The sequence below is a fragment of the Candidatus Nanosynbacter sp. HMT-352 genome, from assembly GCF_021222645.1.
Taxonomy (GTDB): Bacteria; Patescibacteriota; Saccharimonadia; order Saccharimonadales; family Saccharimonadaceae; genus Nanosynbacter.
Genome location: NZ_CP089520.1, coordinates 1 through 115,343, shown reverse-complemented (window position 1 = coordinate 115,343; position 115,343 = coordinate 1). Strand labels below are relative to the sequence as shown.

The window sequence follows — 115,343 nt, the reverse complement described above, 5'->3', positions numbered from 1 at the left end:
TCATCCTTTATGTGATCGGGTACATAAGGCTCAACCATTTTCATAAAATATAAAAATTCATTCAGAGCTTTATATTCAGTTGTTTCGCGTCGACTTTTCATGAATGAAGGATCGCTCGTTTCCGTGCGCAAATAATCATCCGCTTTTACATAGACCATAAGATTATCTCGACTAGCGTCTTGAGCCTGCAATAATAACTTTGGCGGCGCCACTGGACTTAACTCACTCAAAGCGTCAGGACTGGTCGGTAACTCAATCATACCTATATTATGTCATAATTTCGCCAGAATAGCAAAGTTAAGGTTACGAGCTTTTGACATTTTCCGATAAATTATGTACAATTGAGCAGTTATGAAAAGCAGTATTCACCCACAGAACTATCGCCCTGTCGTATTTAGCGACGAACAAGCGGGCTTCGCGTTCTTGACTCAGTCAACAGCGCAAACAACCGAAACCATCAAATGGGAAGACGGCAACGAATATCCATTAGTTAAGGTTCACATTTCATCAGCTTCACACCCATTCTTTACTGGTGAAGAAAAGATTATCGACACCGAAGGTCGTGTTGATCGCTTTAAGGCTCGTCAAGCAGCTGCTGAAGCTCGTAAAGCAGCTTTGGCAAACAAAGCAAAGAAAGCCAATGCCAAAAAAGCAACTAAGACTGATTCTCCAAAATCAGACAAAAAGACTAAATAATCTAACAAATTAGTCCGACAGTTCAAAAACCGCTCAATCACTGGGCGGTTTTATTTTACGCTAGTTCAATCTGACAACACTTATCTCGCGACATAATATTTCACGGTCTCCCCGCATCTTTGCAGCACATAAGCGGTGAGCGCCGTCACCTTGTAGAGCCAAAAATACTCCGCCATCAGAATCCACGACAATATCTACTTTGCGTATTGGAGGGCTAGTCTTCGGATCCATTTCTGCGTATTGTCTAATAATATCGCGGCTACTTTTTCCACCTTTTGATTCCGACACTCGCCCTTCTCGCCAATCTTTAATCATCGGTGCAGCCACAAATAATTCAACCGGCAACGGAATATCAGATTCCGGAATCGCTCTCATGTCAGGCCACTCACCCTCATATATAGATATTTTCGTTTCACCGGCAATATTACCTTTAATTAATTCATTCAAATCGTATAGTGAAACTGGCTTCTCTATTGGATGAGTATCAATCTCAAACAAACTCTTCACAATCAAATCAACTCTCGAATCATTTGCTGGCATATCCTCTGGAAGATCTTCAATACATTGCACCAGTTCAGGCGACTTTCCAACATCGCAAAGCGCCAACTTATCAGTATTTTCGTAAGCCAAATCATGCGAATCACCCTTGCATTCTCTCATTATGTCTATATAATACAATACTGAGAAACATTTGTCAATGTATGATATAATTTTATAGATATGGCAAAGATTTCTTTAGATATGGATTCTCTAAAAAATGAACGAGCTGATTTGAGCAATTTTTTAGCGCAACCCGATGCTTACAGCTCACCAGATTTTACGGTAAAAAATAAACGATTTTCAGAATTAGAGACGCTTATTTCCAAAGGCGAAGAGCGAGAAAACCTGGAAAAAAACTTAGTAGAGGCCAAAAAATTAGCTAACGAAGGCGGTGAATTGGCCGCTCTGGCGAAACTTGAAATTACTGAAACCGAAGCTCGATTGACCGAATTAGAAGAAGAATTATTCATCCTTCTCACCCCAAAAGACCCCAACGATGAGAAGAATATTATCATGGAAATCCGCGCTGGTGCAGGCGGCGATGAAGCGTCGTTGTTTGCAGCGGAACTATACCGCATGTATTTACGTTGGTGCGAATCTAACGGCTATAAAGTAGAACTAATTAGCGAATCAGCCAATGATTCTGGCGGCTATAAAGAAGTTATTTTCATGATCAAGGGCGACGCGCCATACTCTAAATTGAAGTTCGAAGGTGGCGTACACCGAGTTCAGCGAGTTCCAGTAACTGAAAGCCAAGGTCGCGTCCATACTTCAACTGTAACGGTGGCGGTTTTGCCAGAAGCAGAAGAAGCAGACATTGAGATAAACCCGAACGATTTGCGCGTTGATATTTACCGCTCCAGCGGACACGGCGGACAGAGCGTGAATACCACAGACTCAGCAGTGCGAATCACACACTTGCCGACTGGAATGATAGTTACAAACCAAGACGAAAAATCGCAAATTAAAAACCGTGAGAAAGCTATGAGCGTGCTTCGTTCGCGCTTACTACAGATGAAAATCGACGAGGAAAACGCCAAATTAAGTGCCGAGCGACGCTCGTTGGTTGGAACTGGCGACCGCTCGGAGAAGATTCGAACTTACAACTTCCCTCAAGACCGAATCACCGACCACCGCATTCACTACAGCCGTAGCAACATCCCCGCTGCAATGAACGGGGATGTCGACGATTTGATTGAAAATCTACAGAGATATGAGCGCGAGTTGAAAGCTCAGAATGCTAATCATTAAAGAGGTCTGGATTCCTAAATTCTAAATTAAGCGCAGCCTCTCTCCACTTATCGCGGTCGTCAGGACTTAAAGATTCGTCGCTAGCGCGCTGTTTATATTTTCCATATAAACCCTTAATCGCCGCTTCATCAGCTGCCCTCTGCTCCCCTGGAGTCATCTCTTGACGCTCTTTCTCTCGTCGATTCAACAACACCTCAGTACCACTCTCTACTGCTGCAACTGGAGTTTCTTTAGCCCTATTCCATCCATAATCAGCCCCTGTTTCAAGACCTATTCCCATAACCACGTTAGCGATAGGAGGCTCGTACTTTTTTGACATATTATCTAATATAATCCTTTTTTTCACTTAATAACATAATTGTACAATACTATATATTTCTTTATTTGTCAATACTATCTATTCTTACTCTCGCTTTTTACATTCCATAGATATATGTTATAATTAGAAATATGATTATCTCTGAATGGTTAAAAACAGCGACCAAATCCCTGAAAAATATTGGAATTTCATCCGCCAGATTAGACGCTGAATTGATATTAGCCAACACTTTACGAAAAAACCGCACTTACCTACACGCTCACCTGGACGAAGAAATTGACTCCAGAAGATTTGACATCGCAAATGCCAGACTAGACCTAAGATTAGACCGCGTACCGATTGCCTACATTCTGGGCTATAAAGAATTTTACGGACGTAAATTCACTGTATCTCCCTCTGTTTTAATTCCCCGCCCCGAATCCGAAGATCTAATTTCATTATTCTTAGAACTGACCGCCAGTGAAATTGCCGAAAAAGTTTTAATTGACGTCGGCACAGGATCTGGCTGTCTGGGAATTACTGCCAAATTAGAGAGGAGTAACTTGTCGGTAATTTTATCCGATATCAGCAAACCAGCCTTAAACATTGCAGAAAAAAATGCGAATGCCTTAAATGCGGACGTCCATATTCAACAGCAATCATTACTTAATGGCCAACTCAAACCAGTCGACTACATTTTTGCTAATTTGCCCTACGTCGATAAGAGCTGGGACGTGTCACCAGAACTCAAATACGAACCAGAAATTGCGCTTTTCGCCGAAGACGAAGGATTGAAATTGATATTGCAATTGATCTCACAAGCACCACGATGTCTCACCTCAGAAGGTTTGTTATTTATTGAGGCGGATCCTCAGCAGCACAATAGAATAATTGACGAAGCCATGAAAAATGATTTTGTAAAAGAGAGAGTTCTCAATTACATCCTAGTCCTGAGTTTCACTGGCGCCCAAGATTAAATCACTACCGAATTCAAGAATACTAGCATCACTAAGATAATTCCGATAGTAAGAATCACCGGAGCGGATATGTCTGAAAATTGAATAGCTTTATGCTTGTTGTAAGATTGGTAAGCTTTACTGGCAACGAGCGAGAATAGCAATAAGATTATTGTAACTTGTGAAACACCGCCAAATAATGACTTTCCGTAGCTATAAGTCCAATAATACGACAGCCAACCTAGCTCAGCAAAGATGAGTCCCCAGATTGCCGAAAGTAAAACCGTTTGTTCTTCGTCATAGCTGTGCAAGAAATGACGCGCAGAACTATAGCCGATCAAGAACATCAGAATAACAACCACAGAAACTGGCCACTCGTACGACACCACCATCAGAGCGGTTACACCGACGAAAATAGCGATTAACGACTGCATGGCGACCTGCCAGCGCTTAGACATCGGCTTAATCACGACTAGCCAAATTGCATATAATACAGCCAAAGCTACGCGGAAATAAAACACTGACGTAGGTAGATACATCAGACCAACAACACCAATTCCAACCGTTAAGTCAACCAAGTTAGCCTGGATGTTTGCCCACCAAAAACGCGGACGAACGGCAATTATGCGCCATTTACTCAGTACAACAAGTGCTAACGCTGGAAATGGAGTCTGAAACGCTTGAGCAATAACAAGCAATGCTGCCGCCAAGCCAATATTTAAGACATAGTAAACTAATTCGCTCCAAAACGTTCTTCGCTTAACAGTTTTCAGTAACTCCATAACTTACTCTATTATACCAAATTATGAGCCAGTTCCCACAACAACGATAAATTGCGCGTCAACATTCAAATTATACTTCGAAGAATCTGACGAAACTGAACCGTACAGCTCCTTAAATTTATCTTTTGTAGCAGTTTTTTCTTTACCAGCTGGCAATTGATAAACTTGGGTTTTTGCTATTTTCTCACCACCTGGAGTATTGCCAACATGAATAACTTTCATTCCTAATTCTGTCAATTTGTCCGCTTCTTTCTGCGCTGCACCAGCCACACCAGAACCATTCAAGACAGCAACCGTGGCTTTTTCCTTAGACAATGGCGTTGCATAAATCTCAGATTTTATATAAGAACGAATATCACTATAATCATACAATCCCGCAGCTGGCTGAACTATACTTGCGCCACCCGCCGTGCCAGTAGTCATAAGTACGTTGTTTTCCTCTACAAAACTCAATCTGTGAATATCAGATTCTTTTATCTCCGAGCCAAGGTTCATAATTGTACGGATTTCTTTCGTGTCAATGTTTGTGCGCAAGTTTTTGCCCATCGCATCCATCAGAGATGTAACCTTACCAAAATCAGTCAGCGTTCCTGTGGAAGTAGCTTTGTTTTTCAGTGCCATCATAACCAACTGCTGGTTTTTCTCTCGGTCAAAGTTAGACTGCTCCAATCCGTAAGTTGGCGCCACCAAACCACGTGCTCGAGAGAACCACATCGCTTTTTCGCCGTCCATTTCGTGCTTGCCGTTAGTCAATTGCATATAGTGGCCCGTTGGACATCGTTCACGACGTTGCTGATAATTCAACTCCTTCGCTCGACACATCCAGTCCATGCTAGGATCAAGAATTCCTCGTGGATCACGACTCTGCACGTCAACGGTAACTCCGCCAACCGCATTGACAGCATCACGAATCACCGCAGTATTAATATGCGCCACGTACTGAATATCCATACCGAATATATCGCCGATGAATTTCTTCGTTTTATCCATCCGTTCGGCTTCCGCCTGCGCGCTATCTCCGTTATTCACGCAACCAAAATATTCATTGATTTTACCAGCGTAGCCAGAATTACACGCCATGCCAAATTTTACATACAAGTCACGCGGAATGCTAAACATATACGCGTCCTTCTTTGTCTGATTGACGCTAAGAATCATCATTGAGTCGGTCAATGTCGCACCCGGATGATCCGGATCGTCATCTGTTGTACCTAAAATCAGCACATTACTTCTGCCATAAGCATCCTCTTTCAGTTTCTGCTGCGAAAACAACCCTAAGATTCCGCCGTTATGGAACACCGAGTTCATCGTCTGCCATAATTTTAATAGCAGCCAGCCCGCCACAATTGCAATAATAATTCCGATAATCGCAAGAATAATCCTGGTAATTAACTTTTTCTTACGCTTCTGTTTGCGCTCCTGTCGATGAGAAGGCTTGGTGTTTTCATCAATCGCCGCCAACGATTCGCTAATATTCTGCTTTAATTTATTAGTAGAAGTTGGCTGCTGAATATTCTTTGTCGCATTATTCGACACTTGCGGACTATCTTCGTTACTACGAGGATGCCCGAGCGTAGTCGTTTTTTTGCTAGTAATTTCCCCCAACGAAGTTCGCTGTGGTCGCTTGGCGACAAATCCGTCCATCGACTGTTTGCGTGATTTCATATCTATTGATTATAACATACAAAACGCTTATAATTAAAGTAATGGACGCTACTTTTATGGATCGTCATCCGAAGTTGCAAGATGGCCTGGGAATGGTCATTTTCGTTGTTGGCGTGGTGATCGGTACACTTTTATTGAACACTTTTGTATTTCAAACTTTCAATGTTGAAGGCGCCAGTATGGAAACGACGATGTACACTGGCGATCGTCTGATCGTCAATCGATTGCCCGTCACTGGTTCAAAATTGCAAAATAAAAATTATACCCCAAAGCGCGGACAAATAATTGTGTTTAAGAATCCGAATTTTAACGCCTCGACAGGTAAAGATGAGTACATCGTTAAGCGCGTAATTGCTTTTGCTGGTGAGCGAGTTACTGTGAAAAACGGCACCGTAACTGTTTACAACACAGAAAATCCCGACGGATTTAACCCTGACACCTCAGTCAATAAGAATGAGCCAGGACAACCTACTTCTGGAGATGTCGATACGACCGTACCGGAAGGCACAATATTCGTTATGGGCGATCACCGCCAAGGAAGCTATTCTTGCGACTCTCGAAACTGCATGGGACCGATCCCCCTTTATGACATCGTTGGGCCAGTTAACCTACGAATATTTCCATTCAATAAAATTCGCTCGTTCTAATAAAAAATTATTTCTCGAGTAATCCTCTTATTCGTTCAAATTCAAGATTATCCTTAAACTTGATACTGATCTGACCAGCTCCACGGCCGTTTGTACGAATTTTCACCCCTGTGCCAAATCGCTTTGAAAGACTCTCAACAGCATCTGCGTGAGGCATATCTGCCGGACGTCGTTTGTTCTCGATTGGACTAGCCTTCGCCTGCTTCCACAGAGTAACAACCTGCTCAATCCGTCGCGCCGACCACTCCTCGCGAATAGCTCGCTCCATAATGTTTTCCGCGGCGTCATCAGGTAAACCAATTAGAGGTCTTGCCTGCCCTTCATTTAATCGCCCCTCAAACAACGCCTGCTGCACAGACTTCGGTAATTTCAGTAGCCTCAATGTATTGCTGACCGCACTTATAGATTTGCCACCCAAACGTTTGCCAATTTCCTCCAGTGTCATATTGAATTGGTCGCGCAATTTTTGATAAGCGGTCGCAGTTTCAAGCGCATTCAAATCATGCCGTTGCAAGTTTTCAATCAAAGAAATCTCCAGGCGATTTTGATCGCTCATACTCCTGACTATGCATGGTACCTCTGTTAAATTCGCCCTATTCGCCGCCCGCCAACGTCGCTCGCCCGCCACTATCAGATATTTATCGCCTTTTGGTGTCACGACAATTGGCTGAACTACACCATGCTCGCGCACCGATTCTGTCAACTCATTCAAAGCATTTTCATCAAAAAAGCGACGCGGCTGATCAGGATCTGGGATGACTTGATTAATAGCAATATCTCTCAAATGAGAAACTTTCACGTCCTGTTGCGCTGTCGGATCGAACGTTTCATCTATCAAATTGGTTGGAATCAATGACCCAAAACCCCTGCCTAAACCTTTTTTCATCGTTCCACCCTCTCTATAATTTCTTTCGTTAGCGCCTTGTAAGCCCGAGAACCTTTTGAAAAACGATCATACGCTCCAACTGGCGCGCCATGACTAGGAGCTTCAGCCAAGCGAATATTTCGCGGAATGCTATTCTTAAAAATCTTATCTGGAAAATACTTTTTAACCTCAGCATGAACTTGCCCAGATAATGTAGTTCTGGAGTCCATCATCGTCAGTAAAACACCCAATAATTCCAGAGGTGGATTAAGCCCCTTCTTTATCAATTTCATACTTTCCAAAAGCTGCCCCAACCCTTCCAGAGCGTAAAATTCCGCCTGAACTGGGAGCAGTACATAATTAGCGGCAATCATACCGTTGACCGTCAACAAACTCAAGCTCGGTGGGCTATCAATAATAATATAATCGTAATCCATCGCCTTTTGTAAAGCCTCTCGCAAGCGAACAAACCTTCCCTGCGCCTGCGCCAATTCCACTTCTGTATTCGCCAAATGAGGTGTAGCTGGGGCAATTGATAAGTTTTTATATTCCGTTGGCAATATGATATTAGCCAGGTCAATTTGTCGCATAATCACCTCTGATATTGTTGCGCCCAAATTCTGCTTATCTATTCCAAGTCCGCTAGTAGCATTACCCTGCGGATCAAAATCCACCAACAACGTTTTCTTGCCAGCTTTTGCCAAAAAATATGCTACGTTAATTGACGTCGTTGTTTTACCGACGCCACCTTTTTGATTTGTCACCGCAATGATTTTTGTCATTCGTTCCCCTTTTTACCTGCCTTAATTATAGCATGAGCAGAACATAAATAACAGACATCAAAAAACCGCTTCTTTTACAAAAGCGGCTCTTTGGATTATTTGATTGACGTGACTTCAATCTTCGTGTATTTCTGGCGATGACCAGTTTCTTTGTGAACACGCTTCTTACTCTTGTAGCGAATAACGCGAAGTTTATCACCTTTAACTTCGGCTTCTACGACTTTAGCCTTAACGCTAGAGCCTTTTACAGTTGGCGTACCAACCTTAATTTTATCACCATCAATCACTAAAAGTGCGTCGAGAGTGAGTTCTTTTGTGCCTTCAGGGAGGAGATCCACCAAGAGGGACTCTTTTTCGCTGACAAGATATTGTTTGCCAGAGATTTTTACGACTGCTTTCATTTCGTTCCTTAATTATTATGAATTAACTCTAATAATTCTATCAAAAACTAGCAATAAAATCAAGTACAGTTAGCAAGCAGCGTTTTTCGCCATAGCATTATTCGCCTTCAGCCAACCGCTCGGCGAGCCGCATTCCATATATTCGCCCTTAGCTTCGCCGACAACAATCACGCCACCGCCATCGATGTAAGCATTAATCGCGTCCGTTAGTTCAAACTCGCCTCTCTTAGGGTTCGCCGGCAAAGTTCGCGCCAACTCAAAAATCTCTTTGTTCAAGACGTAAAAACTTGAATTACTGAGGTTACTTGGAGCTTCTTCCAATTTTGGTTTTTCAATTATTCGCACAAAATTGCCCTGACTATCAGTTTCAATAATTCCTGTTTGCGGGATAAATTCCTCTTCGACAGGATTTCCCAATAGTCCAGCCGACAATCCACGCGATTCCACCAACTCCGCCAAATCTGCCGCGTTTGAACCGCCGTCGCCACGCCAAAAGAATTGATCGCCCATAATCACAAAGGCCGACTCGCCCTGTTCGATAAATTCGCTCGCCAGACCAACTGGAATACTCGTGCCGTAACCACCAGTTCCCGGCTGAGTTAAAAAATGTATTCGGATGTCGCGAAGTGGCGCCACCAGAGGTAATTTATCTTCTTTTCCCACTCGACGCAAATAATCGTTCAATTGAATGTTCGAACGATAATAGCTCTGCACCTGCGTACTCTGCTCGCCAACTACGAAGTAAACATCCTTCACGCCCGCTCTCACAACGTCTTGCACAATATAATCAATCACTGGCCTTGTACCGACCGGCAACATACACTTTTCAATAGATTTAGTAATCGGCAACATTCGCGTGCCCCAGCCCGCAACCGGAATAATAGCTTTAGTAATCATAACACCTCCTACATTTTCAGCTCTTTGTGGGAGTAATTATACATCATTAATCATCAAAGTTGCCATCCGCACGAGACCAAAATTTACGAATATCTTCTATTTCGTCAACGTCTAGCCGAATTGCCTGCGGCTCTTGCTGTTCTTTAATAATTTCTTCAGCAAGTCCGCCTGCCAGCGGGTCGATTGGCGAAAACCCTATTTTACTACCAAATAATTTGTTGAATAAATTTTGCATAACTTTTTTATTTTTATCAATTAACAATTATATATTAGCATAAGTGTGGTTAAAAGTCAATAGAATATCCTCCCCATGAAGAGGAGGATATTTTTTACTGAAATTCTTATGAGAATCTATAAGATTACGATCGCTTAATGATTGCAGCACCGCCAGCGGTAATAACTGTAACTGCAGCGGCAATAACTGAATATACACTTACACCAGTTTCAGCCAAAGTCTCAGCAGGCTTAGTTTCTTTACGAGGAGAAGAAACTGAAGCTGGGGTTGATTCTACTGGAACTGGAGTAGTTGTTACATTAACATTTTCTGATTCAGCTGGAGTTTCAGGATTTACTGGAGTAGCTGGATCTGGATTAGCAGGAGCTTCCGGCAAACTTTCTGGGTTTTTCAATGTTGCTGATGTCTGACTCAACTTCACAGCCTTTGTCAGATTGTCACCAACAGTCAATGCGACAGTTTGGCGCAATGAGTTGTCGTAATTACCTTCTTTGTCGAACCAGTATGTGTCAATTGAAATAGGAGTATCGTATGGGATTGGATTGGCAGAACTTGGGTAATACTTCTTCACCAAATCCTCGATCGACAGCTCACTGCCCTGCATCAATTCCTGACGAATAGCGCTGTTTAATTGAATTTTATTTGCACCGCTAGTTATTACAAATCGATAATGGTCGTTCGCGGCACCTTCAAATTTAATTGTATTTTTCTCACCCTTATATTGAGCGGTGGAAACTGTTATTTTTGGTGCAGCCGGCGGAGTAGTTTCTAGCGCAGACGCGGTTACATTGCCGAATATCACGCCAACAGTAGCCAACGCAGCGATAGCTCCAACCTTAATTAAGTTAGTCATAGCTTATCCTTTCAAATTATTATGCTATGAACTTGTTATACTAGCTGCCCTTGACTTTTGCAAGCGTAGACGTTATAAATTGGTTTTTTAAGCTTTTTTCAGGGAAATTTCTACCAATTTGCTCTCGATTTTGGCGTCATATTTTTCTGATTCATCAACTGCAGAATTTAATTCCACGGCAAGGGTTTCAGATTTAATGATATCAGCGAAAGTGTCAATAGCTTGATATATTTCAGAATCGTCGCTAGAAATACTCAGCATAATTCGATCATCTATCTGCAGACCAGCCTGCTTGCGTGCGCTTTGGACGTGGCGAACAATTTCACGCATCAAGCCTTCGCGTTTTAGTTCAGGAGTGATTGTTAAGTCATAAACAACGCTCGGTTGCGCTGACTCAGACTCTGAATCTGTAACAATTTCAACCGATTTCACGTTTAATTCATCTTTAGCGATATCAATCAAGAACTGCGCAACTTCCGCCGGCGTATCCTGAGAAATAGTATTGATAAGCTTAACAGACGCCAACGGCTGACGCACCTTAATTCCCTCCGATGCACGCTTCGACAAGCCATCATTCACCGCAGTACGTAGTGCATTCATGTCGCGTAGCATTGAATTATCTATTTCACCAGCCGGCAACCAATCTTTAAGATGAATCGACTCGTTATCGCCCGTCAAATTATGGTACAATTCTTCCGCTAAGAATGGCGTAAACGGCGCTAGCATATAACTAAGTCGCACCAAAACGTAATGGAGCGTGCGGTAAGCGTCATTTTTATCGCCGTCATCTTCAGATTTCCAGAAGCGACGACGACTACGTCGAACATACCAGTTACTTGCATCATCTAAGAATGGCAAAATCGGCTTGGTCGCATCCTGCAAATTATAGTTATTAAGACCTCTCTCGACCTCTGTTATCAATTGATGCAACCTCGACACAATCCAAATATCCAACGGATTTGTTAAATCGTGAAGCGGATCTGATATATCGCCACTAAACTCCCAGCCATCAACTTCAGCGTACATCGTGAAGAAATCGTACATATTCCAAATCATACCAAGCTTGCGCGCTACATCCATCACATCCTTATCCGCCAAGGCAAAATTTTCGCCGTTTGTTAGCGGACTTGAAAGCATCAAGAATCGGAAGCTGTCGGCCGAAGTCTTATTCATAAGTTCCATCGGATCGGTATAATTCTTTAGCTTCTTGCTCATCTTTTTACCGTCGGCAGCATTGATAAATCCAGTACAAATCAAATTCTTCCACGGAGATTTACCGAACAAAGCCACGTTTACTGCTGTTAAACTATAAAACCAACCGCGTGTCTGGTCAATCGCCTCAATGATGAAATCGGCAGGAAAACTTGCTTCAAATTTTTCCTTGTTCTCAAATGGATAATGGAACTGGGCAAACGGCATCGAACCAGACTCAAACCAACAGTCCAAAACCTTACCGATGTGATGCATTTCTGCGCCGTTGCACTCAAACGTAACGTCCATAACTTGCGGCAAGTGATAATCGTCCAACTTGCGACCCGTAACTTCTTCAAATTCTGCAAAGCTTCCAATCACTTTCACCACTTCCGTGCCATCATTCTTCACGCCCTTCCACACTGGAATTGGTGTTGCCCAATAACGATCGCGACTCAAATTCCAATCCGGTGCTTGCTCAATGATATTGTGAAATCGTCCAGTCCTCAGATTATCTGGCGTCCAGCTGGTCTGCTCGTTCGCCTCCAACATTTCCTTTTTCTGGCTCTGAATATCCATAAACCAACTTGGGTGAGCACGGTACATCAATTTCGTGCCGCATCGATGACAATGCGGATATTCGTGGCGAATATATTCAATTTTCAGCGCCCGACCTTCTTCCAGTAAAGTCTTCGCTATCTCTTTATTTACTTCCCAAATATTGCGACCCAGCCATCTACCTTCTGTGTAATTTCCATCACCGTCAACCAACGACAATACTGGTACGTCATTTTTTCGACACAATTCATAGTCATCCTCACCGTAAGCTGGCGCAATATGAACAATTCCCGTACCATCATTAGTCGTCACGAAATCGGCGTGAAGAATCTTATGTGCAGCCGGCCCACGATTTTCAAATAGCGGCTCAAATCGCTTACCTACCAATTCAGAACCTTTAATCGTCTTAACAATCGAATATTCAAGCGGCTGATGCTTTTCATCCGTCATAACTTTCTCAACACAGTCACTTGCGACATAAAACTTTTTATCGCCATATGCCACTAAAGAATAATCAACGTCTTGATTTACCGCCAAGACCATATTTGCCGGCAAAGTCCATGGCGTTGTCGTCCACGCAAGCAAATACTCATCTTCATCTTCCAGCTTAAAGTAGACGAATAAGCTCGGGTCGGTGTCCATTTGATAGCTATTTTCCATAGCCACTTCACTCTTAGAAATTGGCGTCGCATCCTTCGTGCAATAGACCAAAATCTTTTCACCTTCATAGATTTTGCCTTCTTCGTAAAGTCTCTTAAACGCCCACCAAACAGATTCCATATAATTATTATCCATGGTTTTATAAGCGCCCTTAAACTCGACCCAACGACCAATTCGCTCAATCGTGTCTTCCCACTCGGTGCCAGTTCGCACCATAGCCGCTCGACATTCCTTTACGTAATCCGAAACGCTAATCTTCGTGCCGATCTCTTTTTTATTAGAAATGCCTAGCGTTTTTTCAACGTAAACCTCTGCTGGTAGTCCGTGACAATCCCAACCCCAACGGCGCTCAACTCGCTGACCTTTCATCGTGTGGAATCGTCCCATCGTATCTTTTACAGTACTAACTAACAAATGTCCGTGGTGTGGCGTTCCCGTTAAAAATGGAGGACCGTCATAAAAAACCCAAGAATTATCAGCAGGACGCTGCGCGACCGACTTGTTAAATGTGTCATCCTCTTTCCATCGCTGCACCCAATCTTTCTCATATTCCGCAGCTCGACGACGTGTTCCGTGTTTGAATTTCATTATATTGCCTCCTTTATTTTTTAGACCTTCGACAACTATTTTCAATTAAAAATCACCTCTTTTGACTTCGAGAATCCGCTCAGGTGTTTTATGCGGACGGTACCATCTCGATTCCAAAAGAAGTGATTCTTTCAGCTCTTTATTTGCTATTTACGCAAGCTCACGGCAGGTTCTAATCTCGACTTCATGCCAATTTCTTCCCGCAGGCTTCACGGCTGATAACCGCTCATTTCACGCCAATTCAACATACGCGAAAACGCCCTACTGTTATTGTAGCGCGTTTTCATCAAAATCCCAAGAACTTTATTTAATTTCCAGACCGCCTAAAATACACTCACCCTTCAGGTATAAAGTCTTTTTGGCAGAATCTTTAGGTAGAGTTTTATCGTCAGTTCCGCCCAAAAATCCGCGCACTTCGTTCTCGATAATCACATCGTCTGGCAAAGTAACATTAACACCACCGCAAAATGTAAAAATTTCAATCACAGAACCGTCTTTAATCTTTGCTTGACGCAAATCTAAATCCACGCCGCCAAATATTGCAACCAACGAACCGCCAGTATAATCACCTTTTACAGCGTCTTCTTCGCCCCAAAAACAAGCAATTTTCTCATTACCTGCGCCGTCTTTATCCAGCTTTTTAGAATGCTTAATGCCCTTAGGGCTAGTATTAAACATCATTGCCAAACCAGCAGCAATCAAAACTACAGGCCAAAATATCTTCCAAATACTAACGTCAACTATTCCGTAAGAATTGAAGCCGATCAGAACGCCAATCGCGACCAGCAATAATCCCCAAATCCACGCCGTTTTATTTCGATAATTGAATATATTCACCAGCCCAGACAATACAAATCCTGCAGCCCAAACCGTACCCCAGAAAATATCCCAGCTAATGTTGATAATATCGAGATTTTTCAATAGTAAAACCCCGCCGAGCGCCACGACTACAATGCTCAAAAACGCTCTAATCAGAGAACTTTTCTTCATACAACTATTCTATCACTTTTTTCATAAACTCAACGTTTTTTAATTTATCAATAATCATCAGACTTTTATTATGACTGCGCCATGAACGCTTTACATAAGGCAATAAGAGTCTAGAATAGCTGACTGCCGAATTTGGCGATTATCGCGACAATTACCGCAACAACCAGTGACACCACGACAAGTACATCATATCCGCCACTAACAGTCTTCTGCATACAGCGACAAGGGATATTTTTCCGCAAAACATTGTAACGCGTCAAACCGAACACAATCATCAGCATCCCAAGATCCAATATCAAGCACCACGGACAAAGCACACCAATTTCGACGTAGCTCATATAAAACATCCAAATAGCAAATATCATTCCAATGATAGCACCAGCCTGCGCCGCCTGCATAAACCACCTTGGAAACTTTGCTCCCGCCAACAACGCCACTGCAATTGTCACCATAACAGGCAAAGTCATCACGCCAATGAAACTATTTGGGAATCCTAAAATAGCCGCCGACCAATGATTCGCCACCGCCGAACAGCTCAGAGCCGAGCTAAAATCGCAACTTAATACAGCATGAGAGTTTTTTGCTAATTCTAAAGCTTCAATAGACAGTACGAATGATGCCAACAACCCCAGCCCACTACCGAGAAGCATTACAAATGTCGCCAAATTTTGCTTTTTCAAATCTTCGTGAAATAACCATTTTTTAATTTTATTAAACATAAAAACTCACTTCGCTAATTGTTGGTAGTGGCAAGCCGCGCCATAGATTTTGCATTTGACCACTGTCGCTTAAAGCGATAATTGTTGGATATTCTACAATGTCATAAACTTCACAAAAATTATTACCTTCTATAGAATCAGGACTCATTTCCTCTAAAACCTGGCCAGTTTGTCGACTAAAATCACGTAGAAAATCTGACACTTGACGCGCATAATCGCTTTCTGAACGATAAACAACAACCACTCGCATTATGAATCCCGTTCGCTCTTACTGCGTCGTTTCGCTAAAATCTCCACAAAGTCATCCAGCGTCTTAAACTCATAAAAGACGCTAGCAAAACGCACGTACGCTACCTCATTGCATTTCTCTAATTCATCCAAAACCTGATCGCCAATCTGTTTTGAAGTGACTTCTGACTCACCTAGCGCATACAAAGAATCTTCAACCGCCGTGATGATATTGTCGACATCCTCGTCAGACTTGAAAAACTTTCCAACCGAACGACGTGTTGCATTTGCCAACTTCACACGATCAAACAGTTCACGGTCGCCGTTCTTTTTTATAACTGCCAAGTTGGGCTTTTCGACTCGCTCATAAGTAGTAAATCGCTTGCCGTCTGGAGTTTCCCTGCGACGACGAATTGCCACACCATCAGAAACTTCACGCGATTCGATAACGCGACTATTGCCGATATTAAATACCATTTTGTTTACTCCTTATTCTTCTTTCGTCGCCTAAGAAATGCTGGCGTATCATCTTCGTCATCGTCAGCTTCAACTGTTGGATTATCCCAAATATTAGTCTCCGGCTCAGCCGCAAAACTCTCGGCCGCCTCTTCCTTGTCCAGCTCTAAGTCAATATTCTTGACCATTTCATCGTCAACTTCTGTTTCAACAGGTCTTGCATCATCACCTACAGTAAGGCTAACTTCTTGCTGGTGAAATGTATCACTATCAAATCCCGTAGCAATCACGGTAATGACAAGCTCATCTTCCATCTCAGGCTTCAAAGTCGCACCAAAGATAATGTTGGCATTCGGACTGACTGCGCTAGTAATAATTTCTGCCGCTTCCTGAATTTCTGCCATGCTCATGTCATAACCACCAGTGACGTTGAACAGAACACCCTTGGCGCCATCAATTGAGACTTCAATTAGCGGACTCTCAATGGCTTGTTGCGCCGCCTGAACCGCTCGGTCATCACCGCTCGCTCGTCCAATTCCCATCAGAGCCGAACCGGCATTACTCATAATTGCCTTAACGTCAGCAAAATCAAGGTTAATCAAACCATGCTCAGTAATCAGTTCAGAGATACCCTGAACACCCTGCCTTAAAACATCATCAGCAATCTTAAATGTCTCCAATAGTGGTGTTCGACGATCAATAGTTTGCAACAATCTATCGTTTGGAATTGTAATCAAAGTATCAACTTCGCGTCCCAAGTGAGAGATTGCCCAATCTGCATTTACTCGGCGCTTCTCACCTTCAAAGCTAAACGGTCGAGTTGCTACGCCAACCACCAAAATGCCTAGTTCACGCGCTACTTCCGCCACAACATATCCAGCTCCGGAGCCAGTTCCACCACCAGCACCAATTGTCACAAACACCATGTCTGCACCCTCTAAGGCTTCTCTAATTTCATCACGTGACTCATTGGCCGCAGCTTCACCAACAGTAGGATCCGCACCGGCGCCCAAGCCATTAGTTGCATCACGACCAAGGTGAATTTTTATGTCAGCTTTAGAATTATGCAACGCCTGAGCGTCTGTATTCATAGCGATAAATTGAACACCTGTCAGACCGGCATCTTTCATTCGATTTATAGCTGAGCCACCAGCGCCGCCAACACCGACGACTTTTATACTGGCAAATGTTTGAACTTCACTTGGTTGTATTTGCGGCATATATTCCCTCTCTTAATCCTTACATAAAGTATATCATTTATTTAAATCTAGCGAAAATATTCTTAAGTAGACCGCCAGCTTTTTTAGTTACATCATGTGCGCCAGCTAGTGGTTTCACATGCTGGGGAGTGTCCATGGTGTCAATAAGCATCAAGCCAACAGCAGCCGAAAACTCCGCGCCTTTTACTTCATCACTAGCACCGCTATATCCAGCCGGAACACCCAAGCGCGCCGCCACACTCAATTGATCCTTGGTAAATTCAACCATTCCTTTGACTTTAGCTGCACCACCAACCAGAATAACGCCACTCGGCAGCTTACCTAATCGTCCAGCACGCTTTAACTCCTTAGCGATTGCCTCAAAAATCTCTTCATAGCGCGCCTGAACTATTTCATCAATTTCTTCTTGATTGAACTTATATGTCTGCTTTTCAACCTTAGTCTCGACTTCGCCCAGAGCCTCGCCGCCAAATCGAGCATGCGCCAATTTAACAACCTCCGCAATTTCCGGATCCGTCCTAAGCCCAATAGCCAAATCATTTGTCACATTCTGGCCACCCATTGGAATAACTGCCAAATGCTGTAAATCACCTTCTTCATAAACAGCAACTCCAGTAGTCGCTGCCCCAAAATCAATTACCGCCACACCATTTTCTCGCTGACTCTCCGTAAGAACAGATTGAGCTGCCGCCAAAACCGACGGAACAACAGATACCGCGTCAACTTTTGCCATCTCTGCAGACTTCTGTAAATTTGTAACATGAGGCACCAAACCAGACACAACATTCGCCTTGATCTCCAAGCGAGCACCAGTCATACCGACTGGATCTTTGATATTATCCTGCCCATCTAATCTATAAGCATGCGCAATGATATCCAAAATCTCTCGATTCTGAGGCACCTTACCGGTTGTTGCTACTTCCTCTAATCGTAAAACGTCATCAGTCGTAACTTCATTATTAACCGTACCTACTGTAATCATTCCATCCGCTTTAGTACTCAGTAAATGCGAACCATTAATACTTAATGTTGCCGCATTAACTTGATGTCCACTCATTCTCTCAGCAGACTCCAAGGCCTTGTCAATTGCCTCAGCTGGACCACTCAAATTAGTTACAACGCCTTTTCGCATACCACTATTAGACGCTTCACCAACACCAACAACTTTTGGCGCACCATTTTCTGCGTCAATATAACCAACGACACAGCGCACGTTTTTTGTGCCAATATCAATTCCTACCACATATCGAGATTGCTCCTGCATGAGTTTCATTATACAGGTTATGTCTATAGTTTGGCAAGCGAATTACCTTGTTGCTGCCAAAAAATATTTCTGCTACAATGTCCTCACAATGAAAAACATAAACGGTTTTACTCTTGTCGAGCTTATTATAGGCATTTGCGTTATCGGTATTCTTACGGGAATTGCCACTATATCATATTCTAAGTTCAGAGAGAACGCGTATGACGCGGCTGCAAAAGAGACATTACATCAAGTCGAAACTGCTTTTAAATCATACGTAGCCGGTGGAAATAAAGTTCCCTTAAGGTATTATAAACCGCTTGGATTTTACGATAGTCCTGGTGGAGGATATACTGATTTAGGCATAAAAATATTTAACGGCGGCGGTATTGGTCGCGCTATGCATCAGGTCAATTACCTTCCAGACAACTTATTAAATACCCTAAAAAATGGTCCAACAAAGGACACTTCGCTAAAAAATAATATTGGATACAGAGAGTGTGGCAAAAATAAAGTATTTTTCTACATTGAAGTATATAATGACGGAATCGAACAAAAACAGATGCGCAAAAAGATGGACGATCTAAAATGCAGTGAAAAAACAGATCTAGATTGGCAAGCTGAGCACGGCGTAACTCGTTATGCTGGCGGATGGGGTGGCGGCGATCTTGCCACCCGTCCCCGATATATAGTCGCCGAGATAGATTTCGATAACGAATCGCTGGATTCAGATTGATAATTAAAGCTTCGTCAGAATTTCAGCGCCAGTTTCGGTAATCAATACCGTATGTTCAAAGTGCGCACCCAGACTGCCGTCTTTCATGCTAATTGTCCAGCCGTCGCTGTCGGTGATAATTTTCTCACCGCCCAAGCTCGCCATAGGTTCAATTGCAATTGTGTCGCCAGCGTACAAAATCGGACCAGTTCCTCGCCTGCCGTAATTCGGAATTTCTGGCTCCATATGCATACTCAGCCCCACACCATGACCAACCAATTCACGGATTATACCAAGTTTAGCCTTCTTCAACACAGTCTCCACTCCCGCTGAAATATCGCCAACTCGAGTTCCATCGCCAGTTATCGCGTCAATTCCCGCATATAAACTCTGTTCTGTTGCATGCAATAAATGTTTCTTCGCACCCTTAGGTTCTTCATCGACAACCATAGTAAAAGCACTATCCGTTTTCATTCCACGATAGCCAATCACCAAATCAAAGCTGACCACGTCGCCCTTTTCAAAAACATATTCGGTTGGCAAAGAATGCACCAATTGCTCGTTCGTCGATATACAAATCACTCCTGGAAACTTCACTTCGTCCGTAAGATAAGTCGCCTCTGCGCCAAAATCTTTAATTCGCTTGGCTACAAAATCGTTAGCGTCCAGCTCACTCATTCCAGCCGTTACGGATTTTTTCAATTCATCATAAATTGTCGCAAGCATTTTACCGCACTCGCGCATATCTTTCATCTGTTGCGGCGTTTTTTCTCCAGTAATCAATTGGCTCATTTTACACCCTCAACGATGCCGCGACTGACCAGCTCTCTCTCGATTTCATCATGAACTTGCCCGACAGTTCCAACGCCGCTCATATGTACAATTGGAACACCGTTTTCATTTAGATAATCCAGAATTGGGTAAATTTCACCTCGATAAATACTGAGCCGCTTGTCGATTGCTTCAGGCGTGTCGTCAACTCGACCACGAACCCTCAAACGCTCCAGAATTTCATCACGCGGAACTTCAAGCACAATCACCAACTTAACGTCTTTTCCGTGATGTGAACGCGACTCAATCAGCCATTTAGCCTGTTCTAATTGCCTTGGATAGCCGTCCAGAATTACGCCATTAATATCCTTAGCTTTATTAAGAGCCTCGCCCATCAAACCGTTAATAGTTTCTACTGGTACCAGTTCACCAGATTGCATACGATGAATTAATTCGCCATCATGTGTGTCACGAAGCAACTGTCCAGCACTAAGCCAACGCCAACCATGACGCGCCGCTAAAATCTGCCCCTGCACACTCTTACCAGCACCCGCTGGCCCAAAAAATACGATCATTTTTTCCTCCTATTTTGTGAGTTTTTCTTTAACAATTTTTGCCACCAACGCGCCGTCCGCAGCATTGCCAACCTTACTTTTTACCGCGCCAATAACTTGTCCCATTTTCTGAATTGAGACATCGTCCATACCCGCAATAACTTCTTCTACAATCTTTGAGATTTCTGCTTCGCCGAGTTGCTCTGGCAAAAATTCTCGTAAAATTTCCGCTTCTTTTTCTTCAGGTTCCGCCAACTCCGCACGGTCATTCTTTCGATATAAATCCGCACTTTCGACGCGCTTTTTCACTTCTCGAGCAACGACTTTTTCAATTTCAGTATCATCCAAGCCGTCTTCTCGCTTACCCAAAGAAACTTCTTCGTTTAAGATTGCTGCCTTCAGATTACGCAAAACATCACCACGAAAACGATCGCCGCTCAATAGAGCGGCTTTCATTTCACTAGTAATGCGCTCTTTTAGCGCAGACATTAACGCACCCCTAGGCGCATTTTTGCCGTTTTTTCAGCTCGTCGCTCGCGGCGAATAATAGCTTTTTTACGACGCTCGGTCTTTGAAATTGGTTTTTCAAAACGCATAACGCTCTTAGCGCGAGCCAAAACACCGCTTTGCAAAACCCTGCGGTTGAAACGACGAATGATATTTTCGTTCGCTTCCTTCTGATCTTTACGTGTTACTTGTACCATACTGCAAACATTATAACAGATAAGAAAGTATTTGCCAACTAGATTGTTATAAAATAACCCAACACCTACACCCCAGAAATATGTAACAATCGCCCTTCAACCGACTTCATTCCCTGCCACTCATTTATGGTTGGCTGGAACCAAGCAGACACTTCGTCGCCCACTTCACGGAAAAATTCTTCTGGCGCATTAAAAGCCAACATCTGCAGCGTAATATTATTTTTATCACGCAAGTTCAATTTCACATGTTGCCCATCCACACCCATTCTCCTCACGCTCAAAACCGTCGCTTTGGTTATCTTCAATATAGGCTCCGTGTTACCATTGCCAAACGGCTCCATTTTTGCCAAATTATCAATCAGTTCTTCATTAATTTCCGAAAAATCGTCGATCTCCACGTCAGCCCTCGGCAGCAAATATAATTCCTGATTTTTTAATTGTAACGAATCGTAAAACTCATTCACTCGTTGCCTAAAATCGTCAATTCTCTCGGTCGCCAGCGTCACGCCCGCCGCCGCTCCGTGACCACCGCCTTTAATAATGATATCGTCAGCTGCGCGAACTGCATCGGCCGCGGAAAAATCACCAAAACTTCGCGCCGAACCCGTAGCCTCATCGCCACGCTCGCCAATTATAAAAACTGGCTTCTTATATTTCTCAACCAACTTTGACGCCACAATGCCGATAACTCCGTGATTCCAATTTCCGCTATTCACCACCAAAACTCGATCATCAGTCATATTGTCCGCCTGCTGGCAAGCTTCGTCAAAAATCTCGTCCTGAATACTGCGACGCTTAATGTTCAATTCTTCCAACTTTTCGCTAGCCTCCAGCGCCTCCAGTCCGTCATTCGCCGTCAGCATATCCAGAGCATATTGCGCTGTCTCCAGTCTACCCGCCGCGTTCATTCGCGGCCCCAGACCAAATCCCAAATGTCTAGCATTAACCTTCTCCGGCTCAATTCCCGCCGCCGACATCAATGCCTTCAAACCAGGACGTCTCTGCTTTCTCAAAACCTCCAAGCCCCAATAGACATTCGCCCTATTTTCATCCGCCAGCGTAACTATGTCGCAAACCGTCCCCAGCGCCACCAGATCCAATAGCCACTTCTCGTAACCATCTGGTAGCCCGTCCAGTTCGGTTTGTAGGGCTTGCACCAGCTTGAACGCCACACCCGCGCCGCATAAATCGCGAAACGGATATTTATGACCAGGAAACTTCGGATTAACCGCAGCAATACTCGGCGGCGGAGTCTCAGCAACATTATGGTGATCAGTCACCACCGTATCAATCCCCAAACTCGACGCATATTCAATTTCCGCATGACACAAACTTCCCGTATCAACCGTGACAATTAAATCCGCGCCCATATTTCGCACCTTATCAACGGCTCCCATCGTCATTCCGTAACCCTCAACAAACCGATTCGGAATAAATGCACCAACCTCCTTAAAGCCAAATTTACCAAACGCATCCAACAAAATTGCCGTTGCACTCAGCCCGTCAATATCGTAATCGCCGTAAATAACAATTTTCTCGCCCTCAGTGTGCGCCTTTTTCAAGCGGTCCACCGCTTTTCTCATATCTGGCAATAAAAACGGATCATGCTTTACTGACGCGTAATTCGGATGCAAAAATTCCTCACGCGCCGCACGCATAGTCAAGCCTCGAGACGCTAAAATTTTTTCAAATAATGTCATTAGTCTTTATCAGCCATGCCGCGCTTTGATCGCGCTGAATATTGCTGAGATTTAATCACCATACTTTGCAATTCCTTAAAAATTGGGAATTGTTTATTAGTGAAATACGTACGCGAATTCCCCTGCTTCTCGCTCTGCAGAAATCCAACTTTTTCTAATCGCTTCAACTCTCGCTGAATATTTCCGGGATCTTCCTTAATTAGCTTTGCCAATCCGCGAACATGTGTGTGAAAATCAGGATACTTAGCGTATACTACTACAATTTTTCGCCGCACCCTAGATGTAATAAAAACGTCTAACATAACCTCCCTAACGCATCTTTCTTAATTAAAGTTTATCACAATTTTACAACACCCGACAAGTTTTTTACTTCCAATTCAAAATAACTTGATTAATTTTTGCTATCGTTTCCTCTTTGGACGGCAATATATTGTCCTCATAATAATGATTTAATCCCATAAAATTCTCCTTCACATCCAAGATATGCATTTCATCAACCGTCATGTGCAATTTATCTACCGCCGCCACGCCACAAAACGGCACCGCAATCACCAATTTCTCAATCCGAACAGACTTCAGAAAACTCAAAGCCACATCCAAAACCGATAAATCATCGCCAAAACCATCACTCACCAAAATTACCACCCGATCCTTCAGCATATCCTTATCAATAATTCCGCCATCACCCAAAAGCCTATTCATTTTCTGATGAGCCTCGCGCTTTTTCTCTTCCAGATAACCGTGAAATTCACTAGTATATTCATTAATTTCACCGTCAGAAAATTGACTATTATACGTAAATTGCCCAGACTGTGACATCGCCCCGATGCTTAAACTTTCCCCAGGAATCTCAATCCCCTCGCTCAACAACATCATGAGAACACAGTGAAGCTTCACTGCAATTTGCTCGCCGATCAGCACACCACCTTCGCCAATTGCAACCACTGCGCAGTTTTCATAGCGATACTTTTCCAGTACTTGATCAGCCAGGATTACCCCAGCCTGCGAACGACTCTCAAAATACATATGCTTATTTTAGCATTTTTTTCGCGATATAATATAAACATGCATTACTATTTGGTTTCACCGACAAGAATCGTCCGCACCGACGCAAGCTCGTTTACGTATTCTTCGGAGGAAAGACTGCCGACCGGAATGATTGTTGCTATAGAAGTCGGCAAAATCAATACTATTGGAGTAATTCTACAAGAAGTTCGTCAACCAGATTTTGAAGTCAAGCCAATTAGTAAAATTGTTGAAGAATATCCCTTGCCAATCGAACTCGTTCAAACTGCTATATGGATGAGCAAATATTATGCCACACACCAAGCAACCGTATGGCAAACAATTTTACCCAGCGGATTATCCAAAAAACGTCGCTCAATTAACCAATCCGTCTCTATTAATCAAATAGAAAATCGAACAAAAAATGTATTCACTAATGAGCAAAAAGCAGCCCTCCAGGCCATCGAAAATCTCCATTCCGGAACAGTACTTTTACACGGCGTAACTGGCTCAGGAAAAACTTTAGTGTACATAGAAGCCGTAAAACAAGTCTTAGAAGAAGAGCGATCGTCAATAATTTTAGTCCCCGAAATTGCCCTAACTTCACAACTAGTTGCTGAATTTTCCGCTCATCTGCCAAATGTCATAGTTACCCATTCTAAACAAACCGAAGCTCAACGATATGCAATTTGGAAAAGGGTTATTAGCTCAAACGACCCGATAGTAATAATTGGTCCACGGTCTGCCCTTTTTGCGCCCGTGCAACAACTTGGGCTTGTGGTAATTGATGAGTGTCATGAACCGAGCTTCAAGCAGGAGCAATCCCCTCGATATTCAGCTCTCCGCGTCGCCTCAGTTCTTACAAATCAACATCGCGGCAAGCTAATTTTAGGTAGTGCCACTCCAGCAGTTGCCGACTATTACGTTGCAAAAAAATCAAACACGCCAATCATTACAATGACAAAGCCAGCAAGGCCAGACACCGTTCGCCCCAACGTGACGCTGGTCGATATGACAAAGCGCAACAATTTTACTCAACATCAATTCATCTCTGACCCACTTCTGAAATCTATAAACACAGCATTATCAAAAAACGAGCAAGTTCTTATTTTTCACAATCGGCGCGGCACGGCATCAATCACATTATGCGATAACTGCGGCTGGCAGGCTGGCTGCCCACGCTGTTTTATTCCGCTCACTCTACACGCGGATAGTCATAAATTGTCATGCCACATTTGTGGTTTTTCAACCAAAGTTCCTACTAGCTGTCCTGAATGTAAAAACGCCGACATCATCCACAAAGGTATCGGAACTAAGCGAATTGAAGACGAATTACAGAGGTTATTCCCGAACAAAAAAATTGCTCGATTTGATAAAGACACCGATTTGAAAGCTACCGTAGACGAGCGTTATGATGAACTGAAAAATGGCGAAATAGATATAATTATCGGCACGCAAGTTATCGCCAAAGGACTAGATTTGCCACATTTAACAGTCGTCGGAGTCATTCAAGCCGACACCGGACTTTCCCTCCCTGACTATTCATCGCCCGAACGAACATTTCAATTGCTCGCCCAAGTTGTCGGTCGCGTCGGCAGGTCAAGCACACCAACAGAAGTCGTCGTCCAGTCATATCAACCAAATCACTCATCCATCACGAACGGACTATCTCAAAACTATACAGAATTTTATCAAAGAACCATATCTCAACGACAAAAAACCAACTTTCCACCTTTTACTTACTTATTAAAACTAACTTGCGTTTATAAAACCGAAGCCGCCGCCATAAGGAACGCTAAAAAATTGTCCGAACTATTAAAATCCAATTTTGATAACATTGAAGTTTTTGGACCAACGCCCGCTTTTTATGAGCGTGTCCGTGATACATATCGATGGCAAATTATAGTCAAAAGCCCCCGACGACAAGAGCTTCTTGACGCCTTGAACCTCCTACCGTCATCACACTGGCAGTACGAGCTTGACCCTGTAAGTCTACTGTAATTTCTGGTATAATTATAGCAATGACAAAAGACGATATTATCACATTACCAAATCCACATCTTCGCCAAAAATCATCAAAAATCCACGTTGTTACTAATGATGTTATAAAACTGGCAGACGAAATGACCGCAGCCGCACTCGATTGGGAAGATTCCAGACCTCACGAGATTAGCGCTGCCCTGGCTGCTGTGCAAGTCGACAAATTAGAGCGTGTTGTGATTGTTCGAGCTGACTTTGAAAGAAAATCAACTCGCGATTTCATCACTCTTATCAATCCAGAAATCGTGAAATATGAAGGCGAGATTGTTGAAGACTTTGAGGGTTGCTTAAGCGTTAAAAGCATTTACGGAAAAGTTCCTCGCTATAGTAAAATTCGTGTAAAAGCCATGAATTTAGACGGCGAGGAAGTGCGAATTAAAGCCGAAGGATTTTTGGCGCGCGTATTGCAGCATGAGATAGACCACTGTAATGGATTAGTTTTTATAGACCATATTAAGGATAAAAAAGACGCTTTTTATACGCTCGATGAGAAAGGCGAGTTGCAACCGTTAGATTATGACAAAGATATCGCCGAAAATAGTATTCTTTGGGACTGAAAATTACAGTCTAATTACTTTAGAAGCTCTCGTTGAAGAGGAATTTAACGTTGTTTGCGTCATCACCAAACCTGACACCAAGCGTGGTCGCGGGCACAAACTTACTGAACCTCCAGTAAAAACATTCGCTAAATCTCACAATATTCCAGTTTTACAGCCAAGCAAAGTCAATGAAATTACCGAGTACATAAAACAGATTCAGCCAGTAACGGGCGTTTTGGTTGCGTACGGAAAAATCATTCCCCAGTCAATTATCGACTTATTTACCCCAGGAATTATCAATGTTCACCCTTCTTTACTACCAAAATATCGAGGACCTTCACCCATTGAATCAGCTATAGCCAATAGAGATACCGAAACTGGCGTATCGATAATGCAACTTGATAGTAAAATGGATGCCGGCCCCATATACACCCAAACTCGACAATCGCTCACTGGAAAAGAAACAAAGTTCGAATTATATGACAAATTATTTCACGACGGCACTTCTCTGCTAATAAAAAACCTGCCAAACATCATCAATGGAAATCTTCAACCAACACCACAGGACAATTCTCAGGCTTCATATTGCCAATTATTAAGTAAGGACAATTCACGGCTCAATGCTGAGTGTATGACCGCCGCCGAAGCCGAAGCTCACGTTCGCGCACACCTCGGATTTCCGCGTAGCCGAATGACAATTGACGATCGAGATATCATCATCACGAAATCTCATTGCGACAAAACTCCGAGTTCTCATCTTGATAAAAAATTCGCCGATGGCAACTATTTAATTATTGACGAGCTCATCGCGCCTAGTGGAAAAACAATGACCACTGAAGATTACCTAAGAGGCTACAATAAAAAATAACCCCGCATAAGGGGTTATTTTTTATCATCCGTATAAAATTACGCTTGGGCTGAACCCAAGATAGCGTCTTTATTCGCTATAATTTCCTTTTTCAAGTCAGCCATAACCGCAGCTACGACATCACGATAATCTGGGCGGTTAACCTCTAACCACTTAGTAGCCGCAAATTCATCCTTCAAGCGCGGATCATCAATAGGCAAACCTGAAGCTTGTGACATTTTCTGCAACATTGGTTCCTGCTGATAATTGGGCGCATGTTTCATCAGAAAATCATCCACAGCACCAGGAGTTTTATCGATAATTCCCGCAAACTCCTCTAGTTGCGCATCACTCATACCCTGGCTTAGGCGCTCGCCAACTCGTAATTCCAGTTCGCCATAAATATGCTGCAAAAATGGCTTTCGCTGCTCTTCTGGCAACTGATCCAGTCCTAATTCTTTAAGAAATTCCTCATTCAGTTGGAACATAGTCCTCCTTTTCTTTCGTCTATATGCTTAGGTTAAATTATACCAGTAACTATTTGATATTACTATCCACGCATCATATTAAACGCATCACTGTATAATTTTTGCAATTCAGCCATCGTCTCATTCATTGACGACTGAACAATTTCTGTTAAATCAATGTCATTATTTATACACCAATTAAGCACCGCAGGAACATCATCTCCGTCCAGCAATACCATAAACTCATCCAGCCTCTCTTCACCAACAGTCAGTAAGACCTTCCTTGTAATCTTATCCCGTACACTGTTAGCGACGTCTTCCCTCATCTGCTCTTTTTTATCCGTCGGCAATGACCCAAAACCAGCTTGCTTTAAGAATTCGTCAGTAATTTCAAACATTTTTATCTCCTTGTTTATTTTTATATTTTATCTATTAAACGTATTTATTCAATACCTTCAATACGTCCGCAGTAGCGCTAGATCCGTCAACTTCCATCCATGTTCCGCCAGGGCCATCAAACCACTGTACGGTATGACCGTCAGCCATTGCCTTGTCAGCCAGGTTGTGAAGTTGATCCATCGCATTAGCGTCGCCAAACTTCTCAGCAGCCCAGTCCCAAGGATAGTCGTAAGAATCAAAATTTATTTCTGGTACATTTGGCGCCTCTGGAGTTGACACGCCTGTATTAACAGCCCCACTACCAGATTGCGGTACACTATCCCCACTACCAGATTGCGGTACACTATTTCCAGTAGCATAGGTAGAGCTCAGCCAATTTCCAGCAAGACCACCCAGACCAAAACCGATAGTATACTTAACCAAACCTGACCCTATTCGCCGATATAGATCCTCTTGACGCTTCACGCTCACGTCCTTTAATTCATCAACTGACATATCAACAGCACGATTCATTACATAATCAGCCTCCTTGCCAGCCACATCTTTAGCAAATGAAGAATCCAGGTAATCAGGGTGATTCTTGGCTATGCGATCTTCGCCACGACGCTCTTCAAGGATATTCTGCTTTAACGCGCCAGCAACTGCAAGTTTTGTGGCAACAAGAGTAGCTGTGGTAATAGGCCATCCAGCGAAGGCCGCCGTAGTAGTACCTACCGCAAAGCCAGCACCACCAAGTTTAAGCCACTGAGAGACTTTACCGCCCTTAGTAAACCATTCACCAACCTTAGCGGCATATTTTTTGAACTTATTACGCCCATCAAGCATCTCATCATACTTCTCAGATGTCCTCTTTGAAGTTTCTTGTGCATTTGCAAATACCGCCTGAGCTATTTCCGCCGCCAACCCAGCCTGCTTATCTGCGTCTTGTTTTGCTGCTTCGATTTCATCAGCAAACTTAATACGCATGTATTCCAATTCGCTCTGCTTCAATTGTTCGGTAGCGGCCTCTAATTCATCTTGGCGCTTCTTTCCACCAAAGTAGTTCTTGAAGAAGTGAGTTTCAACGGCAATACTAGCCTTAGCGAACCTTTCCCTAGCAACCTTAAGGAGAGCAGCTGCCTCGTGTTCATCTACGCTCATCTCGGTTTTTTCGGTATTGGCTTTAGTGTAAGATTCATCCTTCTTTGGTTCGTCGTCGCCATATTCAGCTTCGTCATATTCATTGCCAAGATACTTATCTCGCATAGCCTGTTCGTATGGTGTTAAGCCTTCTGGATCAGTAGAATGCTTGGCGGCTTCATCCCCCGCCTTATCCTTCTGCTCATTTATAAGTATATCAATAGGTGTGGGTTTGGGCGGCTTAGAAACTTCTGGCGCCAAGCTATCATTAGCAGCATACTCATCAGAATCCCTGCCAATCATTGTCCTCCAAGTCTTTTTTACCGCTTTCATCGCAGTCCGACCCATTTCTCTAAGCACAGACGACAACTTCTCGGAATTGTTTTTGACGTCTGCGCTGGACGAACCTTCGGGTGTTTTGATCATTTTGTGGTGGTTTCCTTTCGCCCTCTGCACGCAGAATGGCAATAAACTTATGTATATCTAAGATACTATCATAAATACACAAAAAAGTCAATACTTAGAACAGTCTACCCCAGTGTCTTCTTCACTAATTCCCTAGTAAAGAACTCCAGCCTATCGCCAATCTCCAGAGTAATCTTTTTGTTCGTTTTAAGACTTAATCCACACATTTCACCCTCAAAGACCTCTTTCGCCTCTTGTTGCTGACGCTGCACAGAAGAAACTTCAACCTCGGCAATTTGTTCTTCGCCACGCTTTACTCGAGCCAAAAGATCCTTAGCAACCTTACCGCGCTTCACTTCACCGCCAGCAATCACTTCTTCACGCACGGTCCTAAACACACCCTTAACTTCCAGCTCGCCAATTTCAGTTTCAACAACTTCTGGAGCCAATAACGCCTCCATTGAAGCCTTAGCGTCATCCAACAATTCATAAATTACCTTAAAAATTCGCACTTCCACATGTTCACGCGCCGCTAATCGCTTAACCGCTGGTGGCAAATCGACATTAAAGCCATAAATCACTGTATTTTCACCGACCGCCAAATGAATATCGTTCTCGGAAATATTGCCAACACCCGTGCCGACGACGTGCAGCTCAACCTCACCATTTGTATCAATAAGCTTCAAACTATCAACCACAGACGTCACCGAACCCTGAACGTCAGCCTTAATGATCACATTAAAATCTTCTGCATCGTGTTTTCGATTCATCATCTTAAGGATATCCGCACCAGTAACATTAGTTGTGGCTGCCATTTTCTCCTGTTCAATTTTAGCCCTTTGCGCCAAATTGCGAGCCTCTTTTTCACTCTTCGCAATGCTGAATCCATCACCAAATTGCGGCAACTCCTTAAATCCAGTCATATTCACTGGCATACTTGGACCGGCATCCTTAACGGTTTTACCACGGAAATCTTGAAGCGTTCGGACTCGTCCATAAGCCGTCCCAGCAACCAGATAATGACCTGGCCTCAAATGACCATTTTCTACCAATAAACCAACCACGGCACCGCGACCAGTTTCCATATGAGCCTCGATCACTAGACCTTCAGCCGGAACATCTTCATCTGCGCGCAAATCTTCCATATCTGCCACCAATAAAACCATATCCAAAAGCTTATCTAAGTTCTGACCGGTTTTTGCGCTAACCTCAACCATCACAGTATCGCCACCCCATTCTTCAGGGTTCAAACCATGCTCAGATGCCAATTGAGTCTTTACCAGTTGCGGATTAGCCGCCTCTTTATCAATCTTATTAATTGCCACCACAATTTTAGCGTTAGCTGACCTAGCAAATCGAATAGCTTCAACGGTCTGAGGTTTAACTCCGTCATCTGCTGCTACCACAATAATAACCACGTCTGTAAGCGTAGCTCCGTGTTGCCTTAATGCCGCAAAAGCCTCGTGACCTGGAGTATCCAATAACGTGATAGTTCGTCCATTACGCTGTGCTTGATAGGCGCTAATATGCTGAGTAATCCCCCCGGCTTCACCAGCTGCCGTTTTATTATCAAGAATCGCATCCAATAAACTCGTTTTACCGTGGTCAACATGCCCCATCACAGCCACAATTGGTGGACGAGGAACTGCCTTATCTGACAATTTGTGCGCATGATGATGAATTTCTGCAGAGACCACCTTACGACTTAGCTGCACATCTAGACCTAGTTCCTCAACAATAATCTGCGCAGTCTCAAAATCCAGCCGCTGATTAATCGTCGCGGCAATACCATTCTTAAACAATTCACCAATTAGCGTAGTTACTGACAATCCCAGAGTTTCAGCCAATTCGCCAACCGTTACCGAATCTGCAATATTGACGATTTTTTCTGCCATAATAAGCTCCTCTCACCTCTGGGCGTAACTACGCTTCAGGGGATTTGTATTATTTTTTCTTTGATGATTTGCCGAGTGAAAGAGAAATCTTACGATTTTCCTTATCGATGTCCAAAACTGTAAATTCTTTACGCTCGTTCAACGTAAATACCTTTTCAGGATCAGTACCGTCACCACCAAGCTCTGACACGTGAACCAAAGCTTCAACCGCTGGGCTCAACTGTACGAATGCACCAAATGGAGTAATTCGAGTTACAGTTCCTTCAACTTTCTCGCCAGGCTTAAATTGCTCAACTTCATCCAACCATGGATCTTTGGTCAATTGCTTCATGCTCAAGCTCAAGCGCTCTTTGTCGATTGCAATAATCTTAGCTTCGATAGTTTGACCAACCTTTACATAGTCAGATGGATTATTAACACGCTCCCAGCTAATTTCTGAGATGTGAATCAAACCTTCAATACCTTCAACGTTAACGAATACACCAAAGTCAACAACACCTGTAACAACGCCTGTGACTGTGTCACCGATTGCTAACTTCTGGAATCGCTCCGCCAAACCTTCTTTAACCGCCTCTTTTTCAGAGAAGATCAATTTATTAGCCTTGCGGTCAGCGTCCAAGATTCGCGCTTTAATATCCCTCTTTACTAAGCTGTTCAATCGCTGCAAGATTTCGTCCTTGTCACTAGAACCTACACGAGGATAGTGTTCAGCTGACAATTGCGATACTGGCAAGAATCCGCGAATGCCTTCGTATTCAACTAGTAGTCCACCGCGGTTAGCGTCGTATGGCACAACAGTGATGATTTCACCAGATTCCAGTTTAGCCATAACTTCATCCCAACCACGATCTTTCGCAGCCTTGCGTAATGAAAGTAGCGAATAACCATCTTCCAATTCGGTATCAATTACGCTAGCAATTACTGAATCACCAACATTGTAGTTCTTTGAAAGGCTAACTTCGCGGCGTGGAACCAAGCCAACACCCAAAGGTCCTAAATCGATTAAAATTTCGTGCTTCTTTACTGATAAAACAGTACCGTCAACTGTTTCACCAACAGTAAGTTGTTTAACACTATCGCCTGCTTGAGCCAGCAGGTCATCCATTGTAATTTTGGCATCTGCCATAAGTCTTCTAAAGACCCCTTCCTTAAAATTGATATTATTCTTTAGGGACATAATAAAAATATCCCCACAGATTATCACAATTATATCACAACAGATAGATAGAAGTCAAAGCTAGATAAGATAGCGAGATCGCTGATAAGCCACCGTTAAAAACGCCAAAATACCAAAAGCCACTGCAGAAACAGCTACATCTTCTGGTCCAGTTTTTGGTAATCCTCCATTAGATTGCTTAGAAGTAGTAGAAGGAGCTGGAGTTGGAGTTGTAGATGACGGTGACTGCTGAGACTGGGAAGGTGCAGGTGTAGGAGTTGTCTTCTTCGACTCTTCAGTTTTCACGTCGGTTCGCGCCTCACCTCTTCCGCCTGATTGATTATTCGTTTTTTGATCTACAGACTGCTGAGATGTGCCGTTTTGTGAATTCTTATTACTATTCTCTGATGCTATCAAATCGCTAGAAATCGGTGATCCATCTTGTGATAAATTATTTTGCCTAATTCCGTAAAGAACAGCCAAAGATATAGCCACTAAAATAGCGCCTACTATTACAAAAACTCCAATTGATCCAATCTGATTTGTTCGCTTCATATTACATCTCCACTCAAATTTTCTTTATTATATCATAATGACCTCTTATAAGTAAAGCTGGTGATATAATAAGAATATGATTATTACGGTTGACACAGGTGGGACCAAAACATTAGTAGCCAGCTTTGACGAGGAAAAAAATCCTAAGCATATCATTAAATTCCCCACCCCTAAAAACGTAGACCAATACATTCAACGCGTTGCCAATCAAATTCATCTGATTACGAACGATAAACCAATTGATGCAATTTCTGTGGCTCTGCCAGGAGTAGTTAAAGATGGCGTGGCAGTGTGGTGCCAAAATCTCGGCTGGAAAAATCAACCTATCCGTGAGCTACTTTCCCGATATTTTCCTAATATACCAATATTCATTGCAAATGATGCCAATATGGCAGGACTGGCAAGTATGCTCAGATTGCCCAAAACTCCCAGATGCGGTCTATATATTACCCTAGGGACCGGCGTTGGCACTTCCCTAATCCTGAATGGAAATCTGCATAAAGAGCTTAGCGACTGCGAGGGCGGACATATGTCTTTGAATTACAATGGCAAGATTACCACCTGGGAAGAAATTGCTGCAGGTAGAGTTTTACAGAGAATTTTTGGCGAATTATCATCAGACACGCCCCTGGAAGTCTGGGAAGAGGTTGCCAATAGGATAAAAGCTGGATTGCAACCACTCATTGCCTTTACACAACCAGATGTCGTTGTTATTGGCGGGAGCGTGGGAGTGTTCACATCCTATTTTTCAGATATTTTAAGCGGCCTCCTGGCAGAAAACTTACCCGCCGCCATATCTGTACCAAAAATAATCAGTGCCCCTAACCCAGAAGAAATTGTATTATACGGATGCTACGACAATGCCATCAGTCAGCTTACCTCAAATTGAACACGATTTTCCAGAACTGCAATTCAAGGAGGGTGAAGTATTTTCCTGGAACCCTAATTCACAAACAGTCTATTACGAAAAATTAGATTCACAAGAAGACTTAGTGCAACTTTTACACGAAATCGCGCATGCTAAACTTGGTCATAGAAATTATCAATATGACATCCAGTTAATCGAGATGGAAAGAGCCGCCTGGGAGTATGCCGTTGATACTTTGGCGCCAAAATACGATTTAACACTCAGTATGGACGACGATAATATTCAAGATTCTTTGGATAGCTACAGGGACTGGCTACATAAACGTAGTCTTTGTCCTCACTGTAGTGCAGTTGGATTACAGACCACTTCCTCATCTTACAAGTGTATTAATTGCCACTCAGAATGGCGCGTAAATCAAGCAAAATCCTGCCAACTTAAAAGATATCAAATAAAATAAGCCTCTCATACGGAGGCTAATTTTAAGAGATTGGAGCGGTCTTATTCTGCAATTTTTTGTACTGTCTTCTTAGTACGGCGTGAAATGCGTCCGCCCTTAGCACCAGCGATACGAGCCAAAGCTGGATTTGCAGCAAAGCCACCAGTTCGACCATTTTTACCGCCCTTACGTCCGATTTTTGCGTAAAAATCTGGATCACGAGCTAGATTTTTTTGAGCAGCCTTTAAGCCGCCAGCCTTTGTTCCTGCCATAGGAAGGTTTTCCTCCGTTTTTTAAAAAAGATTTCCACATAAATTTAAATGGAAACCCTCACCTTTATATATCACACATGATATGTGTTATGTTTATATGCTAGCATATTACTAATACTTTGTCAATATTTACATAAGTAGTTTTTATTGTGAATAAAATATTGCATTTTACTGACGCGTTAGCTATACTAATAAAGTCAGTTACTGACGGCACCTGTTGGAGCTTTAGAAATTATGAGTTCCACCACAAAAAATTCTCGTTTTCTGCGAGATTCGAGAAGAAAAATATCCCATCACATAGAGGGATATTTTTTATTGCAGATTTATTCTAAAACTCTCTTAATAGATTGTCTATTCTAATCTGAGATTCTTGTGTTAACTCATTTTGCAAACCAATCCAGGCGTTAATAGCCACAGTAAATTTATCCCTGGCTATAGTAAACTGGTCGCTATCTTTCTTTTCGTTAGCCGACTTTAAATCACGCACAGCCAATAAAATAGTATCTATTTTCTTCATCACTAACTTACGTAAATCAACCTCGTCTTCTCTGGATTCTAACCTCTTCTTTGCGCCAGTCCATATTTTCTCCATAGCAATAAAGTCATTTTGCTTGGTCTTCGATAGACTATCCGACACCATACGTATTTCATCGCTCAACTCCTTATCAAATTCCATAAAGCTGACAATATTCTCTATACTCTGTATAGTTCGGCTCATCTTCTCTACCGATTTATTGCATTCTTCTGAATACTTTTTAAATCTAGCATTAACGTTCTTCTGCCAAGATATAAAAAATACCACATCGCAGCTTTGGCGTTTATTCTTTAAATCAACCAAATATTCGTTCAATTTTTCAACGGATAATTTGTCTTTTTGCAAATTAATAAACAGTGAGCTCTCCACTTCATTAGTGTTTTTTGTCACGATTTGAACATTTTCCCAAGATTTCCAACTCATGAATCCATACGCCAATATCATTATCAGCGTTATAAAACTTATGACAATAGCTAATTTAAGTGTACGGTGATTTTTTATCAATTTCATAGTTCTATCCCTAGCGTAGTTGACCATAATTCACTATCAAGCGGCCAAGGATTAAAAGCACACCCCTGTAAATCAATTGACTGCTGCTGCATAACCGCCGCTGGATTATTAGCCCCAGAACAATTCAAATGCCCATGTCCCAACCAGTGCCCAACTTCATGATTGATCACCATATGTCGATAATTACGAATATCGCCACCCGCTTCATTCCACGCTGTAGTTGCGCCAGACCATCGATTGTCATTGATAATGACAGAAGACCCAACTCGACAGCTCCAATTCGCGTCACAGCCTGACGAGAACGACGACATTAATTCAGCTTGCGACAGAACTAAATTGAAACTTCCACCCTCTTTTACCTCTTTAAAAACAATCCCCATACGCGCCCAGCCTCGATTGTCATTTAAGGTTTCGTTTACCTGTTTCGAGAATTCAGACAAATTTGATCGGACATTGCCCTTTGTTGATATTGTATATGTGACTTCTTTTTTCGCTCCAGAATTTGATTTTTTTGACGATTGAGATGTGGAGTGCCAATCTGGAGTCTGGATATCTGGTACCTTAAAGCTGGATAGCGACGACGGAGATTTTATTTCAGAGAAAATTTTAACACTAATCGCCTTCTTAGCATCACTCTTACTCTCATTGGGTGCTGTCATATTAACCGTTGGCGTTAAAGCAACAGCAATCGCCATGCCGCCAGTAGCCACCCTACACACTATACACATACTTATATTCTATCACTCGTCAAAACATACCACAAACGTTTTAAGACAAAGAAGAAAGCCACCCTATTAGGATGGCTTTCTTATAATTCGGCACCGTGCTAGTTTCCCACTTTCGCAGTATAATCGCCGCTGGGGAGCTTAACTTCTGTGTTCGGAATGAGAACAGGTGTTTCCTCCTCGCTATGGGCACCGAAGGAGGGGGTTACGACGCTTGGTTCCGTATATACTCCACGGTGGGCCAAACCCCTTTCTTCGATGTCCAACATCAGCACGGAATTGATTTTTAATTGACCAGTACTTTTGAAAAGCACCAATTACTAGTTAAGTCTACCTTATCCGCAATGTTTATGCAAGCATAAACTCCACAGACAAGGACATAAAAAGGCAATGGGACTATTAGTACGCTTCAGCTCCATACATTACTGTACTTCCACCTTGCGCCTATCAAACAGATAGTCTTTCTGTGTCCTCATAGGGAAACCTTATCTTGAGGTTAGTTTCGCGCTTAATATGCTTTCAGCGCTTATCTAGTCCGCACATAGCTACTCGACAATGCAGCAGGTGGCCACAATCGATACACCAGAGGTGCGTCCGCCCCGGTCCTCTCGTACTAGGGGTAGATCCTCTCAAGTTTCCTATCGTCCATACCGGATATAAACCGAACTGTCTCACGACGTTCTGAACCCAGCTCGCGTACCACTTTAATCGGCGAACAGCCGAACCCTTGGAAGGTGCTCCCCCTCCAGGATGTGATGAGCCGACATCGAGGTGCCAAACAGCGCCGTCTATGTGAACTATTGGGCGCTATAAGCCTGTTATCCCCAGGGTAACTTTTATCCGTTTGCGCTGTCGATCCCACATTCATGTACAAATGTACGTACAGCGGATCACTTGCTCCGACTTTCGTCTCTGATTGGAATGTACTCCTCACAGTCAAGCTGGCTTATGCGCATACACTATCACTTCGATTTCCATCCGAAGTTAGCCAACCTTTGAACGCCTCCGCTACTCTTTAGGAGGCAACCGCCCCAGTTAAACTACCCACCATACACGGTCCGCTAACCGGATAACGGTCAGCGTGAGAACACAATCACAACAAGGGTGGTATTTCACCTGGCGACTCCACAAATACTGGCGTATCTGCTTCAAAGTCTCCCACCTATGCTACACATGTTGAAACCATATTCAATGTAAAGCTGTAGTAAAGCTCCATGGGGTCTTTTCGTCCTGGTACGGACAGACGGCATCTTTACCGCCAATGCACTTTCACCGAGTCCTTCGCTGAGACAGTGCCCACATGATTACTCCATTCGTGCGGGTCAGAACTTACCTGACAAGGAATTTCGCTACCTTAGGACGGTTATAGTTACCGCCGCCATTGACTAGGGCTTCAGTTCGCACCGTGAAGCGCTCCCCTTAACCTTCCAGCATTGGGCAGGAGTCAGCCCCTATACATCCACTTTCGTGTTAGCAGAGACCTGTGTTTTTGATAAACAGTTCCGTGGGCTCTTTTGCTGCGGCCCCCACATCGTTAGATGCCAGAGGTTCGCGTTCAAAAGAACAATTCGTTTGCTCTATCTCAGAAAATTCGTTTTGTGATTAAAAATGTACTCTTTAACCTAATATTCACTGAGTGAACGCGGCTGATATCCACCGAAGTGGGGGCAGACCTTATCCCGAAGTTACGGTCGCTGTATTGCCGAGTTCCTTAGCGAAGGTTCGCTCGTAAGCCTGAGTCTACTCGACTCGAGCACCTGTGTTGGTTTGCGGTACGGGCGGCTAAGTCCACGCGTACACCTGCTTTTCTAGCCAGGGCTTTCACCAAAATCGCGACTCCGAAGAATCACTTTCACTCCCTTTGCGTTCCCGCTCGGTTGGACGGATAAACCATGAATCCGCTTCGATTACTTCCCCGTGAACAGTGTACAAAACTTAACCGGTTCAGGAATATTAACCTGATGTCCATCGCCTACGCTCTGCGCCTCGGCTTAGGCCCGACTAACCCTGAGATGATTACCATGGCTCAGGAAACCTTGCTCTTACGGCCGAGAGGATTCTCACCTCTCTTATGGTTACTCATTCCAGCATTCTCACTTCCTACCGCTCCACCGAACCTTCCGATTCGACTTCTCCGCTGATAGGAACGCTCCTCTACCACTACACACTAAGAACAAAATCAAAGTTTTTTAATCAATTTAAACCTTGGGATGATCTTTCCGTTCTTTTCAATATTATCTAAAAACATTTTCTTAGGTCTAGCCCATAATTCTCCGTCGCCATAAATGGCTCGATAAACTACAAGCTCTTCAAGCGTCTCAGTATGAACAGCTATACTTACAACAACATACTTATTGCCTTTATAGTGTTTATAGACGCTACCTACGTAAATCTCATTTTCCATAAATTGATTGTAACACAACTTTAACTTTGTACTTAGCGTGTAATCCATATCTTCGGTATAACGTTTTAGCCCCGTTACATTTTCCACGCAAGATCTCTTGACTAGTGAGCTGTTACGCACTCTTTAAATGAATGGCTGCTTCTAAGCCAACATCCTAGCTGTTTAAGAAATCTCACCTTGTTTCCCACTGAACGTTAATTTAGGGACCTTAGATGATGGTCTGGGCTGTTTCCCTTTCGAGCACCGATCTTAGCACCGATGTTCTAACTGCCGTGATTACACACATGGTATTCGTAGTTTGTTAAGGGTGGGTACAGTTGCCCGCCCCAGTCCTTTACAGAGCTCTACCCCCATGTGCTACTAACACGACGCTAGCCCTAAAGCTATTTCGAGGAGAACCAGCTATCTCCGAGTTCGATTGGCATTTCACCGCTAACCACAAGTCATCCAAACACTTTGCTGCGTATCCTGGTTCGGTCCTCCACCACCTGTTACAGTGGCTTCAACCTGCTCATGGTTAGGTCACCCGGTTTCGGGTCTAATCCTTACAACTTATTCGCCCTATTCAGGCTCGCTTTCACTGTGGCTCCGTCAATTGACTTAACCTCGCTGTAAAAATTAACTCGCTGGATCGTTCTACAAAAAGCACGCCGTCACCGGACAAGCCGGCTCCGACTCCTTGTAGGCACTAAATTTCAGGATCTATTTCACTCCCCTCCCGGGGTTCTTTTCACCTTTCCATCACTGTACTAGTTCACTATCGATCGTATATTATATTTAGCCTTGGCTGGTGGTCCAGCCAGATTCAAACAGGGTTTCTCGTGCCCCGTCCTACTCGATAAAACATACATAAGGTCAGCGTCGTTTTCATATACACGGCTTTCACGTTCTTTGGCTAGTCATTCAAACTATTCTACTAACCACGCCGATTTCTTACCTTACTAACCGTTGATAGCCAGTTATCGCAAATCAGATTATTTGAACGAATCAAATTCTCTGACTTGGTCATATGTAATATCACAACCCCTTGTAAGTATTCGTCTATCAACTTATTTGCCTAAATTAATAGGCAAAAACTTAAAAGGTTTGGGCTGTTGCGATTTCGCTCGCCACTACTTTCGCAATCGTTATTTACTTTCTCTTCCTCATCCTACTAAGATGTTTCAGTTCAGATGGTTCCCGCTCGCTTGCCTATGTGTTCAGCAAGTGGCAACATGACATGACTCATGCTGGGTTTCCCCATTCGGAAATCCCCGGATCAAAGCTTGTTGACAGCTTCCCGAGGCTTATCGCAGTCTTCCACGTCCTTCATCGGTAATATACGTCTAGGCATCCATTTAGTGCCCTTGAGTACCTTTTTATGCATTGACTTAACTAGTAGTTGCTACTTTGCAATTACTACTACCGTCAATTAAAAACTCAATTTCTTTTACTCTCAAATTGTTAATGATCAGTGCCTCACACATTTGAGTGCACAATCGACAAGTCAATAAATTGACAAACCTATCTACACTCAGATGTTTTCTCACTGCCCTCGCACGTTTTGCAGCGTATTGCCAGAGGTTCGTTCGAACATTCGCTTAACTAATAATCAACTATACAGCAGCTGAGATTCTTTTGCAAGGGTTTTTTCAAAGTTTTTTCGACTTTTTTTGCTTTTTATTAAAATCAGTACCAATCGCCTCAGAAATACTAGAAAAACCATCATTTCTTAGCAGCTGAGACAGCTCGCGATTCATCCGCCCAATTAGCTGCGGACCTTCGAAAAATAGTCCAGTGATAAGCCCAACCAGGCTAGCCCCTGCCTTAATCTTAGCGTATGCATCTTCGGCCGAAAAAACTCCGCCAACACCAATAATAGTTAGTTTATCTCCATAATTTTTATACGCATGCCTAATCAACTCTAAACTATGTGCACGAGTAGGTTCGCCGCTTAATCCTCCCCTAATATCATCAGTCAAAGGATCTTTAAGATCTACCCTCTTACGATCCTTTATTAAATTAGCGACCGTTACACCCTGAATATTATGCTCAACAATAACCTTTAATAACGAGTCGAATTGCTTCAAATCATACAAATGTGGCATTTTAATCCAGAAAGGAACATTTCTCTCTACGGAATCTAATTCACTCAATAAAGACTCCAGAGTATCAGCATATATAAACGGCTCCTTGCCGGCGTTCGGGCAAGAAATATTAATCTCTATAACACTTGCCAAGCTGTTTTCTACGATATAACTAACCGCTTTTTTTACGTCCCGAATTATATATTCTTCCGAAACGACTGGCCCAAATTTGTCTTTCGTGGATTTATCAGCAATGACAGCTACAGACGCAACCGTCGGCATTGATTTAACTTTAGGTCTGTTTAATTCAATATAATTACTAATCTTATCTAGCCCGTAATTTGGCATGCCAGCATACACAACTACAGATTTAGTATTCGGTAATCGATGAAACCATGGTCGAGGATTTCCTCTTCTCGGCTCCATAGTCACGGATCCACCAGAAGCAAACCCAAATCCAACGTCTTCCATTAAAGGCGACAGCTGTACGTTTTTATCAAATCCTGCTGACAGTCCTATTGGGTTATTAAATACAACTCCATCAATTTCCTGCTGTAGCGACTTATCTTGGAAGCTCCATAACTTACGAATAATCCATCTAATGGGGAAAAATGTTTGTGCCATGCGTCCACAAAAAATAATGAGTTTGTGCGTAAAGTCTGGTGTTAATAAAAATAATATCGGCTTAATAATACGCTTATACATATTCTACGAGTATAACTATCTATGCTTTATTAAGCAAGGTTACTTGTAAACAAAAAATCGCCTACTCGGCGATAATCCTGACTATCTATGATTGGTGGGCGCTGAGGGACTCGAACCCCCGACCCTCTCGGTGTAAACGAGATGCTCTAGCCAACTGAGCTAAGCGCCCATATTAAAAATATGGTGGGCGATGAGGGACTTGAACCTCCGACCTCGTCATTATCAGTGACGCGCTCTAACCAGCTGAGCTAATCGCCCTCATTCGTCTTGGTGGAGTGTCGTGGACGTAAGCCCACTTCACCCCATATGGTGGAGACACAGGGACTCGAACCCTGGACCCCCTGCTTGCAAAGCAGGTGCTCTAGCCAACTGAGCTATGTCCCCATAAATTGCCAAGACTTTTTAATTGTACAGTATCTTTTTAATTCTGACAAGTGTATAATTAATAATATGTTATATCAATTTAGTTTTGGCTCATTATTTTTTGGGATTTTAGTTTTAATTGCTGGTGGAATCGTCGTCATTTTTCATCAAAAATTAGCCGACAATCTGGGAAGTGGCGTAAGTAGCTATGATCGTTTCAAATTTTGGGGACTTGTTACATGTGGAGTAGGGTTCGCTATTATGCTCAGCCTACACACTATCCCATTAAACTGGCTACTAAACTCCCTTTTTGGCGGCGGACTATAATAAGCATCAGTAAAAAGCATAAATAGCCAAAAATTATTGGCTATTTTTTATAATCACAACTCTACCAAAATATTAGATTTTAATTAAATCTACCATATAAAAAGCCCCTCATAGAGGGACTTTTTCGTTTAACAACTTGATTGTGCAATTCATCAATCGGTTTATCGTAGAGAAGGTTTTGAACTTTGTCTCGTCCCTAAAAGGACTATTGTAAATATGTAAGCTCGACACATTTACGAGACCGACCTAGCTCAATCTGTGATTGCTCGACAGATTGGCATCGTTACTCCCTAGAAAGGAGGTAATCCATCCGCACCTTCCGGTACGGATACCTTGTTACGACTTAACCCCAATCATGCCCCCCACCTTAGGCCGACGAATCGGACTTCGGGTGTTGGTCACTTTCATGGTTTGACGGGCGGTGTGTACAAGACCCGGGAACGTATTCACCGCAACTTGCTGATTTGCGATTACTAGCGATTCCGACTTCATGCAGGCGAGTTTCAGCCTACAATCCGAACTGGGACTAGCTTTGATGCGATTTGCTTCACCTCGCGGCTTCGCTGCGCATTGTACTAGCCATTGTATTACGTTTCTAGCCCAGGACGTAAGGGAAATACTGACCTGACATCATCCCCTCCTTCCTCCCCGTTACCGGGGCAGTCTGAATAGAAAAATACAACTATTCACAAGGGTTGCGCTCGTTGAAGGACTTAACCTAACATCTCACGACACGAGCTGACGACGGCCATGCATCACCTGTCACAGGGTTCCAAAAGGCACAGTCTACTTTCGCAGACCTTCCCTGGATGTCAAGCCCTGGTAAGGTTCTTCGGTTATCATCGAATTAAAGAACATAATCCACCGCTTGTGCGGGTCCCCGTCAATTCCTTTATGTTTTAGCCTTGCGGCCGTACTCCACAGGCGGGATACTTAACGCGTTAGCTTCGCTACTGAAGGGGTCGATACCTCCAACAGCTAGTATCCATCGTTTACGGCGTGGACTACCCGGGTATCTAATCCGGTTCGCTCCCCACGCTTTCGTGCCTTAGCGTCAGAAATGGCCCAGTAACCTGCCTACGCCATCGGTGTTCCTTCTAATATCTACGGATTTCACTCCTACACTAGAAATTCCAGTTACCTCTACCATTCTCGAGTTTAACAGTTTGAATAATAGTCTGTATGGTTGAGCCACCAGGTTTCACTATTCACTTATTAAACCGCCTACGCAACTCTTTACGCCCAGTCACTCCGGATAATGCTTGCACCCTACGTATGACCGCGGCTGCTGGCACGTAGTTAGCCGGTGCTTATTCATGAGTTACCGTCATATTCTTCACTCATAAAAGAAGTTTACAACCCGAAGGCCTTCATCCTTCACGCGGCGTTGCTCCATCAGGCTTTCGCCCATTGTGGAAGATTCCTCACTGCTGCCTCCCGTAGGAGTCTGGACCGTGTCTCAGTTCCAGTCTGGCTGATCATCCTCTCAGACCAGCTATGGATCGTCGGCTTGGTAGGCCATTACCCTACCAACTACCTAATCCAACGCAGGCTTCTCCCAAAGCGCCCGAAGGCTTTAATCCGAAGACCATATGCGGCATTAGCTACCCTTTCGGGCAGTTATTCCTCACTTTGGGGCAAATTCCTACGCGTTACTCAGCCGTCCGCCGCTCGCCGACATTTTACACAAAACTCTTGAATAAATCTTCTGTACTACTCAGAAGCTTCCAGAATTCAGTGTAAAACTCGCTGCCGCTCGACTTGCATGTGTTAGGCACGCCGCCAGCATTCATCCTGAGCCAGGATCAAACTCTCCGTTAAAAATCTACTTTGTATCAAAGTATTAAGGCTCTACAAAAATATAAACTGACGATGATATTGCACAATCAAATTGTTAAAGTTCATCTTAAGTCAGACTGAAGTATGATTTACCTCGCTTTACAGATTGTAAACCGTTGCTTAACTCGCACTCCAGCAACCAGACTTGTTACTAATCTTACAGTATATAATTGTCTAGGTCAATAGATTTTTACAATTATTTTGTTGCGAAAAATACAACGGCAGCCACAACCACACCAATAGCCGCCCCAGCCGCTACTTCCACAGGGGTATGACCATGAGCAATACGAAGTTTTTTCAACTTACTACCCTGCTCTGAAATCAGTTTATTAAGTGTTTCGCCCTGCATTCCAGACGAATAGCGAACCATCATGGCATCATACATCACTACAATAGCCAGCCAAGTAGCTAGTCCAAATATAGAACTATCCCAGCCGTCTTGTAGCCCCAGAAATACCGCCAACGACACGACAATCGCACTATGAGCGCTTGGCATACCTCCAGATAGAAGTATTTTCGGGTTTGTATCACCGCTAAATACTCGACGATTTCGCCCCATGAGATGAAACACTTGCTTCAGCCCTTGAGATATTGCCCATGCAATTACTGGGACTATCAAGACTTTCATTATTAGTTACCCTCATCCTGCGGGCGATCAGCCATCAAGCCGATTGACGACACGGCATCGCCATCAGATAGACGCATAATCGTCACACCCTGAGTTGTCCTTCCGAGTAGCTTAATATCACTCAAACCTAGACGGATAGTTTGACCACTCTGAGAAACCAATAGTGCCTCTGTTATTTCTGGATCAATTGTCTGAACGGAAATAATCGGGCCGGTTTTTGCAGTTACGACTGCGGCTTTTATACCGACTCCGCCACGCTTATGACTCGGGAAATTCGATACCTTCGTGCGCTTGCCGAAACCTTTTTCGCTAACCACTAGCAAGGTTTGATCGTCACCTGTGACGATATCCATACCAACAACAGAGTCGTTTGGACGCAATCTGACGCCGCGGACACCACGAGCTGATCTACCCATTGGGCGCGTATCTTTTTCGTTAAAGCGAATGGCTTGTCCTGCAGACGTAGATATAATCACATCATTTTCGCCAGTCGTCCTCTTTATCCAGCGCAGTTCATCGCCTTCATCTAGCTTAATTGCAATCAATCCATTCGTACGAATATTGGCATAATCTTTCACAGGAGTCTTCTTAACTGTACCCTTCTTTGTCGCCATGAACAGATAGCCGTCATCATTGGCGTTCTTTTCGTGCTTGATAATTGCCGTTATCTTCTCTTCTGGCTGAAGTTGCAATAAGTTAACGGCCGCAACACCCTTCGCACTCAAGCTGGCGGCTGGTACTTCGTAAGCCTTCAGCCGGAAAATCCTACCCATATTAGTGAAGAATAGCAAATAATCATGCGAGCTTGCCTGGACAACTTGATCAATGACATCTTCTTCCTTAGTCGTCATACCACGCTTACCTTTACCGCCACGATTTTGCCTACGATAATCACTTACTAAGGTTCGCTTGATGTAATTTTCGCTTGTAAGCAGAATTACCGACTCTTCCTCTGGAATCAATTCCTCGTCAGAGAACTTTCCTAATTCGTGATTAATAATCTTGCTGCGTCGCTCATCGCCATACTTTTCTTTCATGGCAAGCAATTCTTCCTTAACGACACGCAAAATCTCGTTCTCGTCAGCCAAAATTGCTTCCAACTTCTTGATCAGTTCATGAAGTTGTTTCAATTCTTCTTCAATCTTGTCGCGCTCCAATCCCTGCAATCGTCGTAGTTGCATCGCCAAAATTGCGGCCGCTTGAATTTCCGACAAACCGAATCTCTCCATCAAACGCTTGTCGGCATCATCATAACTTTCGCGAATCGTCTTAATCACCTCGTCAATATGATCAAGCGCAATTTTCAAACCTTCCAATATATGAGCTCGTTCCTTAGCTTTTCGAAGTTCAAACTCAGTCCTGCGTCGAATAACGCCTTGACGATGCTTAATAAACTCCGCCAAAATCTCTTTCAAGCCCATAACTTTAGGCTGAATACCATTGACCAAAGCCAGGACATTATAATGGAATGATGTCTGTAATCCAGTCAATTTATACAACTGGTTAAGAATCTTCTTTGGGTAAGCGTCTTTCTTCAGTTCAACAACAACTCGAACCTTACCACGAGCACTTTCATCTCGCGCATCGGCAATGTGCGTTATTTTTTTGGCAAGGACAAGTTCTCGAACCTTATCAACAAAGCCTTCCTTGCTCATACCGTATGGAACTTCGGTGATTATAATACTGTAACGGCCATTTTTGCGCTCTTCAATCGACGCAACCGCACGAATCGTAACTGAGCCGCGCCCAGTTTCATATGCTTGACGCATTGGCGCACCACCATAGACTTCCGCACCTGTCGGAAAATCAGGACCCTTAATATGTGTCAATAGTTCATCTAATGTAATTTCAGGATTATCTATTTGGGCGACTGTAGCGTCAACCACCTCACTAAGGTTGTGCGGTGGAATATTCGTCGCCATACCAACAGCAATACCCATCTGACCGTTCAGCAGGATATTCGGAACGGCCGACGGCAAAACCACCGGTTCTTTCTCTGTTCCGTCGAAGTTATCGCGAAAGTCAACAGTTTCTTTGTCAATGTCAGACAGCAACTCGCCACCAATTTTATCCATTCGCGCCTCAGTATAACGAGAGGCTGCTGGCTCATCACCATCCATTGATCCGAAGTTACCTTGACCCTCAACCAGCGTATAGCGCATCTTCCAAGGTTGAGCCAAGTTCACCATAGCGTCATAAATTGATGAGTCACCGTGCGGATGGTAGTTACCCATCACTTCACCGACGATCTTTGCCGACTTCACTGTAGCATGAGGAGCACGCCAACCGTTCTTATTCATCGCATATAAAATACGACGATTAACAGGCTTTAGTCCATCACGAACATCCGGTAAGGCACGGTCAATAATAACCGACATGGAATACTTAAGGAAGGAGTCCTCCATAACACGCTCAACTGTCGACTTTTCAATACCGCGAACTTCTGGTTCTTCATTCAGAATTTCTGGTTCTACTATATTTTTATTGTCATTATCCGCCATATCTCCTCCTTAAAAGTCCAAATCTTCCACATTAACCTTAGCGGCATTTGTTTGAATAAAATTTTTCCTCAATTCTACACTATCACCCATAAGCTTCGTAAATATCGCGTCTGCACGTTCTGCGTCCTCAATATTAACCTTCACTAATGTTCGGTTTTCTGGATTCATAGTTGTTTCCCATAATTGGGCGGCATCCATCTCGCCAAGACCCTTAAATCGTTGCTGCGCCGTATAGCCTGCTTGCTTAAATCTTTCAGCATTTTCATCAATTTTTATACCTGCAGCCTTACGTTCATTAATCTTTTCGTTCAATTTTTGCTCGAGAGCCACTTCATCATAAACATAGTCTATCTTACGATTGCTACCAGTTCCTCTACTTAGACCAAATAGAGGCGGCTTCGCCAAATACACATGACCCGCTTCAATCACTTCAGACATGTATCGGAAGAAGAATGTCATCAAAAGTGTAGAAATGTGCGCACCGTCAACATCAGCATCTGTCATGAAGATTATCTTGTCGTAACGAATACCACTGATATCAAATTGGTCGCCAATTCCAACGCCCATAGCCTTAATCAACGAAACAATTTCAGCATTAGCGAACATTTTATCAAACCTTGCGCGCTCGGTATTTAATACCTTACCGCGAAGAGGAAGAACAGCCTGAATAGTTGAATCGCGACCATCCTTAGCCGAACCTGCAGCTGAATTACCCTCAACAATAAATAATTCACAATCTTTTCGATTACGGGATGAGCAGTCTGTCAACTTAGAGGGTAGATTTAAGCCTTCAAATGCCCCCTTACGGATAACGTTGTCGCGCGCAGCTCTTGCCGCCTTACGAGCTCGCGCCGCCAGCGTAGCCTTGCCGACAACCTTCTTAGCCGTAGCTGGATTTTCTTCCAAATAATACGCGAAATATTCGCTCATTACCTGATCTACATAGCGGCGCATCTCTGGATTGCCAAGTTTGTTCTTAGTCTGACCTTCAAACTGAGGATCTGGCAATTTCACCAGAATAACTGCCGTCAAACCTTCGCGAATATCATCGCCAGTCAGATTGTCTTCTTTTTCTTTAAGCAAGCTATTCTTGCGCGCATAATCATTAATTACGCGAGTGAGAGCCGTTCGAAAACCAACCAAATGAGTACCACCATCAGGCGTTAAGACATTGTTAGCAAAGGGTTTCACCACTTCAACATATGTATCATTATACTGAACAGCGATCTCTACCATGCAATCTTCAACCTGCTTCTCGACATAAAATATATCGTCCGATAAAACATCTTTACCAATATTCAGGTTCTTTACATAACTCTGAATACCGCCCTCAAAGTAGAAAGCTTTTCGTTCACCAGTTCGCTCATCAACAACTGACGTATAAATACCCTTTGTAAGATATGCCTGATGACGAAGATAGTTAACAACCCATTTATAGTCAAAATTAACCGTCTCTTTAAAGATAGTTGGATCTGGATAAAACGTAATTGTCGTTCCAGTAGTATCAGACTTTCCAACAACTTCCAGGTCTGTCTGAGGTACCCCTGTTGCATATTCTTGACGATAAATCTTGCCATTTTTTCTAACCTCAGCAATCATACGCGTAGATAGCGCATTCACAACACTAGAACCAACACCGTGAAGTCCAGACGAAACCTTATAGCCGCCGCCACCAAACTTACCGCCGGCATGCAAGATTGTTAATACCGTCTCTAGCGTACTCTTACCCGTCTTTGGGTGTTTATCGACAGGAATACCACGACCATCATCAGATACTCGAACACCACCATCCTTTAACAAAGTTACTTCAACCTTTGTAGCATAACCAGCGATTGCCTCGTCAATTGAGTTATCGGCGATTTCCTTAATCAAGTGATGTACGCCCTCATACCCCGTACTACCGATGTACATTCCTGGACGCTTACGAACCGGCTCAAGACCCTCTAGAACCTGAATTTGTGAGCCATCATAAGATTGTTCGTTTGTTTGTTTAGTCATATCTCCCTCACTATTACCTGAATTATCAGCTCTTTTCAATAACCTTATTATACATCAAAATAGATATATTCTCAAACTATTTACTTTTTTAGTATGCTTATGTTAAAGTTAGATTAAAGTTATATAACAACAAAAAACAAAAGAGGTCAAAATGTTCAAAAAAATCATCTCGCGCCTACCATACAGCCCTTCAATGATCCACAGCTTGGGCTTTTATGCAAAACGCTTACGTAAAGAAGAAGCTACTCGAAAGATCGGGCTTATATTAACCGCCCTAGCGCTTATTGTGCAATCTTTCACCGTTTTTTCACCGCCAGAGTCAGCCAACGCAGCAGATTCCAGCGACTTAATTTATGGCGGAATTTCTAGTGGTCAACAATTGATGGCCCATTATGACGCGAACACAAATAATATTCGTGACCTCTATAATCATCTTGGAATTAGTCGTTCTGATTTGGTGGCGGCGACCGGTAACCTCCAGACCTTAAATAGCAATATGGGAACTTACTCATGGGGACTTACTCCTCATTTTGGCCCATCACAAGGCGAAGGGTCTTACGTAGTTCGCACATCGCAAGGCAGCGCTCGTACCTTCTACTATCGACCTCACAACCTTTGGGGCAGCTTCTCATACAGGGCATTTGTTGGATACTCAGCTGGAACTGGATGGTTTGCAATTATGCTTAACTGTGGCAACTTAATCTTAAAATTCGCACCGCCAAACCATCATTGTCCGACTGGTCAAGTTGGCACATACCCAAACTGCTCCACTCCACCACAGCCAGTAGCTGCGTGTAACGCCTTAGACATAAAGAAGAATGGCGACACATATCAATTTACTGCCAACACCAGTGCGGCTAATGGCGCGACAATCCAAAAATATATATACAGTATTTATCGAGGAAACACCCTAGTTAAAACTATAGAAAGCAACGATAAGATTGTATCTTATACAGAGAAAACGCCAGGATCATACAAAGCTGTTCTAACAGTAAAGAGCTCATTAGGCGACAAGACCTCAGATGCCTGCGTAAAGACGTTTACCATAGCGGAGCCAGCAAGATGTCCTCAGAACCCTAAATTATTGAAGGATGATCCTCAATGTCAACCATGCCCAGGCGATTCTACAGTATGGATTAATGATAGTCGATGTTCCGCCTCATTTGTGCAGACAAAAACCGCCGTTAACCTCACTCAGAATAACACCGACGCAACAACTACAGTTGCAAAATCTGGAGATCGAATTACCTACACTCTTTCGGTAAAAAACAAGGGACTTAAAGAGGAAGAGTTTACATTCAAAGATCAAGTCAGCGACTTATTGGAATATGCAGACATATTTGACGCCGGTGGCGGAACGTTAATAGACGATAAAGGCGCTAGCGCAGGCAGCGGTAACGCAAAAGTTCTAGTATGGAACCCTATAAAGATCAAGCCAGGAGAAACCCAGAAGCGCAGCTTTACTATCCAAATAAAGAACAGCATCCCGGCAATGGCTAGCGGTAAAAGCAATCCAATGTCTTACGACTGTAGGATTGATAACACATTTGGCAATACTGTCAGTACAAAAATTGACTGCCCTGCACCGAAAGTTATTGAACAAACCACTTCACAACTGCCAAAAACCGGTGCTAGCGAGAACATGATGTTCGCAGGAATTATTGCAGCCGTGGTCGTATACTTCTACGCTAGATCACGTCAATTAAATAAAGAAGTTAGAATCGTTCGACGAGATATGTCCGCAGGAACTTTATAGGAGGTAAAAAAATGAGTGAAAAATTAAAATCTACCGTAGAGAATGCCGTAGATACAAAAGAACTAGCAGATTTGAGTAGAGAGAAAGCTGCTGAGATCGAAAGATCCCTAGAAAGGGCGATTGAAAAAGAAAAATCAAATACTGAGAACGAGAATAATATCAAGCACGAGGCTATAGAAATTGCCACCCGCCAAGAAAAGCAGCAAGAACAAAAAGAGTCTAAAGAGATAAAAGAAGATAAACCTCTTACCAAAAAAGATATCGAAGCTTCATACAAGAAGACTTTGGCAAATGTACAAGACCAATTGTCAGCCCCATCCAGAGCTTTCAGTAAAGTCATTCATAATCCAGTTGTCGAAAAGACTAGTGATGCAATCGGCAATACCATCGCCCGCCCTAACTTAATTATCTCTGGCGCCCTAGGAGCAATAGCCTCTATTGCTGTATATTTTATTGCAAAACGATACGGATATCTGCTATCAGGATCAGAAACTATTATCCTGTTTGTGGCTGGTTGGTCTATCGGTGCTGTTATTGAATACGCTCGAGTAGGCTTCATCAACAACAGGAAAAATATCTGATTAGATATTAAATAGCTTTATCGTAAACTGATCATTATTTCATTATCGTCACCATCACCGCCACGCAAATCGAGCCGATTCTTAACCACAGGTTGGCTCGGTTTTGTATTTACGGAATAGGTAGAATTATCACCTGTAGTCATAGATATACTTGGTTTATTAACAGTAGCATTATCTAGTACAGAGGATTGATCTCGTCGACTATTATCAAAGCTAGGAGCCACAGCATCTACACCATCCACACTAAACGGAGCAACACCACCGATCACCTCCGGTCGACTTTGTGTATTCTGCATTTGCGAAGAAGACTGCAGATTCATTGGTTTTACCGACGGATTAGTAGCCGGCTTTCCACCCAACTGCTGCCTCTTTGCTAACCACTCATCCAAGAACGACGACCCGCCACCCGATGGTTTCTGGCTAGTAGAAGACGCTAACTGAGAAGGGCCTGTCTTTGGTTGTACACTACCTCTAATCCTATCAAATATCTCTTTCTCAACAACAGCTCGCGGCCTTCCGTATTTAGCGGCAGATAGCCTTACTAGCGCATCTCTAAGCTGACTATTAACCTGCCCCATCGGAGGAACCCAATTCATACTAAATGGCGCAGACGGAACATTATTAATCATCACAGATGTTATGGATTGGAAGTTTGGCAATTTTGCCAAATCATCAACATCGAAAGTTGGTTGAAATTTCTTAACCATCAATTCGGCATCCGTTACACCAATACGCCCAGAGATAACTGTACCAACGTTACCAATAATGGCTTCTCGTATTTTATCTGTTAACTGAGTCATAAACTGGTTACCCATAATAAGACTCAGCTTATACTTACGAGCCTCAGATAAAATAGACTCAAAACTATCAGTAGCAAAGTTCTGAAACTCATCAACATACAACGAAAAGTCAACTCGTTGATCCTCTGGAATGTCCGCTCGAGACATTGCTGCTGCTTGAAACTTCATCACAAAGATAATACCCAAAAGCTTAGAGTTAAGCTCACCCATCTTACCTTTCGACAAGTTAACCAGCAAAATCTTATTATTGTCCATAATTTCGCGCAAATTAAATCCAGATTTCGTCTGACCAATGATATTGCGCATTGCATCATTGGAAATAAATGGACCAAACTTTGATACAACCCACGAAATAACCTCACCCGCCTCATTTGACCTCTGTGATGCAGGAAATTCCTTTGTCCAAAAATCAATAACCTGCTGATCTTTTACGTATTTCAGCTTACTCTTAACGAACTCGGGGTCGATAAGACACTTTGGTACATCAATAAATGTCCCGCCAGCAGGATCTGACATCAATAACAAGGCACAGTTCCTAAAAATATGCTCCAAACGAGGACCAACAATTCCTGTATGGCCTGGGTCATAAAGCCCATACAACATATTAATCGCCTCTTGAACTAAAAAGTCCTTTTGATCTGGCGTATCAAATTCAAACATATTTAAGCCAATTGGATTAGTCATGTCAGCAGGATTAAAGTAGATAATATCCTCGACGCGCTCTTTTGGAACCTTACCCAATAAAGACTCAACCAAGTCACCATGTGGATCAATAAAGGCAAATCCTCGACCGTCCATCATATCTTGATAAGCCATATTCTCCTGCAAGACAGATTTACCAACACCCGTTTGACCAATAATATATACATGACGGCGGCGATCTTTAGTTCCAATGCGAATAGGTTTTTTAACCCCTCGAAACTCGTTATAGCCAATCAACAAACCCTCATCCAAAACATCCGTTGGACCATCAACCTGCTTGGACATTTGTCGTTTAACCTGCGAAGTTGGAATTGCACTAGCCCCAGGCAGGTGGAATAATGTTGCCATTTCCACACTGTTGAGGATATTACTACGAGTTTCTTGAGGAAAGAATCTCATAATATATGCTGTTGTCATTTCCTCAACATTCCTGGTTAAAGAAAACTTAAACCCGTTATTACGAGGTGAGTCAAACAGCGAAAAGGCTGCTATTATATTTTTTAACAACACTTGGGAGCGCGCCGCAGTATTTGAAGAAATCACAACACGCACCAAAACCTCATATGCAGGATAACGAGCTTTTTCGCTAATAGCATCCACTTCCGCCTGCTCTAAAGACGTTAGCTGCTTGTCCTCAGAATTAGAGCCGCCGTCTTTTTCATTATTCTCTGGCGGTTTCCACAGGGCCTCCATAATATCCATAGGAGCAACGCCTCCAAAGCCTTTCTTCTTGCCCTTATTTTTCTTCATGCCGTCAATATGAGACTCCGATGCTTTGGACCAGCCGTCATACGCCGGACGTAGTAAAAATTGCACGCCTATTCCATCTTCTTTGGACGCCGAAGATAAAGCATTTAATAATGCCCTAGAAGCATCCCTTTTTGACTCCTGATAAGTCGATATTGGATAAACAAAGGACTTTTTCAGAGTGAATTCGCCGCCGATAGTTCCACTCATCTTGCCGACCTTACTAAATATATTAGTATCAGATACTTCTTCTAGTCGAGCAGAAGGATATGCTGCCGCTACAGCTTGACGAATAACATCAACCAACACTAGCGGAACGACGGCGTAATAATGAACCAGTCCACCATGAGCAACAATCTCAAACGACATATGACGCTGGCCGTAGACTTTGCTTTTGAATCCTTTAGTCGCTGTACTTGAAATAATATTGTACATCACCTGGGCTTGCGACAGCACCTCTTCAGTTAAATCTCGCTCATCTCGATTTGAACTATCTACATCTTCACTTGTTGGAGGTAAATGTATAAGCAACGGCACCATCTTCAAGCCTCGTTCATAATTTTTGGCTTCCCTCAGCATGTTACGATACAATACAAAAGCTACCGCAGAACCAGCGCTTATAATAACAATCGCGATAAAACTAACTATCAAAGGACCCGCACCCATATAAAACCCTACTTACTACCGTCGTCATTTTGACCTAAAGTCTTATTATATCGTTTTTTTAAATAATCAGCCTGCAGCTGCGCAATAACTCTATTCCTCTCATAAGGATTATCTTTTGTTAAAGCTATAATCTTTTTAACTTTATCCACCCACTCTCTTTCTATCAAGTCTTCATCCGCTGCCACTAGAGGAGTATCATCATCAGCTACCACCCCTGACTGATTCGTACTTTGATCGTCGTTTTGAGATTGAGATAAAGGAACTGTTGTAGTATTATCAACAGGCAAAGCCACGGGGATATTATTATATTGTTCAACCCTAGCACCAAGAGACTGCTCAGACTCTCTTCCGACTTCAGGATTTAATGATGTATTTTCTACATTATACTCACCGCCACCTATATTTTGTGGCTGCACCTCAGGATTACTATTAACTTGTGGCAGTTCGGGATTCATAAATATATTGTACCACGTAACTACTTAAAATACACGACTACATTCAGGACGGGATTAGTATCTTTTATGTATAAAAAAACACGCCAGCAACTCAAACACACCAAGTAATAATGTCTCAAAAACCCCAACATCTCCCATCGATTGCATACCCATATAAATAACTGGAGCAAGAGAGATTACAGTAGAGTAATAATACGTCTTATACTTAGATTCATTGCGACTATTCTTGAAATTAAAAAATTTCGCAGCTATTCGCTCCGATGTTAAAAATACTACATAAGTTAGACAGATAAATAGTACATACAAACATACGAAAAACGCTAAAATCCCAAACGGACCAGCAGAGCTCGGGTTTGTCGCGCTCAAAATAACCGCAGTCAAAATCAATGCAACCAACGCTATAAAACTAATTATCTTCATCCCCATACTCACATCATACTATATACAAGAAGCCTGAGCGATAATACTATAGCATATAGACACAAACCATCCGCCGATAAAAAATAACTATTAGGCGCGGGTGCTACTTGCCCATTACCGCTCGAGGCGATTTGACCGCTCCTTAATTAAGGAGCATCCTTGCAGTTTTCCTCTGCATACATCCAGGACTCTCACCACTAATTCTTTAACGAGGATTAACTGGATGTATGCGGTACTAACCGCGCGCTCAACGCTTTTAAAAGGCGGAGCATTGGCTGCGTCATTATAAAAATCATGCAGCCAACTATCCGTCGATTTATACGTAAAAACGCGGCTTTATATAAATTTTATTGTTAATGTATTTTTGCTTTTTTGTTTTTCTAAAAGCTTAACCTTATGTTAGCATAGCCCTATTTATATGTCAACCATTACTCGGCCAAAAATATTGTAATTTTCACCTATTTTTTAATGTTGTTAAAATTATCATCTGTTAATTATTCTCTTATCGCTTTATAGCTATCTGTGCATTTTACAACAAGCTTGTCATTTTTGAGTATTATCTAGTACGGATTACACACCATTCAATGAAGATATCGTCGACTTATCAACCGCCCAATTACACGACTAGCCTATGATTACCTGTCGTCCAAACATTGCCACAAAAATAGGTTCGTACAGCCAATATTAGACTGACACCCAACACTCAAATCCGCAATAAAATAATATCCTCTATTCCCCGCTTTATAAAACTCTATTCACTTTCATTGTCGCACTACAGCAAACTTAACAAAATTATTTTTATATTATTATAAGAACATCCAAGCATCAGTATGCATATTAAATCTTATACATCAAAATGCTATACAACAGTTTTAATTAAAAATTACAAAACGAAAGTATAAAGTTTATTCATAGTACACAAAGCTACCTTTTACACTTCAATAAAATGAGTCCTAGAGAATGTGCGACAATTTAATTTGTCGCACACATAAAAAACATAAAAAGCAGCCAAACAAACGCCAGCCTCTGGCATATAACTTCATAGTAAAAGCTATTAGAAAAAATAGTTGCGAAAATTATAAAGAAGATTATAAAATGTGTAGTATTTTTTACTAAACTTTTTACAAAAATATTGTTGACATAAGCATTTATATAGCTTATTATAGGGGTAGCTTCTGAATAAAAAAGTTATACGGAGGCCAAAAATAAAAAGAAATTGTAAAACTCCACTTTTTTGAAAACAACCACTACTCGCAGGTGGTTGTTTTTTCTATATTAAAGATAAGTTCTACTCTTTGACAGTAAGTAAAGCCAGCGATAGGGCTGACTTTTAATCTAATCTTAATCTATTTGGTGGAGCTGCCGGGTACTGCCCCCGGGTCCAATTGGTATCATGATATTCGTCTACAAGCATAGTCTTATTTCAATTTAATTTATAACGCCACTCGACTTAAAAATAAGCCAAAAATACCGAGCTACGTTACGTAGAAAAAGTCCCATGAGTCTGCTACTTCCAGAATCACAGCGAGCAACATAAATATAACACCTCGTCCACGCTATGTTGCCTGCACGACAAGATGGCTATAGAAAATTACGCTACAGCTGGTGCGAAAGCACGAACCTGGAACAGGCCCGCAACTTTGCTTGCAAAGTTTTTTGCATCTAAAAATATACGTTACGCGTATCATCGGCTTGCAGAATATCCTGATAAGGTCCAATTGTCGAAAGCTATATCAGCCCCACATATCAGTTCATATTATACCCTGACCTCATTCAAAAATCTACATGCTTATGTTTTAATAGATTCATGATAAGTAGAGTTATTTCAGCTACTCCCTATGGATTTAACGGGCAAATCATCGAGGTTGAAGGAGATATGTCAAAAGGACTCCCTAGCTTACAAATTGTCGGAATGGGCAATAAAGCCATCGATGAGTCCAGAGACCGAGTGCGTAGCGCAATAAAAAACTCTTCCTTGGACTTTCCGAAAGGAAAAATAATTATCAACTTAGCACCAGCAGAACTGCCAAAAGACGGATCTCACTTCGATCTTCCTATTGCCCTGTCTATTTTATGTATCAGCGGCGCGCTCAACCAAAGCGATATAAATAATGCGGTTTTTGCGGGTGAATTGGCACTAGACGGCAGCCTACGTCCAATACGATCAGCAATTATTACAGCCGAAGTAGCTAAAAATCAAAAAATTAAATCAATATACGTACCAGCTCAAAACGCCGAACAAGCGGCGCTGACGACTGGAGTTGATGTATTTCCAGTAGAAAACCTGAAGTCACTCTTCTTACATCTCAAAAAAGAAAAGATTATTAAACCAATAGATAGATCGTCAGTAAAAAATATATTTTCCAATCATAAAAACACTCCAACCATTGATGATATCTACGGACAAGAGCAAGCAAAGAGAGCTATCCAGATAGCCGTTGCCGGAAGACATAATATTTTATTGTCCGGCCCTCCGGGATCAGGAAAAACTATGTTGGCAAAATCCTTGAAGAATCTATTACCAGCCCTGTCGGAGGATGAGATAGTGGAAGTGACAAAACTTCACAGCCTTGGAGAACACACTATAATAAATAATCCCATAGTAGATAGACCATTCAGGTCGCCACACCACACCGCAAGTAGAGCCTCTATTATTGGCGGAGGATCGAAAGTGCAGCCGGGAGAAATCAGTTTAGCTCATAGAGGCGTCCTATTTCTTGATGAGCTACTTGAATATCCACGCACTGTGCTTGAATCACTTCGTCAACCCTTAGAGGATCACGAAATTACCGTCAGTCGTGCAAATGGTAAATTCAACTTCCCTGCCAATTTTTTATTAGTAGCCACAATGAATCCTTGTCCTTGTGGATTTCTTGGAGACACAGAAAAAACTTGCATATGCTCACAAAATCAAATTCTCAATTATCAAAAAAGATTATCAGGGCCGTTACTTGATCGAATAGACCTAACAGTATCGGTTTCACGAGTCCCCCATGAAAAATTATTAAATAATAAAATGTCGACAAAATCACAACAAGAGACATTTTTATCTGAGATACATAAAGCCTACTCCATTCAGAGAGACAGATATAAGTGTAGTTATAAATACAACAATGACATTCCAAGTAGTAACGTTGACAAAATTACATCAATCTCAGAATCTGCAAAAACCTTCTTGACGAACGCAGCCAAAAAACTAGATTTAAGCACTCGCAGCTACTTTAAGGTCATAAAAGTTTCTCGCACTATCGCAGATTTAGAAGGATCCACGTCTATAGAAGTTCCACACATAGCAGAAAGCCTACAATACAGACAGATTAACATAGGTTAATTATTGTTCTTGAAAATAACAAGCATCTCTGTTACAATAGCAACTGAGTTAATCTAAAATTGCTTCAAAAAGGAGAGCCAGAGATTAATAAATCAATCCGTATCAACGGAGCAATCCGTGCAAGAGAACTGCGGATAATTGGTCCTGATGGCGAACAGCTCGGAATCATGCCCCTTAAGGAGGCCTTAAATAAAGCCAACGACATGAATCTCGATCTAGTTGAAATATCGCCAGGCGCCAATCCGCCAGTTGCTAAAATCATTGACTGGGGTAAGTACCAGTATCAAAAAATGAAGGATCAACAGAAGAATCGGCGTCAAGCCAAATCTGGAGACCTAAAGCAAATGCGCTTCGGTCTAAAGATAGGGGCCGGAGACCTAGAGGTTAAACTGAAGAAGATCCGTAAGTTTTTAGAGGGCGGACATAAAGTCCGCATACAAGTGGTCTATAAAGGTCGCGAAATGGCCCATAAAGAGATCGGCTACGAATTGATCGACAAAATCATGGAACACCTTAGTGAGGATGCAATATTAGAGCAAAAACCTCAGATGGCTGGTCGCAATCTGAGCGTAGTAATAAGGAGTAAATAATGCCAAAGCTAAAGACCCACAAAGGCACTGCGAAGCGTATCAAGCTAACCAGCACCGGAAAATTGACCCGCCAGCGCGCATTTGGCGGCCACTTATTGGCTAAAAAGTCAAAAAGTCGTAAACGCGCAATCAATACAACAGCAACAGTAACTGGTTCGATGGCCAAGAACGCCCGTCGAGCAATGGGAGTATAGTTATGCGAGTAAAACGAGGAGTTGCCGCACACGCTAAGCATAAAAAAATCTTAAAAGCAGCTGAAGGAATGCAACATAACCGCACCAGAAGTTTTCGTCTTGCAAAACAAGGTGTTATTAGGGCTCTACAATATGCATACCGCGATCGCCGAAACAAGAAGCGTGATCTACGCGGCTTATGGATTACCCGAATCAATGCAGCCGCTCGACAAGAAGGCACAACTTACGGCAAACTTATAGCTTCTATGAAATCTAAAAACATTGAGATTGATAGAAAAATATTAGCAGAATTGGCTGTTAACGAGCCAAAAGCTTTTGCTGAAATAGTAAAAGCAAGTCTATAGTAGGACAAATCTATCAATATAAAACACCCTAGCATTACGCAGGGTGTTTTATTCATAGTCTGTCTATAAGCCGGGTTCTGTCTAGGGTAATCATCTATCTAGTTTGCTTGTTGCCAAACAAATCAAGCGGTTATCGATCTGCGGACGGATAATCCTATTTGCAAATCTCCTTGCAGCCGACAGGGTTTACCTCTCGTCTATGTCGCCATAGACGACTGTGGGCTCTTACCCCACTCGTTTCACCTTTTCCCTCGTATATAAAATACAAGGGTAGTTTCGTTTCTGTGGCACTTTCCCTAGAGTTACCTCCGGTCGCCGTTAACGACTGTCGTATCCTTTGCTGCCCGGACTTTCCTCTTAAGTATAACTTAAGCGATTGCCCAACAGACTACACGATATATTATAGCACTAAACCCTAGACTTGTCTGTGGGCGCTAGATATTCCCCGCATAAATGCAAGGTGGGTGCTCGCAACTTATTGCCACGACAATAAATCATTAAAGCTCCCTATCATATGATGTTAGGAAAATCATACGCGCCCACGGATAAATCCAGGGTCTGCCTATATTATACACTAAATATGTTCATAAATACACGCAAAATTGCCTGAATACAACCCGACATAACCTGTCCGATCACATCAGAAAACAGCACAACTATAATCATCACTAAAAGAATGCCATTTTGCTCAATTTTTTGCATAACACTCCTTACACTATTTGGCGCTACGGCATATAATATTCTAGATCCGTCTAGAGGCGGAATTGGTAGCATATTAAAAACAAAAAATCCCAGATTTACCGATACAGCAGTAGAAATAATCAATCCAAATATCGTAGGCTGTACTACTCCGGAATTATTAATAACACCACCAAAAACCCCTACGCCAAATGCGATAAAGGCGATTATTAAGTTAGTAATCGGACCGGAAAGGGCAACAAGGACTGCTCCCCAATCGCCAAAACGGACTCTACTTGGATTAAACGGAACAGGTTTAGCCCCTCCGAAGACTGGAGCGTGTAAAATAACCATAATCAAGGGAAGCAAAATAGTCATCACTGGGTCAATATGCTTCACAGGATTAAGAGTTAACCTTCCTTCTTCTTTTGCGGTATTATCGCCCAGTATATACCCCATAAAAGCATGCATAGCCTCATGAATAGTCATAGACAGCAATATAACAATCAAAACTATTATTATTTCTAAAATCATAAGTGTTATTATAGCATTAATACGCGATCTTGACTAATTAAGCAAATGCCGCTACAATAATAAGGATTGTTATTAATAATAAAGTAAAGAGAGTGGAAATGGCATCACGATGTGATTTAACAGGCAAAGGAAAGCAGTACGGTAACAACGTCAGCTTCTCCCTGCGCCGCACTAAACGCGTCTTCAAACCAAACCTTCAGAAGAAAACTTTTGTCGTTGACGGTCAAAAAATTACCATGACTTTAAGCACAAAAGCTATTCGCACCCTGAAGAAAAAAGGTATTCTAGGCGCAACTACTAATAAGTAATCACTAAGATTAAATTTTTTAATAAAATAACTCCGATTACGTTATCGGAGTTATTTTTAATTCAGCGAGAAGGCTCTAACTTTTCGATATTTGAATAACTGTTAAATTATCCGGTAAATCGGTTATTTTCTTTAACTTCCACTTTGAACCAGCCTCAACAACTGGAGCTCCTAGGTTTTTTACAAACTCATCCACACTATCCTGTGGAACTTCATAACGCAAAGTAGCGTCATTGTAATGCACTGGAATCACCACCTTAGGATCCAATTGACGAATTATTGAAGTTGCTCCTATTGCGTCTAATGTATATCCATTTCCACCGACAGGTAATATTGCAAAATCAACAACACCTATATTTTCGAGCTGATTATCAGTTAGTTTATTCTCAATATTACCAACAATCACCCCCTTAGCTTCACCAACCGTAATTTTATATATTGTAGATTTTTTAACATCATCTGCGGCGTCGATATATCGGCGTGCTGGAATTCCTAGCAATGAAATATCCCCAACTTCATATTCGCCTGGACCAGAGAATAATAGTCTTGGCACAGAATCTGCAACAGTAAATCTATCCTCCGTAACCACCTCCACATCATTGCTTACGGAAACATTTTTCCCTCCGACGATTTCTAAGTTTGGATCAAATACTACGCGAAGCTTCTTTGTAGTAACAATGACAGCATTTGCCCCTTTATACTCTACTTCAAACATTCCTACTCCTTCCTCATTATATTTTCTATATCTACTACTACTGAATGCTTATTTCTTACAATATCCATTATAAATCTATCCTTGACACTCATCCTATAATAAAAATCGTCATAGGACATAACAGTATAATTTATCTCTGTTTTTTTATCTTTTTCAATTTTTTTGGTGAGATTTTTTATCGCTAAAGTGGATATATCATCACCAACTAACAATAGATCAATAGAAGAGTTTGACCCAACTACCAGCTTTCCTGAGATAATAGCCAACTTTAAACCCTTCACTCTCTTCAGGGAATCCTCCCAGGAAATATCACCTACATCTGCACACCCTTCCGCACTCTTGTCTGAAAATATAGCCGTAAGCGGCTTAATATAAAGATAAGTCTCATTTACACTATAATATAGCTTATTATCAATAGCGTCTTGCTGCACTATACCCACAGATACCATATTAGCCAGTTCTCGACGAACGGAGTTTATCTGCTCATCAATCAGCCTAGTGATCTCTCTCACGTAAAATGACTTTTCTGGATTGTTCAGAAAAAGATGAAGTAATTTTACCCTAGTTTTTGAACCAAATAATGAATCAATCATTGCACTATAATTGTAACATATTTTTTACTTACTATCTAATACTCGAGATAAATATTGTTCACACGAACGAATATCTCCCCATTCAATAAATGGGTTTCGTCTAAACCACGTCAACTGACGTTTTACTAAGTTTACATCACTAACGATAAACTCCCGAATAGTCTGATCTTCATCTATTTCTTTCTCGATTAATTTCTTAATAATAGGATAAACATTACCCGTCATAGCCTCATTGCACCACCCGGAATTATTGGCTAATTCTATTGTTTCTTCTACAACACCATCCTTGAACATTTTTTTTGCCCTATCTGTAATTCTTTGCTTCAACAACTGCTTATCTGTAGTAATTCCAACAACGATAGTATTATTCAATGGAACCTCCAGTCTAGACGGCTTTTCATCGGCTCGTTCAATAGCCCTAACTAGATATCTTTTATTTTTACTATTCTCCGGCAAGAGTATATTATGATTAGCGCAGTATTGCTGAAGCTCAGACACCGTCATTTCCTGTAAATCACACCTCTTATCTTCATTAGACTTAGCCCCAAATTGAAAATCAAAAATAACAGAATCAATATACAACCCTGTTCCACCAACAAGAAATGGAATATTTCCTCGACTTCGGATTTCTTTAATCTTTTGACAGGCATAATCCTTAAATTGCGACGCACTGAAAGAATCTCCTGGATCTACTAAGTCAAGACCCCAATGAGGCACTACTTGCTGTTCACCTAAAGAAGGCTTAGCTGTCCCGATATTCATACCACGATAGACAGTCCTGCTGTCAGCGCAAATTATCTCTCCTCTATACTTCTTCGCTAATTGTATAGCCAACGATGTTTTGCCGCTAGCGGTAGGGCCAATAATTACAATTAGCGGTAGGTGACTTTCACTAACGCTATTATCTAATTCCGCAAACTTATCCAATTAATTCAATCCTATAAAGATTTTATATACTCAGCAAGCTGCTCCAATGATATTTTTTCTTCACCAGATTGCGTGCGAACACTAACCTCACTAGCTTCCATATCCTTTGGTCCTACGATAAGTTGAACAGGTATCTTCATAGAAGTAGCTTCCCTAATCTTCTTGCCTAATGATTCATTTCTAGAGTTTATTGTAAATCTTACATCGTTATATCTAACTGGCTTCATGAGAGTAATGTCTGATAATATAGTTGTTATTTTATCAACATACTCTAACACCGTGTCGTTAATCGTCAAAATACGAACTTGTTCCGGAGCCGCCCAAAACGGAAACCATCCGCCAGTATGTTCTATAAACACACTTAAGAATCGCTCAATTGAGCCCAATAAGGCACAGTGAATCATAACTGGTGCTGTAAAATTGCCATCATTATCCGTATATTCCAAACCAAACCTTTGTGGTTGCACAAAATCCAGCTGCACAGTTGCAACTTGATGTTCACGACCGATTGCATCCGTCGCCATAAAGTCAATCTTTGGACCATAAAATGCCGCCTCACCCTCTTGTTCGAAATAATCCAAACCTACTTTCTCAACAGCAGACTTTAACTGGTTCTGTGCGGAATCCCATAAGCCAAGGTCACCCAGGTACGAGTTGGATTCATCACGGTAGCTCAAGCGAACCCTGAGCTTCATATCAATTGATCTATATAGCTCGCGGGCAGCCGACAATAAATTATTAATCTCATCTTCAATCTGATCAGTACGACAAAATATATGGCTATCATCTTGCGTTAGTGAGCGAACTCGATTCAATCCGCCCAGCTCGCCAGTTTTTTCGTCACGATAATCTGTTGTCGTCTCCAAGTATCTTACCGGCATATCACGATAACTTCGCGGTCGTGAGGCAAAAATTTGCGTATGATGTGGACAGTTCATAGGCTTAAGAGCCATCTCGTCGCTAGTTTCCTGGCTTTTAACTAAAAATAATTCCTCTCCAAACTTAGCCCAATGTCCCGATGTTTCATATAGATCTTTTTTCGTAATATGAGGCGTCCATACTTTTTCAAAGCCAAACTTCTGTCTCAGCTGGTTCGAATATTGAGCCACTATATCTCGTAAAATCGTACCGCGAGGAGTAAACAAAGGTAAACCAATCCCCACCAAGGGTGAAGTTGTATACAAATCAAGCTCCCTACCTAATTTGCGATGATCTCGCTGTTTTGCAATCTCCAATCTATTCAGATATTCATCCAGCTCTTCCTGCGTAGCAAACGCTACACCATATATTCGTTGCATTTGTGGATTATTTTCACTGCCTCGCCAATACGCTCCAGCCGTCTTAGTAAGTTTAAATACGCCAACCTTTCCAGTGCTATCCACATGTCCGCCCCTACACAAATCAGTGTAATCACCCTGAGAATACAAAGAAACAGTCTCAACTTTACTATCGCCATCAGACACAGACCCCATTTTTTCTCCAGTCAATTCACTAGCAACTGTAGTACCAGATCGCTTAAGGTCATTCAGTAGTTCCACCTTAAATGACTGATCTCCCTTTATAGCCCAATCAATAGCCTCTTCTACCGACACATCGCGCCTTTCAAGCGGATAATCAGCCGCTATGATCTTTCGCATCTCCTTTTCTATCTTCGGAAGATCAGCTTCAGAAATTGTCCCGTTGTCAAGATAGACATCATAGTAAAAGCCATTATCGATAGCTGGACCCACACCGAACTTCGCTTGAGGCCATAAATGCTGAATAGCCTGCGCCATAATGTGCGCTAGACTATGTCTCATAGATCTTAATTCTTCTTCGCTCATATCAGTATTATACCACGCTCCTTGCTACTAGACATCTGTTGTGATAATATTATTATATCTGGGCGATTAGCTCATTTGGCTAGAGCGCTTCATTGACGTTGAAGAGGTGAGAGGTTCGAATCCTCTATTGCCCACCAGATACGATAAATAAACCTCGTCGATAGTAGACGAGGCTTTTTATAGATAGAGTTAGTTAATACAAAAAACAATCAAACCTACAGATTTTCCGCACAGACCTTGACTTTATTCAATAAGTATGTTAGAATTTGGAACATGAGTAAATATGACTCGCCTAATTTAGGCACAAAAAAGCCACAACATTGTTCTTTATTGAGCAAGACCAAAATTCACTACGAATACAACAAGAAGATTAACGAAGAAAGATCTATACTTAGTTAAGTTTCTATATTTACGAAGCAATCGCCTCTAGAATGAGGCGATTTTTGTTTTACACAGTACTTTTCCACTGGATTTTTTTATAGCTATATGTCAATATATTGATATGATATGTATAAAATGTTTTCACGGAAAAACCCACATAACAAATTCTCGTCAAAATAAAAAATACCCAATAACCTGGCGCAGACATATATGCGACCAATGTGGCTATTCTTTTACAACCTACGAAAAGCCTGTGATTGACCTCATTGTTATATCACAAAATGGCAAGAAAAATAATTTTTCTATAGGAAAGCTAATGCTTAGTATTGCGCGAAGTTTTAATCATGACGATAGATTAGCAGCCTCATATAGTTACGACTTAGCCAATACTATACAAGACAAGTTGACGCTTTTACAAAACGAGTACACGATATCGCCACAATATATCGCCGAAATAACTCACTCGACATTACAGAATTTTGATCAAATAGCCGCACTGCAATACGCAGCACAACACAATCTTATTACTCCCCAGAGGAAGAAGCGTCGGGGTCGCCCTTCTTTTTCTTATTCTGAGCACGACTCTGATCATTCATCTCCACTGTAGTCTTCTCTGTTACATCAAACTTATCAAGGTATTTACCGATCAGAAGATGAGTCTGAGCATTGTACGAAGCCATTGAGCTGTATACTATAGCAATTACAGGCATCAGAGCCCATTGCAAGACCATCAATATATTCCTACTCTTTTTATATCTTTCTGGACGCGGAGGCAGAAGTTTAAATGATACGAAAATTGAAACCAGAATACCCACCATAGCTATCTGTTGTATTAAGCTAACTGTATCTGGCAGTTGATGTGCAGCAACACTACGAGCAGCCTCACCATTCAGCACAAGCGGTGCCCATCCGCCAAAAGCAACGATCAAAGCGATACAAGCCTGCGTTACGTGACCATCTAGTAACCTTATGAACCTAGCTAAGCTAGGCCAAAATTTTGTAGTTCTATTCCTATTAAACACATTGTTACCCACATAAGCCACATCAGAAGCCCCATAACTCCAGCGGCGCAACTGAATAAACTGAGCCTTTAGTGTCTTCCTATATCCATTAGACAATACCGCATCTTGATAAATTGGCACAAAAATAGGCACAACCTCATAATTACCACTAAAATAGAAATAACTTCGCCAATATTGGTGCCCATCCTCAACAATCGTTCTAGTGCTCCAAAAATTCATCTCAACAAGTGCACTCATCGGCTGAGAATGTGACGCGAAATTACGCAAAGAGTATGGACGCATAGAACTAATGATGTTCCAAAACGAATTCCCCGTCGCCACCACTCTCATGGGAGCAGGAACATCCCATATATTATTAGTAAACAAACATATTGGCTGAAATGATAAATGTTTCCTGTCCTCGCGGGTAACATATTCATATGTTACATAATCAAAGTAATACTTATGCGGCTTATTATCGCAGTCCATTGTTGTAACAATAACATCAGAAAAAGCTATTCCCTCTTGCTGTAAATATCTCTCCAGCCACTTACCCGCATATGTAATATTTCCACCTTTACCGACTACTTCGTTTGGCAGGTCCTTTGGGTGTTTTACGATATGAAAAGAGTGAAAATATTTACCGTATTTCTTCTTCAATGTCTTGGCTGTTGTATCAATATCAACACCACCACGCTCTTCATACGCAAAAACCACTATCAGCCGCTTTTTGTCGTATGTTGTATCTAAGACTGACTTAAGAGCAGGTTCAATAACCTCTATGCTCTCATTATACGCAGGCATAATAAGAGCGTTGTAAATACTACTTGGCTTAGGAAAATATCCATCTTCCGCAGCAGACATAAACTTTAGATTATCTAAATGCTGCTGGTATAGCAACTCTTTAGACTCAACCCCCCTCAGTTTAGAGTACGCTTCTTTTGGGCTTTCTAAATCAGACAATCGCCCATTCCAATCAACTTTTGATGCCCTTTCCATGTTATTGTGGCCATTGATTACTCTATAGCTAATCGCTATAGCCTTCACGAACGCGGCTAGGATTATAGACAATAGATAAATTGACGCCAAAACAGGACTTAAAATAGACAAAATTATCAAAAGAATGACAGCTCCGTAACTCAATATTCCTGGGAGCATCTCAAGAAAACGATATTTTTTCGTTCGTTTGCCAAGTGGAATTTCAATGTCCATACATTACCCTATCGATGCAATTTTAATAATTGAATATCCTAAAATAGATAAAATAACCAAGATGCCCAGAGTCAGCCACAGAAGAAACATAGCCAAGCTTCGCTTCTCTAGCGATATTAATTTAACACTTAACACAGAATGACCAAGAGCTACCATAAACGCTAAAACAATATAACTAAACAGACCAAACCAGTGGCTCCTATAGAAATTTGCATCACCATACGCGGTATAGCGCGTAATAACCTGAGCCTCGCTATGCTTTATCGACAATCCTAAAAATACAGACACAACAATAGCCACAACAACATTAACGATCAAAAGAGTTGCCACAGTCCTGTCGCTAAAAACAATTTTTATCAATTTCTTTATAGTATCTTTCATAAAATGGAGCCGTTGACTGGGCTTGAACCAGCGACCTGCTCGTTACGAATGAGCTGCTCTACCAGCTGAGCTACAACGGCAAGCTCCTTAGGAGATTATAGCAAAAATAGAAGCTTTTTCAAACTAGAGCGATTATTTGTCTATAGAAATGAAGTACTTTACCTTGTTGTTATTTTTTAAGTAGTTAAGACGACTATTAAATTCTGTTAGCGGAACTTTTATGTAGGAATAATTTACGACATTACCCTCGATATTATTAAGTGTCACGAAATAATACCCATCACCGGAAAGGGTTTTTATGGGGCCTGAAGTTTTACCCTTTACTAAGGACATAGCTGATTTCGTTAAGCCTCCATCGGAATTATCTACAGACACAGACAGGTCAAACACAGGTTGTACTTTATCACCCATCTCTGTAGCGACATCCTTTAGAGATTTACCTGCTCGCAGCTTCTTCTCGATATCAGATGCTAGACTGCCCGCAGTCTTATCAACCTTAAAAGAAACTTCTTGTTTTAATAAGGTGTATTTCATAGCAATCTTCAACTCATCCATTGACCAATGGAGGTTATCTTTTACTACGGATGCGTAAGCAGTCTGCGAAAGCTTACTAGATTCCTGTTGACTTTTAATTAAATCTTGAGCTCTTTTATCATCAATCGTGATATTATTCTCTCTTGCAAGCTTTTTAGCATACGCAACCTCTAAGGCTTTGTTTATGGATTGGTTTTGATAGAACTTAACTTTGTCCTTTTGATCTGCTTGTCCCTGAGACTGTAATACTGCCAATGAGCTACGATGATACAAAAGATAGTCGCTATACTCGGCATTTTCTCCATCAATATTAGCCACTGGAAGAGGTAAGATCTTGGTTATCCTGTATGCAATATCGCTCGTATCTCTCCAAACATATAACTGCATCCAGCCAATAACAACAAAAATAGCCAATATAATAATACTAACAAACATAGTTATCCATACTAATCGACGTTTGGTGTATTGTACGGGGTATTTATGCTTACGACCAGCCGCCAAAACCTTTTCCCGATGCTGAGCTACTGTATCATTCGTAATTCTTTTTGGTAGTGTTTTTGATTGTTTTTTATCTTTACGGTTCAATAGGTTCTTCATTGCTATCCTCCTTCTTTGTCGAAATTTCCACTGCGTCTTGTAGTTTATTATAGATCTTATCTGGATGTTCTACGTTTTTTATAACAAGATCTCCAACAAAAGTTTGAATAACTATTGTACCAAACTTAAACATTTCACCACTAAACCCCGGGACACTATAGCTAATATTTTGAATTTTTGATAATTTTAACTCAATGACGTCTTTACCAAAAAATCCATGCTGAGTAATTTGACGAATTCTCTGATCAGTAACAATGTAGTAGGTATAAAACCACATCAAAAAATGATAGAAAAATAGTATTAACCCAAAAATAAACCCACCAATAAATACCCACAAAAAGCTTAAGTTATCTTGCCAAATTAAAAAAGGCAACGAACCAAACGCCATAGACCCAAGAAGTAGATAAAATCCTTTTCGCATAGCGATTATATGGCGACGAAATACAAACAGCAATCGCTCACCATCACGTTGCCCGTCGAACTGCTTATCTTTAATACTCTCTGTCATATATCTGGTACCCCGGGCAGGAGTCGAACCTACAACCTTATCCTTAGGACGGATCTGCTCTATCCAGTTGAGCTACCGAGGCATACAACCATTATACCACGGTAGGTCTCAGGAAAGACTAGTCTATCGAGTAAATTTCTCGCTCAATGTATGATAATTCACTAACTCTTCTGGCTTAAACCAATGTTCAACTTCACGCGCAGCCTCATCTGAATCGCCAGAAGCATGAATCAAATTTGGAACACCCTTTTGACACTCATCTGCATAACCAAAACTGATGTGTGAGTAGTCGCCACGAATTGTTCCCATATCGGCTGACTTTGGCTCTGTTGGACCAACAATCTTTCTAACAACAGCAACAGCTTCGACACCCTCTAATACCATTGCTATGACTGGACCATCCATCATCATATCCAGTGTTATATTCAAAGTTCCCTCGCCCCTACGAGTAGCCAATTTACCGATGTCCTCGTAATGAGCATAGTAGTGATCTCTAGACGGCGATGTCATTTTTACACCAACTATTTTTAGACCAACTCGCTCAAAACGTTGTAAAATTTCCCCAACTATACCTCGTTGAACTGCGTCAGGCTTAAAGACGACCAATGTCCTTTCAACGCCACAGTAGTTTTTTTCACTTTCTGCCATAGATACTCCTCTGCTTATTATTTTCTAATATAGTAGCAGAAATAAATAATTTGATAAACATATTCATTAGCGATAGAATAAATATTATGTTTATATCTGAAGCTTTAACTGATTTCTTAGAGCACCTAGAAGTTGAAGGTGGACGTAGCCAGAAAACTATCATAAATTATCAACTGTACTTGGAGAGATTTATCGATTTTGCCGGGGATATAGATGTTGAGAAAATTACATCAGAATTAATACGTCAGTATCGTCTCTGGTTAAACCGTTATAAAAACGACAACACCGGCGAAGAGTTATCTCTAATCACCCAAAGTTATCATCTTATTGCATTGCGAGGTCTATTAACTTACCTTTCTCGTCGTAATATCAAAAGTCTAGCAGCCGACAGAATTATATTACCCAAAGTAGTCCGTAAACAAGTGACTTTTTTACAATATGACGAGATTTTACGTATGATTGATCAAATACCAACCGATACGGAATCTGGACTGAGAGATCGAGCAATCGTTGAGTTGCTATTTTCCAGCGGACTGCGTGTTTCAGAATTGGTCAATTTAAACCGAGATCATATAAACCTAAAGAGGCGCGAATTTATGGTGCGAGGAAAAGGACAAAAGGATCGCCCTGTTTTTATTTCAAAAAGTGCTGCCGAACACATATCGGCGTACCTGGAAGCTAGAACAGATAACCTACCCGCTCTATTTTTAAGCTATAGCAAACGCCACGCAACCCCCAACACCTCCGGAGACTACCGTAGGTTAAGCGCGCGCAGTATTCAGAGAATGGTTGGTCAATATGCTAGATTAGCTGGTATCACAAAACATGTAAGCCCACACACTATGCGCCATAGCTTTGCCACCGACCTACTTATGAACGGTGCAGACTTGCGTTCAGTCCAATCAATGCTGGGACATAGCAATATATCAACAACACAGGTATATACGCATGTTACCGACCAGCACCTGAAAGACATTCACGACCGATTCCATAGTGATACAGAAGCTTAACTTATGGCTTACATTGACCTGTGGTAGCAGATCCGCCGCCAGATACAGAGAAATCTTTACATAGACTATTCTTTAATTCAACCGCATTGTTAGGATATGCGAAATCATCTCCAATTTGCAATCGAGCTTCAACTCTTCTGAACAAATCACTTGCCCGCCCCGTGGAATCGACAATTGGCTGAACTCCATCAAAATTGACAATCGTTCCGTCAGTTTTTTGAAGAGAAATCTTCACACTGCCACCTTTATATATAGGCAATAGCCTTAAGAATGCTGTTTCACTACCAGCTGGAATCTCATCAACATCAATCACCGCTTTACATGAATATTCGCCAGAAAACTTGAATGTCTTGCTACAAGAAACCACACTTGTTCCATTATTATGTTCGTTACCATCAGTTGCGCGTGGATGATCAGAAATCTTACCAGAAACAGCAGTACCATTCTGACTTGCTACGTCTGACCTTAAAACGTTCGGTCGTAAGAAAGAAGTGACACCAGTTGAATCTAACGCCGCTAAATTAAAGGTGGCGCCTGGGTTAATAAGCTGCACGCGCATCAATTGTGGCGAATTAGCATTCCAGTTGTTTTTCGTCGGCAAATCCCCAGAAGTAGATATTTCAGTGTTGGCGGCGTTGGCGCCATTCAAATTGCTCTCATCATCACGCCTATACCATTCGATAGATATTTTGTTGAACGAACCAGTTGTGCGTAGTGGCACAATTTGAGATTTTTCCTCAATAGACTTATATATAAAATCTTGAGATTTCATAGTGATTTTTACACAAGTATACGCTTGATCAAATTTTTTACCCGCATCCGTGCCAGTTTTAATAATAGTTTCGCCAGAAGAGCTACCTCCAACAACACCAGATGCCGCGACCATATTACAATTAATTGGACCATTCAATACTCCTGCCGCTTGAATATTGCCCGTTTGAGCGGCACGAACCACACGCTTAGCATCCTCAACCCCAGCCAAAGCCGCGTCATAAGCACTTTGCGACAGATCATTATTCGAAGATTGTCGCTGATCCATAATCATCAACTTGATAAACCCAATAGTAACAATAGTTAGCAACATCGCGCCAAATATAACCGCAAAAAGAGATACAGCACCTGATTGTCGCGCATTTTTACCCATTTGTCCTCACAATCATCTCAAATTTATTTATAGCACAGAACTCAAAATTACTATCATCTTCAGTCGGAGCTTTACAGGAAGAATTCCTTATTTCGCTCATCTTGCTCGTCCCCAGCGTAAAAGTCAATTTATACAGCGCCTCCCTTGAATTATCTGAGGTAACCTTTTCTAACGTAACTTCGTGCACGCCAATTGAGCCATCGCCACTATTAATAGCTCTGAGCAAATTGGATGATTTTGCAAGATCGACGGTTTCCGGATATTTGCCAGAAGCATCTTTTTTACATAATCCGCTATCCGCATCAACTACGCGCACCAAATTCACTGGATTACCATTAACCTTAAACAGACTATTTCCGCCCAACAGGCTAGGATCATCCAAATACTTCGGATTATTCCACACATAAGAATGAGAGCCAAGGCAAAGTCGACCAGTTGACCAATTGCTATTATTCGGTACCCTCAATCCCGTACCATCAATCTTTTCGGCATTCGCCTGAAGAAAATCGCGTCGAATAGTGTCTGAAATATCTCGCCCCGCTTGATTAACATCACGAAGCACAATACCCCTGCTATACATTTTTCCCGCTTGAATACCCACCATAGCAATCGACAACAAAAGAACAGAAATAAAACTCATGGCGAGCATCAATTCGATAAGTGTAAATCCTTTTTTATAACCCCGAATCATATAGCCTCACAATCGTACCAAGAGTCGCCGGCATTTTGCTACCAACAGGCATCCAGCATGCTTTTATGTACGCATCGTACTTGTTACTGTCCCTGCTTCCAGTAGCCGTACTCGGCTTAACCAATCTAACTGATATTCCATACGTTTTTTTAGTATCGCTATCAACCCGCGCGTATGTTTCTGTCGCTTTATAATCTCCAGGATTGTTCAATATACTAATCTTCGAAGCGAGCGAAGGCGTCGCAGCCAATGCAAACTCTTTCGTAGAAAAATCATCAGAACATTTTTCAACACCCAAGTTTCCTTCATTGCCATTAACAGCAGAAACGCTCACCGAATTATTGTCTACCAATTTCTTCCAAGTATCATTTTTCATATCATGTGCATATCTTATCATTTCAGCCTGAGCGTCAACCTGTTGACGAACCAACGTCGTCTCTAAAGAATACTGAGCAATAGCCATCCCGCGATTCATGGTTTCTAATGCAATAACGGCAACTAGGCTAAAAATGGTTACTCCAAGCAACACTTCGACAAGTGTGTCGCCTCTGTTAAACTTACGCATCAGCACAACCTCCCGTAGCATTACCCATAACTACAGCATCAGCAGAACCTGCATGCGATCGTAGAAAAATAGATAACCTCTCTCCCGGCAACCAACCGTCATCATAAACACAAATTTCCCTTTGTTGACGCTGCTCGCCAGCAGATTGCACAACTCCAGCACTATTTTTATTATTGACGAAATCAGTTAAATTGTCACCGAATCGGCTCGTATCAGTTCTAATGTCCAACTGTCCCGTCTCTGGGTGGCGGTACATCAAAATAGAAATATACGCACTATCTTTGGCTTGGTTAGAGAACCTAGTTTTTGCTTGCCAATTAACGATATATTTGTCAGACTCAGCGCCGCGTTTATAAGTCCACGCACTACCCTTATCTGATCTATAAGCATAAACTGGATAAGTTTTGTACAGATTGCCGTCCGTTGAGCCCAGAGAACCTTCAGTGGTAATATAGCGACCGACAATCACACAATCAGATTGGCCACGTAGAGTTTCAGCTCGACCATCAGAGCTTTCAATTGGACAAGCACCCTTAGATCGCTCATTCTCAACATTGACTACCTTCGAGTATTCATTTCGCAAAAAACCAGCATAAGACTGCACCGAATCGCGATATTGCTGACGATTAATTGACATACTTACGCCAACCATCAGCATAGAGGTCAGCAAACCAGAAATAGCCACAAACAAAATCACTTCAATTATAGTAAAACCTTTTTGTTTATTGCCCATCACTTCTCCATTATAGCATAAGCGCTTTTTACTTAGACAATAAGAAAGCCCCACTCTAAAATTTGTCGGCTAAAGAACCAAGCGAGTAAAAACCCTACGATAAGCAATGGACCGAAGCATATCCGTGAAGTGGCTTGCAATTTTCCTCGCATCATTGACGGCAAGACAAGAAGCGTGCCGATAAGATTTGCGATAAATAAAGCTGCAAAAGCTAAAAGCCAGTTTCCTAAGAACAAACCCAATCCAAGTCCAAGCTTAACATCACCAAAACCAATCCAAGTTTTATCTTCCCCGTAACGATATTTCGAGAATAAATATAGCACCATATATATTCCGCTCAGAATCGCAATCGACCCAAATAACGTCATCAAGCTTTTTGAGAAATCGCCAGATAGACATACTTTTATTCCTGCAAAAATAGCACCAAGAATGATAAACGGAATATTAATTACATCTGGAAGAAGTAGCCATCTGAGGTCATAGACAAATAAAATCGCCAGCAGCACCAAACTTGCTAACCACAAGACCAGCAACGCGACTTGCCAGATATCCGTCAATGATCCAGGCCAAAAAACCACGGATGCAACGAATAATCCAGCCATCACTAGCTCTAGCAAGATTTCCATCCAACCGATAAATGCTTTGCAATATCTGCACCGCCCCAGTCCAGCAGCCCAACTTACCACAGGAATCAAATCGTACCACTTAAGCTCATGTCCGCAAGATAAACAGCGAGATCTATCTTTGGAAATTTTTTTTATCAATGGAGATAATTTCTTTAATTCCTTTTGGTTGACTTTTTCTCCAGCTTTTTTATCTTCCATCAATTGACGAGCTCGCAAGCGCCAAATCTGCGCTCCGGCGAAACTACCTAAAATAGCCCCTAAAAATCCCACTAATACAAATTCAATCATACTTCTTATGGTAACAAAAAACCATAAAAAAATCAGCCCCATACCGAGGCTGATTTGTAATTTATCTATGGATTATACATCCTGGCAATACAATTGCTTTTGAGAACCGTTATTCTCCAGTAGAACTACAACTGCTGCGTTGCGTGAAGATCCGTTTTGCAAAGTTATGTTTGCCGGATCGTCAGCAGATGGAGCTGGCGTGCTTGTAGGACATTTTTTGCCGCGCATAACCTTAATTTCATTACCGGCAACCGACATTGATGATCCAGTCGCAGCAACCTTCAGCTCTGAATCTTTATCATACTGATCAAGCTTATCGACATACTTGCGTAGAGACTCTTCATTAAACGTGCCGCCGTTACGATTAGCTGAATTCCAATTGGTAATAGCTGCGGCAACTGTTGAAGCATCATTCTTCCTTGACTGGTCGCGCTGGCTACGCTGCAAAGCTGGCAATGCGATAAACACCATCGCAAAGATAAGTCCAGCAATAGCCAAGACCAACACAACCTCGATGATTGTAAATCCCTTTTTATTATCTTTTTTTATCATTAGATTTCCCACCTTTCTATGGTTTACCTATATTTACGCAAAAATGCTTACGTTTATAATACACTAAAAATATAAGTCAGTCTAGCGAATATTGATGTTGCCAACCAAGCTATAGATTGGAAGCAAGATAGCCGCGACCATCGTACCTGCAACTATAGCTAAGAAGACCATCAAAACTGGCTCTATCGCCGTCGACAAGGCGCGAATTTCCTCATCAAGCTCATCTTCATACACTTGAGCGGTCTTACCCATCATCTCATCAATTTTACCCGACTGCTCACCGATTTTAATCATCTGCGGCACCATTGCTAGGAAATAATCTTCATTAGATAAAGAAGTCGACAAAGCCTTACCACCCTTCACCTTGTCTGATGCGCGAAGTATGCTTTCGCTAATAATCACGTTATTGACAGCATCAGACGTAATACGAAGCATATCAAGCATCGGAACGCCAGTACTCAGAAGAACTTGACCAGTCCTGGCAAATCGTGCCATATACATTTTTCTGAACATCCCCTTGAACATTGGGATATTGAGCTTAAAGGTGTCTTTAGTCCTAATTCCCTGCTCAGTTTTCAAATATTGTACTAGGAAATAACCGCCGATAATCATTGCCAATATAACAAGCCACCAAAGATGAATAAAAAAGTTCGCTATTTTAATCATCACAAGAGTTACAAATGGCAACTCTTTATTTAAGTCACGGTACAGCCCCTCAACTTGCGGAACAACCGTAAATAACATAAATCCGATGACCAATATAATCACTACCAAGACGATTGACGGATACATCATAGCACCTCTAATTTTACTCATCATAGCGGCGTCTTTTTCCTGCTGAGCAGCTAACCTCTTAAGCGAATCATCCATCGTACCTGACGTCTCGCCGGCCGAGACTAAAGCTACATAAACTTTGTTAAAAGCTTCTGGATGCTTTGCGAACGAATCGGACAAGGATTTACCGCCTTCAACGTCAGAAATAATCTCTTGAACAATTTCCTGCATGCGCTTATTCGTAGTTTGCTCCTGAACCGTTCGAAGACTTTGTGCCAAAGGTAGTCCTGCACCAATAAGTGTAGCCAGCTGACGAGTAAATACAACCTTATCCTTGGTGGTAATTCTGCCAGAAAACTTTGCAAATAAGCTGGTCTTATCGTCTTGTAGTTCAATTTTTAATGGCACAAACCCTTGTGACGTCAAAAGCTTCGCGGCGGCATTTTCACTATCAGCCTGAACAACTGATTTAACGATTTTATTACTTGCGCTATCTCTGGCTTCGTAATCATATTTCTTCATTTATTACCCCCTCATCAGCCTCTCAAATTCCGTCAAATCGACAGCAAATTCACGAGCACTATCATACGTAATCGTACCGTTCTGCACCAAATTGACCAAAGTTCGATCCATTGTCTGCATTCCCTGATCAGCACCAGTCTGAATCACGGCATCCAATTGGTGAGATTTACCTTCGCGGATAATGTTGCGCACCGCTGGATTAGCAATCAAAACCTCTGCCGCCACGACTCGTCCACCACCAATAGCCGGGACTAGTCGCTGCGAACAAATTGCCATCAAAATATTACTGAGCTGAGCGCGAATCTGCGGCTGCTGGTGTGGCGGGAACACGTCAATCATACGGTCGATTGATTGCGCAGCGGAGTTTGTGTGTAGCGTCGCAAACACCAAGTGTCCAGTTTCAGCAATTGTAATCGCTGCTGAAATCGTCTCGAGGTCGCGCATCTCACCAATCAACACAACATCTGGGTCTTGGCGAAGACTCGAGCGCAAAGCCGCAGAGAACGAATAAGTATCGTAATGAACTTCACGCTGAACTACCACTGATTTTTTCGACTTGTGGGTAAACTCGATAGGGTCTTCAATGGTAATAATATGCTGTGAGCGCTCAGAATTAATTTTATCAACCAGCGCCGCCAAAGTCGTTGACTTACCGGAACCAGTTGGACCAGTGACCAACACCAAACCACGAGGAAAATCTGCAAACGTATTAACAACTGGTGGCATACCCAGCTCAGACGCCGACTTAATTTCATTTGGAATCAAACGTAGAGCTGCAGCCAAATTGCCACGCTCATGAAAGGCATTAACTCGGAATCGCCCCAATGTGCCAAACGCAAACGAAAAGTCGAATTCCTTATCTTTTAGCAAAATCTGTCGCTGATCTTCATCGAGAATCTGAAATACCAATCTCTCAACTGCAGGCTCGTCCAATGGTTGAGTTCCGGCGGCCGGCATCAATGAACCGTCAATTCGTAGCATTGGCGGCAAACCAACTTGAATATGAAGGTCTGAAGCTCGCTTCTTAACGACCTCTTCCAGCAAAATCTCAATTCGCAATTCTTGATTATTCATGTTTCCTCCTTTTACGCGGTATCCGCCGCTACCCTATTAACTTCTTCTATTGTCGTTATTCCGTTCAACGCCTTCAAATAACCATCTTGACGCATCGTAATCATACCCTGTTGAATTGCCATTCGCTGAATTTCCGCTGAGGTCGCGCGCTTAACAATCAAATTCTGAATCTCTTCAGTAATATCCATGACCTCATACAAACCAGCTCGACCAGCATAACCGCGAGGAGTTTGCGGCGTATCTTTTCCTTTTGCCAAGGCAAACGACGTCTGTGTCGCTAGCGGCAAACTTTCATATCCCAAATCTTGCGCGTATTGAGCAACCTGCTCCCTTGTTTGCGGCAATAATCCACCAACCGCCTCGCGAATTGCCTGCGTCTCTAACGGCGATGATTGATAGATATCCCGATGGCGCGCCACTCGCCTCACCAAACGCTGACCGATAATTGTGTTAACCGTACTGGCGATAAGAAACGGCTCAATTCCCATATCTAATAGACGCGGCAACACACCAGCGGCAGAATTAGTGTGAAGTGTTGAGAAAACCAAGTGCCCCGTTAAGGCTGCCTGAATGGCCAAATTCGCCGTTTCATTATCGCGAATCTCACCAACCATCACAATGTCTGGGTCTTGACGCAAAATTGAGCGCAATCCAGAAGCAAACGTCAAGCCAACTTCCGCATTCACCTGAATCTGATTGACGCCATCCATCTTATACTCAACCGGATCTTCAAGCGTCACAATATTCACAGTGTCGTCTTTAATCTCTTTAATCAACGCATACAAACTCGTTGACTTACCAGAACCAGTTGGACCTGACGTCAGAATCATTCCATTTGGTCGCTTAATCCCCTTACGGATCGTTCTTAATGCGCGCCCAGCGTAGCCCATATCTTCCAGATTAAAAGAACTTCCACTCTTATCAAGCAGACGAATAACCACTTGTTCACCCCAGACAACTGGAGAGATAGCAATACGAAGATCAACCTCCTTGCCTGCGACGTTAACCGCAAATTGACCATCCTGAGGAATTCGATGCTCGTCAATTTTCAGATTGGAAAGAATCTTAATGCGACTAACTAACGCCGGCTCAATACTCTTTGGGAGCTGCATTATTTCACGCAAAACACCGTCAACACGACAACGAATCTTCAAAGCCTTCTCTAATGGCTCAATATGCACGTCGGACGCATGACTTTTTACCGCATACTCCAAAATTGTCGATAACGCTCGTGATATCGGTGAATCTTGGACAATCGTTTTAATATTGCCAGCCTCCGACAAAGACTCTTCCTGCGAAGCCTGTGCAGCCACATTAACAGACGACAAGTCAGTCTTATATTGATCCAAGACGTGACGAACACTCTCTTCTGAGGCCATGAAAACTTTTATCGGACGCTGGATGCGATTCGACAAATAGTCCACCGCTTGAACATTATTCGCGTCGATCATCGCTACTGCTAGTCGGTTCTGAACCTCGGCCAGCGGCACAGCCATAAATCTCTCAGCAACGTCGGACGGTAATAGAGATAAAATATCCTGGCTAATAACACTATTCGACAGATTGACATACGGCACGCCCGAAACTTGAGCCACACCATGAACTAATAGTTCATTGTCAAGCAACCCCTCTTCACTAAGCAGACTAAACAGAGGTTTACCGCTCTCAGAGGCGCGCTTTAAGGCATCATCAATGACAGACTTCTCAATAAGCCCCTCGTTTACGAGCAGCTCGATCAACTTATCTTGGATGTCGTCCGTCAGTAAAGCCATTTACGCCCCTTCTCTATTTGGCTGCATCTTGACCTACGAATATTTCAACAGTTGGATTTATCGCATTATTATTAAAAATCGCTGGGTTTGGTTTTTCGACGTCAGGTGATATTTCTCGAATAGTCTGTACTTTTGTGCCAGATTCTGGAACTTTTAAGAACGAGATGTTAGAGGCGACAATATAGCCGATTGCTACACCCACACCTGCGATCAATACTACCATTGCTATATCTGTTTTCTTCATGGCTTAACCACCTTATTCTCTAGTTGTATTGTTTGTGCTGGCTCGTAATAAGCGACACCTCGAACCACCAAGCTCAATCTATCTTCATTTCGCTGGATTTCCACGGTCTTTAGGTCAATGACTCGAATAGACGCCTCTAACTTAGTTAGCAATTCTTTCAATTTTTCAGCCGGACCGCTCACTTCCATAGTAAATGATATGGCGTTTTCAGATGTTGACCCAGAGCTTTCGCTATCAGATCCAGATTGAGCAACGGTCAGGTTTTGAATAGTCACACCGGTGGTCGTGTCAATGAATTTATTCTTCAATGAAGCACCAAGAGCGTCGGCATTCGCATTATCCGGCAATGCATCCAGTATCGTCTGAAGAGCATTACTTTCGCTGCTTGATTTTATAGAGTTAAGAGCATTGTTCGTGTCTAAAACTCGGATATTCTTCTTTAATTCATCAACTGATGACAAGTTTTTATCTAGACGAGAAATAGTATTTTGCTTCTCCAGAAGAATCTTCGAATGAAATACAATTTGTTGTACCAAAAATATGCTCACAACAAGCGCAATTCCCGCCAAAAATGCCGCAGAAGCTACAAAAATAAACATAGTCTTTTTTGATGAGTCAATCTGTTGCCGCTTACGTATTGCAACTTCTTTATTATCGGTCGCCATTATTTCTTCTCCTGTTTTTTCGAGTTACTCTTAAACAAGCTGTCTGGAATACCCCGGCGAGAATCTGTCACATCAACCTTACCAGTCGGCGTCAATACGGAAACTGTACCATTATTTGCAGGCGCTAGTAATTCTTCTGCGTATTCAAACGAGAACGAGAATTGCAACACTTTTTTACCTTCTGAGTTCTCTCCAAAACTAGTATCGCCATCTTTTATCTCCTTAGTCAGACTAACTTCGGAACTTTTATCGCCGTCAGTAGTCTGGACCTTCGTATTCAAGATGGTTTTCTTTAAGGTCTCTAATGCACTATAGCCATTAACCGCACTGCCCTCCAGAGTAATAGTTTTTGACTCAGGATTGACTTTTATATCCGAAAAACTAACATTATTTGGTGCAACAGGATTAACTGCCGTTACAACATCAAAGATCCTTGAATTAATCTTCTTTCCAGAATGTTGCTCATTGATCTTTGTCAATTGATTCTGAATCGTTACAACCTTATTGAGATCTTCGACCGCCATCAATTTATCGTTCCTATCTTTAATAACTCCGTTCTGGACCGCCTCGGCTGCAATTTGGCTACCCAAAATCAACGCCAAAACAACTACTGCCGCAATCGAAGCACCGCCCACCAAGAACGATATCGAAATAACCCGATTGCGCATAGCCCGAGTCTTCAATAGCTCGCGCTTAACGTTTGGGAGAAGATTTATCTCAATCATGATATATTACTCCTTTGTGCCAGACCTACGGCAATAGCAAATTCTGAAGCAATCGGCGCCAATTGCTGTTGATCTGACTGAGAAACTTGAACGCGCTGCCACGGATCTGCGGTAATTGACTGGACTCCAGTTTTATTCATTACATATCCATCAAGTTGCGGAATAGCTGAACCAAACCCCGATAACAAAATTCCAGAAACCGCTACGCTTGGATATCGAGTTTGGAAAAACTTTATAGATTTTACTAGCTCTGAAGAAAAATTGTCGAGAGTTGAATCAATAGCCCTTAACACTTGACCATCTAGTTTATCCGGTGACAAACCAAATTTCAAAATAAATTGACGAGCTTGATCTTCCTGGACGCTAAGATTCTGAACCGCCGATCGAACCAAAGACGAAAGCCCAGTTGGAATCATACGAATAAGTCGCGGCGCCCCATTATAGACAACCGCCAAATCCGTTGAATTTTCGCCCATATTGATAATCAAACGCGCATCCTGAGAATCGGTAGCTGATAAAGAGCGAACCATAGCAATAGCGTTCGGCTCTTCAGCAATCACATTAAAGCCGAGATTTTCAACTAATTCCAGACGCTCTTCCGCATAAGACTTTGCTGTACTTGTCAGCAGAATCTCATACTGATTCTGAGCATGCAAACTATCACCCAATAAAGCCCAGTCAACTTCTGCCTCATCCAAAGACATTGGAATATATTGGTCAATTTGATATTTCATCATTGCCTTCAATTCCTGCTCAGAAACCTTTGGCACATCAATAATAGTCGAAAATGTCTTATTTGACGGCAAACCAACAGCTACATTAGAGGTTTTAATTCCAGCTTGACCAACAGCAGTCATAATAGCCTCACCCAAGCGTCGCTTAGCCTCTGGAGAATCACCTCCTGCTATCTTAGAATCAACTGGCGTATAACCGTAATGCGACAAACTCCATCCCGTGCCAGTACGAGACAATTGAACCACCCGCACCGCATTCGTATCGATGTCCAGTCCGAAGAATTCGCCCAACCCTTTTGCTAATTTCATAACTAATAGTAATTATATACATTAGCGTTTTAATTTGCAAACTTTTAATATCTTGGCGGCAATTCGCGAACATTCATCGTGCTAATCGCGCCAGTGTTTCGATAATTATTGTAAGCCCAAATATAAGTGTCAGCCCTCAAATTGATGATTTCTGCTGGAGTTCCAGGGTGCATATTCGGATCATTCTTTGCAGACGAAGCATGCTTTCCACCGTATGTTCGCCGCAAGAACAAGTGTCCAGTTTTAATTGGTCCGTTGATTTTCAATTGCTTGCCACAAGAAGCATCAGAAACACTACTCAGCCAACTTCCGGTATTAATCACTACGCCACAAGTACTAACATATCCGTCTTTCTGAGTAATCAACCAAGCATTCACTTCCCCAACCGAAGGCTCTATAATAATATTCTTCGCGTAGATAATTAGTTGTGGCAATTGGTGCACATCATTCGTATCTGTGTATAGCAAATCGCCCGAAATCCTAACTACACCCGAGGACTTTATGACTATACTCTTGCCTACGCTTAATTTTGACCCTGTTAAGGTTACGTTTCCAGCGTTATATTCACCCGAAGCCAAGCTGTTGACATCCACGCTACCGGAGACATTGCCCTTGACGCCACCAACCGACGGTAAAGTAAAGTTATCTGGAACTGAACTGGTACTACTGAAATTACCAAACTTTGGAATATTAGCAAAAGTTAGCTTATTATAGTCACGTGGAGTTACTCCCGAACGACCATTAAACGACGATGACAATCCAGCACCCGAAGCCGAATCCGCCTTGCCGTTAGCAATAATTCCATATTCACCCCAAGAGCCGTACACATTCTGATTTGTATAAGCCATCTTATAGGCCAATGATATATCCTCGATCAGTAGCCCCATGTGTGACGGATTAGATTTTATGTAAATATCGATGAAATTATTATTCTCATATAAAACAGTACCTGGCTGTGTCTCGGCAGTAAATCGAGAATTTACAGCATAGCCCGGAAGACCCCAACCAGAGTACTGAGTCCCCTCAGGTCTTGCGCCGTTTTCATTACCCAATACCCTCATTTCATGACCATTAATCTTCACTCTAACAAAGTTATCCACAGATCCATTAAAACCAATTTCCAGCTTCTTAGCGTCTTTTAGCTCTCCCAAGTTGATGCCTTTCAATCTAAAGACGTACGTATTTGAACACGAAATAATTTCTAATACAGGACGAGTATTATTATAACAATTTAGATTCGCTGGATCTGGTTTACTATTAGAATGCGTATGCCGACCAAAACTATTTATACTAATCCACTTTGCAGAGTCAGATATCCTCCAAACACCCCTCTTGCAATAATCAGGATTATTGACGAGCGATGCGTCACCGACTATACCGTGATACATAGAATCGGGTGTACATGTAATATAACCGTCCTGCAATACATCGCCACCACTAGGATTGCGCCACTGTGTCGTTACTACCGTTCTGGCTTGGTAATCGTCTTTTAAGTTAGTCGCATCACCATGACAACTCGGAAGATAGTCTGGTTTTTTAGTAGACTTCTTATACGCCCTCTGGTTTCCATTACCGCCATACTGATCCTCAGCACAAACTATAGACCAGTGCAGATCAGCGTCGTTGCCCCCCTTAAAGCCGTATTCGCCAGGGCTAAAGTGAACATCGTCTCCAATTTTATTACCATCTTTGTCTAACCCTGTACCCCACAGGCCCTTTGCTCGTATAGAAGTCTTATCTAGCTCAATACGGCTAAGATTCTCATCAGGAACATTCACATTGTTTGATGTCTTGCTAGTAATAACTTCTTTGTCAGTCTTAATATCACCGCCCCAAACCTGAACCTTTGGTCTTTTTGACGACCTGATACACTTAACTGCGTACCTAAAATCCGTAGAAGGAGCCGAACCATTATAATCGCTAACCATAACCACGTAACATAGACTGTCGTTAGCACTTAGCTTAACCCTGTCCAGATCATCTATCTTATTTGTAGCCACTGGAGTCTGACCGGTGTTTAATTGACTGCCGGTGTTTTGAACAATTTTTCCACACGCGCCACTATCAATGTTTAAGCTATCTCTATATTGTCCTTTAATCAGTCGCACAACGGCGCACGGCCAGTCGCCATCAGCAGTACCTCCAGGAAGTGAAACTTCATTACTCTTTCCTGTAAGCTCCGATACTTCAGCCCCTCTGACAACAAATCGCGCAAGTGCATACGAAGAATTTTGAGTCTTTAAAGTCCCCTTGTTATTCAACCCAGCATTTATTCCCTCAATTTTCGTGACATTTTCTGCGTCAATATAATCCGAATTAACACTAACTGAAGGCTCTACGTCATAATCGTACGGAACCTCAGCACAGGCATATGACGAATACACCCAGCCAGTTGGCGCCAAAGAATTACGCCTATCCCAGTAGATTCGCTGACAGATACGCTTACCCATGTCTTCTTTTCGAATAACTCGCGTAAACATAAATTTATTTTCTCCAAGCGGACCACGAACATCCTCTAATCTAGATTTTCCGTTCAATGCCTCCATAGTGGTAGTGTGATAATCCACCCACTTTGGATTGTTCATTCGTTTCCAAGCATAATCCTTCCAATTCGTCATAACGTTAAACCATCGGGATTTTTCATTATGCCAAGCCCCCCTGTCGTTCAGACTGACATCATTATCCATCGGCTGGTTCGATCTAATATCAAATACATCCTGCTGAACGCCAGTTATAACATTATCAGTAGGCCCACCGCTAACAAAAAGACTATGCCACCAATCAACCGTATCTCCGGGCTTCACATCCTTAAGTCGCCCAGGCGCTACCACCCAGTCGGAGCCGTAATTATTTGTATCTGACGAATTAAATTTCTTCGTCACCCAAGATTTACCAGTTATCGTCCAATTTGGCGAGCTTGGCGCCGCGTATGTATAGATAAAAAAAGCCGTTACCGAAATAGCCAAAGCCACTACTATTGCCAACATGCCCACCTTAGGCAATGAGTATTTTCTTCTCATGCTTATAATTATATCAAAGATTACGCAGATGATATAATAAATATATGAGTTTATCTATTGGAATCGTTGGTTTACCAAATGTCGGCAAATCGACACTTTTTAACGCTTTAACAAATAACGACATTTTGGCGGCTAATTATCCGTTTGCGACAATTGAGCCGAACACAGGAATTGTTCCCGTACCAGATAATCGCCTGCAAATTTTAGCCGATCTTTATCATGCGCAAAAAATTATTCCAGCCACCGTTACTTTCGTCGATATCGCTGGGCTGGTTGCTGGCGCGTCTAAGGGTGAAGGTTTGGGCAATAAGTTTCTTCACAACATCAGAGAGTGTGACGCAATTATTCATGTTGTTCGTGCATTTGAGAATTCAAAGATTCTGCGCCATGATGAAGCACCGATTGACCCTAAGAAAGACATTGAGGTTATAAATACCGAGCTTATTCTGGCCGATCTACAAACTCTTGAAAAACGTCTGCCCCAGCTTCAAAAAGAAGCTAAAGCAAACCCAAAAGCTCGCCAAAAAGTTGAATATCTGCAGTCTTTAATCGACAATTTACAAAAAGGCGTACCAATTTCCGCAATGACAGATGTGGATTTTGAGGCAATTTCCGACCTGCACCTTCTTACCGCCAAACCCGTTATCTACGCATTTAATGTCGACGAGGAAGGATTGAACAATTCCGATCTACAGGGTCAATTGACCGAACTCGTAAGTCCCGCAAAAACCGTCTTTGTCTGTGCAAAACTGGAAGAAGAATTGAAGGGATTATCTGAAAATGACGCCAAAGAGCTATTAGAAAGTTACGGTGTCGAGGAGACTGGGCTTGCCAAACTTATTCACGCAGCATATGACACGTTAGGTTTGCAAAGCTATCTGACCGCTGGAGAAAAAGAAATTCGTGCCTGGACAATTCACAAAGGTTGGACTGCACCGCAAGCCGCGGGCGTTATTCACTCGGATTTTGAGCGCGGATTTATTGCCGCACAGATTGTTGATTTTGACGATTTAGTCACCGCGGGATCCGAAGTTAAGGCCCGCGAAAACGGTAAAATTCGTACCGAAGGAAAAACTTACGTTATGCAGCCAAATGACGTCGTTGAGTTTCGGTTTAACGTTTAGTTAATTTCAATTTGTAAAATCGCTCAAGATTACCCTTACTACCAGCTACTTCACTATCTTTTTTATCTAAGATAATAAAATACTTTTTCGCCCAATCTTCAAAATCGGATAAAATCTGTCGACGAACTTTGTCGTTTTTAATAATGCCCTTATTAACCTGATGTCGCCCCGCTTCAAATTGAGGTTTCACCATAGCAATCAACACCGTATTTGTATTCATCAAATTTTCTGCTACATGCGGCAAAATTTCTCTCAGAGATATAAACGACACATCGCCCACAATAATATCAATTGATTCATCGGCATAAAAATCACGAATATCGGTCTTTTCGTAGAGAGCAATTTTTGGATTCGACCTCAAACTTGGATGGAGCTGATCCGTTCCAACATCAACAGCAAACACCTTTTTGGCGCCGTGACGCAGTGAATAGTCGGTAAATCCGCCCGTACTCGAACCAATATCCAGAACAATTTTATCCTGAAAATTAAGATGAAAATACTCCGCTACGCTTGCCAGTTTTAAGCCGGCTCGCGAAACGTAAGTTTCCTTCTTCTCGAGCTTTATTTCGTCCGAATCAGATACCATAGTCCCTGATTTCTGGACAATTTTCTTATTCAAAAAAACATAGCCCAGGCGAATAAAATTATCCGCCTGAGACCTTGTTGTCACCAAACCGCGCTCGACTAGAGCTTTATCTAATCGCTGTTTCATTAAATATGACTATTTCTTTCGCTCGCGATATTCACCAGTTGAAGTGTCAACGCTAATAATATCGCCCTGCTTGATAAATGCTGGAACTTTGACAACTAGCCCTGTCTCCAAAGTAGCGTCTTTTAGCACAGATGAAGTCGTATCACCCTTAACCACATCTTCCGTATAGGTAACTTCCAAATATTTATTCTTTGGTAGTTCAACGTTGATCACTCGACCATCGAAAAATTGAAGGCTTAATTCATCACCTTCTTTCAGGTATTTACTAGCATCATCCACGATTTCCGCAGCCAGCTCAAATTGCTCAAAGCTAGTCGGATCCATGAAATAGAACTTATCGCCGTCGTTATACAAATATTGCGCAGTTTTATTATTTACTTCCGCAGCTTCGATTCGCTCTTGACCCTTGAAAGTCTTTGGAATAACACTTCCGTCAATTAGGTTTTTCAATTTCACGTTAACAATCGAACCGCCACGACCCATAACCTTTTGGCCGTACTCTACGACGCGATATGGCTTGCCGTCAATTTGACAAACTACGCCTTTTTTCAAATCAGTTGGCTGATACATATTTTCTCCTTTTCAATAAAATATCTCGCTGCCAAATATGTAATAGCAACGAGATATTGCGCATTAAACGTTCCTAGTTGCTAGTAACAAATGGCAACAAAGCCAAGTGGCGAGCGCGCTTAATTGCTACTGCCAAGCTTCGCTGTTGCTTTTCACTCAAACCAGTCTTGCTGATTGGCTCGATTTGACCGTAAACATTGATGTAACGTTGCAAAGTTTTTACATCTTTATAGTCAAAAATAATCGGTGGATTTTTCTTCAATTGTGCCATTTTAATCTCCTTATTAGAATGGAATTTCGCTTAAGTCAATTGGCTTATCGTCAATTTCCGTTACGACTTCCTCTTTTTTAGTAGTCTTTGGTGCTGCAGAACCTGAATTGTCGCCGCTTGGACCGTCTAAGAACGTTACATCTGAAGCAGTAACTTCAATTCGACTCTGTCTTTTACCAGTATCCTTATCTTCCCAGCTATCCTGTCGTAGTCGTCCTTGGATCAAAACCCGACGACCTTTGCTTAGATATTGCATTACCAAATCACCAAGTTTATCCCAGGCTGTGATATTGAAAAAGTCAGCCTGATCGTCTTGAGATTGTCGATCAACAGCAATACTGAAGCTAACCACGTTCTTACCAGAAGCGGTTGTTCGCTGTTCTGGATCGCGTGTCAATCTACCCAACAAAATCACTTGATTGATACTTCGTGCCATATTCTATCCCCTCTTTTACCTTACGGCAGTTAGGCTTATTTACTTGATTCGCTTGAATCAGATTCTTCGTTGCGTGCTTTTTGCTCGCTTAATGCTTGACGAGTTTTTTCATCAGTTTTTACCAATAGGTAACGCAAAACTTCATCAGTAATATTAAGCGTATTTGAAATCTTCAACAAAGCTGGTGCTGGCAATTTAACCTCAAAGCAAACGTAAACTGCAAAGTCTTCACGCTTGATTGTGTAGGCCAATTTTTTCTTGCCCCAGTTTTCTTCTTTGGTAATTTCACCACCGTTAGTAGTGATTAAACCACGCACCTTATCCAACGCTGAATCTAGATTAGCCTCTAAATCCGGGTGAATAAGAACAGTTAGTTCGTATTCGTTCATGTTTCCTCCTCTGGAATCCATTTACGGATGCTTACGCTGTCTCACGTAAGCTTAGGTTAATATTCAATTGTTATTATATCACTAAACAGCCAATATTGCCAATCTCACTACTGATAAGTCGCAACAATTACTATTCCGCCAACAATTCATCTAATTCTTCTGGACTAGAAATCAAAACTTCGCGTGGCTTAGAACCATTCTGCGGACCAATGATTCCCCGCTCTTCCATCTCTTCGATGATTCGAGCTGCTCGCTGATAACCAATTCCCAGACGCGTTTGCAGCATACTTGTTGAGGCCTTGCGTCGCTCAACCACCACACGAACCGCATCCTTAAACTTATCGTCACCACCTTCAGATAAGTCCATCACGACGCCACCCTTGCCATCCAATTGAACTGGCTGAGCCACCACTTCGTCGTTGTACTGCGGAGCCATCTGCATACGCAAATGATCAGTAATTTTATTCACCTCGTCATCTGTCACCCAGGCGCCCTGAATACGTTTTGGCTTGCTCATACTTGTTACGTAAAATAGCATGTCACCCTGACCTAATAGCTTTTCAGCACCAGATTGGTCTAGAATTGTTATACTGTCGACCTGGCTAGCCACCGTAAAGGCAATTCGCGCTGGAACGTTCGCCTTAATCAAACCAGTAATCACGTTTACGCTAGGACGCTGCGTCGCCAACACCAAGTGAATACCAACCGCTCGCGATTTCTGCGCCAAACGAACAATTAACGTCTCAACATCCTTTTTAGCCATCATCATGAGATCGGACATCTCGTCTATCACAATCACGATATACGGCATCGATCCATCTTCATGCTCCTGAACGTTGCCGTTTTCATCAGCAATTGCAATCTTCTTAGCGCGCGACTGCAGCCTCTTGTTATATTCCTTAATGTTACGGATTTTCTCGCCCGCCAATAATTTGTAGCGTCGCTCCATCTCATTCACCGCCCACTTCAAGGCTGAGATAGTCTTCTCTGGTTCATTGATCACCGGAGTAAGAAGGTGCGGAATATCAGCGTACGGCGCCATTTCGACTTGCTTCGGGTCAACTAAAATCAACTTCATATCACTCGGACTATTGCGATATAGCAAGCTACACAGCAAAGTATTAATCATAACAGACTTACCAGAACCCGTTTGTCCAGCAATCAACAAATGCGGCATCTTTCCCAGCTCACCCACAACAACTTGACCGGATATATCTTTACCAATTCCAAAACTCAAAGGATCACGAGCAGCAGCCCATTGCTTTGATGACAGCGTACTTCGCAGCCGTACCTCAGCAGCCTTACGGTTAGGCACTTCAATACCAACAGCCTTTTGACCAGGAATTGGCGCCTCAATTCTTAAGCTCTGTGCCGCCAAATTAAGTGCGATATTAGTTTCTAGCGCTGTAATTCGCGTCAATTTAACTCCACTTGGCGGTCTTAGGGTATATTGCGTAACTTTTGGGCCAACATTAATATCACCCATCGCTGCCTCAATATTAAATTCAGACAGTGTATCATGAATTATTTGGGCGTTCTGGCGCGTATCTCCAGCGTCAGCGCCACTTTCATTCTTCTCTAATAATTCCAAACTTGGCGCTTCCCAATTTGGATCACGAGTTGCCACCAAAGCCTGCTCTTCATTGACCTTTTCCGGCTTCTCTACTTTCTTTAATAAGCTCTTTTTCTCTTTGGCTGTATCAATTATTGGCACACCAGCGTTTAGCTTAATTTCTCCCAAGTCGGTCTTTTTCTCTTCTTCTGCCGGCTGAGCAATTGACGCCTTCTTCATAATAGAACGATTATTATCGTCTTCCTTAGTATTGCTCTTAATCATCTCCCAAAGTTTACTGAAAACTGTAAACGGCGACGTCTGAGTAATAAATAGAACTGTTATAAACGCCAAAACTAGATAAATAATCACAGCAATTGCCGAATCTACCATTTTCAGTGTGGCCGTATTCAATATATCGCCCACAAATCCACCAGAATTCGGATGCGAAGCCGTCTTCATTAACCCAAACAATCCAGAAAACCACACAATTTCCAAAACTGCCGCAAACTTCACTACTACAGGCAACTGATTCTCTTCCGCCCGGAAAGTCTCAACCGCTAAATAAATCAGTAATATCGGTAGGGCGTACGCGGTATAGCCAATAGTTTTTACAGTCGCCATATCAATCCACTGTAAAACCGGACCACCGACGCCAAACCACGACACGACGAGTAGTAGCGACAAAAGAATAAGCATCACCGCGCCAACTTGCGACCAAAAACCCGCCGGCAAACTATGTTGAGGCTTGGCTGGTGTAGATTTTTTCGTGCTCTTTCGTTTTTTTGCCATAATCATTTTTATTATACACTGATTTTATACTTATTAACAGATATAAAAATCAATTTAATGTGCTTAGTATTATAGCATAATTAACTAGTAAAATCAATCTAGAACCCTAGTACGGGCGTACGTTCTGTCGCTCTCTGGCTTTTGTGTCATTTGCTTCAGTATCCGGCACTTGGCGCTGCGGGAAACGGCGGCGTGGAGCAGTTGGAAAAGTCATCTTTGGCTCGTCTGAGTCAGGCTTTTTACCACGCGCTGGCGATTTCACGACAGAATGCGTTGGCGTAGCTGCCGACTTAACAGACTTCAAGCCACCAACCTCATTTATCACCGGAATGACAATCGGTGTTCGGCGAGTCTGATCGTACAATATATGCGTAATCTCATCTTTAATTTCTTTTTTGATCACATCTAAATCATATTTACCAGAAAAACTACGTGCCGCTTTTTGCTTCAAGTACTGGCGAATCATATTCATCAATTCTTCAGAGTCGCGCAAGTAAATAAATCCGCGAGAAATAATGTCTGGGCTAGTCAATAATCGTCCCGTGCCACGCTGTACGGTCAACACCACAACAAACATTCCCTCTTGCGACATGTGAATGCGATCTTTCAGTACAACCTCAGAAACAATCGCACCAGTATCATCATACATAACGCCACCAACATGAATTCGCCCAGCTTTCTTTGCTTGCCTTTCAATATCAATCTCAATAATATCTCCAGCATCACACACAAAAATATTCTTACGAGGAATTCCGCATTCCTTTTCCGCCAACCTGGCATTATGCACCAACATGTGGAATTCACCGTGAATTGGCATGTAATAAGTTGGGTTAAGTGCATTGATCAATTTAACGTGGTCGTCATAATATCCATGACCCGACAAGTGTAATGGACCAACACCCGTCAAGTGAGTCTTTCCGTTTTGAATAACATCAGAACCCTCACGCATCAGACCGTCAACCGTTCGCACCACGCTTTTTTCATTGCCAGGAATTGGATTTGAGCTAAACACCACAACGTCCGAGCCCTTAATTTTCATATATTTATGAGCACCCGTCGCCATGCGATTTAAGACAGCATTAAATTCACCCTGCGAGCCAGTACAAACTACGGCAATTTGATTATCTGGCAATTTAACAATATCTTCCATCTTCATGATGGTGTCTTTAGGAATCTTAATCGTTCCCGAACGCAGCGCCACCTCTAGGTTTTGAATCATCGAGAATCCAGCAAATGCCACCTTGCGTCCGTGCTTATGCGCCTCTTCCAAAATTAATTGCAAGCGATGCACCTGCGATGAGAAACAGCTTAAAATAACTCGACTATTACTAAACTTGTCCATCACCTGACCGATAGAATACTGAATATCAAATTCCGTATGCGTATGTGTACCGGCCGACTCACAGTTAGTCGATTCATTCATAAACATTAAAATGCCTTCTTTTGAAGCCACTTCAGTCAGCCGCTCAAGGTCAAACTTCTGGCCGTCAACTGGACTCTCCTCAAATCTCCAGTCACCAGAATCGACAATCACACCCATTGGGGTTCGAATAATAACCGCCGTAGAATCAGGAATTGAGTGGTTAACTCGCACCAACTCGATTGAAAAATGCTTAGAAACTTGAACAATTTCGTGACTCAGCGGATCCATCACTCGATAATCTGGCTTAAAATCCACTTCTGAATCGTCCATCGTTCGATCAAGCATGCCAATCGTAAACTTAGAGCCATAAACTGGCGCTGGAATACGATGAATGAAGTGACGGAACGAACCAATGTGATCAAGGTGCCCGTGCGTAAATACGTGTGCCTTAATTTTATGCTTATTCTCTTCCAGCCAAGTGATATCTGGCGTGATGTAATTAATGCCTGGATAATCACTGCCTGGGAACAGAAATCCCATATCTACGATGATAATCTCATCATCATATTCGATGGCGTTCATATTCTTACCAATTCCCATTTCGCCCACGCCACCAATCGGAATAATCCGAAGTTTCGGCTGACCGCCGCGAACAGGTTTTGGTTGCATTTTGGCACTAAATTGCTCACCGCCATATCCGTTGTAAACCGACTTATTTACAGGAATATCAATCAAGTGCTGTGAAGCCCTGAGATTAACGTTCTCGCTTGTTCGTCGCTGAGCTCGAAAAACTTCACCCTTACGAGTAGTTGTACTATTCAAAACTGCATTATTGTTTTTCTTTGACTGTGGACGCTTGTTGGCGTCGTCTTTTTGCGGTGTTGCTAGTCGCCGCTGACCCATATTGTTATACTCCTTTTTTATTACAATATAATTCAAAAACCAGGTATAGAGGTAAACTGATGTAAATTCCTCTAGTTAGTACTCTTATATTAGCAAACCGCTCATTTTTTGTCAAAGAACAATGTTTTATAACAGAGGTCAATTAATCATCGCCATCCACCGACGTGTGTGCGAATTTACGCTTGCCGCGATAAGCAAAGAAGCCGATTGTCAATAAATTAGCCACCAACAAGAATCCAATCAAAACCCACATACTGCCGCCGTAAAATGCGTTATCTAGCCCACCCGAAATAGCCTGACGCAATGCGCGAATCGAGTAAGTCATCGGCACTAGCGGATTAATTGCTTGGAAGAATCCGTTGGCAGTTTGGATTGGGAATGTTCCTTCGCTGGAGCCCAATTGAAGCACCAAAAGAACCATCGCTAGGAATCGCCCCGGATTGTCCAAAACAATCACCAAAAGCGACACAATCGACATATACGCAAACGACGTCAGATAAACTGCCCCGATGAAATGCGCTGGATGCTCTGGAGTTAGTCCTAAGAAAAATACCATCACCAACATCAAAATCGTTGCTTGCATAAAGGCCGCCACGCCAGCCACTGAAGCTTTAGATAGCCACCAACGAATCGCACTTTCCTGTTCAGAAAAAGTTTTGCGAATCGGATAAATAACATTCAGGACAATTGCCCCAACGAACAAACTTAGCGACAAAACATACGGCGACAAAGCGTAGCCATAGTTCGGAACATTGCCCTTTTCGGTCATTTCCGACTTCACTGGATTCGCAATTTGCTGCTGAGTCGTAGCGCCAGTTGGTTGAATTTTTATGCGATTAGAAGCGTCCGCCAATTTATTCGCCAGCGTATCCGCGCCGCTTGCCAGTTGCGAAGTTCCATCAATTAACGCGCCCGAGCGACTTTCTAATAAACTCGCGCCATTCGCCAATTTTTGACTGCCCGATTTTGCTTCGCTTAAGCCGTTTGTTAAGCTTGCCGAGCCCGCCAACAATTGATTATTCGCAAATCGCACGCTGTTATAGCCGTTAAATGCGGTGATTGCGTTTGGTGTCAATTGATTGACGCCGTTATTCAATATAGAAACTCCAGCCTGAAGCTGCGTTTGTTGTGCTGATAATTGTTGAGTTAGCGTTTGAAGATCGTCACGTAGCGTCCCCATCTGCGCGATAATCGTCTGAGTTTTCGTGAATGCTCGAGAAATATTGCTAATTTGCGGCAAACTTATCGTCGTCGTAGAATTGCCACCAGGAGCGGCTGCTTGCGCGCCCAAGGTCCGCAAAGTGCCGCCCGCCGTCAACAAGTCGGATTTCGAATCTTCTATTGTTTCCTTTAAAGTTTGCGCGGTCGTTTCTACCTTGTTTTGCTGAGCCACGAGCGCTGGCGATGGATTACTCACGCTGGCGTTTAACTGATTTATGCCCGATTGCAATTGTTTCATGCCGTCAGATAATTGTGACAATTGAGATTCGGTCGGCAAATTGTTCGACAATTGCCCCAATCCCGCCTGTAATTTACGAGAACCGTCGCTAAGTTGTGCCAGTCCGCCAGTCAAGGATTGCTGATTTACCGCTAATTGCTTAACGCCGCCAACGTATGCTTGTGTGCCAGATTGCAATCGCCCTAATCCGTCGTGCAAAGTTGACGCGCCGTTAGCTGCCGTGTCCAGCCCTATTCCAAGCTTGTCCAAATTCTCCAAAATTCCCTTAGCGTACGCCTGAGTGATTTGTTCAGACACCGAAGATTTAACCTTGGCGGCAGCTTGATTGCTGACTAGCGAACCGATATAGTTTTTCGCTGGCGTGGTCGTAAAATTAATAACCGCTTGCTGAGGTTCAGATTCGGTAATTGACGCCGCTTTCTGCGAAAAGTCGGACGGAATAGTTACCACTGCATAAAAATGCCCGCTATTCACGCCTTCGTCTGCTTGTTGCTTACTGACAAACTCCCAGCCCAAATCGTGATTATCTTTCAGTTTTTTCTCGACAGATTCGCCGACATTCAGCGATTTGCCATTTAAGCTGGCGCCCTTATCTTCGTTCACAAACGCCACCGGCAAGTTTTTTGTTTGTCCGTACGGATCCCAAATTGAACCTAAGAAAAATCCACTGTACAAAATCGGGATAAACGAAATCACAGCCATGGATATTAGCAATATTTTATTACTAAACAAATGTTTCCACTCGGCTCGTAACATCTTATTTTTAATCATGTGTAACCTCCTCTGCGATATCTTCCAGCGTCACAGTTTTCAAATATTCACTCCACTTTTCCTGCGCTTCAGAGAAAACCTTTTCTATCATATTCATACCAATTTCCACCTGACGAGGACGCGAATGAAAAACTCTCTCAACAATTCCCTGGGGTTGAAAAAATGGCGATTCCCCCTCAATTGCAAGGACAACATCATGCAACGTAACTTCGTTCATTTTTCTCGCTAAAATAAATCCACCGCCAGTTCCCTGCGTTGAAGTGATTAACTTTGCTATTACCAATTTCCGACTAATTTTCTTCAAGTACGTCGGCGAAACCATCATCTTTTCCGCCAGCGCATCATTAGTTACCGGCGTCGTCCTTTTCGGATCCGCCAGAATCGCCATAATACAGCACGCTTGCTCAACAGCTCCCGATAATCTCATACAAATCCTTTCTTGACTTAGATATAATAGATATCGACTATCCACTATACTACGCCTGGGAAACTTTTGCAAGAAAATAGTCTAATTAAGCGCCGCTATTATTCTTCACAAATTCCACAGCCTGAATAAAATCGTCAATTAATGTCTGGCGCATACCGCCGTTATAAAGCGCGGCCGCCGGATGATATAGCGGAATCACTACGAATTCAAGCTCATGCAGACGCACTTTACGTGGACGACCGTGTTCTTTACTGATCTGCAATCCTGGAATAAATCCGCCGCCACTGTGCCGCCCTAAGGTCAAAATAGCCTTTGGCTGGATGATTTCTAATTGCCTGAGTAAATATGGCCAAAATTGGCGCTTTTCCTCTGGTAACGGGTCACGATTATTCGGCGGTCGATATTTAACAATATTAGTAATATACACATCTGAACGTTGCAGATCAGCAGACTTTAACATTTCATCAAGGAATTTTCCCGCAGCGCCAACGAACGGCTTGCCCTGCAAATCTTCATTCTTCCCCGGCGCCTCGCCAATAAAAACGATATCAGCATCAGGATTTCCATCGCCCATAACAAGCTGCGTCGCCTGATCCGCCAGATCCGAGCAAACCTTCTCTTTTACAATTTCTTCCGCCAACGCGTCCAATTTAACCTGCTTGTCCATATATTTATTCTATCAAAAAACGCCCCGCAAGAAACGAGGCGCTTCTGATTAATAGAGAATATTAACTATTGACCTTATCCTCTAAAGTCTTCTTGAATTTTTCTCCACTCTCTTTCCACTTATTCAATACCTCTTCTTTAGTGATTTTTTGTGGATGCTTTGGAGCTTTTGGAGGTGTACCTTCTCGATTATTCTTAATATACTTTACGGCATCTAGGATATACTGTCTTATTTCTGTGTAATATTTTTTCAGATTTTTACCATATTCGGAAACTGTTTTATTATCAGATTTTGACATCTTGTCCAGATAATCCATACAATCCTTCATCTTAGAGTCGTAGTACTCGGCAACCTCATCTTTAGCCTCCCTAATATATCCACTAAGTCCAGAAGGTAACGAGCATGTCTTACTAAAATTATATTCTGTATATGCACCAACAAATTCAATATATTCTTTCGCCCCGTTATTCCAGCTGTCTATATACTTATCGTAAGCCTCTTTAACCTCTTTATCTTTAAGCGCCCTATGAGAACTCATCTTCTTATTGAGGTCATCAACCTTCCCAACCATTTTATCTGTTTCAGCTTTTATATTTTTTTTACTGTTGTCAGACACGAAAGAGCTCTTTAAGTCGATGCTTGTAAATTGCGAAAGTAGATCTTTATAATCCTCTTTACTCGGACCACTCAAAAGTATTACAGCCAACACTACACCAACTATGGTTATAGTTAACCCAATTATTCCGCCAATGATTCCCCATAGAGCACCTTTACTCATTTTCTTTTTTGGTGGCATTTGGTATGGAGTTCCCATGACTGGTTGTTGCGGGAATTGTTGTTGCGGTTGAGGCTGCTGGAATTGCGGCTGCTGCGACTGTGGAAACTGTTGAAACTGCGGCTGCGGCTGCGGTGGTATTTGCTGTCGATTCTTACTGTTGCTACTATCATCCATAAATAATATTCTCCTGACTTTTATACTCTTTGACATTATATCGCTATAGATTAGTTATAGTCAAATAAAACACCCCGATTCCTCAGGATGCTTTATTTTTAATTACAGACTATTTATTGGCTTTTTCTTCCAATATCCTTTTGAAATTGCTGAAACTATCTTCTAGTTTTCTGGCTACTTCATAGTCACCAAAATGTGGCCTAAGTGAAACCGTAGACGGCAACGAAGGCTCACGACTATATTTTTGCAAATAATCTCGTCTAAATGTTCCTACTTGCGCATAGTACCGTCTCATCTTTTCATAGTACTTTTTTAGATCTTCGCTATATTTCTTGACTCCGACACTATCAGTCTTCGATAGTCTATTCAAAGAATCCACGCAACTCTTCATTACAGAGTCAAAATGTTTTTCTGCCTCATCTTTAGATTTTTCAAAGTATTCTCTTACGTTGATATCGTTACACTTATCATCGACACCTTCTTTTGAAAGGATTACCTCCTAAAATTACGGTTATATATTTACAAACCAATCATCGTCAAATTAATCTTACCGCGCTCGTCAATTCCAGTAATTTTCACGCGAACAGTTTGCCCTTCTTTCACAACATCAGTCACTTTTTCAACTCGACGTTCTGCCAATTTTGAAATATGAACCATTCCGTCAACACCAGGAAGTATATTCACAAATGCACCAAAATCTTTAATGCCAACAACTTTACCTTCGTAAATCTTGCCGACTTCTGGCTCCTCAACCAGACCCTTAATCCAATTCATAGCCTTTTCAATCGACGCGCCGTCTGGGCTAGCCACAGTAATCAAACCATCTTCCTTAATGTCAATCTCAGCACCAGTTTCCGAAGTGATCTTATTGATCGTCTCGCCACCCTTACCAATAATCACGCCAATCTTATCTGGGTCAATCTTAATCTTCTCAATTCGTGGCGCATACGGACTGAGCGACTCACGAGGCTCCGGAAGCACGCTAAGCATATGTTCCAAAATGTGCGCACGCCCCGCTTTACTCTGCTCAATTGCCTGACGCAATATCGCCACTGGCAGGCCATGAACCTTCATATCCATTTGAAGAGCCGTAATACCCTTTGAGGTTCCGGTTACCTTAAAGTCCATATCGCCAGCAAAGTCCTCAGCATCAGCGATATCGCTCAACACATACGGAGTATCGCCGTCCATCATTAGACCCATCGCAATTCCACTCACTGGAGCCGAAATTGGCACGCCAGCGTCCATCAACGCCAAGCAGCTAGAACAGGTCGCCGCCATCGAAGTAGAGCCATTCTGACTCATAATCTCAGTAACTGAGCGAATAGCGTATGGAAAATCCTCTTCAGTTGGCAAAACTGGAAGCAAAGCACGTTCCGCCAAATATCCGTGACCAATTTCACGTCGACCTGGACTGCCCATTCGCTTAACCTCACCAACTGTATAGCCCGGCGCATTGTAGTGATGCATATAACGTCGCTCACCGTCGGTAATTTCCATAGTGTCAATCAATTGCGAATAACTCAGTGGCGCCAAAGTCACAATATTCATTCCCTGAGTTACGCCACGCGTAAATAAGCTGGAACCGTGAGCGCGCGGCAAGAATCCAACTTCTGAGCTAAGCGGACGAATCTCGGTCAATTGTCGACCGTCAGGACGAACTCGCTCAGCGACAATTCCTCGACGAACATCTTTATGTAAAGCCAAAGTAAACGCTTCATCATAATCACCACGAACTTCGCTATATTCTTCCTCGTCCAGTCCCAATTTTTCCACCATCGCCTCATGGAACTCGGCGCGAATTTCGCTTATCATTTCATTGCGCTCTGGATATGGTCGACGAATTTTCTCACCAAATTTTCCATCAACCCACGCGTCAACCGTTTGCTGAATTGATTCATCTGGCAAAATTAGATCATATTCCTGCTGTGCTGGCGCAACTTTTTCCGCCAATTCGCGCTGCAAGGCAATTGCTGGCTGCATCATCTGGTGGGCCCACGCCATCGCATCAACGATAACGTCTTCTGAAACTTCTTTAGCACCAGCCTCTACCATTGTTATGCCGCTTTCAATACCAGCCACAACCAAGTCAAGATCTGACTTTTCGCGCTCTTCCGGAGTCAAGAACGCCTTAAATTCGCCATTCACTCGACCCACGCGCAAACCAGCCACTGGACCGTCAAACGGCGTGCCAGTTAACATTAACGCACTAGACGCAGCGATCATCGCAATTACATCTGGACGGAAACTCGGATCCATACTCAAAACAGTTGCAACGACTTGGATTTCTTGTCTATAACCCTTCGGGAAAAGCGGACGAATCGGACGATCAATCAATCGACCAATCAATACAGCTTCATCACTCGGGCGACCTTCACGCTTGATAAATCGGCTGCCAGAAATCTTACCTGCTGCATAAAATTTTTCTTCGTAATCAATCGACAATGGAAAATAATCCAATTGCACTGGACGCGAGCTAACTTGAGCGCTACCCAAAACTACAGTATCGCCATAGCGCACCAAAACGCTACCAGTCGTCCTAAAACCGACGCGATTCACTTCTAAAGTCAGCGGTCGACCACAAAAATCAGTGGTAACACTAAAAATCTCCTTGCCGCTTGGATTGATAATACTCATAAAGAGCTCCTTTCTTGCGGTAGTAACAGGGATGAAATTACTTAGCAATTTAGTCGTCTCATCTCTATCACTTCCGCGTTACAAATTGCTCCTTATATTATACTAAAACCTCAACCCAAACGCCAGCCACGAGCGCACTTAACATAACCCTATTAACAGATGAGTGTGCTATAATTTATTCATGTCACTTCAGCTAGATTCAGTAAAAAATCGCCAGAAAAGCTGGAAAAGCTATATCTTAACTATAATCGCAATCTTAATGATTCTTGGCGGAGTTTATTTGCTTGCTCTCATCAGCACGCCCCTTATTTTGTCGCAAAACATTAACCCAAAAGACAACCACACCACTCAGCTCATCACTAAAACTGAGAATAAAATTACCGAAAATCGACTTTATATACCGAAAATCGACATAAATTTGCCTTATAGTACTGGTGGCGCCGAAACAATGGAACGTGGCGCATGGTGGCGTAAACCAGAAAATGGCAGTCCAAAGGATGGTGGCAATTTTGTCTTATCTGCGCACCGTTTTATTATGGGATTAACTCCTCAGCAGACGCTCAGAAAATCACCTTTTTATAATATCGACAAATTAACTGTCGGCGATGAAATTATCATTGACTATAACGGCGTGCGTTACAATTACGTCATCAGCGAAAAACAAAGCGTTAAACCAGATGCCATAGAGATCGAACAACGTACAGATCAGCCGCAATTAACTCTTTATTCCTGTACTTTGGGCGGCGCAAACGACGGACGAGATGTGATTATCGCCAAATTGAAAAAATAGCCAGAACAACAAAAATCCCCTTTTCGTCAAAGGGGATTTAAGCAGTTTTTAGCGTAAATTATTTACGCAAACCTAACTTGGCAACAACTGCTTTGTAACTCTCAAAATCAGTTCGCTCCAAATATTTCAGCAAACGCTTGCGCTTACCAACCATTTGGATCAAGCCGCGACGAGCCATGAAGTCGTGCTTATTCGCCTTCAAATGCTCCGTGACTTCTTTGATACGAGCCGTCAAAACTGACACCTGAGCTTGTGGGCTACCGACATCGTTTTTATTGACCTGAGTCAAAGCAATTGCTTTCGCTTTATTTTCTTTGCTAATCATAGCTTTGTAATTATACCAAGCTTCTCTGTTTTTTGCAATTAGCTAGTAATCCCAAAGTCCGCCAGAGTCTTCGCCTGATCAATAGAATAGTCGGCTATTTTTGTTCGACGCAAATTCTCACAATACGCGCCCGTCCCCAATTTCTCGCCAATATCCACCGCCAGCGTCCGAATATAAGTTCCACTTGAAACGTGAGTTCTGATCTTTAATTTGGGATATTCATATGTCAATAGTTCCAATGAGTAAATTTCTATCACGCGCTTAGGAATCTCAACTTGTTTACCTTCGCGCGCCAATTTATACGCTCTTTCACCATTAATCTTTATTGCGCTAAAAATTGGCGGTGTTTGCTCAATTTTTCCCACAAATTGACCGATTACCCACTGAACTTCTTCCAAACTCGGCTCATAATCAGACACATCAGTAATTTCGCCTTCCGGATCACCTGTCGAACTATTCTTGCCCAGAATAATTTCCGCCTCGTACCACTTATCTAACTTAGTGAAAGTTTCAGCTTCGCGGCATTTCTTTCCAGTCACAATAATCATTAGCCCAGTAGCAAACGGATCAAGCGTACCCGTATGGCCAACCTTCACCTTCTTTCCCGCCTGATTAGATAAAACTCGTCGCAAGCGTGCCACCACCCCAAAGCTAGTCATTCCCTGGGGTTTATCTATGATAATCACTTCGTCCATCAACTATTGTCCTGGAATCTGGAATTGTGCTGGATTGAAATCTGCGTTTTGAGCTGGCTGAGTTGGCATTGCGGTGATCGGCGCAGGTGCTGGAGCTTGCGGAGCGGTTACTGGCTCGGGAGCTACCCCTAACGGCGCAATCTGTGGCATTCCACTTACATCAACACCCGTAGGCGCTGGCGGCATCGGCGGCAAGGCACCGAAATCCGGCATTGCTGGCGGCATCAGCAAATCAAAGCCTGGTATGTTATTTTCAGGATTTGTTATTGCTGGCTCAATTGGCGCAATCGGCTGGCTCGACACTGAAGTCGCTGGATTGTTTAATTGATTTGTGTCGTTGGTAATTGCCGAAATAATCGACTCTTCAGATTGCGGTGCAACAGGTATTGTCGACAATTTTTGCTCAGCGGCATTAGTTGTCGCGAACGGATCAATCTTTGGTGGTTCATCAGACGCGCCCATAGCCGCATTTAACGGAGCATCGCCAAACGACGGCGTACTATCACCCACATATTTACCGTGCGTTAAAATGGTTTTATTTTGGTCGTTAGCCAATTCCCTAATCTTATCCTCGGCAGCTTGTGTAGTCGTTGCGTTCAGAGTGCCACCCATCAGTGGAGTTTCCTCAAAAGAAAGCTCGCCCTTTGAAACTATTTTTTCACTCGGCTTTTCTTCCTCGGCTTGCGGCTCCTCTTTTATTGGCTCAATTTTAGCCAATTTCTCTTCAGCAATCCTAGCAGATTCTTCTTGCTTTTCCTTCGCTGTTTGTTCGGCGACTTCATCAACATCGCCCTTCTTTTCGTGGCTAATCGACAAAGTTCCGTCCGCGTGTACAGTTTCCTCATCTTTCTCCGCTTCTTCAGTTTTACCCTCTGAAACTTCTTCTTTTTCTGGAGATTTTTCTTCGATCTTTTCAATCTTCTGTGGCTCGTCCTCTACTTCACTCTCTGCGATCTTTGAAACCACCAATTGCTGATTCGCGCCAGCCGCCATAAGTTCTGCGGCTGTAGTCATAACCTTTGATGACGTATTGCTATTACTAAATCGGTCAGTCACTGCAACAATTCCCGTAAGCAAAGCCGTCGCCATCTGCTCGTCCAGAGTTACCTTTGGCGTTTTCAGGTCATCAAGCAACTCCACGACCATTTCGCTCACACCACTAGCATTAGATTCGTGCCAATCAACGGAACCCAGACCGCTCTTTATGTCGCCCGCCGTTATAGCCACAACCGTAGCATCGTGTAAAATCTTACCGTGCGCAGTCAAAGCCGTGTCAATACTTTCACTATTTTCAACATTTAGTGCCAAAACCAACTCAACGTTATAATCGCCCTGTGAAAATTCCAAGTCTTTATCGGTAATTGTCGTACGATATGGCGTAATGAAAATCTTTACGGCATCGTCAACAACTTTATAGCGCAAATGGTCAGCCTTCTCTTTATCTAAAGCAATAATAAAATCACGTAAAGAATCTGCAGTCTGCTCAAACGTCTTATCAGGATTCAAGAACGTAATTGCTGGCGGAATGTCACCACTAAACACAGCCGTAGCGTGCTTCCCTAGTCTATTGAGGAAAATCGTCAATCCTAATGCTGCCGACAATTCATCGACTGACGGGCTAGAACTCACCGTCACTAAAATATTCGTTACATCCTTTATGCTCTGGATTACTTTTTGCTTTGCTGATCCGTTTGACATGATTTTTCCTATGTTTGTTTTGTAATTACGCTTGGCATCACTATACCATAAGCACTACCGTAAAGTCAATATCTAAGCCACCTCTTTACAATTTATGCTATTTTCTGTATAATTCTTCCTGATTAGCGATACAAATCTATAGAGGTAAAGGAGAAACATGCCAATCATCAAATCCGCCATTAAGCGTGCTAAACAAACCCTAAAGCGCCGCGAGCGAAACATCAGTATTAAAAAAGACATTAAGACTGCCGTTAAAGCCTTCTCTGCAGAACCAAGCGCAAAGACTCTTGCTGCAGCACAAAGCGAAATTGACACCGCTGTTAAAAAAGGCTTGATTAAGAAAAATACCGCTGCTCGTCGAAAGAGCGCATTGAGCAAAATTGCTAAAAAAGCAGACGTCACATTAGAAACTGCTAAAAAACCAGCCGCAAAGCCAGCAACGGCTAAGAAAACTGCCGCTAAAAAAGCTCCAGCAAAGAAGCCAGCTACTAAGAAAACTGAAAAATAATCTATAAAGATTACTAGAAAATACCCCGGAATTAACTGGGGTATTTTTATTTAACATCAGTCGACTAATCGACTCGCCAATTTATATACCTGTTTAATTTCTCTGCTCTCTAATTTCCAGCTGCTGAGCTCCATTTTAATCAACTCTGGAAATTTCTTGCTAATATCTCTCAAAGCATTTCCTGCCGACTTTCTAACATATTCACTGGAATCTTCTTTTAATGCAGCAATTAGTCTAATGGCTTCGCTCGGATTTTCCCTGAAATATGGTCGACTCGTCCATATTCTTAGTCCCTCCGTTACGGCTCTCCTTGTATTTGGATTATTGTTTTTAACCATTCATCAATTATTGGAAGTGCTTTTTCATATCCTATTTTCTTGCAAAATTCATCAAATGCCTTTGCCAATACTTCCTGAACTCTCCAATTGTCATCTTTGGAAACTTCATCTCGCATAAATGCCAGAATATCATTTTGTTCTGATAAGTATCCAAAAAGAAATACACCATACATCCTTACTTGATATGTGTCAGATTTATAATCTAAAAACGCCAACTTCTTGATATGTTCATTAGCATTAGATTTATAATCGGTTAAGGCTCTTTTTTCTTCCTATTTGAAACCATTTTCTATCAAAGAAAATTCTTTTTCTAAACTCGCAATATATTCTTTTACGCGAATATCATCCATAAAATCCAGCAACCTCCCTATTCCTTGGTGTATTTTCCAATTCCAACCAGCGCCGCCTCCACAAGCAACCACGGATTTACAGAAGTTGTTTTCATTTGCAAGTCCGCCCGAAGCAGCGCATCATTTATCCTCTTCAGTTTTTCCTTATCGATACCTTTTGCTGAAGACGCCAATTTTCGTAAAACATACGGACTAGCCGAAAAATCCGAAGCCACCAACTTACTGTCGCCGTCAGCCAAAACCAACGCCGTCAAGTTAGTTGCCTGCGAAGCGAGCAACCCCATTGTCTGATAAGCGCCGTCAACGCCACTTTCCGACTCCAAATAGCTAATTATATCGTGAACTTTATCATAATCACCCGCCAGCGCCGAAACAAACAAATCAAATATATTTTCCGTCCTCCCTAGAGGTATGAAGTTGTCAATTAAATCATCTGTCACTTTTTCCGTCAGCGCCAATTGATCCAAAAAGTTGCTCAGTCGCAACTGATCAAATCCCAAGCGATCAACAATTATCTCTGCTTGATGATTCGTTAATTCACACCTACGAGCCTTCGTCTCCGCTACACACCACTTTAAAAGCTGCGATTTTTGACGATCGCTAAGCGGTGAAAATTCCTGAACTTTGGCATTTTTCTGCAGCCACTTATACGTTTTCGTTCGCTTATCAATTTTATCTTCCACCAAAATAATTGTCCTGTCATCATCAAACTTCATATCTGGAAGTTGCGACCAAACCTCAGAATTTTCGCTCAATTTTGAAATCAAATACACCGATGAGTTGATAAACAGCGTCTGCCCAATTGCTATTTCCTGCATTCCAGCCAGCGTCAAATCTTCGCCATCATGTCGCGCTGCTTTTTCGTTGCCGATCAGCTTAGTAATTGCTTGTCGTTTCTCGAATTCATTTTCACCGTAAAAAAGATAAATCACTTCGCCTCCACTTGGCAAACTGGACAAATATGAGTACCTCGTCCAGAAACCTTCATCTTTACAATTTCTTGGTCAGGATGCCGATGACACGGCTGACCTTCCCGACGAAATACGTGCGCAAACGACAAATAATTACCCCTCCTGCCTTCAGCGTCAACATAATTTTTATCCGTCGAGCCTCCCTGATCAATACTCAATTGCAAAATCTGACGCAGTTCGTTAAACAAATCTTCTAATTGGTCATCGCTAACGTTTTTAACTCGCGTTTGGGGATGAATTTTTGCAGCCCACAAAGCTTCATCAGCGTAAATATTACCAACCCCAGCAATCACCGACTGATCAAGAAACGCTGGCTTGATCATCGAATTTTGCCGACGACGAATTCGCTTAATAAAATCACCTGCCTCAGTTTTTTTATCAAGCGGCTCTGGCCCAACCTTTTGCATAAATGGCAAATTTTCTATCTCATCGGTCGGCATTAATTTCATCCAGCCGAACTTACGCTGATCATTGAAAAATAAGCGAGAACCATCAGTAAAATCAACCTGCACGCGTGTCGATCTATCAGGCAAATCACCGATCAAACTGTCACTAGGATGACCACCAGCAAAACTATTAGCCCCACGAAAAATCAATTGCCCAGTCATCTTAAGATGTATCACCAGCGAATAACGCGTATCAAGATCAATCATCAACACTTTTGCGCGACGTCGCACCGCCGTTACATGCGCACCGTATAAAAATTGCTGAACGTCAGTGGGTGAATTCGGAAAGCTTTTTGGCGAATCAAATACTGTCGCTCGCACAACAGCCTGACCTGGCAGCAAATCCGCCAAACCGCGACGAACTGTCTCAACTTCGGGTAGCTCGGGCATTCGGCAAGTCCTACAGCTTAAACAAAGCTTCTTCTTGACTTAGACCAATTCCAGCCGCCATTTTCTTGCCGTCAGGAATTTGTTTCAAAAACATATCCAAAATCTCGTTTACATTAGCTTGCGCCGAACCTTTAGAGCCGCTACAATCCGACGTCCACAAGCTCTTCACAACGGAATTGTCCTTCAAAGTTTCGAATTTGTAAATTTTACCGCTAGCACAAATTCCCCGCAAATCGTTTTGCTGCTCAGTTAGCGGCGTACCTTCCATCATTTTTCGCTTATCAAGCGCATAAACCAGCTCCGTATAGGCCTTACTGTTATTGTCCAATTTTTTCTCTGCAATCGGCTTATCCAAATATCCCTCGTACGTCGTCATTTCGCGAGATTCTGGCGAAATAGTGATGCTATATGAGCGGAAATTCTCATTCGCTACAATTGGTCCGCGTACCGTCAATCGAACCGCACTTCCCACGTCCGTCGACAACAAAGCAACTTGTCCTACGTTAACATTCTGATCTGTTGTTTGACCTGAATCATTTTTACCAAATAATGCTCGACCAATCGCAATAACCGCTGCTACCGCCACAACCGTGATAACAATAACCAGCAAAATTGGTACAAATCGAGAAAATGAATTTCGTCGTTGAGTGTATTTCATGGCGTAATTATACCATATTTTCTACACTTCGCCCCAATTTACGCCCGTCCCGACATCTACTTTCAATTTAATCGGCAATTCTGGACAAACGCCTTCCATTTCCGCTTTCATAATCTCGCTGACTTTCTGGACGTCTTCAGGTTTGCATTCCACCAAAATCGAATCATGAACCTGTAAAATCGCATCAGCCAAGCCCGACAATTTATCCTCCAGCCGAATCATTGCCAATTTCATCAAATCCGCTTCCGTGCCTTGAATTGGCATATTCATCGCAGCTCTTTCTGCCGAAGATCGCACCATAAAATTGCTCGATTTTACATCAGGAGTTGGTCGTCGCCTACCAAAATACGTCTCAACAAATCCCTGTTCCCGCGCTTGAGTTAGAATTTTATCCAAGTACTGACGAATCGGCTTTCGCACCTCAAAATAATGATCAATAAACTTTTTCGCCTCTGTAAATGACATTCCCGTAGCCGCCGCCAAACCGTGCGGACTCATTCCGTAAAGTACACCAAAATTGATCACTTTAGCCGCTCGACGCTGAGATTTGCTTACTTCGTCAATCGATATTCCGTATGTTTCCGCCGCCGTTTTTGCGTGAATATCAACATCGCTATTAAAGTCTTCAATCAATTTCTCGTCGCCTGCCAGCACAGCCGCCAGCCTCAGCTCAAATTGCGAATAATCCGCACCGACAAAAACTTTGCCATCACTCGGAACGAATGCCTGACGAATTTTCCTACCCAGTTCAGTCCGCACCGGAATATTCTGCAAATTCGGATTTGTACTGCTTAGTCGCCCCGTGCTGGTTACATCCTGATTGAATGTAGTGTGAATTCGCCCATCAGTCGCCATCAATTTTGGTAACGCCTCAATGTACGTACTGATCAATTTGGTCAATTCTCGATATCGCTCAATCAACTCGATAATCGGATGTTGTCCACGTAATTTGTCCAACTCTTTTTGACCTGTTGAATATCCAGTTTTTCCCTTTTTTATGCCCGCAGTTGGTAATTGCAATTTGGTAAACAAAACCTCAGAAAGTTGCGCTGGACTAGACGCGTTAAACTCGTATCCTGCCATGGAATACATTTGTTGTTCAAGCTCATCAACTTCCGCCGCCAGCTCATCGCCCATCTGTTTTAATAGCGTATCATCCAACTTCATCCCACGTTTTTCCATCTGGAATAGCGCCCAAATTACTGGAAAATCAAACTCGTAAGCCACACGCGCAATTTGCGAATTGTTCGACATGTAAACTTTTTGTTCACGATAAATTTTGTGCAAGCGAGCCAATTGATAAGGCGCGGAATTGTCGTCAGAAAAATCACCAGACAGTGCATTCAAACTACGATCACGCTTCAGCGGATCAATCAAAAATGCCGCCTGCTCAACATCCCAAACTTCATGAAAACGCACCGCCACGCCATAATTATCCAACGCGTGATATAACCGTTTGACATCAGCCGCGATCACAGTTCCCTGCGCCAATAATTGCCACACGGATTGACTAATCTCATCAATTTTCGCCGTCCACGCCGACTCAGGATTTGAGCTTATGTAAATTACGTCAGGCTCCGACGAATCGATATATATTATATTTTCCGCCTCAAACATCGGCATGTCGGGCAATTTTTCAATTCGTGGAATATCCAACTTCGGTTCTTCTTTTTTCTCATTTTCCGCCATTTGCATCGTTCGCGGCAATCGTCCAATCAGCGAATTAAACTCCAACTTCTGCAGAATTTCCGTTACTCGCGCAAAGTCGCAATCATTAACATCCGCCACATCCCAGTCCAGCTCAATCGGCACGTCCGTCCAAATTTCCGCCACTTGCTTGGTCAAATATGCCGACTCGCGACCATTTTCCAACTTCGTTCGCAAAGCGCCTTTTTGCTCGTCCAGATGTTCATAAACTCCGTCCAGAGTTTCATATTCTTGCAATAATTTCACCGCCGTTTTCTCACCAATTCCCGGCACTCCCGGTAAATTATCACTTGAATCACCCTTCAGCGCTTTCAAATCTAAGAATTGTTCCGTCCGAATTCCATATTTTTCTTCAAAGTGTTCCGCCGTAAATTCCTCAATATTCCTTAAACCATTTTTCATGGCGTAGACTTTGGTCATCGGTGATATCAATTGCAATGCGTCCAAATCCGACGTTATCAAGCACGTTTCAATTCCGCGAGATTCTGCTTGCCTGGCAAACGCGCCCATAATATCGTCCGCCTCGTAATCATCAATTTCATAAAGCGGCCAACCAAACGCATCAAGCAGCTCGTGTAAAATCGGAATTTGCTGGTAAAAGTCATCTGGCGCCGGCTTGCGACCAGCTTTATATTCTGGATATAATTCCCGCCGCTTGCGGATATTCGTACCTCGCTTATCCCAAGCTACCGCCACATAATCCGGCTCTAATTTCTTAATTAGCTCAATTGCCAAACTTACAAATCCATACACACCACCAGTCGGAGTTCCGTCAGCCATCGACAATCCCGGCATAGCATAATAACCTCGGTAAAACACCGACTTTCCATCAATAACTACTAGACGCTTCATAGTTCTATTGTAGCATTTAAGCGGCTATCGTCAGAGAATTGGTTATTGACACCTCAGCAAGTTTCTTCTGTGCTCTTTCGTATTTCTCATACAGCCTCTTGCGCTCCTCCAGATAGCTATAACAATGAGCATACTCAATTTTTCTATTATTATCAAAGAATATCGTTATAGTCTCATCTATGCCTGCGTCGTCAGGACCAACAAAAAACTCATAAGAGGTTTTTTCATACCTAGGATAACGATCGACCTCAAGCTCTTTTATGAAGGCATACTTGAGACTTACCTCACCATCTGAAATCTTATACACCTGATAACGATCCTTTGGTTTACATGAAGATGTGGCAGAATTTTCCCAAATCATCCACAGCTGTCCGTACTGATCCCGAACTGGACTATCAACGAATCTCTCCCATCTATCACTGCCGTCTGGATTACGATCAAATTTCGACTCCAGCTCCTTAATCTGAGCCATTATCTTATAATTCTTTATCGATTTTTCTTGATCCTTAGTATCAAGGTCAGAAGGAGAATTCTGAGGCAACTCTTCAGCATGTCCATGAACTGTTTCCATAATACTTACCCTAAACATACGCTCTATTTTGAAGAATGTCAACAAATTGTTAAAATTATTACATGACACAACCACACGCAAAAATTATCGCCCTGGTTGGATTGGCGGGCAGCGGCAAAAGTTCTGCTGTCGAATATTTGACAGAAAAAGGATTTCCAAAAATTTATTTCGGTGGCGTTATCTATAAGGCTATGGATGAGGCCGGAATTGAAAAAACTTGGGATAATCAACAAAAATTCCGCGAAGAGATTCGTCGCCGCGAAGGCAAAGATTTTGTAATCAAACGCGTTATAAAAAACATCCATGATTTGATTAATGCTGGCCAAAATAAAATTGTTTTGGATGGACTATACACTTGGAGCGAATATAAATTCCTCAAACATGAATTCCCTGGCCAGGTTGTTGTTATTGCCATCGTTACACCAAAACACCTCCGCTATCAGCGGATGATTAAACGAGCAGAACGCCCAATGCAACCGCACGAAGTTGATCAGCGCGACTGGTCAGAAATCGAGAATCTGGAAAAAGGTGGGCCAATTGCTATTGCTGATTATTTCATCATTAACGACGGCAGCCTCGAGCAATTACACCAAAAAATAGACGCCGTAACCCACGACGCCCATTTTTGTAAATCGCCCGAACAGTGTTAACTAATCCAGATATTCGTAAAGTTTTTTCGCATCCTTATGTTTGCGAAGTTTTGCTAGCGCCTTAGCTTCAATCTGACGGATTCGCTCACGCGTAACTGCAAACTCCTGACCAACTTCTTCCAAGGTGTGGTTTTTTCCATTATCCAAACCAAAACGCATTCGAACAATTTTCTGCTCGCGATCACTCAAACTTGATAGAATTTCCTGAACTTGCTCTTTTAACAATTGATTTGAAGCGGAATCTTCCGGTGAAACCGTATCTTCGTCAACGATAAAATCTTGTAATACAGAATCATCATCTTCACCATCACGACCAACACCAGCATCCAAAGAAGAGATGTCTTGCTTAATCTTAATGACATATTCAATTTTCTCTGGCTCCATATCCAATTCTTTAGACAATTCTTCAATTGTCGGCTCACGGTTCAATTCCTGTGTCATTCGTCGCTGAGTACGCAGCAATTTATTGATCGTTTCCACCATGTGAACTGGAATACGAATCGTTCGCGCCTGATCAGCAATCGCACGCGTAATTGCCTGACGAATCCACCAAGTTGCATAGGTCGAAAACTTAAATCCCTTATCTGGATCAAACTTCTCAACCGCACGCAAAAGCCCAGTATTTCCCTCTTGAATCAAATCTAAAAAGTCCAAGCCACGACCCGAATATCGCTTAGCAATTGATACCACCAAACGCATATTCGCCTCAGCCATCTTGTCCTTGGCCTTTTTATCGCCTTCAACAATTCGGCGCGCCAAGTCCATTTCCTCTTCAGCGCTAAGTAGTGGGATTTTACCAATTTCCCGCAGATACAACCTGACTGAGTCGTCCGACACGTCGTCCAAATATTGCCCAGTTGTCAACGAATCCAAATCTTCCGATTCTTCTTCGTCTATAAGTGTTGGATCAAAATCATCATCTTCATTTAAGTTTACTGGCTTCGTCGTGATATCGTCGCTCACATTTTCTCCTTAATCAGATTATTTAAGCTCTGGCGCAAATTCTGAGACAAAACCTCATCACCCGACGCCTCGGCCTCTCTAAGCTGCGTTAATAATTGATTCTTTTTGTTTTCGCGATGTTTGATTGTTATCTGTCTGACTAGCCGAGCCATCTCTTCGTCCAAGCTTTTTTGCTCCCAATTGGCGTAACGACTTTCACTTTTCAACTGTACTATTTTCACATACTGTTCGATTTTTTGCAAGTCCAGAGGAACTTCACCCAGGTCTACGTCTGGGTTTTTTCGTATATAACCAATCAATTGCCGCGCACCGTCGCCGTCCAGCATTTCTCCAGAAATCGCCGCCAACCAGCGCCGCACAGATTTTTCACTCGCCGCCAGCCCCGCCAGCATATCTTCAGTTTCATCCTGAACCGGAGTCGGTTTTTCTTTTTCAATTTTCGCCTTTTTCAATTGATGTTCAGCAACTTTTTCATTCGACAATTTTGCCTTCAGCGCAGTAATTGACGCGCCAGTTTTTTCAGAAATCACCGACAAATAATGCTCTTGCTCCACCGGATCTTTCAAACCTCGGACAATCCTCAGTGCAATAGTCGAAAATCGCCGCTTGCCTTCCGCCGACTTCAAATTCTCCATTTCCGCGTATCTGGCAATCACCCAATCCACCGCTGGCTGAGATTGGTCAATCGCCGCTTGCCAAAGCGCTGGATCTTTTTGGATCAATTCGTCTGGATCTTTAATGCCATCAGGCAAACTCACCACTTCCAACTCCACACCGACTTCCTGTGCCAAGTTGATAGCGCGCTCCGTCGCGTTAACTCCCGCTCGATCGCCATCAAACGCCAAGCGAATCCGCCCCGCCAATCGACTAAGCGACTTCAAATGTTGCGTCGTCATCGCCGTTCCAGAAGTCGCAACCACGTTTTTAACGCCCGCTTGATGACTGCTAATTACATCCAGATTGCCCTCAACAATCACCGCTACATCGCTTTTTCGAATCGCCTCCTTGGCTTGATGCAAACCAAAAATATATCGCGATTTATCGAATAACAGCGTTTGCGGCGTATTTAGATATTTTGGCGCGCGCGGATCGTCATGAATAATTCTGCCCGTAAATCCCACAACTTCGCCATTGCCGTCACTCAACGCCACCATCATTCGCCCACGAAACAAATCGCCACCAAACCGATTCGACAAGCCAGCGTCCGCCAATTCCTGCCTAGAAAATCCTCTTTTTTCCAATGCTTTAGTCAATGCGTCGCCATTCTCCGGTGCATAGCCAATCAAAAAATCACCAATCGTTTGACGATTTAATCGCCGTTTTTTAACCACATAATTCAGAGCTAATGAATTTTTCACCAAATTCTGCTGATAAAAATTGGCAGCCAGTTTCAGTGCTTCCCTAGCCCTGGCGCGACGCTTGGCCGTTCGTCCGTCGCCATTAGAAAACAAAGTCAGATCAACGCCCGCCTTTCGAGCCAAATGCTCCAGTGATTGACGAAAATCTATTCCTTCCACCATCATCACAAATGTAAAAATATCGCCACCTTTTCCAGAAGAAAAATCGTGCCAAATCTGCTTTTCTGGACTAACCATAAAGCTTGGGGTTCGCTCGTCGGTAAACGGACTTAAGCCCTTCAAGTTGCGCCCCGCTCGCTTCAACTGAACATACTCACCAATCACATCCTCGATGTTCAGTCGCGCCCGCACTTCTTCTTTGGCATCATTCATATTTTTATTATATCACTATTTACCTCTGTTATTG

General features: G+C 42.5%; 111 protein-coding genes, 6 tRNA genes, 3 rRNA genes, 2 other RNA genes and 1 pseudogene (1 of these 123 running past the window's edge). 25 read left to right on the top strand and 98 right to left on the bottom strand.

The window, feature by feature from the left end; genetic code table 11:
• Positions 1–260: the 5' portion of a hypothetical protein gene (locus tag LR957_RS00615; protein WP_232273064.1), read on the bottom strand. 727 nt of this gene lie to the left of the window's left edge; only the first 260 of its 987 coding nucleotides appear in the window; the start codon lies at positions 258–260; its stop codon lies off the left edge, out of view.
• A 91-nt stretch (positions 261–351) separates the two neighbouring features.
• Between LR957_RS00615 and LR957_RS00610 the strand changes: the two genes are divergently transcribed.
• The gene (locus tag LR957_RS00610) at positions 352–696 is read left to right on the top strand and encodes a type B 50S ribosomal protein L31 (protein ID WP_445082934.1); all 345 of its coding nucleotides are present in this window, start codon (positions 352–354) and stop codon (positions 694–696) included.
• A gap of 60 nt (positions 697–756) precedes the next feature.
• Here the strand turns inward: LR957_RS00610 and LR957_RS00605 are convergent, their stop codons facing one another.
• A complete protein-coding gene (locus LR957_RS00605; RefSeq protein WP_232273063.1) occupies positions 757–1,356 on the bottom strand; it encodes a hypothetical protein in 600 nt (199 codons plus the stop codon).
• A 60-nt stretch (positions 1,357–1,416) separates the two neighbouring features.
• Here LR957_RS00605 and prfA point away from each other — a divergent pair, with 60 nt between their 5' ends.
• Entirely contained in the window at positions 1,417–2,487 is a 1,071-nt protein-coding gene (gene prfA / locus LR957_RS00600) for a peptide chain release factor 1 (RefSeq protein ID WP_310736997.1), read from the top strand.
• Here the strand turns inward: prfA and LR957_RS00595 are convergent.
• Complete coding sequence (locus LR957_RS00595) at positions 2,477–2,806, bottom strand: hypothetical protein (RefSeq protein ID WP_232273062.1); 330 nt, start codon at positions 2,804–2,806, stop codon at positions 2,477–2,479. The genes prfA and LR957_RS00595 overlap by 11 nt on opposite strands.
• Before the next feature lie 131 nt (positions 2,807–2,937).
• Here LR957_RS00595 and prmC point away from each other — a divergent pair, with 131 nt between their 5' ends.
• A complete protein-coding gene (gene prmC / locus LR957_RS00590; protein WP_232273061.1) occupies positions 2,938–3,762 on the top strand; it encodes a peptide chain release factor N(5)-glutamine methyltransferase in 825 nt (274 codons plus the stop codon).
• Here the strand turns inward: prmC and LR957_RS00585 are convergent.
• Both LR957_RS00585 and LR957_RS00580 read right to left on the bottom strand, forming a co-directional pair.
• Positions 3,759–4,523 (bottom strand): hypothetical protein, encoded by a 765-nt coding sequence (locus LR957_RS00585; protein WP_232273060.1) that lies wholly within the window; start codon positions 4,521–4,523, stop codon positions 3,759–3,761. The genes prmC and LR957_RS00585 overlap by 4 nt on opposite strands.
• Positions 4,524–4,544: 21 nt before the next feature.
• Entirely contained in the window at positions 4,545–6,188 is a 1,644-nt protein-coding gene (locus LR957_RS00580; RefSeq protein WP_232273059.1) for an LCP family protein, read from the bottom strand.
• Positions 6,189–6,229: 41 nt separating this feature from the next.
• On the opposite strand from LR957_RS00580, the gene lepB reads away from it, so the two are divergent.
• Complete coding sequence (gene lepB, locus LR957_RS00575; RefSeq protein ID WP_232273058.1) at positions 6,230–6,835, top strand: signal peptidase I; 606 nt, start codon at positions 6,230–6,232, stop codon at positions 6,833–6,835.
• A gap of 7 nt (positions 6,836–6,842) precedes the next feature.
• Here the strand turns inward: lepB and LR957_RS00570 are convergent, their stop codons facing one another.
• The 13 genes from LR957_RS00570 to ftsA all read right to left on the bottom strand — a co-directional run bounded on the left by LR957_RS00570 (position 6,843) and on the right by ftsA (position 18,742).
• On the bottom strand, positions 6,843–7,721 hold the full coding sequence (locus LR957_RS00570) for a ParB/RepB/Spo0J family partition protein (RefSeq protein ID WP_232273057.1): 879 nt from the start codon (positions 7,719–7,721) through the stop codon (positions 6,843–6,845).
• Positions 7,718–8,482: a ParA family protein gene (locus tag LR957_RS00565; protein WP_232273056.1), complete on the bottom strand. Its 765-nt coding sequence runs from the start codon at positions 8,480–8,482 to the stop codon at positions 7,718–7,720. The genes LR957_RS00570 and LR957_RS00565 overlap by 4 nt, the downstream gene beginning before the upstream one ends.
• 95 nt (positions 8,483–8,577) lie before the next feature.
• A complete protein-coding gene (gene rplU, locus LR957_RS00560; protein ID WP_232273055.1) occupies positions 8,578–8,883 on the bottom strand; it encodes a 50S ribosomal protein L21 in 306 nt (101 codons plus the stop codon).
• Positions 8,884–8,952: 69 nt separating this feature from the next.
• Positions 8,953–9,780 carry a sugar phosphate nucleotidyltransferase gene (locus LR957_RS00555; protein ID WP_232273054.1) on the bottom strand — a complete coding sequence of 276 codons (828 nt, stop codon included), beginning with the start codon at positions 9,778–9,780 and terminating at the stop codon, positions 8,953–8,955.
• A 46-nt stretch (positions 9,781–9,826) separates the two neighbouring features.
• Positions 9,827–10,042, bottom strand: coding sequence for a hypothetical protein (locus LR957_RS00550; RefSeq protein WP_232273053.1), 216 nt, complete (start codon positions 10,040–10,042; stop codon positions 9,827–9,829).
• Positions 10,043–10,139: 97 nt separating this feature from the next.
• Positions 10,140–10,868 carry a hypothetical protein gene (locus LR957_RS00545; RefSeq protein WP_232273052.1) on the bottom strand — a complete coding sequence of 243 codons (729 nt, stop codon included), beginning with the start codon at positions 10,866–10,868 and terminating at the stop codon, positions 10,140–10,142.
• 87 nt (positions 10,869–10,955) lie between these two features.
• Complete coding sequence (ileS, locus tag LR957_RS00540; protein ID WP_232273051.1) at positions 10,956–13,865, bottom strand: isoleucine--tRNA ligase; 2,910 nt, start codon at positions 13,863–13,865, stop codon at positions 10,956–10,958.
• Positions 13,866–14,168: 303 nt separating this feature from the next.
• Positions 14,169–14,855 (bottom strand): LiaF transmembrane domain-containing protein, encoded by a 687-nt coding sequence (locus tag LR957_RS00535; RefSeq protein WP_232273050.1) that lies wholly within the window; start codon positions 14,853–14,855, stop codon positions 14,169–14,171.
• 110 nt (positions 14,856–14,965) lie between these two features.
• A complete protein-coding gene (locus tag LR957_RS00530; protein ID WP_232273049.1) occupies positions 14,966–15,574 on the bottom strand; it encodes a vitamin K epoxide reductase family protein in 609 nt (202 codons plus the stop codon).
• The gene (locus LR957_RS00525; protein ID WP_232273048.1) at positions 15,567–15,824 is read right to left on the bottom strand and encodes a hypothetical protein; all 258 of its coding nucleotides are present in this window, start codon (positions 15,822–15,824) and stop codon (positions 15,567–15,569) included. The genes LR957_RS00530 and LR957_RS00525 overlap by 8 nt, the downstream gene beginning before the upstream one ends.
• On the bottom strand, positions 15,824–16,279 hold the full coding sequence (gene nrdR, locus LR957_RS00520; RefSeq protein WP_232273047.1) for a transcriptional regulator NrdR: 456 nt from the start codon (positions 16,277–16,279) through the stop codon (positions 15,824–15,826). Before nrdR ends, LR957_RS00525 begins: the two co-directional genes overlap by 1 nt.
• Before the next feature lie 5 nt (positions 16,280–16,284).
• On the bottom strand, positions 16,285–17,478 hold the full coding sequence (gene ftsZ / locus LR957_RS00515; RefSeq protein WP_232273046.1) for a cell division protein FtsZ: 1,194 nt from the start codon (positions 17,476–17,478) through the stop codon (positions 16,285–16,287).
• A gap of 37 nt (positions 17,479–17,515) precedes the next feature.
• Complete coding sequence (ftsA, locus tag LR957_RS00510) at positions 17,516–18,742, bottom strand: cell division protein FtsA (RefSeq protein WP_232273045.1); 1,227 nt, start codon at positions 18,740–18,742, stop codon at positions 17,516–17,518.
• Between the two features lie 88 nt (positions 18,743–18,830).
• Between ftsA and LR957_RS00505 the strand changes: the two genes are divergently transcribed.
• Positions 18,831–19,457 (top strand): type IV pilin protein, encoded by a 627-nt coding sequence (locus tag LR957_RS00505; protein WP_232273044.1) that lies wholly within the window; start codon positions 18,831–18,833, stop codon positions 19,455–19,457.
• Positions 19,458–19,460: 3 nt separating this feature from the next.
• Here the strand turns inward: LR957_RS00505 and map are convergent, their stop codons facing one another.
• The 7 genes from map to LR957_RS00470 form a co-directional block, all read right to left on the bottom strand.
• Entirely contained in the window at positions 19,461–20,228 is a 768-nt protein-coding gene (gene map, locus LR957_RS00500) for a type I methionyl aminopeptidase (RefSeq protein WP_232273043.1), read from the bottom strand.
• Positions 20,225–20,782, bottom strand: a complete 558-nt coding sequence (locus LR957_RS00495) for an adenylate kinase family protein (RefSeq protein ID WP_232273042.1) — start codon at positions 20,780–20,782, stop codon at positions 20,225–20,227. Before LR957_RS00495 ends, map begins: the two co-directional genes overlap by 4 nt.
• A 9-nt stretch (positions 20,783–20,791) precedes the next feature.
• Positions 20,792–21,250, bottom strand: a complete 459-nt coding sequence (locus LR957_RS00490) for a GatB/YqeY domain-containing protein (RefSeq protein WP_232273041.1) — start codon at positions 21,248–21,250, stop codon at positions 20,792–20,794.
• Positions 21,250–21,465, bottom strand: coding sequence for a 30S ribosomal protein S21 (locus LR957_RS00485; RefSeq protein WP_039326918.1), 216 nt, complete (start codon positions 21,463–21,465; stop codon positions 21,250–21,252). The genes LR957_RS00490 and LR957_RS00485 overlap by 1 nt, the downstream gene beginning before the upstream one ends.
• 65 nt (positions 21,466–21,530) lie before the next feature.
• The gene (gene recJ, locus LR957_RS00480) at positions 21,531–23,165 is read right to left on the bottom strand and encodes a single-stranded-DNA-specific exonuclease RecJ (RefSeq protein ID WP_232273040.1); all 1,635 of its coding nucleotides are present in this window, start codon (positions 23,163–23,165) and stop codon (positions 21,531–21,533) included.
• Positions 23,165–23,467: a helix-turn-helix domain-containing protein gene (locus LR957_RS00475; protein ID WP_129632285.1), complete on the bottom strand. Its 303-nt coding sequence runs from the start codon at positions 23,465–23,467 to the stop codon at positions 23,165–23,167. Before LR957_RS00475 ends, recJ begins: the two co-directional genes overlap by 1 nt.
• 64 nt (positions 23,468–23,531) lie before the next feature.
• Positions 23,532–24,191 carry a phosphoribosyltransferase gene (locus tag LR957_RS00470; RefSeq protein WP_232273039.1) on the bottom strand — a complete coding sequence of 220 codons (660 nt, stop codon included), beginning with the start codon at positions 24,189–24,191 and terminating at the stop codon, positions 23,532–23,534.
• A gap of 39 nt (positions 24,192–24,230) precedes the next feature.
• On the opposite strand from LR957_RS00470, the gene priA reads away from it, so the two are divergent.
• Genes priA through fmt form a run of 3 tightly spaced genes read left to right on the top strand, consistent with a single transcriptional unit; the run spans position 24,231 to position 27,617 of the window.
• Positions 24,231–26,171: a replication restart helicase PriA gene (gene priA, locus LR957_RS00465; RefSeq protein WP_232273038.1), complete on the top strand. Its 1,941-nt coding sequence runs from the start codon at positions 24,231–24,233 to the stop codon at positions 26,169–26,171.
• Positions 26,172–26,191: 20 nt separating this feature from the next.
• A complete protein-coding gene (gene def / locus LR957_RS00460; protein WP_232273037.1) occupies positions 26,192–26,767 on the top strand; it encodes a peptide deformylase in 576 nt (191 codons plus the stop codon).
• Positions 26,727–27,617 (top strand): methionyl-tRNA formyltransferase, encoded by an 891-nt coding sequence (gene fmt / locus LR957_RS00455; protein ID WP_232273036.1) that lies wholly within the window; start codon positions 26,727–26,729, stop codon positions 27,615–27,617. The genes def and fmt overlap by 41 nt, the downstream gene beginning before the upstream one ends.
• A gap of 38 nt (positions 27,618–27,655) precedes the next feature.
• Here fmt and LR957_RS00450 read toward each other — a convergent pair whose 3' ends face one another.
• From LR957_RS00450 to LR957_RS00425, 6 genes are all read right to left on the bottom strand, one after another.
• Entirely contained in the window at positions 27,656–28,084 is a 429-nt protein-coding gene (locus tag LR957_RS00450; RefSeq protein WP_232273035.1) for a DUF5663 domain-containing protein, read from the bottom strand.
• Between the two features lie 62 nt (positions 28,085–28,146).
• Positions 28,147–28,461: a DUF5663 domain-containing protein gene (locus LR957_RS00445; RefSeq protein WP_232273034.1), complete on the bottom strand. Its 315-nt coding sequence runs from the start codon at positions 28,459–28,461 to the stop codon at positions 28,147–28,149.
• A 34-nt stretch (positions 28,462–28,495) separates the two neighbouring features.
• Entirely contained in the window at positions 28,496–30,007 is a 1,512-nt protein-coding gene (locus LR957_RS00440; protein ID WP_232273033.1) for a hypothetical protein, read from the bottom strand.
• 104 nt (positions 30,008–30,111) lie between these two features.
• The gene (gene infB / locus LR957_RS00435; protein ID WP_232273032.1) at positions 30,112–31,881 is read right to left on the bottom strand and encodes a translation initiation factor IF-2; all 1,770 of its coding nucleotides are present in this window, start codon (positions 31,879–31,881) and stop codon (positions 30,112–30,114) included.
• A gap of 49 nt (positions 31,882–31,930) precedes the next feature.
• Positions 31,931–33,007 (bottom strand): 30S ribosomal protein S1, encoded by a 1,077-nt coding sequence (locus LR957_RS00430; protein WP_232273031.1) that lies wholly within the window; start codon positions 33,005–33,007, stop codon positions 31,931–31,933.
• 111 nt (positions 33,008–33,118) lie between these two features.
• A complete protein-coding gene (locus LR957_RS00425; protein WP_232273030.1) occupies positions 33,119–33,592 on the bottom strand; it encodes a hypothetical protein in 474 nt (157 codons plus the stop codon).
• 76 nt (positions 33,593–33,668) lie between these two features.
• On the opposite strand from LR957_RS00425, the gene LR957_RS00420 reads away from it, so the two are divergent.
• Both LR957_RS00420 and LR957_RS00415 read left to right on the top strand, forming a co-directional pair.
• Positions 33,669–34,481, top strand: a complete 813-nt coding sequence (locus LR957_RS00420) for an ROK family protein (protein ID WP_232273029.1) — start codon at positions 33,669–33,671, stop codon at positions 34,479–34,481.
• On the top strand, positions 34,453–34,917 hold the full coding sequence (locus LR957_RS00415; protein ID WP_232273028.1) for a hypothetical protein: 465 nt from the start codon (positions 34,453–34,455) through the stop codon (positions 34,915–34,917). Before LR957_RS00420 ends, LR957_RS00415 begins: the two co-directional genes overlap by 29 nt.
• A 41-nt stretch (positions 34,918–34,958) precedes the next feature.
• Here the strand turns inward: LR957_RS00415 and LR957_RS00410 are convergent, their stop codons facing one another.
• From LR957_RS00410 to LR957_RS00370, 9 genes are all read right to left on the bottom strand, one after another.
• The gene (locus LR957_RS00410; RefSeq protein WP_129637339.1) at positions 34,959–35,168 is read right to left on the bottom strand and encodes a con-10 family general stress protein; all 210 of its coding nucleotides are present in this window, start codon (positions 35,166–35,168) and stop codon (positions 34,959–34,961) included.
• A gap of 328 nt (positions 35,169–35,496) precedes the next feature.
• Complete coding sequence (locus tag LR957_RS00405; protein WP_232273027.1) at positions 35,497–36,213, bottom strand: hypothetical protein; 717 nt, start codon at positions 36,211–36,213, stop codon at positions 35,497–35,499.
• Positions 36,210–36,941, bottom strand: coding sequence for a DUF3152 domain-containing protein (locus tag LR957_RS00400; protein ID WP_232273026.1), 732 nt, complete (start codon positions 36,939–36,941; stop codon positions 36,210–36,212). Before LR957_RS00400 ends, LR957_RS00405 begins: the two co-directional genes overlap by 4 nt.
• An 85-nt stretch (positions 36,942–37,026) precedes the next feature.
• Positions 37,027–37,135 (bottom strand): 5S ribosomal RNA (rrf, locus tag LR957_RS00395).
• 181 nt (positions 37,136–37,316) lie between these two features.
• A 23S ribosomal RNA gene (locus LR957_RS00390) occupies positions 37,317–40,703 on the bottom strand.
• A gap of 270 nt (positions 40,704–40,973) precedes the next feature.
• The gene (gene pyrD, locus LR957_RS00385; protein WP_232273025.1) at positions 40,974–42,113 is read right to left on the bottom strand and encodes a dihydroorotate dehydrogenase (quinone); all 1,140 of its coding nucleotides are present in this window, start codon (positions 42,111–42,113) and stop codon (positions 40,974–40,976) included.
• Positions 42,114–42,205: 92 nt separating this feature from the next.
• Positions 42,206–42,282 (bottom strand) — tRNA-Val (locus LR957_RS00380).
• Between the two features lie 12 nt (positions 42,283–42,294).
• Positions 42,295–42,371, bottom strand: a tRNA-Ile gene (locus tag LR957_RS00375).
• A 49-nt stretch (positions 42,372–42,420) separates the two neighbouring features.
• Positions 42,421–42,497 (bottom strand) — tRNA-Ala (locus LR957_RS00370).
• 66 nt (positions 42,498–42,563) lie between these two features.
• Between LR957_RS00370 and LR957_RS00365 the strand changes: the two genes are divergently transcribed.
• Positions 42,564–42,803: a hypothetical protein gene (locus LR957_RS00365; protein ID WP_178143173.1), complete on the top strand. Its 240-nt coding sequence runs from the start codon at positions 42,564–42,566 to the stop codon at positions 42,801–42,803.
• 294 nt (positions 42,804–43,097) lie between these two features.
• On the opposite strand, the gene LR957_RS00360 is transcribed toward LR957_RS00365, so the two are convergent.
• The 4 genes from LR957_RS00360 to LR957_RS00345 form a co-directional block, all read right to left on the bottom strand.
• A 16S ribosomal RNA gene (locus LR957_RS00360) occupies positions 43,098–44,624 on the bottom strand.
• Positions 44,625–44,838: 214 nt separating this feature from the next.
• Entirely contained in the window at positions 44,839–45,270 is a 432-nt protein-coding gene (locus LR957_RS00355) for a divergent PAP2 family protein (protein WP_232273024.1), read from the bottom strand.
• 2 nt (positions 45,271–45,272) lie between these two features.
• Entirely contained in the window at positions 45,273–47,771 is a 2,499-nt protein-coding gene (gene gyrA, locus LR957_RS00350) for a DNA gyrase subunit A (RefSeq protein ID WP_232273023.1), read from the bottom strand.
• Positions 47,772–47,780: 9 nt separating this feature from the next.
• Positions 47,781–49,769 (bottom strand): DNA gyrase/topoisomerase IV subunit B, encoded by a 1,989-nt coding sequence (locus tag LR957_RS00345; RefSeq protein ID WP_232273022.1) that lies wholly within the window; start codon positions 49,767–49,769, stop codon positions 47,781–47,783.
• A gap of 151 nt (positions 49,770–49,920) precedes the next feature.
• Here LR957_RS00345 and LR957_RS00340 point away from each other — a divergent pair, with 151 nt between their 5' ends.
• Both LR957_RS00340 and LR957_RS00335 read left to right on the top strand, forming a co-directional pair.
• On the top strand, positions 49,921–51,525 hold the full coding sequence (locus tag LR957_RS00340; protein WP_232273021.1) for an isopeptide-forming domain-containing fimbrial protein: 1,605 nt from the start codon (positions 49,921–49,923) through the stop codon (positions 51,523–51,525).
• An 11-nt stretch (positions 51,526–51,536) separates the two neighbouring features.
• Entirely contained in the window at positions 51,537–52,106 is a 570-nt protein-coding gene (locus LR957_RS00335) for a hypothetical protein (protein ID WP_232273020.1), read from the top strand.
• A 17-nt stretch (positions 52,107–52,123) separates the two neighbouring features.
• Here LR957_RS00335 and LR957_RS00330 read toward each other — a convergent pair whose 3' ends face one another.
• The 4 genes from LR957_RS00330 to ssrA all read right to left on the bottom strand — a co-directional run bounded on the left by LR957_RS00330 (position 52,124) and on the right by ssrA (position 57,637).
• Entirely contained in the window at positions 52,124–55,021 is a 2,898-nt protein-coding gene (locus LR957_RS00330) for a type IV secretory system conjugative DNA transfer family protein (RefSeq protein WP_232273019.1), read from the bottom strand.
• An 8-nt stretch (positions 55,022–55,029) separates the two neighbouring features.
• Positions 55,030–55,476 carry a hypothetical protein gene (locus tag LR957_RS00325; protein WP_232273018.1) on the bottom strand — a complete coding sequence of 149 codons (447 nt, stop codon included), beginning with the start codon at positions 55,474–55,476 and terminating at the stop codon, positions 55,030–55,032.
• A 54-nt stretch (positions 55,477–55,530) separates the two neighbouring features.
• Entirely contained in the window at positions 55,531–55,902 is a 372-nt protein-coding gene (locus LR957_RS00320; protein WP_232273017.1) for a hypothetical protein, read from the bottom strand.
• Between the two features lie 1,345 nt (positions 55,903–57,247).
• Positions 57,248–57,637: a transfer-messenger RNA gene (ssrA, locus tag LR957_RS00315) on the bottom strand.
• Between the two features lie 66 nt (positions 57,638–57,703).
• On the opposite strand from ssrA, the gene LR957_RS00310 reads away from it, so the two are divergent.
• The 4 genes from LR957_RS00310 to rplT are packed head-to-tail and all read left to right on the top strand — an operon-like array spanning position 57,704 to position 60,355.
• A complete protein-coding gene (locus tag LR957_RS00310) occupies positions 57,704–59,227 on the top strand; it encodes a YifB family Mg chelatase-like AAA ATPase (RefSeq protein ID WP_232273016.1) in 1,524 nt (507 codons plus the stop codon).
• Positions 59,228–59,286: 59 nt separating this feature from the next.
• Positions 59,287–59,817, top strand: a complete 531-nt coding sequence (gene infC, locus LR957_RS00305) for a translation initiation factor IF-3 (RefSeq protein ID WP_232273015.1) — start codon at positions 59,287–59,289, stop codon at positions 59,815–59,817.
• Positions 59,817–60,011: a 50S ribosomal protein L35 gene (gene rpmI, locus LR957_RS00300; RefSeq protein ID WP_129743559.1), complete on the top strand. Its 195-nt coding sequence runs from the start codon at positions 59,817–59,819 to the stop codon at positions 60,009–60,011. Before infC ends, rpmI begins: the two co-directional genes overlap by 1 nt.
• Before the next feature lie 2 nt (positions 60,012–60,013).
• Complete coding sequence (gene rplT / locus LR957_RS00295; protein ID WP_232273014.1) at positions 60,014–60,355, top strand: 50S ribosomal protein L20; 342 nt, start codon at positions 60,014–60,016, stop codon at positions 60,353–60,355.
• Positions 60,356–60,405: 50 nt separating this feature from the next.
• On the opposite strand, the gene rnpB is transcribed toward rplT, so the two are convergent.
• Both rnpB and LR957_RS00285 read right to left on the bottom strand, forming a co-directional pair.
• An RNA gene (rnpB, locus tag LR957_RS00290) (RNase P RNA component class A) lies at positions 60,406–60,747 on the bottom strand.
• A 175-nt stretch (positions 60,748–60,922) separates the two neighbouring features.
• Positions 60,923–61,567 (bottom strand): site-2 protease family protein, encoded by a 645-nt coding sequence (locus tag LR957_RS00285; RefSeq protein ID WP_232273013.1) that lies wholly within the window; start codon positions 61,565–61,567, stop codon positions 60,923–60,925.
• Positions 61,568–61,665: 98 nt separating this feature from the next.
• Here LR957_RS00285 and rpmB point away from each other — a divergent pair, with 98 nt between their 5' ends.
• Positions 61,666–61,875 (top strand): 50S ribosomal protein L28, encoded by a 210-nt coding sequence (gene rpmB, locus LR957_RS00280; protein WP_232273012.1) that lies wholly within the window; start codon positions 61,666–61,668, stop codon positions 61,873–61,875.
• Between the two features lie 75 nt (positions 61,876–61,950).
• On the opposite strand, the gene LR957_RS00275 is transcribed toward rpmB, so the two are convergent.
• From LR957_RS00275 to thrS, 4 genes are read right to left on the bottom strand one after another with little or no spacing between them, the layout of a single operon-like run.
• A complete protein-coding gene (locus LR957_RS00275) occupies positions 61,951–62,589 on the bottom strand; it encodes an MBL fold metallo-hydrolase (protein WP_232273011.1) in 639 nt (212 codons plus the stop codon).
• A 2-nt stretch (positions 62,590–62,591) separates the two neighbouring features.
• Complete coding sequence (locus tag LR957_RS00270) at positions 62,592–63,182, bottom strand: hypothetical protein (RefSeq protein WP_232273010.1); 591 nt, start codon at positions 63,180–63,182, stop codon at positions 62,592–62,594.
• 24 nt (positions 63,183–63,206) lie between these two features.
• Positions 63,207–64,109: a tRNA (adenosine(37)-N6)-dimethylallyltransferase gene (locus LR957_RS00265; protein WP_232273009.1), complete on the bottom strand. Its 903-nt coding sequence runs from the start codon at positions 64,107–64,109 to the stop codon at positions 63,207–63,209.
• Between the two features lie 11 nt (positions 64,110–64,120).
• Positions 64,121–65,932 carry a threonine--tRNA ligase gene (thrS, locus tag LR957_RS00260; protein ID WP_232273008.1) on the bottom strand — a complete coding sequence of 604 codons (1,812 nt, stop codon included), beginning with the start codon at positions 65,930–65,932 and terminating at the stop codon, positions 64,121–64,123.
• A gap of 60 nt (positions 65,933–65,992) precedes the next feature.
• Here thrS and LR957_RS00255 point away from each other — a divergent pair.
• Positions 65,993–66,069, top strand: a tRNA-Val gene (locus LR957_RS00255).
• 365 nt (positions 66,070–66,434) lie between these two features.
• Positions 66,435–66,920: an NrdR family transcriptional regulator gene (locus LR957_RS03660; RefSeq protein ID WP_445082933.1), complete on the top strand. Its 486-nt coding sequence runs from the start codon at positions 66,435–66,437 to the stop codon at positions 66,918–66,920.
• Here LR957_RS03660 and LR957_RS00250 read toward each other — a convergent pair.
• From LR957_RS00250 to LR957_RS00220, 7 genes are all read right to left on the bottom strand, one after another.
• Positions 66,838–68,526 (bottom strand): glycosyltransferase family 2 protein, encoded by a 1,689-nt coding sequence (locus LR957_RS00250; RefSeq protein WP_232273007.1) that lies wholly within the window; start codon positions 68,524–68,526, stop codon positions 66,838–66,840. The two genes, LR957_RS03660 and LR957_RS00250, sit on opposite strands and share 83 nt — an antisense overlap.
• 3 nt (positions 68,527–68,529) lie before the next feature.
• Positions 68,530–68,907: a hypothetical protein gene (locus LR957_RS00245; RefSeq protein ID WP_232273006.1), complete on the bottom strand. Its 378-nt coding sequence runs from the start codon at positions 68,905–68,907 to the stop codon at positions 68,530–68,532.
• Positions 68,908–68,911: 4 nt separating this feature from the next.
• Positions 68,912–68,987: transfer RNA gene (locus LR957_RS00240), tRNA-Thr, on the bottom strand.
• 52 nt (positions 68,988–69,039) lie between these two features.
• Positions 69,040–70,038 carry a SurA N-terminal domain-containing protein gene (locus tag LR957_RS00235; protein ID WP_232273005.1) on the bottom strand — a complete coding sequence of 333 codons (999 nt, stop codon included), beginning with the start codon at positions 70,036–70,038 and terminating at the stop codon, positions 69,040–69,042.
• Positions 70,016–70,546 (bottom strand): PH domain-containing protein, encoded by a 531-nt coding sequence (locus LR957_RS00230; RefSeq protein ID WP_232273004.1) that lies wholly within the window; start codon positions 70,544–70,546, stop codon positions 70,016–70,018. Before LR957_RS00230 ends, LR957_RS00235 begins: the two co-directional genes overlap by 23 nt.
• A 5-nt stretch (positions 70,547–70,551) precedes the next feature.
• Positions 70,552–70,628: transfer RNA gene (locus LR957_RS00225), tRNA-Arg, on the bottom strand.
• Positions 70,629–70,669: 41 nt separating this feature from the next.
• The gene (locus LR957_RS00220; RefSeq protein WP_232273003.1) at positions 70,670–71,194 is read right to left on the bottom strand and encodes a nucleoside-diphosphate kinase; all 525 of its coding nucleotides are present in this window, start codon (positions 71,192–71,194) and stop codon (positions 70,670–70,672) included.
• An 86-nt stretch (positions 71,195–71,280) separates the two neighbouring features.
• On the opposite strand from LR957_RS00220, the gene xerA reads away from it, so the two are divergent.
• Positions 71,281–72,204, top strand: coding sequence for a site-specific tyrosine recombinase/integron integrase (gene xerA / locus LR957_RS00215; RefSeq protein WP_232273002.1), 924 nt, complete (start codon positions 71,281–71,283; stop codon positions 72,202–72,204).
• A gap of 1 nt (position 72,205) precedes the next feature.
• Here the strand turns inward: xerA and LR957_RS00210 are convergent, their stop codons facing one another.
• From LR957_RS00210 to LR957_RS00145, 14 genes are all read right to left on the bottom strand, one after another.
• Positions 72,206–73,348, bottom strand: coding sequence for a hypothetical protein (locus tag LR957_RS00210; protein ID WP_232273001.1), 1,143 nt, complete (start codon positions 73,346–73,348; stop codon positions 72,206–72,208).
• A complete protein-coding gene (locus tag LR957_RS00205) occupies positions 73,341–74,039 on the bottom strand; it encodes a PilW family protein (RefSeq protein WP_232273000.1) in 699 nt (232 codons plus the stop codon). Before LR957_RS00205 ends, LR957_RS00210 begins: the two co-directional genes overlap by 8 nt.
• Positions 74,023–74,604, bottom strand: coding sequence for a type II secretion system protein (locus LR957_RS00200; RefSeq protein WP_232272999.1), 582 nt, complete (start codon positions 74,602–74,604; stop codon positions 74,023–74,025). Before LR957_RS00200 ends, LR957_RS00205 begins: the two co-directional genes overlap by 17 nt.
• Positions 74,597–75,337, bottom strand: a complete 741-nt coding sequence (locus tag LR957_RS00195; protein ID WP_232272998.1) for a type II secretion system protein — start codon at positions 75,335–75,337, stop codon at positions 74,597–74,599. The genes LR957_RS00200 and LR957_RS00195 overlap by 8 nt, the downstream gene beginning before the upstream one ends.
• Positions 75,338–75,369: 32 nt before the next feature.
• The gene (locus LR957_RS00190) at positions 75,370–76,251 is read right to left on the bottom strand and encodes a prepilin peptidase (RefSeq protein ID WP_232272997.1); all 882 of its coding nucleotides are present in this window, start codon (positions 76,249–76,251) and stop codon (positions 75,370–75,372) included.
• 72 nt (positions 76,252–76,323) lie between these two features.
• Positions 76,324–76,803 (bottom strand): type II secretion system protein, encoded by a 480-nt coding sequence (locus tag LR957_RS00185; RefSeq protein WP_232272996.1) that lies wholly within the window; start codon positions 76,801–76,803, stop codon positions 76,324–76,326.
• Positions 76,804–76,884: 81 nt separating this feature from the next.
• Positions 76,885–78,099, bottom strand: coding sequence for a type II secretion system F family protein (locus tag LR957_RS00180; protein ID WP_232272995.1), 1,215 nt, complete (start codon positions 78,097–78,099; stop codon positions 76,885–76,887).
• A 3-nt stretch (positions 78,100–78,102) separates the two neighbouring features.
• Complete coding sequence (locus LR957_RS00175) at positions 78,103–79,173, bottom strand: type IV pilus twitching motility protein PilT (RefSeq protein WP_129637150.1); 1,071 nt, start codon at positions 79,171–79,173, stop codon at positions 78,103–78,105.
• Between the two features lie 11 nt (positions 79,174–79,184).
• On the bottom strand, positions 79,185–80,945 hold the full coding sequence (locus LR957_RS00170) for a GspE/PulE family protein (protein ID WP_232272994.1): 1,761 nt from the start codon (positions 80,943–80,945) through the stop codon (positions 79,185–79,187).
• 13 nt (positions 80,946–80,958) lie between these two features.
• Complete coding sequence (locus tag LR957_RS00165; protein ID WP_129637149.1) at positions 80,959–81,189, bottom strand: hypothetical protein; 231 nt, start codon at positions 81,187–81,189, stop codon at positions 80,959–80,961.
• A complete protein-coding gene (locus LR957_RS00160; protein WP_232272993.1) occupies positions 81,186–81,854 on the bottom strand; it encodes a hypothetical protein in 669 nt (222 codons plus the stop codon). The genes LR957_RS00165 and LR957_RS00160 overlap by 4 nt, the downstream gene beginning before the upstream one ends.
• Entirely contained in the window at positions 81,854–82,579 is a 726-nt protein-coding gene (locus LR957_RS00155) for a PilN domain-containing protein (protein ID WP_232272992.1), read from the bottom strand. Before LR957_RS00155 ends, LR957_RS00160 begins: the two co-directional genes overlap by 1 nt.
• Positions 82,576–83,622 carry a type IV pilus assembly protein PilM gene (gene pilM, locus LR957_RS00150; protein WP_232272991.1) on the bottom strand — a complete coding sequence of 349 codons (1,047 nt, stop codon included), beginning with the start codon at positions 83,620–83,622 and terminating at the stop codon, positions 82,576–82,578. The genes LR957_RS00155 and pilM overlap by 4 nt, the downstream gene beginning before the upstream one ends.
• A 44-nt stretch (positions 83,623–83,666) precedes the next feature.
• Positions 83,667–86,642: a hypothetical protein gene (locus LR957_RS00145; RefSeq protein WP_232272990.1), complete on the bottom strand. Its 2,976-nt coding sequence runs from the start codon at positions 86,640–86,642 to the stop codon at positions 83,667–83,669.
• Positions 86,643–86,686: 44 nt separating this feature from the next.
• Here LR957_RS00145 and ychF point away from each other — a divergent pair, with 44 nt between their 5' ends.
• On the top strand, positions 86,687–87,766 hold the full coding sequence (gene ychF / locus LR957_RS00140; RefSeq protein WP_232272989.1) for a redox-regulated ATPase YchF: 1,080 nt from the start codon (positions 86,687–86,689) through the stop codon (positions 87,764–87,766).
• On the opposite strand, the gene LR957_RS00135 is transcribed toward ychF, so the two are convergent.
• The 12 genes from LR957_RS00135 to pnp form a co-directional block, all read right to left on the bottom strand.
• Positions 87,756–88,478 (bottom strand): TlyA family RNA methyltransferase, encoded by a 723-nt coding sequence (locus LR957_RS00135; protein ID WP_232272988.1) that lies wholly within the window; start codon positions 88,476–88,478, stop codon positions 87,756–87,758. The genes ychF and LR957_RS00135 overlap by 11 nt on opposite strands.
• Positions 88,479–88,487: 9 nt before the next feature.
• Complete coding sequence (efp, locus tag LR957_RS00130; protein WP_129632170.1) at positions 88,488–89,048, bottom strand: elongation factor P; 561 nt, start codon at positions 89,046–89,048, stop codon at positions 88,488–88,490.
• 73 nt (positions 89,049–89,121) lie between these two features.
• The gene (rpsR, locus tag LR957_RS00125; protein ID WP_129632167.1) at positions 89,122–89,319 is read right to left on the bottom strand and encodes a 30S ribosomal protein S18; all 198 of its coding nucleotides are present in this window, start codon (positions 89,317–89,319) and stop codon (positions 89,122–89,124) included.
• Positions 89,320–89,332: 13 nt separating this feature from the next.
• Complete coding sequence (locus LR957_RS00120; protein WP_129634765.1) at positions 89,333–89,755, bottom strand: single-stranded DNA-binding protein; 423 nt, start codon at positions 89,753–89,755, stop codon at positions 89,333–89,335.
• 35 nt (positions 89,756–89,790) lie between these two features.
• A complete protein-coding gene (gene rpsF, locus LR957_RS00115; protein WP_164999838.1) occupies positions 89,791–90,144 on the bottom strand; it encodes a 30S ribosomal protein S6 in 354 nt (117 codons plus the stop codon).
• 130 nt (positions 90,145–90,274) lie between these two features.
• Positions 90,275–92,488, bottom strand: coding sequence for an FtsK/SpoIIIE family DNA translocase (locus LR957_RS00110; RefSeq protein WP_232272987.1), 2,214 nt, complete (start codon positions 92,486–92,488; stop codon positions 90,275–90,277).
• A gap of 106 nt (positions 92,489–92,594) precedes the next feature.
• Positions 92,595–94,754: a ribonuclease J gene (locus LR957_RS00105; protein ID WP_232272986.1), complete on the bottom strand. Its 2,160-nt coding sequence runs from the start codon at positions 94,752–94,754 to the stop codon at positions 92,595–92,597.
• Between the two features lie 142 nt (positions 94,755–94,896).
• On the bottom strand, positions 94,897–96,984 hold the full coding sequence (locus tag LR957_RS00100) for a YhgE/Pip domain-containing protein (protein ID WP_232272985.1): 2,088 nt from the start codon (positions 96,982–96,984) through the stop codon (positions 94,897–94,899).
• Positions 96,977–97,411 carry an RrF2 family transcriptional regulator gene (locus tag LR957_RS00095; protein ID WP_232272984.1) on the bottom strand — a complete coding sequence of 145 codons (435 nt, stop codon included), beginning with the start codon at positions 97,409–97,411 and terminating at the stop codon, positions 96,977–96,979. The genes LR957_RS00100 and LR957_RS00095 overlap by 8 nt, the downstream gene beginning before the upstream one ends.
• A gap of 85 nt (positions 97,412–97,496) precedes the next feature.
• The gene (locus tag LR957_RS00090) at positions 97,497–98,078 is read right to left on the bottom strand and encodes a uracil-DNA glycosylase (RefSeq protein WP_232272983.1); all 582 of its coding nucleotides are present in this window, start codon (positions 98,076–98,078) and stop codon (positions 97,497–97,499) included.
• Between the two features lie 61 nt (positions 98,079–98,139).
• Complete coding sequence (locus LR957_RS00085; protein WP_232272982.1) at positions 98,140–99,030, bottom strand: hypothetical protein; 891 nt, start codon at positions 99,028–99,030, stop codon at positions 98,140–98,142.
• A 519-nt stretch (positions 99,031–99,549) separates the two neighbouring features.
• The gene (pnp, locus tag LR957_RS00080; RefSeq protein ID WP_232272981.1) at positions 99,550–101,667 is read right to left on the bottom strand and encodes a polyribonucleotide nucleotidyltransferase; all 2,118 of its coding nucleotides are present in this window, start codon (positions 101,665–101,667) and stop codon (positions 99,550–99,552) included.
• A gap of 181 nt (positions 101,668–101,848) precedes the next feature.
• Here pnp and LR957_RS00075 point away from each other — a divergent pair, with 181 nt between their 5' ends.
• Positions 101,849–102,457: a sortase gene (locus LR957_RS00075; protein ID WP_232272980.1), complete on the top strand. Its 609-nt coding sequence runs from the start codon at positions 101,849–101,851 to the stop codon at positions 102,455–102,457.
• Positions 102,458–102,515: 58 nt separating this feature from the next.
• Here the strand turns inward: LR957_RS00075 and rpsO are convergent, their stop codons facing one another.
• Genes rpsO through LR957_RS00060 form a run of 3 tightly spaced genes read right to left on the bottom strand, consistent with a single transcriptional unit; the run spans position 102,516 to position 105,175 of the window.
• The gene (rpsO, locus tag LR957_RS00070; RefSeq protein WP_129632131.1) at positions 102,516–102,782 is read right to left on the bottom strand and encodes a 30S ribosomal protein S15; all 267 of its coding nucleotides are present in this window, start codon (positions 102,780–102,782) and stop codon (positions 102,516–102,518) included.
• Positions 102,783–102,820: 38 nt separating this feature from the next.
• A complete protein-coding gene (gene truB, locus LR957_RS00065) occupies positions 102,821–103,477 on the bottom strand; it encodes a tRNA pseudouridine(55) synthase TruB (RefSeq protein WP_232272979.1) in 657 nt (218 codons plus the stop codon).
• Between the two features lie 3 nt (positions 103,478–103,480).
• Entirely contained in the window at positions 103,481–105,175 is a 1,695-nt protein-coding gene (locus LR957_RS00060) for a DHH family phosphoesterase (RefSeq protein ID WP_232272978.1), read from the bottom strand.
• Between the two features lie 157 nt (positions 105,176–105,332).
• Between LR957_RS00060 and rpsT the strand changes: the two genes are divergently transcribed.
• Positions 105,333–105,683 carry a 30S ribosomal protein S20 gene (rpsT, locus tag LR957_RS00055; protein ID WP_253073038.1) on the top strand — a complete coding sequence of 117 codons (351 nt, stop codon included), beginning with the start codon at positions 105,333–105,335 and terminating at the stop codon, positions 105,681–105,683.
• Between the two features lie 56 nt (positions 105,684–105,739).
• Here the strand turns inward: rpsT and LR957_RS03655 are convergent.
• From LR957_RS03655 to LR957_RS00020, 6 genes and pseudogenes are all read right to left on the bottom strand, one after another.
• Positions 105,740–106,371 (bottom strand): annotated as a pseudogene (locus tag LR957_RS03655) (DNA alkylation repair protein).
• 17 nt (positions 106,372–106,388) lie between these two features.
• Positions 106,389–107,303, bottom strand: coding sequence for a DNA polymerase III subunit delta (gene holA / locus LR957_RS00040; protein WP_232272975.1), 915 nt, complete (start codon positions 107,301–107,303; stop codon positions 106,389–106,391).
• Positions 107,300–108,178, bottom strand: a complete 879-nt coding sequence (gene mutM / locus LR957_RS00035) for a bifunctional DNA-formamidopyrimidine glycosylase/DNA-(apurinic or apyrimidinic site) lyase (protein WP_232272974.1) — start codon at positions 108,176–108,178, stop codon at positions 107,300–107,302. Before mutM ends, holA begins: the two co-directional genes overlap by 4 nt.
• 10 nt (positions 108,179–108,188) lie before the next feature.
• Positions 108,189–108,836 carry a hypothetical protein gene (locus LR957_RS00030; protein ID WP_129632112.1) on the bottom strand — a complete coding sequence of 216 codons (648 nt, stop codon included), beginning with the start codon at positions 108,834–108,836 and terminating at the stop codon, positions 108,189–108,191.
• A 21-nt stretch (positions 108,837–108,857) separates the two neighbouring features.
• On the bottom strand, positions 108,858–111,395 hold the full coding sequence (gene polA / locus LR957_RS00025; protein WP_232272973.1) for a DNA polymerase I: 2,538 nt from the start codon (positions 111,393–111,395) through the stop codon (positions 108,858–108,860).
• A 16-nt stretch (positions 111,396–111,411) separates the two neighbouring features.
• Entirely contained in the window at positions 111,412–111,966 is a 555-nt protein-coding gene (locus tag LR957_RS00020; RefSeq protein WP_232272972.1) for a hypothetical protein, read from the bottom strand.
• A 62-nt stretch (positions 111,967–112,028) separates the two neighbouring features.
• Between LR957_RS00020 and LR957_RS00015 the strand changes: the two genes are divergently transcribed.
• Positions 112,029–112,616, top strand: coding sequence for an AAA family ATPase (locus tag LR957_RS00015; protein WP_232272971.1), 588 nt, complete (start codon positions 112,029–112,031; stop codon positions 112,614–112,616).
• On the opposite strand, the gene rpoD is transcribed toward LR957_RS00015, so the two are convergent.
• On the bottom strand, positions 112,617–113,567 hold the full coding sequence (gene rpoD / locus LR957_RS00010; protein ID WP_376787544.1) for an RNA polymerase sigma factor RpoD: 951 nt from the start codon (positions 113,565–113,567) through the stop codon (positions 112,617–112,619). It lies immediately after the preceding gene.
• A gap of 8 nt (positions 113,568–113,575) precedes the next feature.
• Positions 113,576–115,309, bottom strand: coding sequence for a DNA primase (dnaG, locus tag LR957_RS00005; RefSeq protein WP_232272970.1), 1,734 nt, complete (start codon positions 115,307–115,309; stop codon positions 113,576–113,578).
• Positions 115,310–115,343: the final 34 nt, after the last annotated feature.

Excerpts from the sequence above, each read along its gene's own strand:
- LR957_RS00610 (WP_445082934.1), top strand. The coding sequence starts at position 352 with ATGAAAAGCAGTATTCACCCACAGAACTATCGCCCTGTCGTATTTAGC.
- LR957_RS00605 (WP_232273063.1), bottom strand. The coding sequence starts at position 1,356 with ATGAGAGAATGCAAGGGTGATTCGCATGATTTGGCTTACGAAAATACT.
- prfA (WP_310736997.1), top strand. The coding sequence starts at position 1,417 with ATGGCAAAGATTTCTTTAGATATGGATTCTCTAAAAAATGAACGAGCT.
- LR957_RS00595 (WP_232273062.1), bottom strand. The coding sequence starts at position 2,806 with ATGTCAAAAAAGTACGAGCCTCCTATCGCTAACGTGGTTATGGGAATA.
- prmC (WP_232273061.1), top strand. The coding sequence starts at position 2,938 with ATGATTATCTCTGAATGGTTAAAAACAGCGACCAAATCCCTGAAAAAT.
- LR957_RS00585 (WP_232273060.1), bottom strand. The coding sequence starts at position 4,523 with ATGGAGTTACTGAAAACTGTTAAGCGAAGAACGTTTTGGAGCGAATTA.
- LR957_RS00580 (WP_232273059.1), bottom strand. The coding sequence starts at position 6,188 with ATGAAATCACGCAAACAGTCGATGGACGGATTTGTCGCCAAGCGACCA.
- lepB (WP_232273058.1), top strand. The coding sequence starts at position 6,230 with ATGGACGCTACTTTTATGGATCGTCATCCGAAGTTGCAAGATGGCCTG.
- LR957_RS00570 (WP_232273057.1), bottom strand. The coding sequence starts at position 7,721 with ATGAAAAAAGGTTTAGGCAGGGGTTTTGGGTCATTGATTCCAACCAAT.
- LR957_RS00565 (WP_232273056.1), bottom strand. The coding sequence starts at position 8,482 with ATGACAAAAATCATTGCGGTGACAAATCAAAAAGGTGGCGTCGGTAAA.
- rplU (WP_232273055.1), bottom strand. The coding sequence starts at position 8,883 with ATGAAAGCAGTCGTAAAAATCTCTGGCAAACAATATCTTGTCAGCGAA.
- LR957_RS00555 (WP_232273054.1), bottom strand. The coding sequence starts at position 9,780 with ATGATTACTAAAGCTATTATTCCGGTTGCGGGCTGGGGCACGCGAATG.
- LR957_RS00545 (WP_232273052.1), bottom strand. The coding sequence starts at position 10,868 with ATGACTAACTTAATTAAGGTTGGAGCTATCGCTGCGTTGGCTACTGTT.
- ileS (WP_232273051.1), bottom strand. The coding sequence starts at position 13,865 with ATGAAATTCAAACACGGAACACGTCGTCGAGCTGCGGAATATGAGAAA.
- LR957_RS00535 (WP_232273050.1), bottom strand. The coding sequence starts at position 14,855 with ATGAAGAAAAGTTCTCTGATTAGAGCGTTTTTGAGCATTGTAGTCGTG.
- LR957_RS00530 (WP_232273049.1), bottom strand. The coding sequence starts at position 15,574 with ATGTTTAATAAAATTAAAAAATGGTTATTTCACGAAGATTTGAAAAAG.
- LR957_RS00525 (WP_232273048.1), bottom strand. The coding sequence starts at position 15,824 with ATGCGAGTGGTTGTTGTTTATCGTTCAGAAAGCGATTATGCGCGTCAA.
- nrdR (WP_232273047.1), bottom strand. The coding sequence starts at position 16,279 with ATGGTATTTAATATCGGCAATAGTCGCGTTATCGAATCGCGTGAAGTT.
- ftsZ (WP_232273046.1), bottom strand. The coding sequence starts at position 17,478 with ATGCCGCAAATACAACCAAGTGAAGTTCAAACATTTGCCAGTATAAAA.
- ftsA (WP_232273045.1), bottom strand. The coding sequence starts at position 18,742 with ATGCAGGAGCAATCTCGATATGTGGTAGGAATTGATATTGGCACAAAA.
- LR957_RS00505 (WP_232273044.1), top strand. The coding sequence starts at position 18,831 with ATGAAAAACATAAACGGTTTTACTCTTGTCGAGCTTATTATAGGCATT.
- map (WP_232273043.1), bottom strand. The coding sequence starts at position 20,228 with ATGAGCCAATTGATTACTGGAGAAAAAACGCCGCAACAGATGAAAGAT.
- LR957_RS00495 (WP_232273042.1), bottom strand. The coding sequence starts at position 20,782 with ATGATCGTATTTTTTGGGCCAGCGGGTGCTGGTAAGAGTGTGCAGGGG.
- LR957_RS00490 (WP_232273041.1), bottom strand. The coding sequence starts at position 21,250 with ATGTCTGCGCTAAAAGAGCGCATTACTAGTGAAATGAAAGCCGCTCTA.
- LR957_RS00485 (WP_039326918.1), bottom strand. The coding sequence starts at position 21,465 with ATGGTACAAGTAACACGTAAAGATCAGAAGGAAGCGAACGAAAATATC.
- recJ (WP_232273040.1), bottom strand. The coding sequence starts at position 23,165 with ATGACATTATTTGAAAAAATTTTAGCGTCTCGAGGCTTGACTATGCGT.
- LR957_RS00475 (WP_129632285.1), bottom strand. The coding sequence starts at position 23,467 with ATGTTAGACGTTTTTATTACATCTAGGGTGCGGCGAAAAATTGTAGTA.
- LR957_RS00470 (WP_232273039.1), bottom strand. The coding sequence starts at position 24,191 with ATGTATTTTGAGAGTCGTTCGCAGGCTGGGGTAATCCTGGCTGATCAA.
- priA (WP_232273038.1), top strand. The coding sequence starts at position 24,231 with ATGCATTACTATTTGGTTTCACCGACAAGAATCGTCCGCACCGACGCA.
- def (WP_232273037.1), top strand. The coding sequence starts at position 26,192 with ATGACAAAAGACGATATTATCACATTACCAAATCCACATCTTCGCCAA.
- fmt (WP_232273036.1), top strand. The coding sequence starts at position 26,727 with ATGACAAAGATATCGCCGAAAATAGTATTCTTTGGGACTGAAAATTAC.
- LR957_RS00450 (WP_232273035.1), bottom strand. The coding sequence starts at position 28,084 with ATGTTCCAACTGAATGAGGAATTTCTTAAAGAATTAGGACTGGATCAG.
- LR957_RS00445 (WP_232273034.1), bottom strand. The coding sequence starts at position 28,461 with ATGTTTGAAATTACTGACGAATTCTTAAAGCAAGCTGGTTTTGGGTCA.
- LR957_RS00440 (WP_232273033.1), bottom strand. The coding sequence starts at position 30,007 with ATGATCAAAACACCCGAAGGTTCGTCCAGCGCAGACGTCAAAAACAAT.
- infB (WP_232273032.1), bottom strand. The coding sequence starts at position 31,881 with ATGGCAGAAAAAATCGTCAATATTGCAGATTCGGTAACGGTTGGCGAA.
- LR957_RS00430 (WP_232273031.1), bottom strand. The coding sequence starts at position 33,007 with ATGGCAGATGCCAAAATTACAATGGATGACCTGCTGGCTCAAGCAGGC.
- LR957_RS00425 (WP_232273030.1), bottom strand. The coding sequence starts at position 33,592 with ATGAAGCGAACAAATCAGATTGGATCAATTGGAGTTTTTGTAATAGTA.
- LR957_RS00420 (WP_232273029.1), top strand. The coding sequence starts at position 33,669 with ATGATTATTACGGTTGACACAGGTGGGACCAAAACATTAGTAGCCAGC.
- LR957_RS00415 (WP_232273028.1), top strand. The coding sequence starts at position 34,453 with ATGCCATCAGTCAGCTTACCTCAAATTGAACACGATTTTCCAGAACTG.
- LR957_RS00410 (WP_129637339.1), bottom strand. The coding sequence starts at position 35,168 with ATGGCAGGAACAAAGGCTGGCGGCTTAAAGGCTGCTCAAAAAAATCTA.
- LR957_RS00405 (WP_232273027.1), bottom strand. The coding sequence starts at position 36,213 with ATGAAATTGATAAAAAATCACCGTACACTTAAATTAGCTATTGTCATA.
- LR957_RS00400 (WP_232273026.1), bottom strand. The coding sequence starts at position 36,941 with ATGTGTATAGTGTGTAGGGTGGCTACTGGCGGCATGGCGATTGCTGTT.
- pyrD (WP_232273025.1), bottom strand. The coding sequence starts at position 42,113 with ATGTATAAGCGTATTATTAAGCCGATATTATTTTTATTAACACCAGAC.
- LR957_RS00365 (WP_178143173.1), top strand. The coding sequence starts at position 42,564 with ATGTTATATCAATTTAGTTTTGGCTCATTATTTTTTGGGATTTTAGTT.
- LR957_RS00355 (WP_232273024.1), bottom strand. The coding sequence starts at position 45,270 with ATGAAAGTCTTGATAGTCCCAGTAATTGCATGGGCAATATCTCAAGGG.
- gyrA (WP_232273023.1), bottom strand. The coding sequence starts at position 47,771 with ATGGCGGATAATGACAATAAAAATATAGTAGAACCAGAAATTCTGAAT.
- LR957_RS00345 (WP_232273022.1), bottom strand. The coding sequence starts at position 49,769 with ATGACTAAACAAACAAACGAACAATCTTATGATGGCTCACAAATTCAG.
- LR957_RS00340 (WP_232273021.1), top strand. The coding sequence starts at position 49,921 with ATGTTCAAAAAAATCATCTCGCGCCTACCATACAGCCCTTCAATGATC.
- LR957_RS00335 (WP_232273020.1), top strand. The coding sequence starts at position 51,537 with ATGAGTGAAAAATTAAAATCTACCGTAGAGAATGCCGTAGATACAAAA.
- LR957_RS00330 (WP_232273019.1), bottom strand. The coding sequence starts at position 55,021 with ATGGGTGCGGGTCCTTTGATAGTTAGTTTTATCGCGATTGTTATTATA.
- LR957_RS00325 (WP_232273018.1), bottom strand. The coding sequence starts at position 55,476 with ATGAATCCCGAACTGCCACAAGTTAATAGTAATCCTGAGGTGCAGCCA.
- LR957_RS00320 (WP_232273017.1), bottom strand. The coding sequence starts at position 55,902 with ATGGGGATGAAGATAATTAGTTTTATAGCGTTGGTTGCATTGATTTTG.
- LR957_RS00310 (WP_232273016.1), top strand. The coding sequence starts at position 57,704 with ATGATAAGTAGAGTTATTTCAGCTACTCCCTATGGATTTAACGGGCAA.
- rpmI (WP_129743559.1), top strand. The coding sequence starts at position 59,817 with ATGCCAAAGCTAAAGACCCACAAAGGCACTGCGAAGCGTATCAAGCTA.
- rplT (WP_232273014.1), top strand. The coding sequence starts at position 60,014 with ATGCGAGTAAAACGAGGAGTTGCCGCACACGCTAAGCATAAAAAAATC.
- LR957_RS00285 (WP_232273013.1), bottom strand. The coding sequence starts at position 61,567 with ATGATTTTAGAAATAATAATAGTTTTGATTGTTATATTGCTGTCTATG.
- rpmB (WP_232273012.1), top strand. The coding sequence starts at position 61,666 with ATGGCATCACGATGTGATTTAACAGGCAAAGGAAAGCAGTACGGTAAC.
- LR957_RS00275 (WP_232273011.1), bottom strand. The coding sequence starts at position 62,589 with ATGTTTGAAGTAGAGTATAAAGGGGCAAATGCTGTCATTGTTACTACA.
- LR957_RS00270 (WP_232273010.1), bottom strand. The coding sequence starts at position 63,182 with ATGATTGATTCATTATTTGGTTCAAAAACTAGGGTAAAATTACTTCAT.
- thrS (WP_232273008.1), bottom strand. The coding sequence starts at position 65,932 with ATGAGCGAAGAAGAATTAAGATCTATGAGACATAGTCTAGCGCACATT.
- LR957_RS03660 (WP_445082933.1), top strand. The coding sequence starts at position 66,435 with ATGATATGTATAAAATGTTTTCACGGAAAAACCCACATAACAAATTCT.
- LR957_RS00250 (WP_232273007.1), bottom strand. The coding sequence starts at position 68,526 with ATGGACATTGAAATTCCACTTGGCAAACGAACGAAAAAATATCGTTTT.
- LR957_RS00245 (WP_232273006.1), bottom strand. The coding sequence starts at position 68,907 with ATGAAAGATACTATAAAGAAATTGATAAAAATTGTTTTTAGCGACAGG.
- LR957_RS00235 (WP_232273005.1), bottom strand. The coding sequence starts at position 70,038 with ATGAAGAACCTATTGAACCGTAAAGATAAAAAACAATCAAAAACACTA.
- LR957_RS00230 (WP_232273004.1), bottom strand. The coding sequence starts at position 70,546 with ATGACAGAGAGTATTAAAGATAAGCAGTTCGACGGGCAACGTGATGGT.
- LR957_RS00220 (WP_232273003.1), bottom strand. The coding sequence starts at position 71,194 with ATGGCAGAAAGTGAAAAAAACTACTGTGGCGTTGAAAGGACATTGGTC.
- xerA (WP_232273002.1), top strand. The coding sequence starts at position 71,281 with ATGTTTATATCTGAAGCTTTAACTGATTTCTTAGAGCACCTAGAAGTT.
- LR957_RS00210 (WP_232273001.1), bottom strand. The coding sequence starts at position 73,348 with ATGGGTAAAAATGCGCGACAATCAGGTGCTGTATCTCTTTTTGCGGTT.
- LR957_RS00205 (WP_232273000.1), bottom strand. The coding sequence starts at position 74,039 with ATGATTCGGGGTTATAAAAAAGGATTTACACTTATCGAATTGATGCTC.
- LR957_RS00200 (WP_232272999.1), bottom strand. The coding sequence starts at position 74,604 with ATGCGTAAGTTTAACAGAGGCGACACACTTGTCGAAGTGTTGCTTGGA.
- LR957_RS00195 (WP_232272998.1), bottom strand. The coding sequence starts at position 75,337 with ATGGGCAATAAACAAAAAGGTTTTACTATAATTGAAGTGATTTTGTTT.
- LR957_RS00190 (WP_232272997.1), bottom strand. The coding sequence starts at position 76,251 with ATGATTGAATTTGTATTAGTGGGATTTTTAGGGGCTATTTTAGGTAGT.
- LR957_RS00185 (WP_232272996.1), bottom strand. The coding sequence starts at position 76,803 with ATGATAAAAAAAGATAATAAAAAGGGATTTACAATCATCGAGGTTGTG.
- LR957_RS00180 (WP_232272995.1), bottom strand. The coding sequence starts at position 78,099 with ATGAAGAAATATGATTACGAAGCCAGAGATAGCGCAAGTAATAAAATC.
- LR957_RS00175 (WP_129637150.1), bottom strand. The coding sequence starts at position 79,173 with ATGAATAATCAAGAATTGCGAATTGAGATTTTGCTGGAAGAGGTCGTT.
- LR957_RS00170 (WP_232272994.1), bottom strand. The coding sequence starts at position 80,945 with ATGGCTTTACTGACGGACGACATCCAAGATAAGTTGATCGAGCTGCTC.
- LR957_RS00165 (WP_129637149.1), bottom strand. The coding sequence starts at position 81,189 with ATGAAGAAAACAGATATAGCAATGGTAGTATTGATCGCAGGTGTGGGT.
- LR957_RS00160 (WP_232272993.1), bottom strand. The coding sequence starts at position 81,854 with ATGGCGACCGATAATAAAGAAGTTGCAATACGTAAGCGGCAACAGATT.
- LR957_RS00155 (WP_232272992.1), bottom strand. The coding sequence starts at position 82,579 with ATGATTGAGATAAATCTTCTCCCAAACGTTAAGCGCGAGCTATTGAAG.
- pilM (WP_232272991.1), bottom strand. The coding sequence starts at position 83,622 with ATGAAATTAGCAAAAGGGTTGGGCGAATTCTTCGGACTGGACATCGAT.
- LR957_RS00145 (WP_232272990.1), bottom strand. The coding sequence starts at position 86,642 with ATGAGAAGAAAATACTCATTGCCTAAGGTGGGCATGTTGGCAATAGTA.
- ychF (WP_232272989.1), top strand. The coding sequence starts at position 86,687 with ATGAGTTTATCTATTGGAATCGTTGGTTTACCAAATGTCGGCAAATCG.
- LR957_RS00135 (WP_232272988.1), bottom strand. The coding sequence starts at position 88,478 with ATGAAACAGCGATTAGATAAAGCTCTAGTCGAGCGCGGTTTGGTGACA.
- efp (WP_129632170.1), bottom strand. The coding sequence starts at position 89,048 with ATGTATCAGCCAACTGATTTGAAAAAAGGCGTAGTTTGTCAAATTGAC.
- rpsR (WP_129632167.1), bottom strand. The coding sequence starts at position 89,319 with ATGGCACAATTGAAGAAAAATCCACCGATTATTTTTGACTATAAAGAT.
- LR957_RS00120 (WP_129634765.1), bottom strand. The coding sequence starts at position 89,755 with ATGGCACGAAGTATCAATCAAGTGATTTTGTTGGGTAGATTGACACGC.
- rpsF (WP_164999838.1), bottom strand. The coding sequence starts at position 90,144 with ATGAACGAATACGAACTAACTGTTCTTATTCACCCGGATTTAGAGGCT.
- LR957_RS00110 (WP_232272987.1), bottom strand. The coding sequence starts at position 92,488 with ATGGCAAAAAAACGAAAGAGCACGAAAAAATCTACACCAGCCAAGCCT.
- LR957_RS00105 (WP_232272986.1), bottom strand. The coding sequence starts at position 94,754 with ATGGGTCAGCGGCGACTAGCAACACCGCAAAAAGACGACGCCAACAAG.
- LR957_RS00100 (WP_232272985.1), bottom strand. The coding sequence starts at position 96,984 with ATGATTAAAAATAAGATGTTACGAGCCGAGTGGAAACATTTGTTTAGT.
- LR957_RS00095 (WP_232272984.1), bottom strand. The coding sequence starts at position 97,411 with ATGAGATTATCGGGAGCTGTTGAGCAAGCGTGCTGTATTATGGCGATT.
- LR957_RS00090 (WP_232272983.1), bottom strand. The coding sequence starts at position 98,078 with ATGGACAAGCAGGTTAAATTGGACGCGTTGGCGGAAGAAATTGTAAAA.
- LR957_RS00085 (WP_232272982.1), bottom strand. The coding sequence starts at position 99,030 with ATGGATGATAGTAGCAACAGTAAGAATCGACAGCAAATACCACCGCAG.
- pnp (WP_232272981.1), bottom strand. The coding sequence starts at position 101,667 with ATGAGTATTATCAATCCAAGCGGCAAGGAGATTTTTAGTGTTACCACT.
- LR957_RS00075 (WP_232272980.1), top strand. The coding sequence starts at position 101,849 with ATGTCACTTCAGCTAGATTCAGTAAAAAATCGCCAGAAAAGCTGGAAA.
- rpsO (WP_129632131.1), bottom strand. The coding sequence starts at position 102,782 with ATGATTAGCAAAGAAAATAAAGCGAAAGCAATTGCTTTGACTCAGGTC.
- truB (WP_232272979.1), bottom strand. The coding sequence starts at position 103,477 with ATGGACGAAGTGATTATCATAGATAAACCCCAGGGAATGACTAGCTTT.
- LR957_RS00060 (WP_232272978.1), bottom strand. The coding sequence starts at position 105,175 with ATGTCAAACGGATCAGCAAAGCAAAAAGTAATCCAGAGCATAAAGGAT.
- rpsT (WP_253073038.1), top strand. The coding sequence starts at position 105,333 with ATGCCAATCATCAAATCCGCCATTAAGCGTGCTAAACAAACCCTAAAG.
- mutM (WP_232272974.1), bottom strand. The coding sequence starts at position 108,178 with ATGCCCGAGCTACCCGAAGTTGAGACAGTTCGTCGCGGTTTGGCGGAT.
- LR957_RS00030 (WP_129632112.1), bottom strand. The coding sequence starts at position 108,836 with ATGAAATACACTCAACGACGAAATTCATTTTCTCGATTTGTACCAATT.
- polA (WP_232272973.1), bottom strand. The coding sequence starts at position 111,395 with ATGAAGCGTCTAGTAGTTATTGATGGAAAGTCGGTGTTTTACCGAGGT.
- LR957_RS00020 (WP_232272972.1), bottom strand. The coding sequence starts at position 111,966 with ATGGAAACAGTTCATGGACATGCTGAAGAGTTGCCTCAGAATTCTCCT.
- LR957_RS00015 (WP_232272971.1), top strand. The coding sequence starts at position 112,029 with ATGACACAACCACACGCAAAAATTATCGCCCTGGTTGGATTGGCGGGC.
- dnaG (WP_232272970.1), bottom strand. The coding sequence starts at position 115,309 with ATGAATGATGCCAAAGAAGAAGTGCGGGCGCGACTGAACATCGAGGAT.